The 115,343-nt window shown below is 30.5% G+C and carries 103 protein-coding genes, 1 tRNA gene and 1 pseudogene (2 of these 105 only partly in view); 64 read left to right on the forward strand and 41 right to left on the reverse strand.

What is annotated here, in order from left to right:
• On the reverse strand, positions 1-701 hold the 5' portion of the coding sequence (locus tag OD91_RS06370; protein ID WP_144895554.1) for a M23 family metallopeptidase. 265 nt of this gene lie to the left of the window's left edge; only the first 701 of its 966 coding nucleotides appear in the window; it begins with the start codon at positions 699-701; the stop codon falls past the left edge of the window.
• A gap of 152 nt (positions 702-853) precedes the next feature.
• Here OD91_RS06370 and alaS point away from each other — a divergent pair, with 152 nt between their 5' ends.
• The 13 genes from alaS to OD91_RS06435 all read left to right on the forward strand — a co-directional run bounded on the left by alaS (position 854) and on the right by OD91_RS06435 (position 16,469).
• Positions 854-3,466: an alanine--tRNA ligase gene (gene alaS, locus OD91_RS06375; RefSeq protein ID WP_144895555.1), complete on the forward strand. Its 2,613-nt coding sequence runs from the start codon at positions 854-856 to the stop codon at positions 3,464-3,466.
• 74 nt (positions 3,467-3,540) lie between these two features.
• The gene (locus OD91_RS06380) at positions 3,541-5,163 is read left to right on the forward strand and encodes a DUF1800 family protein (protein WP_144895556.1); all 1,623 of its coding nucleotides are present in this window, start codon (positions 3,541-3,543) and stop codon (positions 5,161-5,163) included.
• A gap of 1 nt (position 5,164) precedes the next feature.
• Positions 5,165-6,742, forward strand: coding sequence for a DUF1501 domain-containing protein (locus OD91_RS06385; RefSeq protein WP_144895557.1), 1,578 nt, complete (start codon positions 5,165-5,167; stop codon positions 6,740-6,742).
• Positions 6,743-7,702: a GSCFA domain-containing protein gene (locus OD91_RS06390; protein WP_144895558.1), complete on the forward strand. Its 960-nt coding sequence runs from the start codon at positions 6,743-6,745 to the stop codon at positions 7,700-7,702.
• 81 nt (positions 7,703-7,783) lie between these two features.
• The gene (locus OD91_RS06395; protein ID WP_144895559.1) at positions 7,784-9,583 is read left to right on the forward strand and encodes a PQQ-binding-like beta-propeller repeat protein; all 1,800 of its coding nucleotides are present in this window, start codon (positions 7,784-7,786) and stop codon (positions 9,581-9,583) included.
• Between the two features lie 4 nt (positions 9,584-9,587).
• Positions 9,588-10,082 carry a hypothetical protein gene (locus tag OD91_RS06400; RefSeq protein ID WP_144895560.1) on the forward strand — a complete coding sequence of 165 codons (495 nt, stop codon included), beginning with the start codon at positions 9,588-9,590 and terminating at the stop codon, positions 10,080-10,082.
• A 115-nt stretch (positions 10,083-10,197) separates the two neighbouring features.
• Positions 10,198-10,692, forward strand: coding sequence for a DUF6252 family protein (locus OD91_RS06405; protein ID WP_144895561.1), 495 nt, complete (start codon positions 10,198-10,200; stop codon positions 10,690-10,692).
• A 22-nt stretch (positions 10,693-10,714) separates the two neighbouring features.
• Positions 10,715-11,164: a hypothetical protein gene (locus OD91_RS06410; protein WP_144895562.1), complete on the forward strand. Its 450-nt coding sequence runs from the start codon at positions 10,715-10,717 to the stop codon at positions 11,162-11,164.
• Positions 11,165-11,242: 78 nt separating this feature from the next.
• Positions 11,243-11,524 carry a hypothetical protein gene (locus OD91_RS06415; protein ID WP_144895563.1) on the forward strand — a complete coding sequence of 94 codons (282 nt, stop codon included), beginning with the start codon at positions 11,243-11,245 and terminating at the stop codon, positions 11,522-11,524.
• Positions 11,525-11,557: 33 nt separating this feature from the next.
• Positions 11,558-13,507, forward strand: coding sequence for a sensor histidine kinase (locus OD91_RS06420; RefSeq protein ID WP_144895564.1), 1,950 nt, complete (start codon positions 11,558-11,560; stop codon positions 13,505-13,507).
• On the forward strand, positions 13,507-15,336 hold the full coding sequence (locus OD91_RS06425; RefSeq protein ID WP_144895565.1) for a sensor histidine kinase: 1,830 nt from the start codon (positions 13,507-13,509) through the stop codon (positions 15,334-15,336). The genes OD91_RS06420 and OD91_RS06425 overlap by 1 nt, the downstream gene beginning before the upstream one ends.
• A gap of 47 nt (positions 15,337-15,383) precedes the next feature.
• Positions 15,384-16,037: a response regulator transcription factor gene (locus OD91_RS06430; protein WP_144895566.1), complete on the forward strand. Its 654-nt coding sequence runs from the start codon at positions 15,384-15,386 to the stop codon at positions 16,035-16,037.
• 39 nt (positions 16,038-16,076) lie between these two features.
• Positions 16,077-16,469, forward strand: coding sequence for a hypothetical protein (locus OD91_RS06435; protein ID WP_144895567.1), 393 nt, complete (start codon positions 16,077-16,079; stop codon positions 16,467-16,469).
• On the opposite strand, the gene OD91_RS06440 is transcribed toward OD91_RS06435, so the two are convergent.
• Positions 16,466-16,777 carry a rhodanese-like domain-containing protein gene (locus OD91_RS06440; protein WP_144895568.1) on the reverse strand — a complete coding sequence of 104 codons (312 nt, stop codon included), beginning with the start codon at positions 16,775-16,777 and terminating at the stop codon, positions 16,466-16,468. The genes OD91_RS06435 and OD91_RS06440 overlap by 4 nt on opposite strands.
• Before the next feature lie 12 nt (positions 16,778-16,789).
• A complete protein-coding gene (locus OD91_RS06445) occupies positions 16,790-18,547 on the reverse strand; it encodes an aromatic amino acid hydroxylase (protein WP_144895569.1) in 1,758 nt (585 codons plus the stop codon).
• 157 nt (positions 18,548-18,704) lie between these two features.
• On the opposite strand from OD91_RS06445, the gene OD91_RS06450 reads away from it, so the two are divergent.
• From OD91_RS06450 to OD91_RS06480, 7 genes are all read left to right on the forward strand, one after another.
• The gene (locus OD91_RS06450; RefSeq protein WP_144895570.1) at positions 18,705-19,472 is read left to right on the forward strand and encodes a M48 family metalloprotease; all 768 of its coding nucleotides are present in this window, start codon (positions 18,705-18,707) and stop codon (positions 19,470-19,472) included.
• Positions 19,473-19,559: 87 nt separating this feature from the next.
• Positions 19,560-19,817 (forward strand): hypothetical protein, encoded by a 258-nt coding sequence (locus tag OD91_RS06455; protein ID WP_144895571.1) that lies wholly within the window; start codon positions 19,560-19,562, stop codon positions 19,815-19,817.
• A 47-nt stretch (positions 19,818-19,864) separates the two neighbouring features.
• A complete protein-coding gene (gpmI, locus tag OD91_RS06460; RefSeq protein WP_144895572.1) occupies positions 19,865-21,382 on the forward strand; it encodes a 2,3-bisphosphoglycerate-independent phosphoglycerate mutase in 1,518 nt (505 codons plus the stop codon).
• A 2-nt stretch (positions 21,383-21,384) separates the two neighbouring features.
• Entirely contained in the window at positions 21,385-21,990 is a 606-nt protein-coding gene (locus OD91_RS06465) for a thioredoxin family protein (RefSeq protein WP_255513192.1), read from the forward strand.
• A gap of 3 nt (positions 21,991-21,993) precedes the next feature.
• Entirely contained in the window at positions 21,994-22,395 is a 402-nt protein-coding gene (locus OD91_RS06470) for a BT0820 family HAD-type phosphatase (protein ID WP_144895573.1), read from the forward strand.
• A 57-nt stretch (positions 22,396-22,452) separates the two neighbouring features.
• Positions 22,453-23,256 (forward strand): type I methionyl aminopeptidase, encoded by an 804-nt coding sequence (map, locus tag OD91_RS06475; RefSeq protein WP_144895574.1) that lies wholly within the window; start codon positions 22,453-22,455, stop codon positions 23,254-23,256.
• Positions 23,257-23,262: 6 nt separating this feature from the next.
• A complete protein-coding gene (locus OD91_RS06480; RefSeq protein ID WP_144895575.1) occupies positions 23,263-24,033 on the forward strand; it encodes a class I SAM-dependent methyltransferase in 771 nt (256 codons plus the stop codon).
• A gap of 3 nt (positions 24,034-24,036) precedes the next feature.
• On the opposite strand, the gene OD91_RS06485 is transcribed toward OD91_RS06480, so the two are convergent.
• Both OD91_RS06485 and OD91_RS06490 read right to left on the reverse strand, forming a co-directional pair.
• Positions 24,037-25,314 (reverse strand): hypothetical protein, encoded by a 1,278-nt coding sequence (locus OD91_RS06485; protein WP_144895576.1) that lies wholly within the window; start codon positions 25,312-25,314, stop codon positions 24,037-24,039.
• A gap of 90 nt (positions 25,315-25,404) precedes the next feature.
• Positions 25,405-26,394, reverse strand: a complete 990-nt coding sequence (locus OD91_RS06490) for an FAD:protein FMN transferase (protein WP_144895577.1) — start codon at positions 26,392-26,394, stop codon at positions 25,405-25,407.
• A gap of 114 nt (positions 26,395-26,508) precedes the next feature.
• On the opposite strand from OD91_RS06490, the gene OD91_RS06495 reads away from it, so the two are divergent.
• A complete protein-coding gene (locus OD91_RS06495; RefSeq protein WP_144895578.1) occupies positions 26,509-27,354 on the forward strand; it encodes a flagellar motor protein MotB in 846 nt (281 codons plus the stop codon).
• A 59-nt stretch (positions 27,355-27,413) separates the two neighbouring features.
• On the opposite strand, the gene aat is transcribed toward OD91_RS06495, so the two are convergent.
• Entirely contained in the window at positions 27,414-28,058 is a 645-nt protein-coding gene (gene aat, locus OD91_RS06500; protein ID WP_144895579.1) for a leucyl/phenylalanyl-tRNA--protein transferase, read from the reverse strand.
• Positions 28,059-28,213: 155 nt separating this feature from the next.
• Between aat and OD91_RS06505 the strand changes: the two genes are divergently transcribed.
• Entirely contained in the window at positions 28,214-28,837 is a 624-nt protein-coding gene (locus OD91_RS06505) for a YqaA family protein (RefSeq protein WP_144895580.1), read from the forward strand.
• A gap of 17 nt (positions 28,838-28,854) precedes the next feature.
• Positions 28,855-29,094 carry a DUF1456 family protein gene (locus tag OD91_RS06510; RefSeq protein WP_144895581.1) on the forward strand — a complete coding sequence of 80 codons (240 nt, stop codon included), beginning with the start codon at positions 28,855-28,857 and terminating at the stop codon, positions 29,092-29,094.
• A gap of 112 nt (positions 29,095-29,206) precedes the next feature.
• Here OD91_RS06510 and OD91_RS06515 read toward each other — a convergent pair whose 3' ends face one another.
• The gene (locus OD91_RS06515) at positions 29,207-29,575 is read right to left on the reverse strand and encodes a DUF3127 domain-containing protein (protein WP_144895582.1); all 369 of its coding nucleotides are present in this window, start codon (positions 29,573-29,575) and stop codon (positions 29,207-29,209) included.
• A gap of 8 nt (positions 29,576-29,583) precedes the next feature.
• On the reverse strand, positions 29,584-30,444 hold the full coding sequence (locus tag OD91_RS06520; protein WP_144895583.1) for a flavin reductase family protein: 861 nt from the start codon (positions 30,442-30,444) through the stop codon (positions 29,584-29,586).
• Between the two features lie 73 nt (positions 30,445-30,517).
• On the opposite strand from OD91_RS06520, the gene OD91_RS06525 reads away from it, so the two are divergent.
• Entirely contained in the window at positions 30,518-31,693 is a 1,176-nt protein-coding gene (locus tag OD91_RS06525) for a PAS domain-containing sensor histidine kinase (RefSeq protein WP_144895584.1), read from the forward strand.
• Here the strand turns inward: OD91_RS06525 and OD91_RS06530 are convergent.
• The 3 genes from OD91_RS06530 to greA form a co-directional block, all read right to left on the reverse strand.
• Positions 31,690-32,160, reverse strand: a complete 471-nt coding sequence (locus OD91_RS06530) for a DinB family protein (RefSeq protein ID WP_144895585.1) — start codon at positions 32,158-32,160, stop codon at positions 31,690-31,692. The two genes, OD91_RS06525 and OD91_RS06530, sit on opposite strands and share 4 nt — an antisense overlap.
• Before the next feature lie 5 nt (positions 32,161-32,165).
• Complete coding sequence (locus tag OD91_RS06535) at positions 32,166-32,555, reverse strand: HIT family protein (RefSeq protein WP_144895586.1); 390 nt, start codon at positions 32,553-32,555, stop codon at positions 32,166-32,168.
• A 72-nt stretch (positions 32,556-32,627) separates the two neighbouring features.
• Positions 32,628-33,101 (reverse strand): transcription elongation factor GreA, encoded by a 474-nt coding sequence (gene greA, locus OD91_RS06540; RefSeq protein WP_144895587.1) that lies wholly within the window; start codon positions 33,099-33,101, stop codon positions 32,628-32,630.
• A 163-nt stretch (positions 33,102-33,264) separates the two neighbouring features.
• Here greA and OD91_RS06545 point away from each other — a divergent pair, with 163 nt between their 5' ends.
• The 3 genes from OD91_RS06545 (at position 33,265) to purE (ending at position 35,481) form a co-directional block, all read left to right on the forward strand.
• Positions 33,265-33,690 (forward strand): hypothetical protein, encoded by a 426-nt coding sequence (locus OD91_RS06545; protein ID WP_144895588.1) that lies wholly within the window; start codon positions 33,265-33,267, stop codon positions 33,688-33,690.
• Positions 33,691-33,744: 54 nt separating this feature from the next.
• Positions 33,745-34,902, forward strand: a complete 1,158-nt coding sequence (locus OD91_RS06550) for a 5-(carboxyamino)imidazole ribonucleotide synthase (RefSeq protein ID WP_144895589.1) — start codon at positions 33,745-33,747, stop codon at positions 34,900-34,902.
• Positions 34,903-35,001: 99 nt separating this feature from the next.
• On the forward strand, positions 35,002-35,481 hold the full coding sequence (gene purE, locus OD91_RS06555; RefSeq protein ID WP_144895590.1) for a 5-(carboxyamino)imidazole ribonucleotide mutase: 480 nt from the start codon (positions 35,002-35,004) through the stop codon (positions 35,479-35,481).
• 10 nt (positions 35,482-35,491) lie between these two features.
• Here the strand turns inward: purE and OD91_RS06560 are convergent, their stop codons facing one another.
• Positions 35,492-37,924: a LamG-like jellyroll fold domain-containing protein gene (locus OD91_RS06560; protein WP_186434413.1), complete on the reverse strand. Its 2,433-nt coding sequence runs from the start codon at positions 37,922-37,924 to the stop codon at positions 35,492-35,494.
• 207 nt (positions 37,925-38,131) lie between these two features.
• Here OD91_RS06560 and OD91_RS06565 point away from each other — a divergent pair, with 207 nt between their 5' ends.
• Positions 38,132-40,150 (forward strand): M3 family metallopeptidase, encoded by a 2,019-nt coding sequence (locus tag OD91_RS06565; protein ID WP_144895592.1) that lies wholly within the window; start codon positions 38,132-38,134, stop codon positions 40,148-40,150.
• A gap of 64 nt (positions 40,151-40,214) precedes the next feature.
• Positions 40,215-41,441 (forward strand): carboxypeptidase-like regulatory domain-containing protein, encoded by a 1,227-nt coding sequence (locus OD91_RS06570; RefSeq protein WP_144895593.1) that lies wholly within the window; start codon positions 40,215-40,217, stop codon positions 41,439-41,441.
• Here OD91_RS06570 and OD91_RS06575 read toward each other — a convergent pair.
• Both OD91_RS06575 and OD91_RS06580 read right to left on the reverse strand, forming a co-directional pair.
• Positions 41,431-42,675: a glycosyltransferase family 4 protein gene (locus OD91_RS06575; protein ID WP_255513193.1), complete on the reverse strand. Its 1,245-nt coding sequence runs from the start codon at positions 42,673-42,675 to the stop codon at positions 41,431-41,433. The genes OD91_RS06570 and OD91_RS06575 overlap by 11 nt on opposite strands.
• The gene (locus tag OD91_RS06580) at positions 42,676-43,149 is read right to left on the reverse strand and encodes a heme-binding domain-containing protein (protein WP_144895594.1); all 474 of its coding nucleotides are present in this window, start codon (positions 43,147-43,149) and stop codon (positions 42,676-42,678) included.
• Between the two features lie 106 nt (positions 43,150-43,255).
• Here OD91_RS06580 and lpdA point away from each other — a divergent pair, with 106 nt between their 5' ends.
• From lpdA to OD91_RS06615, 7 genes are all read left to right on the forward strand, one after another.
• Positions 43,256-44,656, forward strand: a complete 1,401-nt coding sequence (lpdA, locus tag OD91_RS06585) for a dihydrolipoyl dehydrogenase (protein ID WP_144895595.1) — start codon at positions 43,256-43,258, stop codon at positions 44,654-44,656.
• 111 nt (positions 44,657-44,767) lie between these two features.
• Positions 44,768-45,952: a site-specific integrase gene (locus OD91_RS06590; protein WP_144895596.1), complete on the forward strand. Its 1,185-nt coding sequence runs from the start codon at positions 44,768-44,770 to the stop codon at positions 45,950-45,952.
• A 162-nt stretch (positions 45,953-46,114) separates the two neighbouring features.
• The gene (locus tag OD91_RS06595; RefSeq protein WP_144895597.1) at positions 46,115-46,678 is read left to right on the forward strand and encodes a TetR/AcrR family transcriptional regulator; all 564 of its coding nucleotides are present in this window, start codon (positions 46,115-46,117) and stop codon (positions 46,676-46,678) included.
• Positions 46,679-46,730: 52 nt separating this feature from the next.
• Entirely contained in the window at positions 46,731-47,414 is a 684-nt protein-coding gene (locus OD91_RS06600) for a hypothetical protein (protein ID WP_144895598.1), read from the forward strand.
• Between the two features lie 13 nt (positions 47,415-47,427).
• Positions 47,428-48,234 carry an SDR family oxidoreductase gene (locus tag OD91_RS06605; protein WP_144895599.1) on the forward strand — a complete coding sequence of 269 codons (807 nt, stop codon included), beginning with the start codon at positions 47,428-47,430 and terminating at the stop codon, positions 48,232-48,234.
• A 146-nt stretch (positions 48,235-48,380) separates the two neighbouring features.
• On the forward strand, positions 48,381-49,112 hold the full coding sequence (locus OD91_RS06610; protein WP_144895600.1) for a hypothetical protein: 732 nt from the start codon (positions 48,381-48,383) through the stop codon (positions 49,110-49,112).
• A 160-nt stretch (positions 49,113-49,272) separates the two neighbouring features.
• Positions 49,273-50,568: an amidohydrolase family protein gene (locus OD91_RS06615; RefSeq protein ID WP_144895601.1), complete on the forward strand. Its 1,296-nt coding sequence runs from the start codon at positions 49,273-49,275 to the stop codon at positions 50,566-50,568.
• A gap of 44 nt (positions 50,569-50,612) precedes the next feature.
• Here the strand turns inward: OD91_RS06615 and OD91_RS06620 are convergent, their stop codons facing one another.
• On the reverse strand, positions 50,613-51,584 hold the full coding sequence (locus OD91_RS06620; RefSeq protein ID WP_144894406.1) for an IS110 family transposase: 972 nt from the start codon (positions 51,582-51,584) through the stop codon (positions 50,613-50,615).
• 366 nt (positions 51,585-51,950) lie between these two features.
• Here OD91_RS06620 and OD91_RS06625 point away from each other — a divergent pair, with 366 nt between their 5' ends.
• A complete protein-coding gene (locus tag OD91_RS06625; RefSeq protein ID WP_144895602.1) occupies positions 51,951-52,823 on the forward strand; it encodes an alpha/beta fold hydrolase in 873 nt (290 codons plus the stop codon).
• 50 nt (positions 52,824-52,873) lie between these two features.
• Here OD91_RS06625 and OD91_RS06630 read toward each other — a convergent pair whose 3' ends face one another.
• Entirely contained in the window at positions 52,874-53,845 is a 972-nt protein-coding gene (locus OD91_RS06630) for an IS110 family transposase (protein WP_144894406.1), read from the reverse strand.
• A 371-nt stretch (positions 53,846-54,216) separates the two neighbouring features.
• On the opposite strand from OD91_RS06630, the gene OD91_RS06635 reads away from it, so the two are divergent.
• Positions 54,217-54,942 (forward strand): DUF6090 family protein, encoded by a 726-nt coding sequence (locus tag OD91_RS06635; protein WP_144895603.1) that lies wholly within the window; start codon positions 54,217-54,219, stop codon positions 54,940-54,942.
• 161 nt (positions 54,943-55,103) lie between these two features.
• Complete coding sequence (locus OD91_RS06640) at positions 55,104-55,616, forward strand: hypothetical protein (protein ID WP_144895604.1); 513 nt, start codon at positions 55,104-55,106, stop codon at positions 55,614-55,616.
• 49 nt (positions 55,617-55,665) lie between these two features.
• Here OD91_RS06640 and OD91_RS06645 read toward each other — a convergent pair.
• Positions 55,666-56,229: pseudogene (locus OD91_RS06645) on the reverse strand (IS110 family transposase); the annotation flags it as partial.
• Between the two features lie 130 nt (positions 56,230-56,359).
• Between OD91_RS06645 and OD91_RS06650 the strand changes: the two are divergent.
• From OD91_RS06650 to OD91_RS06700, 11 genes are all read left to right on the forward strand, one after another.
• Positions 56,360-57,313 carry a Fic family protein gene (locus OD91_RS06650; RefSeq protein WP_144895605.1) on the forward strand — a complete coding sequence of 318 codons (954 nt, stop codon included), beginning with the start codon at positions 56,360-56,362 and terminating at the stop codon, positions 57,311-57,313.
• 320 nt (positions 57,314-57,633) lie between these two features.
• The gene (locus tag OD91_RS06655) at positions 57,634-58,749 is read left to right on the forward strand and encodes a hypothetical protein (RefSeq protein ID WP_144895606.1); all 1,116 of its coding nucleotides are present in this window, start codon (positions 57,634-57,636) and stop codon (positions 58,747-58,749) included.
• Between the two features lie 23 nt (positions 58,750-58,772).
• Positions 58,773-60,074: an anthranilate synthase component I family protein gene (locus OD91_RS06660; protein ID WP_144895607.1), complete on the forward strand. Its 1,302-nt coding sequence runs from the start codon at positions 58,773-58,775 to the stop codon at positions 60,072-60,074.
• Positions 60,075-60,094: 20 nt separating this feature from the next.
• Entirely contained in the window at positions 60,095-60,334 is a 240-nt protein-coding gene (locus OD91_RS06665) for a hypothetical protein (RefSeq protein WP_144895608.1), read from the forward strand.
• Positions 60,331-61,155: an alpha/beta hydrolase gene (locus OD91_RS06670; protein ID WP_144895609.1), complete on the forward strand. Its 825-nt coding sequence runs from the start codon at positions 60,331-60,333 to the stop codon at positions 61,153-61,155. The genes OD91_RS06665 and OD91_RS06670 overlap by 4 nt, the downstream gene beginning before the upstream one ends.
• 91 nt (positions 61,156-61,246) lie before the next feature.
• Positions 61,247-62,587, forward strand: a complete 1,341-nt coding sequence (tilS, locus tag OD91_RS06675) for a tRNA lysidine(34) synthetase TilS (RefSeq protein WP_370511742.1) — start codon at positions 61,247-61,249, stop codon at positions 62,585-62,587.
• Entirely contained in the window at positions 62,584-64,596 is a 2,013-nt protein-coding gene (locus OD91_RS06680) for a protein-disulfide reductase DsbD (RefSeq protein WP_144895610.1), read from the forward strand. Before tilS ends, OD91_RS06680 begins: the two co-directional genes overlap by 4 nt.
• 2 nt (positions 64,597-64,598) lie before the next feature.
• Entirely contained in the window at positions 64,599-64,967 is a 369-nt protein-coding gene (locus OD91_RS06685; protein WP_144895611.1) for a hypothetical protein, read from the forward strand.
• A gap of 165 nt (positions 64,968-65,132) precedes the next feature.
• A complete protein-coding gene (locus OD91_RS06690; RefSeq protein ID WP_144895612.1) occupies positions 65,133-67,712 on the forward strand; it encodes a phosphoenolpyruvate carboxylase in 2,580 nt (859 codons plus the stop codon).
• A 109-nt stretch (positions 67,713-67,821) separates the two neighbouring features.
• The gene (locus tag OD91_RS06695) at positions 67,822-69,360 is read left to right on the forward strand and encodes a YifB family Mg chelatase-like AAA ATPase (protein ID WP_144895613.1); all 1,539 of its coding nucleotides are present in this window, start codon (positions 67,822-67,824) and stop codon (positions 69,358-69,360) included.
• A gap of 80 nt (positions 69,361-69,440) precedes the next feature.
• Entirely contained in the window at positions 69,441-70,025 is a 585-nt protein-coding gene (locus OD91_RS06700; RefSeq protein WP_144895614.1) for a DUF4202 domain-containing protein, read from the forward strand.
• Here OD91_RS06700 and OD91_RS06705 read toward each other — a convergent pair whose 3' ends face one another.
• Positions 70,026-71,456, reverse strand: coding sequence for a DASS family sodium-coupled anion symporter (locus OD91_RS06705; protein WP_144895615.1), 1,431 nt, complete (start codon positions 71,454-71,456; stop codon positions 70,026-70,028). It lies immediately after the preceding gene.
• Positions 71,457-71,562: 106 nt separating this feature from the next.
• Here OD91_RS06705 and OD91_RS13485 point away from each other — a divergent pair, with 106 nt between their 5' ends.
• Positions 71,563-71,730 (forward strand): hypothetical protein, encoded by a 168-nt coding sequence (locus tag OD91_RS13485; RefSeq protein WP_186434415.1) that lies wholly within the window; start codon positions 71,563-71,565, stop codon positions 71,728-71,730.
• Positions 71,731-71,861: 131 nt separating this feature from the next.
• On the opposite strand, the gene ahcY is transcribed toward OD91_RS13485, so the two are convergent.
• Positions 71,862-73,178 (reverse strand): adenosylhomocysteinase, encoded by a 1,317-nt coding sequence (ahcY, locus tag OD91_RS06710; RefSeq protein WP_144895616.1) that lies wholly within the window; start codon positions 73,176-73,178, stop codon positions 71,862-71,864.
• Between the two features lie 62 nt (positions 73,179-73,240).
• On the opposite strand from ahcY, the gene OD91_RS06715 reads away from it, so the two are divergent.
• The 7 genes from OD91_RS06715 to arfB all read left to right on the forward strand — a co-directional run bounded on the left by OD91_RS06715 (position 73,241) and on the right by arfB (position 77,575).
• A complete protein-coding gene (locus OD91_RS06715; protein WP_144895617.1) occupies positions 73,241-73,867 on the forward strand; it encodes a 4'-phosphopantetheinyl transferase superfamily protein in 627 nt (208 codons plus the stop codon).
• Between the two features lie 106 nt (positions 73,868-73,973).
• The gene (locus tag OD91_RS06720; RefSeq protein WP_144895618.1) at positions 73,974-74,696 is read left to right on the forward strand and encodes a geranylgeranylglyceryl/heptaprenylglyceryl phosphate synthase; all 723 of its coding nucleotides are present in this window, start codon (positions 73,974-73,976) and stop codon (positions 74,694-74,696) included.
• 66 nt (positions 74,697-74,762) lie between these two features.
• On the forward strand, positions 74,763-75,023 hold the full coding sequence (locus OD91_RS06725) for a hypothetical protein (protein WP_144895619.1): 261 nt from the start codon (positions 74,763-74,765) through the stop codon (positions 75,021-75,023).
• Positions 75,007-75,636, forward strand: coding sequence for a nicotinamide riboside transporter PnuC (gene pnuC, locus OD91_RS06730; RefSeq protein ID WP_144895620.1), 630 nt, complete (start codon positions 75,007-75,009; stop codon positions 75,634-75,636). The genes OD91_RS06725 and pnuC overlap by 17 nt, the downstream gene beginning before the upstream one ends.
• Positions 75,600-76,235, forward strand: coding sequence for an AAA family ATPase (locus tag OD91_RS06735; protein ID WP_144895621.1), 636 nt, complete (start codon positions 75,600-75,602; stop codon positions 76,233-76,235). Before pnuC ends, OD91_RS06735 begins: the two co-directional genes overlap by 37 nt.
• 9 nt (positions 76,236-76,244) lie before the next feature.
• Positions 76,245-77,171, forward strand: a complete 927-nt coding sequence (locus OD91_RS06740; protein WP_144895622.1) for a phosphatase PAP2 family protein — start codon at positions 76,245-76,247, stop codon at positions 77,169-77,171.
• Positions 77,171-77,575 carry an alternative ribosome rescue aminoacyl-tRNA hydrolase ArfB gene (gene arfB / locus OD91_RS06745; protein WP_144895623.1) on the forward strand — a complete coding sequence of 135 codons (405 nt, stop codon included), beginning with the start codon at positions 77,171-77,173 and terminating at the stop codon, positions 77,573-77,575. Before OD91_RS06740 ends, arfB begins: the two co-directional genes overlap by 1 nt.
• Here arfB and OD91_RS06750 read toward each other — a convergent pair.
• Positions 77,572-77,967, reverse strand: a complete 396-nt coding sequence (locus OD91_RS06750; RefSeq protein ID WP_144895624.1) for a nuclear transport factor 2 family protein — start codon at positions 77,965-77,967, stop codon at positions 77,572-77,574. The genes arfB and OD91_RS06750 overlap by 4 nt on opposite strands.
• Positions 77,968-78,330: 363 nt before the next feature.
• Here OD91_RS06750 and OD91_RS06755 point away from each other — a divergent pair, with 363 nt between their 5' ends.
• Together OD91_RS06755 and OD91_RS06760 are read left to right on the forward strand one after the other, a co-directional pair.
• Complete coding sequence (locus OD91_RS06755) at positions 78,331-80,676, forward strand: TonB-dependent receptor (protein ID WP_144895625.1); 2,346 nt, start codon at positions 78,331-78,333, stop codon at positions 80,674-80,676.
• Between the two features lie 138 nt (positions 80,677-80,814).
• Positions 80,815-82,275: a T9SS type A sorting domain-containing protein gene (locus OD91_RS06760; RefSeq protein WP_144895626.1), complete on the forward strand. Its 1,461-nt coding sequence runs from the start codon at positions 80,815-80,817 to the stop codon at positions 82,273-82,275.
• Here OD91_RS06760 and OD91_RS06765 read toward each other — a convergent pair.
• The 14 genes from OD91_RS06765 to OD91_RS06830 form a co-directional block, all read right to left on the reverse strand.
• Positions 82,272-82,637 carry a rhodanese-like domain-containing protein gene (locus OD91_RS06765; RefSeq protein WP_144895627.1) on the reverse strand — a complete coding sequence of 122 codons (366 nt, stop codon included), beginning with the start codon at positions 82,635-82,637 and terminating at the stop codon, positions 82,272-82,274. The two genes, OD91_RS06760 and OD91_RS06765, sit on opposite strands and share 4 nt — an antisense overlap.
• A 4-nt stretch (positions 82,638-82,641) precedes the next feature.
• Entirely contained in the window at positions 82,642-84,048 is a 1,407-nt protein-coding gene (locus OD91_RS06770; protein WP_144895628.1) for a rhodanese-like domain-containing protein, read from the reverse strand.
• 16 nt (positions 84,049-84,064) lie between these two features.
• Positions 84,065-85,795, reverse strand: coding sequence for a SulP family inorganic anion transporter (locus OD91_RS06775; RefSeq protein ID WP_144895629.1), 1,731 nt, complete (start codon positions 85,793-85,795; stop codon positions 84,065-84,067).
• Positions 85,796-86,818 carry a Holliday junction branch migration DNA helicase RuvB gene (ruvB, locus tag OD91_RS06780; protein ID WP_144895630.1) on the reverse strand — a complete coding sequence of 341 codons (1,023 nt, stop codon included), beginning with the start codon at positions 86,816-86,818 and terminating at the stop codon, positions 85,796-85,798.
• A gap of 33 nt (positions 86,819-86,851) precedes the next feature.
• Positions 86,852-87,718, reverse strand: a complete 867-nt coding sequence (locus tag OD91_RS06785) for a mechanosensitive ion channel family protein (protein ID WP_144895631.1) — start codon at positions 87,716-87,718, stop codon at positions 86,852-86,854.
• Between the two features lies 1 nt (position 87,719).
• A complete protein-coding gene (locus OD91_RS06790) occupies positions 87,720-88,904 on the reverse strand; it encodes a hypothetical protein (protein ID WP_144895632.1) in 1,185 nt (394 codons plus the stop codon).
• Between the two features lie 105 nt (positions 88,905-89,009).
• Positions 89,010-90,779, reverse strand: coding sequence for a cbb3-type cytochrome c oxidase subunit I (locus OD91_RS06795; protein WP_144895633.1), 1,770 nt, complete (start codon positions 90,777-90,779; stop codon positions 89,010-89,012).
• Between the two features lie 33 nt (positions 90,780-90,812).
• Positions 90,813-91,817: a cytochrome c oxidase subunit II gene (locus tag OD91_RS06800; RefSeq protein WP_144895634.1), complete on the reverse strand. Its 1,005-nt coding sequence runs from the start codon at positions 91,815-91,817 to the stop codon at positions 90,813-90,815.
• 35 nt (positions 91,818-91,852) lie between these two features.
• Positions 91,853-93,310: a quinol:cytochrome C oxidoreductase gene (locus tag OD91_RS06805; protein WP_144895635.1), complete on the reverse strand. Its 1,458-nt coding sequence runs from the start codon at positions 93,308-93,310 to the stop codon at positions 91,853-91,855.
• A gap of 26 nt (positions 93,311-93,336) precedes the next feature.
• On the reverse strand, positions 93,337-93,885 hold the full coding sequence (locus OD91_RS06810) for a cytochrome c (RefSeq protein ID WP_186434416.1): 549 nt from the start codon (positions 93,883-93,885) through the stop codon (positions 93,337-93,339).
• 11 nt (positions 93,886-93,896) lie between these two features.
• A complete protein-coding gene (locus OD91_RS06815) occupies positions 93,897-94,424 on the reverse strand; it encodes a DUF3341 domain-containing protein (protein ID WP_144895636.1) in 528 nt (175 codons plus the stop codon).
• Between the two features lie 2 nt (positions 94,425-94,426).
• Positions 94,427-96,175, reverse strand: a complete 1,749-nt coding sequence (gene nrfD / locus OD91_RS06820; protein ID WP_144895637.1) for an NrfD/PsrC family molybdoenzyme membrane anchor subunit — start codon at positions 96,173-96,175, stop codon at positions 94,427-94,429.
• A gap of 22 nt (positions 96,176-96,197) precedes the next feature.
• A complete protein-coding gene (locus OD91_RS06825) occupies positions 96,198-99,248 on the reverse strand; it encodes a TAT-variant-translocated molybdopterin oxidoreductase (RefSeq protein ID WP_144895638.1) in 3,051 nt (1,016 codons plus the stop codon).
• Positions 99,249-99,323: 75 nt separating this feature from the next.
• Positions 99,324-100,604: a c-type cytochrome gene (locus OD91_RS06830; RefSeq protein ID WP_144895639.1), complete on the reverse strand. Its 1,281-nt coding sequence runs from the start codon at positions 100,602-100,604 to the stop codon at positions 99,324-99,326.
• Between the two features lie 202 nt (positions 100,605-100,806).
• On the opposite strand from OD91_RS06830, the gene OD91_RS06835 reads away from it, so the two are divergent.
• Entirely contained in the window at positions 100,807-101,178 is a 372-nt protein-coding gene (locus OD91_RS06835) for an SPOR domain-containing protein (protein ID WP_144895640.1), read from the forward strand.
• A gap of 85 nt (positions 101,179-101,263) precedes the next feature.
• Here OD91_RS06835 and infB read toward each other — a convergent pair whose 3' ends face one another.
• The 4 genes from infB to OD91_RS06855 all read right to left on the reverse strand — a co-directional run bounded on the left by infB (position 101,264) and on the right by OD91_RS06855 (position 106,086).
• Positions 101,264-104,014, reverse strand: a complete 2,751-nt coding sequence (gene infB, locus OD91_RS06840) for a translation initiation factor IF-2 (RefSeq protein ID WP_144895641.1) — start codon at positions 104,012-104,014, stop codon at positions 101,264-101,266.
• 79 nt (positions 104,015-104,093) lie between these two features.
• Complete coding sequence (gene nusA / locus OD91_RS06845) at positions 104,094-105,350, reverse strand: transcription termination factor NusA (RefSeq protein ID WP_144895642.1); 1,257 nt, start codon at positions 105,348-105,350, stop codon at positions 104,094-104,096.
• A gap of 12 nt (positions 105,351-105,362) precedes the next feature.
• Positions 105,363-105,824, reverse strand: coding sequence for a ribosome assembly cofactor RimP (gene rimP, locus OD91_RS06850; protein WP_144895643.1), 462 nt, complete (start codon positions 105,822-105,824; stop codon positions 105,363-105,365).
• A gap of 190 nt (positions 105,825-106,014) precedes the next feature.
• Positions 106,015-106,086: transfer RNA gene (locus OD91_RS06855), tRNA-Gln, on the reverse strand.
• 173 nt (positions 106,087-106,259) lie between these two features.
• Here OD91_RS06855 and OD91_RS06860 point away from each other — a divergent pair.
• Together OD91_RS06860 and OD91_RS06865 are read left to right on the forward strand one after the other, a co-directional pair.
• The gene (locus tag OD91_RS06860) at positions 106,260-109,376 is read left to right on the forward strand and encodes a DUF2723 domain-containing protein (protein WP_144895644.1); all 3,117 of its coding nucleotides are present in this window, start codon (positions 106,260-106,262) and stop codon (positions 109,374-109,376) included.
• 7 nt (positions 109,377-109,383) lie between these two features.
• Complete coding sequence (locus OD91_RS06865; protein ID WP_144895645.1) at positions 109,384-110,019, forward strand: polysaccharide deacetylase family protein; 636 nt, start codon at positions 109,384-109,386, stop codon at positions 110,017-110,019.
• Between the two features lie 51 nt (positions 110,020-110,070).
• On the opposite strand, the gene OD91_RS06870 is transcribed toward OD91_RS06865, so the two are convergent.
• The 3 genes from OD91_RS06870 to OD91_RS06880 all read right to left on the reverse strand — a co-directional run bounded on the left by OD91_RS06870 (position 110,071) and on the right by OD91_RS06880 (position 112,880).
• The gene (locus OD91_RS06870) at positions 110,071-110,364 is read right to left on the reverse strand and encodes a co-chaperone YbbN (RefSeq protein ID WP_144895646.1); all 294 of its coding nucleotides are present in this window, start codon (positions 110,362-110,364) and stop codon (positions 110,071-110,073) included.
• An 86-nt stretch (positions 110,365-110,450) separates the two neighbouring features.
• Positions 110,451-111,677, reverse strand: a complete 1,227-nt coding sequence (locus tag OD91_RS06875; protein WP_144895647.1) for a metallophosphoesterase — start codon at positions 111,675-111,677, stop codon at positions 110,451-110,453.
• 69 nt (positions 111,678-111,746) lie between these two features.
• Positions 111,747-112,880: a serine hydrolase gene (locus OD91_RS06880; protein WP_144895648.1), complete on the reverse strand. Its 1,134-nt coding sequence runs from the start codon at positions 112,878-112,880 to the stop codon at positions 111,747-111,749.
• Between the two features lie 119 nt (positions 112,881-112,999).
• Between OD91_RS06880 and polA the strand changes: the two genes are divergently transcribed.
• Positions 113,000-115,343, forward strand: the 5' portion of a protein-coding gene (gene polA / locus OD91_RS06885) for a DNA polymerase I (protein ID WP_144895649.1). It continues 527 nt past the right edge of the window; 2,344 of the gene's 2,871 nt are visible here — the first part of the coding sequence; the start codon lies at positions 113,000-113,002; its stop codon lies beyond the right edge, outside the window.

A 115,343-nucleotide genomic window follows, 5' to 3' on the forward strand; every position in this document is an offset into this window, starting at 1 on the left:
ACATTACCGTAAGTTGCACTTCGTTCTGATCTGATCACTATTCCGTTTCCAGACGCATGAATAGGCGTTCCTAAAGGCGCAGTAAAATCCATCCCTTTATGAAACTTATTAATTTTTAAGATAGGATGCATTCTCCATTTATACCCAGAAGCAACAGAGGTTAAATCTTCTTTCTTTACAGGAAGAATTGCTGGAATTGATGCCAACATATTTTCCTTTTCTTTGGCTAATGCAACTATTTCATCTAATGATTTTGATTGTACAACTAATTGTTTAGACAAAATATCCAACTCTTTTGTTGCGTTTTTAATCATTTTAGAATTATCAAATCCATCTAAATATTTATATCTATTCACACCTCCAAAACCTGCTTTTCGTTGTTCTTCAGGAATCGGATTAGCTTCAAAATAAGATCTATAGATATTATTATCTCTTTCTTGTAATTGACCCAGTATTTCTGAGTTCTCTTGCATACGTATATTCAACAAATCGTAATGCAGTTTTAAATTCTCTAGTTCTCGTTGTTGCGCTCTTTCATTTGGCGACATCAAAAACTGACTAAAACCAACAAAACCGAAGAAAGCTATTAGTAAAACAGCAATTGCACTAAAAAGCAATTTCCTATAAAAATAGCTTTTCTTTACCGTAATTTTTCTATACGATAACGTTTCTGGGTCATAATAATATTTTACTTTCGCCATAGGAGTAAATGTACTATTTTTGTGTATTCTAATACTATTTTTTTCAGAGGGTAATCTGTATTAGAACTCACGAATTTACAAAATGTTTTAGAACTACTTTTTTAAATTAGTTTTTTAATGATAAATTAACATTGTTTCAAACGAAAAAACGGATGAAATCTCAAGATATAAGAGCTGAATTTTTAAACTTTTACAAATCTAAAAAACATAGCATTGTGCCTTCTGCACCAATGGTTTTAAAAGATGACCCAACCTTAATGTTTACCAATTCTGGGATGGCTCCTTTTAAAGAATTTTTCTTAGGAAATGCTACTCCAAAAAACACAAGAATTACCGATTCGCAAAAATGTTTACGTGTTTCTGGTAAACATAACGATTTGGAAGAAGTTGGTTATGACACCTATCATCATACCATGTTTGAAATGCTAGGAAACTGGAGTTTTGGCGATTATTTTAAAAAAGAAGCAATTGATTGGGCTTGGGAATTGTTAACAGAAGTTTTTAAAATACCTAAAGACATCTTATACGTTACTGTTTTTGAAGGTGATAAAAAAGACGGCACAAAATTAGACAAAGAAGCATATGATTACTGGAAAAAAATTATTCCAGAAGATAGAATTTTAACAGGTAATAAAAAAGATAATTTCTGGGAAATGGGTGAGCAAGGACCTTGTGGCCCCTGTTCTGAAATCCATGTAGATATTCGTTCGAAAGAAGAAAAAGCTAAAATTGATGGTAAAACATTAATAAATGAAGACCACCCACAAGTTGTAGAAATCTGGAACTTGGTTTTTATGCAGTATAATAGAAAAGCAAACGGTTCTCTAGAAGATTTACCAAATAAGCATATTGATACAGGTATGGGGTTTGAACGTTTATGTATGGTTTTACAAAACGTACAATCTAATTACGATACTGATGTTTTTACACCTTTAATTAGAGAAATTGAAACTATTACAGGTGTTGATTATAATAAAAATAATGAAAATGATATTGCTATTAGAGTAATTGCAGATCATGTGAGAGCAGTTGCTTTTGCTATTGCAGATGGACAATTACCAAGTAATACTGGAGCGGGATATGTCATCAGAAGAATTTTAAGAAGAGCTATTCGTTACGGGTTTACTTTTTTAAATCAAAAAGAACCTTTTATTTATAAACTTACAGAAACATTAAGTCATCAAATGGGTGACGCATTTCCTGAAATCAAAAAACAAAACTCACTGATTCATAATGTAATTAGAGAAGAAGAAGCTTCTTTTTTAAGAACCTTAGATCAAGGTTTGTTATTATTAGATAAAGTTATTGAAGACACGAAAGAAAAAACGATTTCTGGTGTAAAAGCTTTTGAATTATATGATACGTATGGTTTTCCTTTAGACTTAACGCAACTGATTGCAAGAGAAAAAGGATATTCAATAAATGAAGAAGAATTTAATGAAAGTATGAAAGCTCAAAAAGAGCGATCTAGAGCTGCATCTGCAAGTGAAACTGGAGATTGGGTTACTTTAATTGAAGATGAAACAGAAGAATTTGTTGGTTATGATACTTTATCTGTTGATGTAAAATTAACACGTTATAGAAAAGTTACCACTAAGAAAGTTGGTGAGTTATATCAACTCGTTTTTAACATGACTCCTTTTTATCCAGAAGGTGGTGGACAAGTTGGTGATAAAGGATATTTAGAAGATGCACACGGTGATGTTGTCTATATTTTAGACACTAAAAAAGAAAATAATGTCATTATTCATTTTGCTAAAAACTTACCAAAGCATCTCAACGAAATGTTTAAAGCTGTTGTAAATGATGAGTTTAGAAATTTATCAGCAAGTAACCATACTGCAACTCATTTATTACATCAAGCATTGCGAACTATTTTAGGTACGCATGTAGAGCAAAAAGGCTCGTTGGTAAATCCAAAGTATTTACGTTTCGATTTTTCTCATTTTTCTAAAGTTGATGCAGATCAACTACAAGAAATAGAAGAATTTGTAAATGCAAGAATTAGAGAAAATCTAGCATTAGTCGAGAAAAGAAACATCCCAATGCAACAAGCAATTGACGATGGAGCCATGGCCTTATTTGGAGAAAAATATGGAGACAGTGTTAGAGCTATTCGTTTTGGACAATCTATAGAATTATGTGGAGGAACGCATGTACAACAAACTGGAGATATTTGGTATTTTAAAATAAAATCAGAAGGAGCTGTTGCAGCAGGAATTAGAAGAATTGAAGCTATCACCAATGTTGCTGTTGGCGATTATTTTGAAAGCATAGAAAAGGATTTTGTACAAGTAAAACAATTACTTAAAAACCCAAAAGATATTGCTAAATCTGTTACAAGTTTACAAGAAGAAAACACTGCTTTAAAAAAGCAAATTGAACAGCTTTTAAAAGATAAAGCAAAAAACTTATCAGGAGAAATAAAAAGTCAGCTACAAGAAATAAATGGAGTTCAGTTTTTAGCTGCTAAAGTAGATTTAGATCCTAACGGGATTAAAAATTTAGCGTTTGAAATTGGTAAAGAACATAAAAACCTATTCTTACTATTTGGTGCAGAAAATAATGGTAAAGCAATTTTAACCTGTTATGTTTCTAAAGAAATAGTGGAATCTAAAAATCTGAACGCAGGTACAATTGTTAGAGAATTAGGAAAACATATTCAAGGTGGCGGTGGCGGACAAGCATTTTTTGCAACTGCGGGAGGTAAAAATCCAGCTGGGATTTCAAAAGCATTAGAGAGTGCAAAAGATTATTTAGATTAAACTTTTTATAATATTCTTGGTCTAAAGTCTAAAATTACTCGAAATTGTTTCGTTTTATTTTATATATTTAAACCATGCCCCATTTAGACACTTTTTCTGGAAATTGGACTACCACAGAAGCGAGACACTTATTAAGACGCACTTCGTTTGGAATTACTGAAACACTTGTAAACACTTCGGTTTCATTAGGTTTAAATGAAACAATTAATACGCTATTTAAAGAAAACCCTCTTCCAGACCCACCAGTAAAATATAAACTAGACGGGACGGGTGACGATCAAATAAATGATCCTGGAGCTAAATTTGGAGAAACTTGGGTAAATTCTCCTGCGTATCCAGTTGCGACAGATAGTGCAGAAAGAACACGAATTTATCGTTCTAGAAATAGATCTTTATACGCATGGTCCTTTTTACAAATGCAAAATTCAGGTATTTCTATTCGAGAAAAACTTACGTTGTTTTGGCATAATCATTTTGTGTCTGAAAATTCAAATCCGCATAGAGAATATTACTACATGAATGTGTTAAGAACTAACGCTTTAAAAAATTTTAAAGAGTTAACTAAACAAGTTACTGTAGACACTAATATGTTACTTTATTTAAGCGGATCACAAAATACAGACGCGGCTCCTAACGAGAATTATTCTAGAGAACTGTTAGAACTTTTTACGATTGGAAAAGGCGATGCCGTTGGTAATGGAGATTATACAAATTATACAGAAGATGATGTTGTTCAAATTGCAAAAGCATTAACTGGCGGGAGAATAAAAGGATTAAATAATGTAGATGCGTTAACTTCCTTTTTCTCCAACAATAAACACACAAAAGGAGACAAAACTTTATCACATCGATTTAACAATGCTGTGATTTCTGAAAATGGCGAAAATGAATATAAAGATGTAATTGATAAAATTTTTGAGCAAGATGAATGTTCAAGATTTATTACTAGAAAATTATATATCTGGTTTATTAATGATAATATAACAGCAGAAACAGAAACAAATATTATTGAGCCTTTGGCAAAAATTATTAGAGATAATAATTATGATATTGCACCAGCCTTAAAAAAACTTTTAGCATCAGATCATTTCTTTGAAAATATTTTTTGCATGATGAAAAACCCTATCGATTTAATCTTTTCTTCAACTCAATCTTTAGGATATTCTGCTCCAACAATTTCAGTAAATTTAGAATATGAATATGCGCTGATATTATATTCGGCATGTACAGATTTAAATCAATCCATCTTTCATCATCCAGATGTTTCAGGATGGAAAGCGTATTATCAAGCACCCTTGTTTTACAAAAGTTGGGTAAACAACTATTTACTTCCAAAAAGACTAGAATATTGTAAAATAATAGTTACTGGCGGTAAAGTTAAAATAAACGGTAAAAACTATACATTACCACCTTTAACACCAGTTTTACAAGTAGCTGCTAATATTACAAATTCTCAAGATCCAGATATTTTAATCAATAGTTTAGCAACTCAACTATTTAATTATCCCATCAATGAAAGTCAACTTACAGCTTTAAAAGGTGTTTTAATTCCTGGATTACCGAATTTTGAATGGACTGTTGAATACAATAACTTTTTAGCAAATCCTTCAGACGAAGGGTTGAAAACTTCAATTGAAAATAAACTTAGAAATTTAATTTCTACGATGGTACAAATGTCTGAATTTCAAATAATGTAAGATGAAGAAGACAAAAAAACTAAATCGTAGAGAGTTTATAAAATTAAGCACAGCAGCTTCTGGCTCTATTCCTTTCGTTTTAAGTGGGTTTCCTTTATTTGCAAATGAAAAACCAGATGGGTATGTATTTGAAGAAGAAAATGATAATATATTAGTCTTAATACAATTACAGGGAGGAAATGACGGTTTAAATACCGTTTTCGATTTAAATCAGTATACTAATTTACAAAGTGTTCGTTCCAATATTATTATTCCGAAAAACGATTTATTGACTATAAATGATACTACTCGTTTTCATCCTTCCTTAACTGGAATGAAAGAAATTTGGGATCAAGAAAAACTATCTATAATTCAGAATGTTGGGTACCCAGATCAAAATAGATCACATTTTAGATCTACTGATATTTGGAATTCTGCTTCTAGTGCAACAGCTTATGTTTCTTCTGGTTGGATTGGACGTTTATTAGACGGTAAACATTCTAAATTTCCAGAAAACTATCCGAATGAAGAAAATCCAGATCCATTTGCTATAACTATTGGTACTGTAATTTCTGAAACTTGTCAAGGAACAAACGCTAACTTTTCTATGGCATTAGCAGACCCAGACAATCCTGGAACGGCATTAGTTTCTAATACAGGAGAAATACCAAGTAATTGTTATGGGAATGCTTTAAAGTTTGTAAACGACACTATAAGTCAGACAAATGCCTATGCAGCAGTTATTAAAAAAGCATCTGCAGCTGGAAATAATTTATCTACTAAATACACAGATTCTAATTTATCAAAAAAACTAAAAGATGTTGCAAAATTAATTTCTGGCGGATTAAAGTCTAAAGTATATATAGTTCAAATTGGTGGTTTTGATAACCATCATAATCAAATAGAAGAAGGTGAACCAACAACTGGAAAACATGCAGAATTATTACAAGAGTTATCAGATGCCATTGCTGCTTTTCAAAACGATATAGAATTATTAGATATTGATAAAAAAGTGGTTGGAATGACCTATTCTGAATTTGGTAGAAGAATAAGATCTAACGCTGCTTTTGGAACAGATCATGGTACAGCAGCACCATTATTTATGTTTGGATCTTGTGTGAAAAATCAAATATTAGGAGATGCTCCAGAAATTGACACACAGGTAGATGAAAAAGAAGGTGTACAAATGCAACACGATTTTAGAAATATTTACAGTACTGTTTTAACAGATTGGTTGGGTGCAACAAAAGCAGAATCAACGGCTGTTTTATTTAGTGAGTTTGATAGCTTACCTATTTTTAAATCTGGTTGCTCTGCTTCATTATCAAATGAAAATTTTTTATTAGACAATGTAAACATAAATGTATATCCAAATCCGACTATAGATTTTGTGAATATTCAATTTTTAGGAACAAATAATAAGGTAACCTTGGTATTATATAATAGTATTGGCGCTGTTGTAAAACAAATAACAAATACAACATACAATGCAGCTCAACATACTATAAAAGTTGACACAAGTAGATTACCAAAGGGTAATTACTTTATATATTATCATTCTAATGGCGTTTCGAAAACTAAAAAACTACTAAAATTTTAAATGAACTTACAAACTAAAGTTTCGTTAAAAAAAGGAACCAGAAACTTAATTAATTATCAATCAAAAGTTTTATTAATTGGTTCTTGTTTTTCAGAAAATATTGATAATAAATTAGGGTTTTATAAATTTAGAACTCTTCAAAATCCGTTTGGAATATTATTCCATCCAAATGCTATAGAAAATTTAATTACCAATGTAATTAATGAAAAAAACTATACCGAAAAAGACATCATTTTTAATAACGAACGCTGGCATAGTTTAGAAGCGCATTCTGAGTTGAGTTCTTCTGATAAAAATGAATTATTAACTAATTTAAATACGAAGATCATTGCTACAAATAGATATCTAAAAGAAGCTTCTCATCTAATTATTACTTTAGGAACTTCTTGGGTTTACAGACATATTGAGACGGATACTATTGTTGCGAATTGCCATAAAATTCCACAAAAAAAATTCTTAAAAGAATTATTATCTGTTGATGAAATTACTGAAAGTTTAGATGCAATTACTACACTAATTAAATCAGTAAATTCTGAAGCTAAGGTTATTTTTACAGTTTCTCCTGTGCGTCATTTAAAAGATGGATTTATAGAAAACACACAAAGTAAAGCGCATTTAATTACTGCAATTCAATGGCTGCTATCATCTCAAGCGCAGTCGAGAGATCATAGTTACTTTCCTTCTTATGAAATAATGATGGATGAATTACGTGATTACCGTTTTTATGCTGAAGACATGCTTCATCCAAACAAAACCGCTATTAATTACATCTGGCAAAAATTTTCAGATGTTTGGATTTCTGATGAAGCTCAACAAACAATGCAAGAAGTTGAGACTATTCAAAGAGGATTATCACACAAACCTTTTAATGAAAACTCTGAACAACATCAACAATTTTTACAGTCTTTAGAAGCTAAAATTTCTTCTTTACAAGAAAAACATTCATTTATCACTTTTTAAAAATACGGCAAATGCCGTATTGTATAAATCTTATATTATGTAGAATTTTGGTGCAGTTAAAACTCTAAAATCTATATAATTATGAAAACTAAAATTCTAATAGGGATGCTTTTCTTTTTAGGCATTTCTATTTCACATGCTCAAAAAGCGGAAACCCCAGACAATAAATATGAACTTGGAAGTATTAAATGGATGAAAATGTCTGATCCTGGCACTTTGATTGTTTCAACAGCTAAAGGCGTATATGGGATACAACCTAATAAATCTCAACCTGCTTTTTTATTCGATAAACGTAAAAACATTAAAGAAGAAAATTTTCATTTACAACCCGGAACACCTTATGCAATGTTTATTGCAAACGGAATGAATGGAGTAACTTTTGTACTTGATATAGTAACAGGAAAAACATTATTTGATTCTAAAGCAGAAGGTTTTTCTTTTATGAATAGTAGAGATATTATTTTACCTGAAAACAAATTGGTGGTTAGTGGACTTAGAAAATCAAAAGGAAAAATTGGCGCTGGTTATTCTATTGCTGTTTTTGATTTAACTACAGGAAAAGAACAATATACAATTCCACAAAAAGGAAGTAATAATGTAACAGGAGTTTCTGATATTATTGATGGAAAACTAGCTATACCAAGAAAAAAGGGATTAGAATATATAGATTTAGCTTCTGGGAATGTATTATGGACAGCTGATGTTAGAAATGTTGGTTCTGTTTCTGCAACAGACAATGCTATTTATGCATATCAAACAAATAATAATGGCAAAAACACTACTATTTATAAGGTAAACATGAATGGTAAACTAATATGGAAAGATGGAAATAAACTAAAAGGAAAAGTTAGACAAAGTGAATATTTACAGGAAGGAATTGCAATTCTTACAGATACTCAAGGTAAAAATCCACAATCAAAAATTTACTTTCTAGACACAAATTCTGGTGAAGACTTATGGGATAAAGCCCCTAAAACAAAAGGACTCGTGAGTCATTTTTATACTGAGAAAGATGGCATCATTTTCGGAGTTGCTTCTGGAGGAATAAATAAAATTAAATATGATGGAACTCCACTTTGGAGAAAACCTTTAAAAACTGGACCAACTATAAGCACGCTTACAAAAACTGAAAAAGGCATTTTATACATTACAGCAAAAGACGCTGATATTGTTGATGAAAATACTGGTGAATCTATATTTGGTAAAAAATTAAAGTATAAACAATCTAAAGCAGTTGCTTCCACTTATGACGCAAAAAACAAACGTTATTTATTAAGTTGTAGTGACGGATTATATAGTATTGATGCTAATTCTGGCACTAATGAAATAATTGCAAAACCTAAATTTGGAGGAAAAGAATCTCCTAATTCTATAGAAATGAGAGATGGGAATATTCTATTATCATCTAGCCAAAACATGATGCTATTAGATGGTAATGGTAAAGAAATTTATCATCAATTTTTTAAATCTCCTTCCAATAGTATGTTTGGCAAAATTATGGCAGGCGCACTAGCAGTAACCTCTATGGCAATGGCAGCAGGTTCTGCTGTTAGAGCTGGAGCAAACAGAAGTTCTATGGGTAGATATAATTCTTACGGCTCTCAAATGAATAATAATGCAAAAGGTTTTTCTAAAATTGCTGGCGCTTCTTTTGGGGCAATGTCTAAACGTTTTAAAGCATCTGCACAAACAAAAAACGATAAATTCATTTTAACAAAATTAAAGTCGGGTGTTGGGTTAGTAAAACTTGATAAAGGATCAGGAAAAAAAGTAAAAGAAATTTTATTAAAAGATAAAAAACCAACATATAAAGTTGATGATGTTGAACGTATTTTATACTACAAAGCGAATAAAAACACTATTTACGCTTATAAAATATAAGTAAATGAAACCATCAAACCTTAAAGCTCATTGGATTTATTCTACCCAAGAATGGAATGAATTTGTTGAGGTGGCTAAAGCCAAAAAAAAAGAAGATAACTTTTACTTTGGATTAGGAATTGTTACTCTGGGTACCATAGGTTTGATGATTTTAAGAGATACAGGTTTTTTAATTGCTGTAGCTTTTGCTATTCCTTTATCAATTTTAATTCCTTGGTTGAGAATGAAATTTAGCTATAAACATTTAGTGAAAGGAGTGAAAAACCCTGAAGTGAAAATTTTTGACGATCATTTAAAAATCAACAATCATGTTATTGAATTAAAAGGAAGTCAAAAAAAAATAAAAAGTATCAAAATTATTGAAGCTAAAAACGGATTTCAACTTTTAGAGTTTGATGTGCAATGGTTAACTAGAAAAGGACCAACTAACGATGAATATCGGGTATTGATTCCTTTTGATAAAATTAAAGAAGCAGAAAATATTGTTAAGGGCAAATAAGTTTTAATCCGTCTTTAACGTTGGAGAAAAAGAGGGAAAATACGGCAAATGCCGTATTTTTTTATGCTTTTATATTACTCAAATTTGTAAACATATAATCGAAAAATAAAATATTATGAAATCTTTAAAAAAACTAACACTTTTATTATTTGTAACATGTTTAATAAGTAGTTGTTCTAAAAATGACGACGACAGTAATTCTAATAATTCTGGCGATGATTTTTTCACCGCTAAAGTAGATGGAACATCTTGGGAAGCTTTTACAGGCCCGCCAGACACTGTTGCTTGGAATGAAGCTCATGCTGGACTAGTTGTTTTACAAGGAAGTAATTCTAACGGACATGCAATTACCATGAATATTATGAATTATAACGGTGTTGGCACCTACAACTTTGCTAGCGCTGGCTTTGCGCAATTTGTAATTGCTCCTACACAATCTAATAGTGGAATCTGGATTAGCAACGCTGGATCGGGAACATCGGGATCTGTAGAAATTACTGCTGTAAATGGAGATGTAATAGAAGGTACTGTTTCATTTGTTGGAGTTAACCCACAAGATAAATCTAGAAAAGCTATTACAGAAGGAAAGTTTAGAGCTACAAAACAATAATCAACATAATAAATTTAAAAGTATGAAAACTTTAAAAAAAATAATGAATGCAGTATTTATTTTATCAATTATAATAAGCTGTTCAAAAAATGATGAAAATACTGGTGGAGGAAATTGCTCCGAAGAATGTGTATATACAATTACTGCAAATGAAACGGCTGGAACTGCTGCAAGTAGTTTAGATGGTGTGCATAACTTAACAATGCATCATGCAGATGCTGCTAGCCCTTATCCAGATGGAACAAAAGCTAAATTTACAATTGCTAACAATGTATTAACAGTGGAAATAGATGGAAAATGTATCACAATTAAAAACCCAATTTTAACTGTGGCAGGCTCAACCGAAGTTAAGTTTAAAGACAGTTGTAGAGACAAAATTTCTTACGATGTATCTGAAAATAAGGGAAGTTTAAATGAAGTAAATATTAGTGATTTAAACGGTAAATGGTTAGGTCAATTTAATGATCGATAAAAAATCTTGTTTTTAAGGTTTTGGTGATTGATGAAGCTCTCACAATCTCAATCACCAACCTTTTTTAAATTATAGTCTATGACTTTTTCAACAACTTATGTCGCTCTTTTTTTAATGGTAATTATTCTTTTGATTGCATATTTTAGATTCACTTTTTTTAAATTAAAAGATCAATTGAATGAAAAAAATCAAGTATTAGTTTTAACTATTAAGAAAGAAAAAACTATTGAAAAAGAAATCAAGAATTACCCTAATCTTATTGAAGAAATTCAACAAAGAACACAACGTAAATTAGCAAAAATAAATATAGATTTAATTACTACTGATTTTACTTTAAAAGAAATTTGTAAATTTATCTAGTTTATTTTTTTTGCTAACTTAAAAAACACCTCAATGAAAGCTAATAAATTTTTATTAGTAAGTTATATATTTATATTTCTTTTTAATTTATCATCATATTCTCAAAACAAAATAATTGATAGTTTAAAATTAGTTATTAAAACTCAATCAAAAGAAGAGAAATTTAAAAACTTATTAAAAATCTCAACCATTTATTCAAGAATCAATTTAGATAGCTCTAAATTTTATACTAATAAAGCTTTTCAACTTTCTGATAAAATAAATAATGACTCACTAAAAGCTAAGGCTTTATTAGCTTTAGGATTCAGAAATTTCGAATCCAGTAACTATTCCGAAGCAATTAAAAACTTTGAAAATGCTTTATCAATAAATGTTCACTTAAAAGATTCTACAGCTATTGCAAATGTATATAATGGTTTTGCAATTACTTATTCTAAAAAAGGTGATTTAAATAAATCTATTGAATATAATTTTAAAACACTTTCTATTTACGAAAAAATTAAAGACAGTTTAGGTATTGGAAATTCATACTTAAATATTGGATGGGATTATAGAAAATTAAAAGAATTTGAAAAATCTTTAAAGTATAATTTTAAATCATTAAAGGTTTATCAAAAATTAAAAGATTCTCTTCGAATTGCAATGATTAATAATAATATTGCAGGCACAAAAAATGAGTTAGGCCAATATAAAAGTGCAATTTTATACGCAAATAAATCTAAATCCTATTTTCTAAAATTAAATTTTAAACGCTATACTGCATATCCAATAAGTGTTATAGCTGTAGCATATGATAGCTTACAAAATAATATTCTTGCAGAAAAAAATTATCTAGAATCAATTAAATTACATACTGAAAGTAGAGAACCTTTTGAACTTTCGTTTTTAAATTATTCGCTTTCAAATTTATATTTTAAACAAAAAAAAAATAAAAAAGCACTAATAAAAGCCAAAGCTGCATTTTCTTTTGCAAAAGAAATTAATGCAAAAGAATATATTAAAGATATTTCTGCATTGTTATCTAATATCTATGAAAAACAAAATAGGACTAAACTATCTAACAAGTATCTTAAAATATACTTAAAGTATAATGATAGTATTTTAAATGAATCAAAATTAAAATCAATTGCAGAAATAGAAGCTAAATATGAAACTACAAAAAAGGAAAAAGAAATTGCTCAACAAAAAGAACTATTATTAGCAAAAGAGTTAGAAATAAAAAATAGAAATCTATATGCCGTTTTATTAGCCTCTGCATTACTAATTTTAGGGATAATATCATTTGGTTTCTATAAAAAAAATCAACTCAAAAGAAAACAATTGCAGAAAGAAATTGATTTAAAAGATGCGTTAGCTACTATAAAAAATCAAAACAGTTTACAAGAACAACGTCTTAGAATTTCAAGAGATCTACACGATAATATTGGATCCCAACTTACCTTTATTATTTCTTCAATAGATAATCTTAAATTTATAAGTAAAGATGTAAGTGATAAATTAAAAGAAAAACTTTCCAACATCAGTTCTTTTACAGGAGATACCATTCATCAGCTTAGAGATACTATTTGGGCTATGAATAAAAACGAAGTTAGTATTGAAGACTTGCATACTAGAATCTTATCATATGTAGAAAAAGCAAAAACAGCTAAACCAAGTATTAACTTTAAAGTAAATTATACTATTGATAAAAACCTTAATCTTACATCTTTTGCTGGAATGAATATTTTTAGAGTACTACAAGAAGCAATTAATAATGCTATAAAATATGCCAACGCAACAAGCATAGATATTAATTTGTCTAAAAAAGACAATCAATTTATTGCTTCTGTAATTGATAACGGAATTGGTTTTAACATTACAGAAGTTGAATTAGGTAATGGCTTAAGCAATATGGAAAAGAGAATGAGTGAAGTTGGAGGAAAAGTAATTATTGATTCTAAAATTTATAAAGGAACTAATATTAAAATTACAACTTCTTGTTAATGAAAAATGTTTTTTTTCTTTCTTGTTTTTTATTTATTGCACATAGTTTTGCTCAAAAAACTAATAATAATTCATTATTTAAAGATTATTTAGAAAAAGGCTTTAAATACCATGATAACAGAAAATTAGATAGTTCACGTTATTTTTTAAATAAAATTGACAGTTTAATAAAACTTCATCCTAAAGATTCATCAAGTTTTTATCAAAAAGAGTTATTAGAGGCATCACTCTTTGTTAGAGAAAACAAAATGGATGATGCTATTAAAAAACTTCTCAGAGCAAATCATTTTTTTAAAGAAAAAAAAGACAGTGCTAATATTGGCTTAAGCTTATATAAATTAGGTGTCGCAAATTATTATGTAAATAGACGTTTAAAAGCTGGTGAGTATTTTGATGAAGTGATACCATATAAGAAATTTGTTAGTAAACGATTACTTACTCGTATTCATCAAAACTATGGAACAATAAATTTAGAAGTCGGATTATTAAGTAAACCTAAAAACAGAACCTTAATATTTAAAGCTATAAAAAGTTATGAAGAGGCAATAAAAATCTATAAAGAAGAAAATTGGTTAATGGAACACGCATTAGCTACTAGTTTACTTGCAGAGTGCTACAACCAACTTGAGGACTTTGATACAGCATTACATTTAATAAATAAGGCAATTCTCATTGCAAGAAAAGCTAAAAATAAAAGTCAAGAAGGCTTTGCTTTAATAAAAAAAACAACAATTCTTGGGCAGAAAAAAAAATATAAAGAAGCACTAAAAACAATACAGATAGCCAAGCCTATTTTTATAAAACTAAAAGACAAACCAACATATTTGTATTCTCTTAATGAAGAAAAAAAAATATTATTTGGATTAGGAAAATTTAAAGATGCATCTATTTTAAGTGATACAATTTATAAAGTTGCTATTAAAAATTATGACACTCGTTTTGTTGATAAAGTTTCGGAAATGGAGGTTAAATATAAAACCACCGAAAAAGAAAAAGAAATTGCCCAACAAAAAGAACAATTATTAACGAAAGAATTAGAAATAAAAAACAGAAATTTATATGCTATTTTATTAGTTGCTGCCCTTCTTATTTTAGGAATTATCTCTTTCTCTTTTTATAAAAGAAACCAACTAAAAAGGAAACAATTACAGAAAGAAATTGACTTAAAAGATGCTTTATCGACAATAAAAACACAAAATAGATTACAAGAACAACGTCTTAGAATCTCTAGAGATTTACATGACAATATTGGCTCACAGCTTACCTTTATTATTTCATCTATAGACAATCTTAAATACATCAGTAAAGATGCAAGTGACAAACTAAAAGAAAAACTTTCTAACATCAGTTCTTTTACTGGAGATACCATTCATCAACTTAGAGACACTATTTGGGCAATGAATAAAAATGAAGTCAGTGTTGAAGATTTACATGCTCGAGTTTTATCTTATGTAGAAAAAGCAAAAACAGTCAGACCAGACATTAACTTTAAAGTAAATTATTCTATTGATAAAAACCTTAGTCTTACTTCTTTTGCTGGAATGAATATTTTTAGAGTATTGCAAGAAGCAATCAATAACGCTATAAAATATGCCAATGCAACAAGCATAGATATTAATTTAAATAAAAAAGACAATCATTTTATTGCGGCAGTAATCGATAACGGAATTGGTTTTAACATAACAAAAGTTGAATTAGGCAACGGCTTAAGCAATATGGAAAAAAGAATGAGTAAAATTGGCGGAAAAGTAGTAATTAATTCTAATGAAGAAATTGGAACAGACATCACATTAAAATTAAATATAGAAAATACGGCATATGACGTATAGCGCATACATTTTTTATTTTATAAATTTACTGAGCTAACCCTATTTATATGAATCTTAAAATTGCAATTGCCGAAGACAACTATTTTTTAACAAAAGCCATTAAAGAAAAACTATCTTTTTTTGATGATCTTAAAGTAAAATTTACAGCTAATAATGGAGCTGAACTCATAGGGAAATTAGAAGAAAACCATCAAGTAGATGTTATTTTAATGGATATTCAAATGCCAGAAATGGATGGTATTAAGGCAACCCAAATTATAAAAAATAAATTTCCACAGATAAAAATTATTATGCTAACTGTAGTAGATGATGACCAATATGTTTTTGATGCTATAAAAGCAGGAGCTAATGGCTATTTATTAAAAGAGATTGATGCAGAAAAATTACACAAAAGTATTTTAGAAGTGATGGAAGGTGGCGCACCTATGACACCAAGTATTGCTTTAAAAACATTGAATTTACTACGAAATCCAAATGTTTCTAATCAGAAAAAAGATATTGAAGATCAAATAAAACTATCTAAAAGAGAAACAGAAATATTAGTACAATTAAGTAAAGGTTTAAACTATAATGAAATTGCTGAGAACCTTATTATTTCGCCATCTACTGTTAGAAAACACATAGAAAATATTTATAAAAAACTACAAGTCCATAATAAAATGGAAGCTGTATTAAAAGCTCAAAAGCAAAAGTTAATTTAGTATTAAGTTTTTTTGTACTTTTATCCAATAGATAAAAAAATGTTACAGAAAATTGGTCTTGGTATTTTAGCTGGTTTAGTTATTGGTTTTTTTATGACATCCTTTTTTATGCCATCTGGCACACCAATACAAGAATTATTTTTAAGAAAAATTACAGCTACTAGTATGATTACTGGAATGTTTTGTGGTATTTATGCTTTTCTATCTAAGTCTAAATTACAAGTATTTTTAATTTCGATTCTTATTGGTATTGTGGTTTTTTATAGCAAGTACTTAATTACTGGTCATCATTTCGACCCTATTACGATGGGTGCATTTACAGGCTCATTAATTGGCGGCGTCTTTGCTATCCACAGAAAAATTACAGGTTCTTATAAATTATATAAGAGATTAAGTAAACTAAGAAGAAAAGGATTTAGCAATTACAGTTAAGAAATAAACTGATCTACATTTTGCCAAGGACCTCCATTAACAACATCAATATCATTTTGCTCTAAAAATCGTGTTGCTTGCCCACTTCTAGCACCACTTCTACAAACAGCAATCACTTTTTTATTCCAAGATTTTATTTCTTCAACTTGATGAGGAATTAAATTTAGTATAATATGCTGTGCACCTTCTACATGACCTTCATTCCACTCTTCCTGAGTTCTTACATCTAACACAACTGCATCGTTAGCTAAATACTCTTTAATTTTTTCTATAGTTTCTTTTTCACTAAAGACTCCAAATTGTCCCATTTTTATTTTTATTTATTTTGAATTAGAAGTTTTTAATAACTCTAATCCGTTCTGAATTAATTCTTTTAATGATTCCTTTTTTTGCAGTCGTAATAAATGATTTAAAATTTCTGCATGACACTTAAAATCGTTTTGCAAAGTTAATTCATACAATTCTAATACCAATAGCCAATCTAAAGGAAAATTATTTTTCAATTCATTAAAAATAAGTGTAATACTTTTTTCTGATGTTTGATTGTCTTCTCGCATTTTTCTAACAACATCATACAAATCATACAATCTTTTTTCATCATCAGAATAGGATATTTTATGTGTTTTAGTTTCAGAAACTTTTCCTAGATCACCAAAAGAGTTCATATCTGCAGGCCCAGAAAAAGCGGAAATCACATCTTTTCCTATAGCCATATCATAAATTCCCCAATCAGGATGAAACAATACAGTATCTTTATAAGTAACGTTACAGTTTTTAAAGGACACTATTTGAATACTACCACGTAAATCTCTTGTACCGGTAATCACTTCTCCATCAACCTTAACACCACCTTCAAATTCCAATACAATTTTCTTCCCTTCGTAAATTCCGTAAGCTTCTAAATCTCTCGGACTCATGTCTTCAATCGGAATATTGATTCCTTTTAGTTTTCCAATCGGACTACCAAAACCTTCCGAATGATATTCAATTCCATGCCCAATTAATTCTTTATCTCTATTTGCAAGCGCAGTATTTCCTGTAGTTTTTATATAGATAGGTTTATTATTTTCATCAGAAATAACATCTGTAAAAATTCCAGAAACCTGGATTCCTGTACTTAATTCTATCGTCCCTAAATTCTTTGACTTAATTAACTTTTTTATTCCTTTTAAACCACCCGTTCTTATTGCCATTTTATTAGCAAACTGTTCTAAAACTAAACTTAAATGTGCAAAATTTGGCGTAACAAATAACTGTGGTTGTGGCTTCGTAATATCAAAGCTTTGATTTGCTGCTTCAATAGTATAAGACTTCTTTTTTACTTGATCTTGCATACACCAAGCACTTTCTCCTATTGATGACAACAGTCCTGCTCCATAAATTTTTGGATTCTCTAAACTACCAATCAAACCATATTCTACCGTCCACCAATGCAAATTTCTAATTCGAGCCATTTCAGATAATTCGCCCATATTATTTTGCAACCATTCTACTTTTTCTTGCGCCTCATTAATTTCTTTTTCTGTAGAATTAGGGTTTTCCTTTAAAATTGAAAGTAATCGAATCGCTTCATACATTTCATAATCTTTGGCAGAAGAAATAGCTTTATTTCCAATCTCGCCAAAACGTCTTAAATATTCAGCATATTCTGGATTTGCAATAATTGGTGCATGACCCGCAGCTTCATGAATAATATCTGGCGCTGGAGTATATTTTATATGATTTAGTGTTCTAATATCTGAAGCAATAACCAATACATTATAGGCTTGAAACTCCATAAAAGCATTGGGAGGAATAAAACCATCTACAGAAACCGCAGCCCAACCAATATCCTTTAAAATTCTATTCATACCTTCCATTTTAGGAATACTATCAATAGAAATACCCGTAATATCTAATCCTTTTATATATGATTTATGAGCAACTTTACTTAAATAATCAACATTCATTCGCATCACATATCTCCACACAGCTTGATTTTGACCTGTATATTCATTATAAGGTTGCTTTACAATAAACTTATGTAGATGTTTTGGTAATTTTTTAGTGACTTCGTTAAACTCAAAATGAACGTCCATATAAAAATATCAATATTTTTTAGTGATGTAAATTTACGAATAATATAAATATCAATCTATTTTACATTAAAATATTACAATATTCGTAATTATTTGAATTTATTAAACATTAAAACATATAATTAGTATCTTGTAATCCTACAAAAAATCAAAAATAATGAGAAGACGCGGCGGTTTTAAAATCAGGCTGTTTATTGGTATTGCAATTGTATGTTTTGCATATCTTAGAAAATGCAGTCAGAAAGAAGTAAATCCTTATACAGGAAAATCACAAGCAATTAGTTTAACAACAGACCAAGAAATTGCTATTGGCTTACAACAAGCACCATCTATGGCGCAGCAACATGGAGGTTTATATCAGAATCAACAATATCAAGACTTAGTAGATAAAATTGGAAAGCGCTTGGTTGATAATTCTATCGCAAGACAATCTAACTACAAATACGAATTTCACTTACTTCGTGATGAAAGAGCTATTAACGCATTTGCTTTACCTGGCGGACAAATATTTATAACTTATGCTTTATTTTCTAAACTGAAAAATGAAGATCAATTAGCAGGTGTTTTAGGACATGAAATTGGACATGTTTTAGGAAAACATTCTAACGAAAGAATTACAGATGCTAATTTCTGGAAATTACTTACCATGGGCGCTTCTGTTGGAGCAGACTTAGGTCAATTAGCAAATGGAATTGGACAGCAAACTTTATTAAAAAACGGACGTGGAGACGAATTGGAAAGTGACGAATTAGGCGTTAAATTAATGATTGATGCTGGCTATAAGCCTGAAAGTTTAATTGGTGTGATGCAAATATTAAAAGCTGCAGCTGGACCGAATAGAGTTCCGGAATTTCAAAGTTCTCATCCAGATCCTGAAAATAGAATTGAAAAAATTAAAGAAGCAATTAGAAAGTATAGTAAATAGTTGTTGGTTTCTAGTTAAAATAACTCGAAAAACATGTAACATTTATTGATTTTGAGCTACTTATAAGTAGTATCTAATTCAATTGTTATGAGTTTTATCGCAGACATGGCGGCTAGTTTAAGAAACAACAAAAGAAATCGTGTTTCAAATTTCGAAAGATTAAAAAACTATAAAAAAGCTAATTATAAAACTTTACATTTCGATAATAAAGCAACGCCACATCAACTTAAAAAAATAAGAGAAAAAATTAAAGAACAAAACCGAATTTCATTTAGAAATAAAGCTATTGTATTATCTATAATTTTCTTAATCCTTATTTACGTAATCGGTTTCGTTAAATTCTAAAATCAAGCCAAAAATCTTTCTTATTTTTACTGCTCAATTTTAAGAGAATGAACAAGAAAGTTATTTTAATGATTTTGGATGGTTGGGGAATTACTCAAGACCCAAAAGTATCTGCAATTTACAACGCAAAAACACCGTATATTAATTCTTTATATGATGTATATCCACACGCTACTTTACGAACTGACGGAGAACATGTTGGTTTACCAGAAGGACAAATGGGTAATTCAGAAGTAGGTCATATTAATTTAGGGGCTGGAAGAATTGTGTATCAAAATTTAGCAAGAATTAATAAAGCGGTTAAAGAAAAAACTTTAGGTCAAGAAAAAGTGTTGCTAGACGCTTTATCTTATGCTAAAGAAAATAATAAAGATATTCACCTTTTAGGATTGGTTTCTAATGGTGGAATTCACTCTCACATAAATCATATTAAAGGCTTATTAGATGTGGCTGCAGAAAATAATGCAGAGAATGTTTACTTACACGCTTTTACTGATGGACGTGATACAGATCCAAAATCTGGCGCATATTTTATCAATGAAATACAAGAACATATGGCTGAATCGGTAGGAGAACTAGCTTCTGTTACCGGACGTTATTATGCGATGGATAGAGATAATCGTTGGGAACGTATAAAATTAGCGTATGATGCTGTTGTAAATGCAACAGGAGAAAAATCTACCGATGCAGTCGCTTCACTTAAAGAAAAATACCAAGAAAAAATTACTGACGAGTTTATCAAGCCAATTATCATGGTAGATTCTGATGGAAATCCGAAAACTCAAATTAAAGAAGACGATGTTGTTATTTTCTTTAATTATAGAACCGATAGAGGGCGTGAATTAACTGCTGCTTTATCACAAAAAGATTTCCCAGAAGAAGGAATGAAAAAATTAAAATTGCATTATAATACAATGACTATGTATGATGAGTCATTTAACAATGTAAATGCAATTTACACCAACGATAATATTAAAAATACCATTGGAGAAGTTTTATCTAAAGCGGGTAAAAAACAAATTAGGATTGCCGAAACAGAAAAATATCCACATGTTACTTTTTTCTTTTCTGGCGGACAAGAAGAGCCTTTTAAAGGTGAATCTAGAATACTAAGAAATTCTCCAAAAGTTGCAACTTATGATTTAAAACCAGAAATGTCTGCGTACGAATTAAAAGATGCGCTGTGTGAAGATTTAAATAAAGGCGAAACAGATTTTGTATGCCTAAATTTTGCTAACGGAGATATGGTTGGCCATACAGGAGATATGGATGCAGCTATAAAAGCGTGTGAAGCGGTTGATATTTGTGCAAAAGAAGTAATAGAAACAGGTTTAGCAAACGGGTATTCAACTTTGCTAATTGCTGACCATGGAAATTGCGAAACTATGATGAATCCAGATGGCTCACCTCATACTGCACATACTACCAACCCAGTTCCAATCATTTTAATTGACAAAGAATTAAAATCAATAAAAAATGGTATCTTGGGCGATATTGCTCCTACAATTTTAAATATGATGGGAGTTAATAAACCTAAAGAAATGACTCAAAAATCGTTAGTTTAATTTTGAAGAAAATTGTTTTTATATTTTGTTGCTTTATCGCATTTTCATGTAGCTCAAAAAAAGGTGTTGTCGAAGCAAAAAAAGAAACTGTAGCTAAAGAAAAAGTGGTAGTTGCAAAAGTAAAAGAAGAAGTTCAAAAGAAAGTAACTGCAATGAAAGATGCTTCTGGAAACTTAGTTGGATATGCTGATAAAGAATCTTTCAATCAAATTCCTTATAGTGCATGGTTTAAGAGTAATCATAAAGCTTACAATACAGATTCAGAAACTATTGCAAAAATAAAAGAACCTATAAAAGCATTAAAAGTTAGAGCTTTTATGGGAACATGGTGTGGAGATAGTAAAAGAGAAACGCCTCGTTTTTATAAAGTTCTGGAAGAAGCAGATTTTAATTTTGATAATTTAGAATTAATCACACTTAACAGAAGTAAAAGAACACCAGACAACTTACAGCAAGGACACAATGTTATTAGAGTTCCTACTTTTATTTTTTATAAAGATGGAAAAGAAATTGGTAGGTATGTAGAATATCCTAGAGAGACTTTAGAAAAAGATATTTTAAAAATTGTTACTCAACAACCATACAAACATTCGTACGATAGATCTTAATACATGAATCTTAACAAGAATTTAATTGTTGCCATAGATTTTGACGGTACCGTTGTAGAAGATGCGTATCCAGGAATTGGCAAACCTATGATTTTTGCTTTTGATACCATGAAAAAACTACAATCTGAAGGACATAGATTAATTCTTTGGACCTATAGAAGTGGTAGAAAATTAGACGAAGCTGTTGCTTATTGCCAAGAAAACGGGATCGAGTTTTATGCTGTTAATAAAAATTATCCAGAAGAAATTTTTGATGGAAAAATAAGTCGGAAAATTCATGCAGATATTTTTGTAGATGATAGAAATATTGGTGGATTTTTAGGCTGGACAGAAGTTTACAAACACATTTTTAATCACGAGCCAGAAGTAAAAAAGAAAAAAGGTTTCTTCTCTTTTTTCAAATAATATAGATTGCTTTAAATTCCTATAAAATATAGTAACTTTGCACTTTAATTTACAGAAATGATTAAAGTAAAAACCAGAGAAGAAATAGAAATTATGCGTGAAAGCGCATTAGTAGTTTCTAAAACTTTAGGCATGCTTGCTAAAGAAGTAAAACCTGGTGTAACCACATTATATTTAGATAAATTAGCAGAAGATTTTATTAGGTCTGAAGGCGCTATTCCAGGTTTTTTAGGATTGTATGATTTCCCAAATACACTTTGTATGAGTCCAAACTCACAAGTTGTACACGGAATTCCGAATGATAAACCTTTACTAGAAGGCGATATTATTTCTATAGATTGCGGAGCATTAAAAAATGATTTTTACGGAGACCATGCGTATACATTTGCAGTTGGAGAAATTGATGAAGCAACCAAAAAATTACTAGACGTTACTAAAGAAAGTTTATACGTTGGTATACGAGAACTTAAAATAGGAAACAGAGTTGGCGATGTTGGTTTTGCAATTCAGAATTTCACAGAAAAACATGGTTATGGTGTTGTAAGAGAATTGGTAGGACACGGATTAGGAAAAGTTATGCACGAAGATCCAGAAATGCCAAATTATGGAAGACGTGGTAGAGGAAAGAAATTTGTAGAGGGAATGGTTGTTGCTATAGAACCAATGACCAACATGGGAACACATAAAATAAGACAACATAATGATGGTTGGACGATAACAACTTTTGACGGAAAACCATCTGCACATTTTGAACATGATGTTGCTATTGTAAACGGAAAACCAGAATTACTTTCAACCTTTAAATATGTAAATGAAGCTTTAGGGATTGAAACTAATGAAGAAGACGAATTTAGAAATTAACTTTCTGTGTCTATTTTTAAATCCATACTAAACACAATTCCAAGACCTTGGTTAATTAAGGTCAGCTATCTTGTTAGACCTTTAATAGCATTCTTTTTAAAAGGAAACACATTTACAGATCCAATAGATGGAAAAAGTTTTCGTAAATTTTTACCGTATGGATACAGAAAACAAAGAGAAAATGCATTATCCCCAAGCACACTTTCATTAGAACGACACAGATTACTTTGGCTTTTTTTACAAAATGAGACAGAATTTTTCACATCAATAAAAAAGCAAAAAGTATTACATATTGCTCCTGAACAATGTTTTTTAAATCTATTTAGAAAACAAAAAAACTTAGACTATATCACTTCAGATTTAGAATCACCAATTGCAGATGTAAAAGCAGATATTTGCAATTTACCTTTTGATGACAACGCTTTCGATGTTATTTTTTGCAATCATGTTTTAGAGCATATTCCAGACGATACAAAAGCGATGCAAGAACTATTTAGGGTGATGAAAAAAGGTGGTTTTGGTATTTTTCAAATTCCTCAAGACTTAAAAAGAGAAAAAACGTTTGAAGACAATACCATTACAGATAAAAAAGAGAGAACAAAAATATTTGGTCAATACGATCATGTAAGAATTTACGGACGTGATTATTTTGATACGTTACGTACTGTAGGTTTTAAAGTTGATGAAATAGATTATACAAAAAAAATCGCTCCAGAAAAACTAGAGCGATTTGCATTAATGAAAGGAGAAATCCTTCCTATATGTTATAAAGAATAAAATTTATTTTTTATTATTTCTTAAGAAATCAGCTAATTTCTCTAATTTTTTATCTCCTAAAATAATAATTCCTTTTTGTAAGAATTGGTAATTTCCATTCTCAAGTCTTTTTACTATAGAACTACCTTTATACTCTCCTGCTTCGTTTTCAGGCGCTTTTACCTTTTCACCATTTTTATCTACCCAGTAAACTTTATTTCTTCTTTTAGATTGTATTTTACTATTGTATAAAGTTCCTAAATGACCAACATCTGATGCTGAAATTTCCTTACCTGTAGCAGAATTCAAATAACCGTACAAAGTATTATCTTCATTAAATAAGGGATGGATTCCACCTCCTAAATGACCTCCAAAAAAGTACCATTTATCAGAATTTAAACGAACACTTTGATCTTTATATTTATCAATAATATCTGCCTTTCTTAATTTCTTTAAAAAACTTTTAATATCACTAATTTTCACAAATTTACGCTCCTCAATATCATATACTAAAGCTTCTTTAGTTTCATTAGGATACGCTACAATTCTACCATTACCTCTAGCATAAGTTACTTTACCGTAATTTGTAGATAACGGATTAAACTCTGCAACATCTGGCAAAACAAACTCAGATTTAGTTTCAGAATTATACGTGTAAATTTTAGTTGGATTTTCTTTCTTATTTAATAATACAAAGTAGCCATCAAAGTTGAAACCATGTTTGTAGCTATTTGCTTCTTTAAACACCTCTCCATTATCTTTAATAATACCAAACGAACCTTCATTTTTATAAAGTGCTAGTTTATTTTTATTAAAAGCATAAATACTATCTAATTTTAGTGACAATGCATCAGATTTAGTAGTCCAAGCTGTTTTTAACGAATCTATCCTTTTTAACTCTCTTTCTTTACGTAGACGTTCTTCTTCTAATCTTTTTTCTTCAGCTTCTTTTTCTTCAAGAGCTTCTTGTATCATCACAAAGAACTCCATATACCCAACGTACTCTTCTGTACTTTTATTTTTATTTAAAATAAAGTATTGAGAAATATATTCATTAGATTTTTTTATTTGTCCTAACTCAAAATAAATTTTCGCCCCCAATCCTGCAACGCTACGATCTGTAATTGAATCGGTTTTTTCCATTGCTTTTTCAAAACTTACAAGTGCCCCTTTATAATCTACAGCAGTTTCTATAGCTGTATTGGCTCTTTTAATATAAATTTTCGCAATGTCCTTGTTTGATTGAGAAAACGCGAGTAATGTGCTAAAAACGCACAAAAGTAAAATTACTATTTTCTTCATAGTAGTATCTAAAAATTTTAGTTTTTATTATTCTAGGGAATAGTACCCGCAATATAGCAAAAATACACATAAAAAAAAGTATTTTTATACCTAGTTCTGGGTATAATTTGAAAATTCTGAAAGATCTCCAGCCGAAGTTGTAAAAATTAAAATCGCTTTAATTTCTTTATGCTCTTCTAAAAATTGTTTTGTTTTTTCTACCCCCATAGCCATAAAAGCAGTAGCATAGGCATCTACATCTGCACAATCTTTTGCTGCAATAACAGTTGCACTTAACAAGTTGCTTTCTTGTGCGTATCCAGTTTTTGGATTTATAGTATGCACAAATTTATCACCGTTTTCAGCTATCCTAAATTTCCTGTAATTTCCAGAACTTGCCATCGATTTATTAGATAAATTGATAATTTTCCTAAGAGTTCTTGTTCCGTCAGTATTTGGATTATCTAAACCTACTGACCATGATTTTTTATTCTGATTTCGTCCTTTTGCTCTAACCTCTCCTCCAATTTCTACAATGTAATTTTCTATTTTTTTTCCTTCTAAAAAACGTCCAACAATATCAATTCCATACCCTTTAGCAATAGAATTAAAATCGAAATATATTTCTTTAGCTTCTTTTTTCACTTTACCATTCACCAATGATACTTTATTAAAACCTACAAATTGTAACAGATCTTTCACTTTGGTACTGTCTAAATTTTTAAGCTGTTTTTCCGGACCAAAACCCCAAGCATTCACCAAATCCCCAACTGTTGGATCAAAATAACCATTGGTTTCTTTAAATATTTTTTCAGATTTATTAAAAACTTCCGTAAAATAGCTATCAATAACAATTGTTGTATCTCCTTTATTAATTCTTGATATATCTGAAGTTGGCATATAAGTAGACAACGATTTATTCACTAAATAAAATAAGCTATCTAAAGAGTTGCTGTAATTATTTTTATCGTTTAAGTAGATAATCGCATAAGTTGTTCCGAATACACTTCCTTTTAATTGAATTTTATGAGGTAGCTCTTTTTTACAAGAGAAAAAGGAGAAAAAAAACACCAAAAGTAAAACTTGAGTGAGTTGCTTCATTATATTGTGAATTTATTAACAAAAATAGTTTATAAAATTCTCATAAAGTATTGTTAATCGAGTTTTTTATTCATCGTTTTTGTTAAATTTGTTATTGAATTATAATTTTTAAAAATGAAAAAAACAGCTTTATTATTATCGCTTACGTTAGCTTTAAGTTCTTGTGTTACTAAAAAAGAATTTGCAAGCTTACAAGCTGAGCATAGTTCTACAAAACAACAATTAGTAGACACTAAAGCATCACTACAAAAGTGTTTAGTAGAAAAAGAAAAAGAAGGAGCAACAGCTTTTGCTTTAGGCGAACAAGTTAAATCTTTAAAAGACGACAAAAAAACAGCTTTAAAACAAGTTGAAAACCTAACTGTTTTAACACAATCTTCTTCCGATAATATCAAAAATGTAATTTCTCAACTTAGCGAGAAAGACAAATATATTAATGGCGTAAGAAAAGCAATGACTCAAAAAGACTCATTGAATTTAGCAATCAAATATCACTTAACTAAGAATTTATCTGAAGGAATTCAGGATAAAGATATAGAAGTAAACGTAGAAAAAACAGTTGTTTTTATATCAATTTCTGATAAGTTATTATTTAAAAGCGGAAGCTATAATGTAACCGACAAAGCCTATACAGTTTTAGAAAAAGTTGCTAAAGTAATTAACGATCAACCTCAAATGGATGTAATGATTGAAGGCCATACAGATTCTAAACCTATTAAGACAGAATTCTTACAAGATAACTGGGATTTATCTGCAAAACGTGCAACATCAATTACACGAATTTTACAATATAAATACGGTGTAAAACCAGATAGATTAATTGCTGCCGGTAGAAGCTCTTACTCTCCTTTAGTAGCAAATGATAACGCTACTAATATGGCGAAAAATCGTAGAACAAAAATTATTATTATGCCACGTTTAAATCAATTCTTTGATTTGTTAGAGCAAAAAGCTGATTAATACTTTTTGAAATGTATTATTAAGAACCATCTCGAAAGAGATGGTTTTTTGTTTTAAAATTACAACCATTCCAAAAACTCATCTCTACTAATCTCTCTTGCCCCCAAACTAGCTAAATGATCAGTATACATTTGGCAATCTATTAATTTATAATCATAGTTTTTTGCTAGATGAATAAACGCCAACTTAGAAGCATTAGACATTTTTGTAAACATACTTTCTCCACAAAAAACTCCGTTTCCTAAATCGACACCATATAAACCTCCAACCAATTCTTTGTCATTTCGAGTGGAGTCGAGAAATCTCCACACTTCGATAGATTTTGCAAGACCTCTTTTATGTAAATTTATATAGGCTTGCTCCATATCATCAGTAATCCAAGTACCTAAATCATCTTTTCTTTCGATGCTTTTACAATTAAAAATCACCTCTTCAAAAGCTTCATTCTCTGTAATAACATATTCATTCTTCTTAGAAATTTGTCGCATGGATTTGGAAACTTTCAACTCTTCTGGAAACAAGACCATTCTTTTTGGCGGACAATACCAAACTATGGGTTCACCTTCTGAAAACCAAGGAAAAATCCCTTTACTGTATGCTAATGTTAATCGTTCAATAGATAAATCGCCACCTAAAGCGATAATTCCGTCTTTTGTAGTAGTTGTATATGCAGGAAATTCTAATCTATTGGATAGCCAAATCATAGTACAAAAATAACTTTTCTTTGATATTATTTTAAATAAAAACAGATTCAATAAATACTTTAATCATAAAATATCGTTAATAATAAAATAGCTGTCATTTATAAGAATTTTGTTCCTATTTTTGTAGGCTGATTAAACGCTGAAGGATTTATTAAATGGCGAGAAAGAAAAGAGAAAAAACAAGTAAGGAAAAATTTAAGTTGTTGCATAATTATTATTCAAGAACTGGATTTTACATGTTTATTTGGGAAAGTTTAAAAAAAGCTTTTTTACCCATTGTACTTGTTATTGTTGGATTATTTCTATTCAACAAATATGTATATAACATTAATGAAGGATTAGAAACCATAACAGAAACCTTTTCTAGAATTGGCGTTTTAACAACCTTCTTTATTTCTGAAACATTGTTAGGGTTAATTCCTCCAGAGATCTTTATTGCCTGGGCAGGAAAAACGTCTCAACAAGTACTTAACTTAACTTTTTTAGCAACCTTATCTTACCTTGGCGGTTTAATCTCTTATTTTTTAGGAAAAACTGCACTAAGAATTAAATCTCTTAAAGAGTACTTAGAGGTCAAAATGGCTAAGAATTTAAAGAATACTCGTAAATGGGGTGGGATTTTAATTTTAGTTGGTGCATTATTGCCTTTACCTTTTTCTATTGCATGTGTTGCTGCTGGAATGATAAAATATCCTTTTAAAAGAGTGGCTCTTTTCGGATTATTTCGATTTTTGAGATTTGCACTTTATGCTTCAGTAATTTTTAAAGCCGTAAACTAAAATAGTACATTTGCATTATGGGATTAACAAATAATGATATTTTTAAAAAATTACGCGTAGCACACAAATTACGAGATACCGATATTATTGATATTTGTGCTTTGGTTGATTTAAAAGTATCTAAAGCTGAATTAGGAGCTATTTTTAGAAAAGAAGATCATCCTAAATATGTTGAGTGCGGCGATCAATTTTTACGTAATTTTTTAAACGGACTGATAATCCATCTTCGTGGCCCGATGCCTAAAAAAGATAAATAGAATTTTAGAGCCCTTCGCTCCTTGAGCGATAGAAACAAAAAAATACAATATAAAAAAGAGCGCAAATTGCGCTCTTTTTTATTTATATCTAGTAATCTAAAATTCTAAGTCTCTAGAATGGTAAATCATCTGGTTCATTTGTATTTAAATCTGGAGCTGGTGCAAATTGCTCAGCTGGCGGTACATTTTGCGTAGAAGCTGCTTGAGATAAATTTTCTATTCTCCAACCTTGAACAGAGTTAAAGTATTTTGCAACACCTTCTGGATTAATCCATTCCCTACCACGTAAATTAATAGACACTTTCACATCTTGTCCAACACCATAACTATTTAGTAAATCGCACTTATCTTGTACAAATTCAATCATAATCATTTGTGGATATTGCTCATCAGTAGTAACTACTAATTCTCTTTTTCTAAAACCGTTGCTTCCAAACGTTTGTGTTTCTCCTATTAATTTAATTTTTCCAATTACTTCCATATTCTTAACTATTTAAGTAAAAGCACTTTCCAAGCACTTTCTGTATCATTATTATTTAAAAACTCTTGCGCAAATGTATGTTTTTTTTCAATGTTTGCCTTTACAATATGCGGATGTTCTTTTCCAAAGTTATCAACAGTTTCTTTTGACGGTAATTGCTCTACGTTACCTAGCATTCCTAGATTATTCCCTGTTAAAATTGTACTATTTCTAATTTCAAACGGAATTGCATCTACTCCAATTCCTAACCTAGAAATAGGTTTTGGAATTTCGAAAAAACCATCTCTAGCACGAGAATAATAACTTCCTCCTGCTCTTGCAACTAAATCTATTTTATGCTGATCTATCGTTCCGTTTTCATCCAAAATGGCTTCAGAAATATGAATTTTTACAACTTCACACACAATTAAATTTCCTGCACCTCCTTCATCACCTGTAAAAATAACATCATTTACTTTGCATTCAAATTGCACAGGAGATTCTGCTACTCTAAACGGTTTTATTTTATCTGATTTTAGCATGGTAAGACCCGCTTTTTCAAATTCGTTAACGTCTGCCGGATATTCAGTACTGCTTAAAGACATTTGTTGAACAATATCATAATTCACCACATTAATCACAACTTCTTTAGTAGCCAACGCATTCTCTAATGTATGTTTAGTAGTGTTATTTTTCACTCTTCTTGCAGGAGAAAAAATCATAATGGGTGGATTTGCTCCAAAAACATTAAAAAAACTAAAAGGTGATAAATTTGGATTCCCATTCGCATCAATTGTACTTGCAAAAGCAATAGGTCTAGGAGCAACAGCGCCCAACAAATATCCGTGCAATTTAGAAGTAGCAATTTCTTTTGGATCTATACTTAACATCAAAATAATTTTACTGTAAATATACTATCAAATTCACAAATCAGTTATATAGTAGATTGGTTATATTTGACAAATGAGTTTTTTTAAAAATACTTTGTGGTTAAAACGAATTTCTATTCTGACTTCGTTTTTAATTGTTTCCCTTATTCTTTGGAATACCTATGTTTTCTTTCAGAAGTTTAAAAAAGCTGAAAGAGCAAAAATGGAACTTCATGGTGATGCCATAAAAGAATTTAATACGACTACGATTGCAGAGTTAGATGAAAACATGTCTCCACTACCTTCTAAGATTATTGAAAAGAACAAAGATGTTCCAATGATATTAGTAGATTTTGATGGTAAAATTAAAAACTGGAATAATTTAGATATCAAAAGAGAATTGGATATTAAAATAGAAAAAGATTCAATATACCTTGAGAAGCAATTGGCTATCATGAAAAGCCAAAACGAACCAATTAAGGTAGAATATTTAGGAAAAGCCGATTATATCTATTATAAAGATTCTGATTTATTAGACAAACTCACCTACTATCCACTTGCCTTATTATTAATTCTAGTATTATTTTTAGCTGTTATTTACTTGTTTTTTAACTCCAATAAAGTTGCAGAACAAAATAAATTATGGACAGGAATGGCAAAAGAAACGGCGCATCAAATCGGTACACCTTTGTCTTCTTTATTAGGATGGATTGCTATTTTAAAAACTGAAAATGTAAATGATAAATATGTTGATGAAATAGAAAAAGATGTCCATCGATTAAATACCATTGCCAATCGTTTTTCTAAAATTGGTTCTTTACCAGAATTGAAGAAAACTGAAATTGTTAAAGAAACAAAAGCGGCTTTCGATTATTTACAATCTAGAAGTTCTAAACAAATTTCTTTTTCGTTTTCAAGTTCAAATAACGAATTGTTTGCCAACTTAAACACTGAGTTATATAGTTGGGTGATAGAAAATTTAATAAAAAATGCTATTGATGCTATGTTAGGAAAAGGAACTTTAGAGGTAGCCATTTCTGACACCAATAAAAAAATAAAAATCACGGTTTCTGATACTGGAAAAGGAATGTCGAAATCTATGTACAAGAAGATTTTTAAACCTGGATTTACAACAAAAAAACGTGGTTGGGGATTAGGCTTGTCTTTATCAAAAAGAATTATTGAAGATTACCATAACGGTAAAATTTTTGTTAAAAAATCTGAGCTAGGAAAAGGGACTACGTTTGAAGTCCAATTACTAAAAAATTAATTTTCTGTTTTATCAATCATTTTTTTAATCAAAGATATTTGACCTAAATGATAATAACTGTGTTCTATAATTCCTTCAATATTTCTATAATGACTTCCATATTTTTCATCTACAAAAATACTTTCTAGTTCTTTTTTAGATAATTGCTCTATACAATTTGCAAGTTTTTTTGAATTCTCAAAAAGGGTATTTCTTAATATTTCCCAATCTTTTTCAGAAGTAATTTCAGGAGCATCAAAACTAAATTTATCTTTTATATCCAATGTACCTCCTTCAAAAACTTGCAAAACACCAGCAACATAATAATTAACATGAAAAGTTAAAAGAGCAATAGTATTTGCAGAAAATTCTTTTTGTTTGGCTTCTTGCCAAGTAATATTAGTAAGTACTTTTTTATAATTTGTGTTAGCAACCCAAGTTCCGTCAAGAAAAACTTCTCTAAACCTACTTGCGATTTCTTTTACCATTATAATTAATTAAAATTAGCTGAAATCTTTTCTGCCAAAGCAACAAACTCATCATTTGTTAATTTCACTTTATTAATAAATTGCATATCAGCCATAGTATTTATCGGAATTAAATGCACATGTACATGAGGTACTTCTAATCCAATTACACTTAAACCAACACGTTTACAATCCACCGTTTTTTCTATCGCTTTCGCAACTCTATAAGAGAAATCCATTAGTTTATTATATTCATCCTTAGACAAATCAAACAACTTATTTTCCTCTTTTTTAGGAATCACTAAGGTATGCCCTTTAGCATTAGGATTGATATCTAAAAAAGCTAAAAAATCATCGTTTTCTGCAACTTTATACGAAGGAATTTCGCCTGTAACGATTTTTGTAAATATGCTCATATAATAGTTGTTAGTGGTTCGATTTTAGTTGTTTGTAAAAATAGTTGCTTTGCTACTTTATGACTTCGAAACTTATCTAGAAATCTCTACAATTTCAAATTTCATAATTCCACTTGGAACTTTTATTTCAGCAATATCACCTACTTCTTTTCCAAGTAAACCTTTGCCTATTGGAGAGTTTACAGACAATTTACCATTTCTAACATCAGTTTCAGAATCAGCTACTAAGGTGTAAGAAAATTCCATTCCGTTTGCAGCATTCTTGATTTTAACTACAGAATGAATCAATATTTTAGACATATCTAATTGAGATTCGTCTAAAATACGTGCATTAGAAATTACATTTTTTAGTTTTGCAATCTTAAACTCTAAATGCGATTGTTCTTCTTTTGCTGCATGATATTCTGCATTCTCACTTAAATCTCCTTTATCTCTTGCGTCTGCAATTTCTTGCGTAACTCTTGGACGTTCTACTTGTTCTAATTGAAGTAATTCGTCTTTTAATTTCTTTAATCCTTCCGCTGAATAATATGATATCTCACTCATTTTTCTCAATTTTTAAAATTCAACAATAAACCATAACATGTTTTTAATAAACATTCATTATAGCTTAAATTTAAAAATCCCAGACCATTAGGTATGAGATTAGATTACAAATGTACAAAATAATTGTAAATTGCACTCGTTTTATAGTAAACTACCCTTAAAAATGATTAAAAAAGTCTTTATTTTATTCACGTTCCTTATTTGTTTAAGTTGCACAGATACAACCGAAAACAATGATGTTTTACCATTTGTTCAAGTGAATGTAACAGTAGATTTAAACTTGCCACAATTTCTTGATCTTCGAGTTCCTGGAGGCTGGGCATATTCATCTGGTGGTATAAGTGGGATTATTATTTACAACCTAAACGGAAATCAATTTAAAGCATTTGAAAGAAGTTGTCCACACATTCCTGTTTCTAATTGTACTAGAATGCAAGTAGAAAATAACATCAAAATGAAATGTCTTTGTGACGATTCTGAGTTTAATATTTTAAATGGTTCCCCAATAACGAGTGGTATTGATAAATTTGCTAGAGAATATTTAGTCACTAATTTAAATGGAACAATTCTTAGAATAACTAACTTTTAATAGCCGGTTATTAAATAGATTCTTATTTTTGCTGTGAATTTTAACACAATTCTTGTGAAAAATTACTTTTCTTCAGATTTTAAATTAGGCGTTTTAGGTGGTGGTCAGCTAGGAAGAATGCTACTTCCTGAAACTCAAAAATTTGATATTTATACCGTTATTTTAGATGCAAATGCAGCTGCTCCATGCGCACAAATTTGTAACGAATTCCATCAAGGAAACTTATTAGATTTTGATACTGTTTACAATTTTGGAAAGCAAGTAGATTTGCTTACTATAGAAATTGAAAATGTAAATATTGATGCACTCGATAAACTAGAAAAAGAAGGATTAACTATTTACCCAAAACCTTCTAATCTTAGAATCATACAAAATAAAGCCACTCAAAAAAGTTTTTATACCGATAATAATATTCCGACAGCTACCTTTTCTCACTATGCATATTTAGAAGAATTAACTCATGCTGTAGAAAATAGTATTATTGAATTTCCTTTTGTTTGGAAAGCTGCACGATTTGGATATGATGGAACAGGCGTAAAAGTTGTAAGAAATTATACCGATCTAAATACGTTACCAAATGTTGAATGTATTGCCGAAAAGTTAATTCCGTTTAAAAATGAATTGGCTGTAATTGTAGCAAGAAATAGTGATGGAGAAACAAAAACATATCCTGTAGTTGAAATGGAATTTCATCCAGAAGCAAATCAGGTTGAATATGTTTTATGTCCTGCAAGGATTGATAAAAGTGTTGCAGACAAAGCACAAGAAATTGCTTTAAATGTTGCTAATACATTTGACTTTGTTGGATTATTAGCTGTTGAAATGTTTCAAACAACAACTGATGAAATTTTGGTAAACGAAGTTGCGCCAAGAACACATAATTCTGGGCATTATTCTATTGAGGCAAGTTATACGAATCAGTTTGAACAACATTTAAGAAGTATATTAAACCTTCCTCTTGGAAATACGGAAAGTAAAGTTGCCGGAATTATGGTAAATTTGGTAGGCGCAGAAGGTTTTATAGGTGATGTTATTTATGAAAATATTGAAGAAATCATAAAAATTGACGGTGTTACACCTCATATTTATGGAAAGAAACAAACCAAACCTTTTCGTAAAATGGGTCATGTAACTATTGTACATAAAGACATTAATACAGCAAGAGAAATTGCACAGAAGGTTAAAGAAACTGTTAAAGTAATAAGTAAATAATACGTCATTACGAGTAAAACGAAGTAATCTCTTGATTATAAAAGGCAGATTGCTTCGTCGAATTATTCCTCGCAATGACAAGAACTAAAAACTAGAACTATGGTAGGAATCATAATGGGAAGCGATTCAGATCTTCCAATCATGCAAGAAGCAATCGATATTTTAGAAAGTTTTGATATTCAAATTGAAGTTGATATTGTTTCTGCACACAGAACTCCAGAAAAATTAGTTGACTATTCTAAAAATGCGCATACTCGCGGTATAAAAGTGATTATAGCTGGCGCTGGTGGCGCTGCACATTTACCTGGAATGGTGGCAAGTATGAGTCCGTTACCTATTATTGGAGTACCAGTAAAAAGTAGAAATTCTATAGATGGTTGGGATTCTGTTTTATCTATTCTTCAAATGCCTGGTGGAGTTCCAGTAGCAACTGTAGCATTAGATGGCGCAAAAAATGCTGGAATTCTTGCTGCACAAATTATTGGTGCATCAGATAAATGTGTATTAGATAAAATTATTGCTTATAAAGAAGGCTTAAAACTAAAAGTTGAAAAAGCTTCTGAAAGAGTTAGAAAATAAGTTCTTAAACCTAATTCGTAATCAGTATCTTTTTAGTAATTCTTTCGTTATCATTTGTAATAACATCGAGAATATATAAACCCGTTTTTAAGTGTGAAACATCTTTAAGAGCACTTCCTCTAAAAGTTGAAACTGCTCTTCCTTGAATATCAAAAAGGATAACGCTATTTACATTGTCTTCATCCAAATCATATTCCACCATTAATTTTTTATTAGGTGTTACAAATGCTAAAAACTCTTTTGCTTCATCAATAGAAGGAACTACTCTATTCTGGACTGATTGATTTGAAGCTTTTCTTCTTTTCTTCGTATAAATCAATTTGAATCTGGTATTATTTTCACCGATAGAATCCACATTAAAAGTATAAGAATTCAATCTTAAATCGGTAGTAATTTCTTGTTCTTTATCTCTTAAATAAATATAATACTTGCTTTTTATATGCTCTTCGTCAACCTTAATAGTATACTCACCAACTTTATCAACTACAAAACCTAGCTTAACCACTTTTTTCTTTTTCTTTAGTTTTGGCAATCCTTGAATGGTTGCTTTTTTAGCTCCTTCAACAAGAGAATATAAACCTAAGACAGTATTATTTACATCAAACGGACTATCATATAATCTATCATAATTTCGAGTTGCTCCATCAACAAAACCAACTAAAGTTGAGCTAAATTTATTATTTCCCCGTAACGAAAACCAAGAACGTCCATCTTTCTTTGGATCTAATTTAGCAGCTTTTCTAAAAAACTGAGTATTCTCTCCTGCTACTTGATGTGTTTTTTTAAGATTTACAGTTCCATTTACTGTAGTTCTTACAAAGAAACCTTGTCCTAATCCAATTTTTCCAGTTGCAGTATTTGTACCTCCACCAGTTAAATTATATTGTTTATAATCTGAAACATGATTGTCCCCTACTTCTACTGTTTGTTGATCCCAAAAATATACAGTTCCATCTAACATATCATTATCAGTATCTTGTATAATAAGATCCCAATCTAATGCTGATGTATATGGATTTCCTAGTAGATTATCTCCTTCTTCCGACCATACATTATCTGGATCTGTATCAAAATCTGCATTCGTTGTGAAATATACAGGAATATCAATTCCTGTTTCATTGATTTTTCCATCCATTATTGGTGTAAAACTTCCAGCACTTTCAACTCTAATTGCATACCCAACTCCTGGAATTAAATCTGCACCTGCATTATCTGCCCAATCTGAACTTGCAACGCTTGAATTAAATTTGTAAACAACAGGCTGACTTGGAAATAACACCGATGGATCTGAATCCGTTTCTACTAAAGGAGAACCCCAGTATGAATAAAAATAAGGGGCTGAATAAGCAGGTGAATTTTGATTGACAGTAAACGTTCCACTTCCTGTTACAGCATTTACACATGAATGAAAAATTAATGAGCCTCCGTCTTCAACAACAATAGTTCCGTTATTTACCAAATTATAATATACGTTCAATGTTCCACCACTTTTTATTGTCACTGTTGCACTTGCATCCACAGTTAAACTACCAATGAGTGTATTTGCAATTATGTCTGGATTATTAGAACCATTATTAACAACAATAGTTTGCGCATTATCTGCATCTGGATTTGATCCACCAGACCAATTAGCTGTTGCAGACCAAACGTTAGAAGATCCTCCTGTCCAAGTATAAGAAACATCACTATCATCAGCAATTATTTCAGAATCAATTCCTGAATCTGAAGAAGCTCTATAATGTATTTTTTCTCCATTTTGATAGGCAACTAAATCTGTTCCAGAAGTTAGGTAGGTACTTTTATTTGTGTCGATTTCTGAATCGGTTCTCGCAACATTCCAAATTCTAAAAAGAGAAATATTACCTGTAAAATAATATTTAGTATTATCATTTCCAGTAAAGGTATTATTATACGTTTCTGTAGTAGAACTGCCAATTGAGCTTGCATTCCAATTACTTACTAAACTTGAAGGGTATTTAAGATTTCCGCCCGATCTTCCAAAATTTATATCTCCAGTGTGTTTTTTTACTGTAAAACCTGTTTGAGAATCTTTTTCTACTCCGTTTAAATACCATTTTAAAGTACTTCCACTATCTAAAGTCATTGCTACATGATACCAGGTATCAGTCTCTATATCTCCACTACCTGTCCTAAAAAGCCTTCTTTTTGTAGATGCATTAGCATTATCACTGTATTGACCTAAGTAAAGTCTATCACTTTCAAGGAAAAAATAAATTGCATTTACTCCACCCCCTTCTTCGAACAATACTTGTTTAGTTGTAATATCTGAAGCTTTAAACCAAAACTCTATTGTTCGGTTAGCTACCGCTGTATTATTTGCATTAATATAAGTCGTATTGGGTATTTCTATAAATTCATCTACTCCATTACCTATATACCCAGAAGAACATGGTTGCTGAGCAAAAAATACTTGGGGAAACACAGTTACAATAACCAGCAAAAAATATTTTATCGCTTTCATAAATCTTAATCTTTTTCTATTCATTTGACACAAAGATAATTAAAATACAATTATCACTAAAAAACATTATTTAATTTTAGTTTTTTGATATAAAAAATTAATCAAATTTTATACCAAAAGTTTGTACATTGATTTTTAAATTTACAAAAAAATATATAATTCATATACATGAATCCACTTTTACAAGATTTTAACACGGCACCGTTTTCTAAAATTGAAGAAAAACACTACAAACCTGCAATTAATAAAGCAATAGAAATTGCCAAAGAAGAAATTAATGTAATTATCACGAATTCTGAAGTCCCAACTTTTAACAACACTACTGTGGCGTTAGATTTAACAGGTGAAAAATTGAATAGAATTACTACTATTTTCTTCAATTTAAATTCAGCAGAAACTACAGATGGGATTCAAAAAATTGCAAAAGATATTTCGCCATGGCTAAGTGAATTTAAAAATGATATGATTTTAAACACAAAGTTGTTTAAAAAAGTGAAAGTAGTCTATGACAAAAAAGAAACGTTAGATTTAAATCCAGAGCAAGAAATGCTATTAGAAAAACAATACAAAGGTTTTTCTAGAAATGGCGCTAATTTAAACGATACTCATAAAGCAGAACTTAGAAAAATTGATACTGAATTATCTAAATTATCATTACAATTTGGAGAAAATGTGTTAGCAGATGGCAATGCTTTTGAAATGCATTTAACAGACTCAACTGATTTAGTTGGTTTACCAGAAAGTGTAAAAGAAGCTGCCAAAGAAGTTGCTCTTTCTAAAGATAAAAAAGGATGGGTTTTTACCTTAGACTATCCAAGTTATATTCCTTTTGTTATGTATTCTTGTAAAAGAGAATTAAGAAAAAAATTGGCTGTTGCCATGGGTAAAAAAGGATTACAAGATAATGAAAACAACAATGAAAAAGTTGTGTTAAATATTGTGAACCTTCGTCATAAAAGAGCGAATCTATTAGGATACAAAACACATGCACATTTTGTTTTAGAAGAACGAATGGCAGAAAGTCCAGAAAAAGTTTTAGCGTTTTCAAACGAGTTATTAGCAAAAGCTAAACCTGCAGCAAAACGTGAATTTGCTTCCTTAGAAAACTATGCAAAAAAATTAGACGGAATAGATCAATTACAGAAGTGGGATTCTGCGTATTACTCAGAAAAATTAAAGAAAGAATTATTTAATTTAGATCAAGAATTACTTAAACCTTATTTTAAATTAGAGAATGTTATAGAAGGTGTATTTCTAATCGCTGAAAAATTATTCGATTTAAAATTTGAAGAAATTAAGACCATCGACACCTATCATGAAGATGTAAAAACCTATAACGTTACTGATACTACTGGTAATTTTATTTCGGTATTTTATGCTGATTTCCATCCAAGAAAAGGAAAACGAAATGGCGCGTGGATGACGTCTTATAAATCACAACAAATTAAAGGTAATACTAATGAAAGACCTCATGTTTCAATCGTTTGTAATTTCACAAAACCAACCGCTACAAAACCATCGTTATTAACTTTTAATGAAGTTACAACCTTGTTTCATGAATTTGGTCATGCCTTACATGGCATGTTAGCAAACACAATGTATAAAAGCTTATCTGGAACTTCTGTTTCTTGGGATTTTGTTGAATTACCAAGTCAAGTTTTAGAAAATTGGTGTTACGAAAAAGAAGCCTTAGAATTATTTGCCAAACATTACGAAACAAATGAAGTAATTCCGATGGAGTATGTTGAAAAAATTAAAGAATCAGCTAGTTTCCATGAAGGCATGCAAACCTTAAGACAGTTAAGTTTTGGATTATTAGATATGCGATGGCATGCTGGCGAGTCTCCAGAGACAATTACCTCTGTAAAAGATTTTGAAAATGAAGCTTTTGCAGATACAAAATTATATCCTGATGTTACAGAAAACTGTATGAGTACCGCATTTTCTCATATTTTTCAAGGCGGCTATTCCGCTGGATATTATTCCTATAAATGGGCAGAAGTTTTAGATGCAGATGCGTTCGAATATTTCTTAGAAGAAGGAATTTTTAATAAAGAAGTTGCTACAAAATTTAAAGAGCATGTTTTATCAAAAGGTGGAACAGAAAAACCTATGAAGCTTTATAAACGCTTTAGAGGTAAAGCACCAAAACCAGACGCACTTTTAAAACGCGCAGGGCTAATTTAAATAGTTTAACTAGCAAGAAGTAACTGACTTGATAAATTTTTATATTTTTACCAAAATTCATTAAATGAGCAGCAGACGCGCTATCCCTTTATTTCTGTTATGTTTTCTTTTTGCTAATCTATTAAGTGCAAAAGAAATTATTAAAGGTTTTGTGGTCAATCAAAATAGAAGTGCTGCAGAAAATGTTACGGTTTACTTAAACTATACATCAGTTCACACTACTACCAATGCCAATGGATATTTTGAATTGGCTGCTGATGAAGGGAATTACGATTTAATTATATCTTCTGTTGGTTACACCACAATTAAACACAAATTAAAAATCACCAAATATAATTCGGCATTAACTTTTATTCTTGTTCAGAAAGGTTTAGCAAGTAAAAACACCAATTATAATAAAGTTTGGGAACATCATTTTGAAGAATTTAAACATGTTTTTTTGGGTACAAGTGAAGTTTCTAAAGGCTGTACCATTAAAAATCCTAAATCATTATATTTTACTTTTGATGTAAATACTGGAACTTTAATTGCAAAGTCTACCGAACCTATTTTAATCGAAAATAAAAGTCTTGGATATTTAGTTTCTTACGATTTACAGCACTTTTTATACTCACCTTCTAGAGTTTCCTATGATGGATATCTTCATTTTTTAGAGATGAATACTTTAGAATCTAACACAAAAAAATGGATTGATAATCGATTGAAAGCTTACAATGGTTCTAGAATGCATTTTGTGAGGGCATTATTAAAACAAGAATTAGAAGAAGAAGGTTTTTTTATCTACCAATTTAGAAAAATACCAAATAAAGATCGACCGACAGAAGAGTCCATAAAAAAAGCTAGAAATATAGTTACAGATAATTATAATTCACCAAATTTAAACCCCAAAGTAAAAAGACCAAGAACGGCATTAGATTCTGCTGTAGTTACTTTACGTAAAATTTCTCTACCTAAATATAAAGAAGTTTTGTACAAAAAATTTGTACCCTACGGGAGTATGACCAAAGAATACAATAACGAAACCTTCATCAATTTTAAAGATTATTTAAAAGTAATTTACACCAAAGAAGGTGAAGAAAAGGCGTATTTGCAAGCTAGCCAATTAAAAAAAACTCGTGAAGCTGGATATCAAATTACTAATTTAGATTTACTGTCTAAAGCCACTGTTTTAGATAAATCTGGAATGTTATTAGACCCGTTAGATTTGTTGGTAGAAGGATATTGGGCATTTAAAAGAATTGCTGATATGCTACCGATAGATTATCAACCACCCGTAAAAACTATGAATTAGTTTTATTCTTTTCTTCAATCCATTTACTCATATATTTTGTTGCCTGTAACGTTTGATGTTGGAGTAAATTCCCTAAGAAATTTTGATTTCTATGTTCTTCTAATTTTTCTTGAAGTTGGTTTATTGTATTGATAAAAGGAGTTTCTAACTGTTCTTTATCATATATTTTATTAATGATTTCAATTCCGTTTTTTTGAGCATTCCTCCAAATATTATTGTTGATATATAATTCAACTGCTTTTTTCGCAAACTCTTCAAAATCATCTTCAATAAAACCATTCCAAGGTAAATTATTATGCATTCCTTCTGAACCAATTGATGTAGTTACACTTGGTGTTCCACAAATCATAGCTTCTGTTAATTTTCCTTTAATTCCTGCTCCAAAACGTAGCGGAACTAAAACTACTTTTGCATTTGCAACAACATCTAGTGCATTCTCTGCAAAACCTTTAATGATAAAACCATCTTTTTGATTATGTAAATCTTGGATTTGTTGATTTACATAGGCTCCATAAATATGAACCTCTGCATTTGGTAATTGTTTTTTAATTGAATTCCAAACATGATTTTTTAACGTAATTACTGCATCAATATTAGGTTTGTGATAAAAATTACCAATAAAAACAAAGTGATTTCTTTCTTCAAAAGATTTCCATTGGTTAATTTGATGTTCGTTAATTTCACCTAATAAAAAAGGTAAATAATAGAGTAATCTTTCATCAATCTTAAAAACAGATTTAAGTAAATCCATTTCAAAAGTTGAGATGATTAAACTTAGATCGCAACGCAAAATTGACGCTATTTCGCGTTTTGCTTCATCAGATTTTAATAAAACTTCATTAGTAAAAACTTCTCCTTTTTTTAACTGTTGATGTCTTACTTTTCTTAAAAAATGTAAATCCTCAGTATCTAAAACCCGTAATACTTTCGGACAGTTTTCTGCAACTCGCCAACCAAATTGTTCTTCAATCATAAAACGATCAAATAACACAATGGTTGGATTTAACTCTTTTACAAATTCATCAAAAGAAGCATTATTCAATTGAATAATGACTTCTTCTACTCCAATCGAGTTTAAATCAAAAGCATTGTCGTTTTTTTGTGAAGTAGACGCAAAAGTTACCGTGTAATTTTGTTTTAAAAACAGTTCAATTAATTGCATCATTCTAGAACCTGCAGCAGAAGAATTAGGTTCTACCCATACAGTTCCAATAATTAAAATGGCCTTTTTCAATTATTTTGCGTTTAGTTGATCTTTATAATTTGCCTGAACTTTTTTACCCCAATCCACAATTTCAGCAATTTGTTCTTGCGTTAAATTAGCTTCACCATGCGTCCAAGTATACGAATCTAAAGGCATGTTTTTCTTTTCTACTTCTTCATGTACTTCATCCATTTTATGCTCTTTTCTTTTCAATGAATATTCAGCCCATTTAGAAAAATTGAGTTTCTTTTTCCCAACTTTAACATGATCTGCTAACCAATAATTTATTGGTGTAACACTATTATACCAAGGATATTTTGTCACATTACTATGACAATCGAAACAACTTTCTTTTAAAACTTTTTTTACATTTTCTGGCGGATTTGTTTCCGCAATAAATGCATCTAAAGAAGCATAACTTCCTTCATTTTTATCAGGTCTAAAAAATTGAGCAATGATAAAAACAATCAATAATAACCAACCAATTTTCTTCAGAATTTTCATAAAGATTTATTTTTAAAAGTTTAAAGATAGTAATTCTACCTAAATTTAATTTTATCAACATTTATATGTAATTTTGCTGTAATATTTTGAATAAAAAATACAACTCATGAAGTACGATTTAATCGTTATTGGTTCTGGTCCTGGAGGATATATTGCTGCAGTTAGAGCGGCACAATTAGGTTCTAATGTAGCAATTATAGAAAAATATTCAACTTTAGGCGGCACATGTTTAAATGTTGGATGTATTCCTTCGAAAGCATTATTAGATTCTTCTCATCATTATTATGATGCTGTAAATCATTTTGAAGAACATGGAATTTCTGTAGAAAAGCCTTCTTTTGATTTTGGGAAAATGGTTGATAGAAAAGCAAAAGTTGTTGAAACTACAACTGGCGGAATCAAATATTTAATGGACAAAAACAAGATTACTGTTTATGAAGGTTTAGGTTCTTTTGAAGATGCTACGCATGTTAAGATTGCCAAGAATGATGGTTCATCAGAAATAATTGAAGGAACAAATATTATTATTGCAACGGGTTCTAAACCATCGTCATTACCATTTATTACTATTGATAAAGAGCGAGTAATAACTTCTACAGAGGCATTAAAGCTAAAAGAAGTTCCAAAACATTTATTAGTTATTGGTGGTGGTGTTATTGGACTTGAATTAGGTTCTGTTTATAAGCGTTTAGGTGCTTATGTTACAGTAATTGAGTACGCTCCAAAAATTACTCCAACAATGGATGCTGATGTTTCTAAAGAACTAAACAAAGTTTTGAAGAAACAAGGAATGAAAATTAATGCAAGTCATGGTGTAACTGCTGTTGAAAGAAAAGGTGATGAAGTAGTTGTAACCGCTACCAATAAAAAAGGTGAAGAAGTTACTTTTACAGGAGATTACTGTTTAGTTTCTGTTGGTAGAAAAGCATATACTGCTGGTTTAGGATTAGAAAAAGCAGGAGTAAAAGTTACCGAAAGAGGACAGATTGATGTAAACGATCATTTACAAACCAATGTTTCAAATATTTATGCGATTGGTGATGTTGTTCGTGGAGCCATGTTAGCGCATAAAGCTGAAGAAGAAGGTGTTGTTGTTGCTGAATTTTTAGCAGGACAAAAACCTCATATTGATTATAATTTAATACCAGGTATTGTGTATACATGGCCAGAAGTTGCTGCAGTTGGAAAAACTGAGCAAGAGTTAAAAGATGCTGGCGTAGATTACAAGTCTGGTAAATTTTCTATGCGTGCTTTAGGACGCTCTAGAGCTAGTGGAGATATTGACGGATTTGTAAAAGTTTTAGCTGATAAAAATACTGATGAAGTTTTAGGAGTTCATATTGTTGGCGCACGTGCTGCCGATTTAATTATGGAAGCAGCTGTTGCCATGGAATATAGAGCTTCTGCCGAAGATTTAGCAAGAATATGTCATGGACATCCAACATATTCAGAAGCTATAAAAGAAGCTGCTAAAGCTGCTTGGGATGGAATGCCATTAAATGCCTAAAAGCATTCTTTAATAAAAACAAAAAAGCAACCAATTTGGTTGCTTATTTTTGTTTTAAAAACAGGCACCTATTAAAAAATATTTCTTAAATTTGAGGTAATTGCACTGAAAATGAAAAAATTACCTACGCTTTTTATATCCAAAGGATATCATAAAAAAGAACATCTTATCATTATTAAATTTGATTATAATGAAAAGTTAATTGCTCTTATAAAATCTATTAAAGGGATCCGATGGAGTCAGACTTTAAAAGCTTGGCATCTAAAAAACAATCCAGAAAACCTTCAAACTCTACACACTTTATTTAAAGATATCACTATCATTGATAGTAGTCAGTTTTTTAAAAAACAAATCAACATTATTAAAAAGAATGAACCTATTAAGAGAAATTTAGATGCTACTCAAAAAGAGTTTTTAAATGATTTTTATAAGTATTTAAGAGGTAAACGATATAGTAAAAGCACCATGGATTCCTATACTTTTTATGTAGCCGATTTTATTTCTTTTTATCATAAGAAACCACTTTCTGAAATTAATAATAGGGATGTTGAAATCTATATAGAAACTATTTTTATTAAACGGAATTATGCTGTTAGTACCCAAAGACAATTTATAAGTGCTTTAAAAGTATTTATTGTCTTTTGTTCTACTACACAAATAAATAGTTTAGAACTGGTTAGACCAAAAAAGCATAGAAGACTTCCTAACGTTATATCACAAGAAGAAGTTTTAGATATTATACGTTTTACAAAAAACTTAAAACATAGAGCTGCTATCACTTTATTATATTCCTGTGGATTACGGATTAGTGAGTTGATAAATTTAAAATTAAAAAATATTGATGTTGACAGAAAACAGTTACGAATAGAAAATAGTAAGGGAAGAAAAGATAGATATGTTAGTTTAGCTGATAGTTTTCTACCTTTATTCTCCAATTATTTTTATACGTTTTCTCCAATAAACTATTTTATTGAAGGAAAAGAAGGTGAAAAATATAGTGCAGAAAGTGTTCGACAATTTTTAAAACGAAGTTGTAAACTCGCAAAAATTAGCAAAGTAGTTACACCTCATACTTTACGACATAGTTATGCTACCCATTTATTAGAAAATGGAGTTGATATACGCTATATACAATCTTTATTAGGGCATGCAAGACCAGAAACAACTATGATCTACACGCATGTAAAACGAAAGGACTTATTAGAAATTTCTAACCCTTTAGACATGGCGATTAAAAAAATAAAACAAACGGATAATAACAAAGCGAATGTTCTTTTATCCCGTAAATTAACATAATAAATCCATATATTTGATTGGATATAACTAGTTGTACCCAATTAACCCAAGCAACAACTTCCCTACTCAAATTCGACTAAATGCATTGAAATTCTGAAATAAAAGCAAGAATGTTTTTTTATTTCTAACCGATTGTTTAGTTTTGTTATGTAAATAGAAGCAATGGCTCGAAAAAAAGAATATATTGAAGAAGAAGTTGTCGAAAAGGCAATGGATTTATTCTGGAAAAAAGGTTATGAAACAACTTCTATGCAAATGCTTGAGGAAGAAATGGGTATTAACAAGTTTTCTATTTACTCAAGTTTTGGCAATAAAAATGGGCTCTTTGTAGCTGCAATGAAACTTTATAGAAGAAAATTAGGAGAGATAACCAATAAATTAAAATTTTCAGACAATGGTGTTACTGGAATAAAAGAATATTTCTATGATTTTATTCCTTTTTCACATGACAAAGGACATTGTAAAGGGTGTTTAATAACTAACACTGCTAACGAAGTCAATAAAGATGCAAACCAATTGATTTTGACGGAAATCGAAAAATTTAGTATTGAAATTAGACAGTTATTTTTAAGTAACCTTAAACAACATCAAAATAAAGATGAAAAAACTATTGAAAATCAAGCTGATTATTTATTAATATCTATGATTGGATTGGCTACTGCATCAAGAATATGTAGTGAGACTCAACTTCATAATTATATAGAAAACACATTTAATAGACTATAAAAAAAATTTAATCAATAACTAAACAATCGTTTAGTTTTAAACAACAAATGAAATGAAAAAATCAAACAAAAAAATTGGAGCAATTGCATTAATCTTAGGAGCGTTTTTAAATATGATAAGAATGATACCAATATACTTAGAGGTTGGTATTACGGGTTATCCACCTAAAGACTTGTCTGAAACTATTCTAATAGCACAAACTAACGGATACTATATATCTCATACAATGGTATATTTTGCCACCCCATTATTTTTGCTTGGTTTTTACACTTTATATCAAGAACTTAAAAAGCGTACATCAAATAAGTTGCTTACTTTATCTCTTATAGTTTTTTTCATAGGGCAATTATTTTATACGATAGGTGTAGTCTTACACGGCTTGGTATTACCAGAAATGGCTCACGAATATATTGTCGCTTCAGTTTCATATCAAAATACTATGACGCCACTCTTTGAAGTCATACACCATATGGCAACAAGTTATGGTGGACTTGGGTTTGCGTTTTGTTTATTAAGTACTGGAATTTTAGGGTTTTATCTACGACCAAAATTTAAAATATTGGGTATCACTGCAATCGCTTTAGGGTTTTTAGCACTACTTGGATATAGTACAGGCACTTTAGCTATCTTATTATTCAAGAACTTTGAACTTACAGCAGGATTTATAACAGTCCTTTTCGTGTTCTATTTTGCAACAGGAATCACAATGTACAAATCATCAGTATTTAACGATTAAAGAACTAAATAACATGAATAACTTAAAAAACAAATACGGAACCAAAGCTTTAGTGACTGGAGGTTCTTCTGGAATGGGAAAAGCTTTTGCTAATGAGCTTGCTAAACAAGGAATAGAGCCTATATTAATAGCAAGAAGTATAGATAAACTAAAAGAAACGGCAAAAGCTATTTTTGAAGAACACAATGTTAAACCTCAAATATTCTCAGTTGATTTATCAGATGAAAATGCAATAAATAAATTTTTATCTGAAATTGAAAATCAGTCAATCGGATTACTAATTCATTGCGCTGGAATGGAAAATAATGGGAGTTTTCTCAAAATCAATGAAGGCAAGGAATTGCAAATGATAAAACTTAATGTTACATCTACTTATCTGTTAACAAATCACTTTGCGAGAAAAATGGCTAAAATTAAGAAAGGTGGTATTCTATTAGTATCAAGTATGGCTGGACTAATGGCAACACCGTATTTCAGTAATTATGCAGCAACAAAATCCTATGTTCATAATTTAGGACTTTCTTTATATCCTGAACTTAAAATGCATAATGTAGACATAAGTGTTCTTGCACCTGGATTAACAGAAACTAATATGGTTGCTGATAATGGAATTGATTGGTCAAAACTGCCTATGAAAAGTATGAAACCATCAGAAGTTGCTTTAATAGCATTAAATAACCTTGGAAAAAAAGGAACAATAATCCCCGGATTTATGAACAAAATGATGGTCTTTATGGCTAAAAGAGTTTTTTCTATTAAAGGATTTAGTAAAATGAATGGCTGGATGATAAGAAAAGCAATTTCAAACAACAAAATCTGAAAAATAACTGGGTACAACAATGTATAAAAGCAATAGCGGTTTGGGTGTATGCTCGAGCCGCTCTTACATTTAATTAATTATCTTGCTGCTCGAATGGTAAGTGTGTTAAATCCGCTACTTCTCTTATACTAAACGTTGGGCGCAATATGAAAATGACTGATAAAACGAGTAACTTCTTATTTTATAGTGGACTAATTCTACTTGCAGTCGGAGCTTTTGGACTGACTTTCGCTTCGTTCTTTGCAATAATCGGATTACCAATTTTTGTAGTTGGAATTATTTTGATTTTAGTTTCTAAAAAGACTTGGAAACAAAGATTAATACCAATCGGACTTTTCATTATCGGAATAATTGCTTTTTGGCCAATTTGGAGAAGTATTAATACTGTCGGACCAGAAACCTTCTTAATACCAAATGACTATAGAGGAAGAGTTAATATAATTCACAAAAAAGATTGCGGAATCTTACTCGATAGAACGGAAAATGGACTGATTTATGAAATCCCAAATGACGGAATTTTACTGTTGACTAATGACCTAAAATATGGCTTAATCGACCATAATTATTACTTAATTGACAAAAACGGAAAGAAAACTGAATTACCGAAAATGGATGTCAGAGATTTTAATGAAGAATGGACAACCGAAAAAAATCCTAATGAACCACCAAGAGACAAACTCGGAGTTTTTCATTGGGGACGAACAGGAAGTACAGGAATTATAAGAGACGAAAATGGAATTGCGACAAACGAAGATGAACAATACTCATTTTTAGAATTTTACGTTTCTACTTATAGTGACTTGACTGAAAAGTTTAATTTTAAATATGAACGGAAATTTGACACGATAAGAGATATTAAAGTAAAAAAATGCGAATAAATACTGTGCCCAACACCTTACAAAATTAATTGCTTTGTTTCTAGCCTACTTACGAAAGTCCTCGAGGACTTTCTTGGTTAGTTTTTTATTTAGTAAATTCTTTTCTTAACCACAGCAACTAATCTTGTACAAACACGTTGTACACCATTAACCAAAACCAATGAAATATATTAAATCATTAATTGCAATAACTTTTTTTATAACCTCAATCTGTAGTGCACAATTTAGTTTTGACAATTATGCTCTGCATAATTTAAATGTCATTGATGTCAATTCAAAAAAGATTCTTAAAGATTATTCAATTGTAATCCACAATGGTTTAATTATAGATATTTTACCAACAAAGAATTTTATTGAGAACGATAGCACACATTCAATTAATCTAAAGAATAAGTTTGTTTTACCTGGTTTAATAGATGCTCACGTACATTTTGCGACAGACCCAACTGAAGAAAGAAGAGATAATGCTGAAAAAGTTCTGAAAGAAATGCTTTTAACAGGAGTTACTTCAGTTAGAGACATGGCTGGTGATACAAGAGCTCTTTCTAACCTTTCAAGAAACACTTTAGTTGGAGATATTGATGGTCCAAACATTTATTATTCTGCTTTAATGGCTGGTCCAGATTTTTTTGCTGACCCAAGAACTATAGCAACAGCACAAGGAGGTATAAGTGGGAAAATGCCTTACATGAAAGCTATTGATAGTACCTCAAATTTAACTTTGGAAATTGCACAAGCAAGAGGTACTGGTGCAGCTGGAATAAAATTATATGCAAATTTGTCAAGTCGAGAAATTAATAATATTGTAAAAGAGGCTAAAAATCAAGGTATCAATGTCTGGGCTCATACTGCTTTAATGCCAACAAAACCATCTGATATAATAACTTCTGGAGTAATTTCCGTGTCTCATGTAGATATGTTGCTTTATGAATACTTTAAATCGAGAAAAGAACTAGTCGACAAATGGACAATTTCTGAAAATAACACAAAAAGCAGTAACTATTGGGATGATGAATTTAAGAAACTTGACTTTTCAGAATTGTACCAATTAATGATTGATAACAAAGTGGTTCTTGATGCTACAATGACGGTCTATGAAAAATATAAAGATAGACCTAAATATACTTGGCGATTTGAAATTGGAAAGCGAATTACAAACCAAGCCTATAAAAAAGGAGTTTTAGTAGCAGCTGGAAGTGATTCTGACCAAAAAACGTTTGTTCAACATGAGATGAAATTATTAGTTAATGAATGTGGTTTTAGTCCTTTTGAAGGAATTGTTGCAGCAACCAAAAATTCTGCAATGGCTACTGGAATTTTAGAAACAGAAGGCACAATTGAAAATGGAAAAAAAGCTAATTTACTTTTATTGAATTCAGACCCAACAAGCGATATAGAAAACATAGATAATGTTTTTATGGTAATCAAAAACGGTAAACTTTATAATCCAAAATAACGGTGTACAACAAAGTACTGTGGTAAAAAACAAGTAAAAACTCATTAAATATTCACTAAAGTACTTCTATAAGTATCATCATATATTAATCCTGATTTAGCAATGGCAAATGCTTGTTTTAATAGTTTATTACACACCGCTATTAATGCTAATTTTTTACTCTTTCCTTTGGCAACTATTCGTTCATAAATTTCTCTACAAGCCTTGTTGTATTTACAAGCATTAAAACTGCACATAAATAATAAATTTCGAAGCTTCTGGTTGCCTATTTTACTTATTCTGGCTCGTCCATTTATACTACTTCCACTTTGTCTAATTACAGGAGTTAATCCAGCATAACTACACAATTCACTTCCGCTTTTAAAACGATCAAATCCATCTGTTAAAACAACTAGCATTAGCGCTGTTTTATTTCCAATTCCAGGTATTGTTTTTAAGCGTGTTAAAACATCTTGATGTAGCTTTCTTACTAAAATTAATAATGCTGCTTCTACCTTTTCTATTTGTTTTGTTACCTGTCTCAAACTACTTTTTAATGAGCTCGTAACTACTTTACTTGGATTGCCCAAAACTTCTTCTCCATGTATTTTGTTTTTTAACATAGTACTCTGTTTTGTATACACAGAAAGAAGTCTTGTCATTTGTAAGCATTCTAACTGATGTTTTGAATTACCTTGCCATAACTTTAATTCAACTTGTTTTGCATACTCACAAATCAATCTTGAATCGCTTTTATCTGTCTTTATTTTTGATAACTTCATCTGGATAAAGCGTTTCACCGACAGAGGGTTTTCTACTGAAACTTTTATACTGTTTTCCTGTAAAAAATAAGCCAACCTGTAATGGTAATAACCTGTAGCTTCCATTACACAATGACTATTGTAATCTAGATGTTTTACAAATTTTTTAAATCCAGTTACATTGTTTTTAAACTGATAGTAATTACCAGAAGAATCTGTAACATCAAATACTAAATGACTAATGTCTATTCCAAAATATTTAATATCTTTATTCATAAGAAAATGTTTTAACGAAAGGACAACCTACGCAAGTTTCAACGACTTAAAATCGAGGTCTGAAGCCTCATAAAACTGTACGAAATCTGTGTAGAAAAGAGAGGGGATTTTCAATGTTGACGAGATCAATAGTCTCTCCGTATATAATAACCTTAATCCTCTCTTCTGTGCTTTCTAATTTATATTGCTTAATTTAACCTTTTTATTAAAATGCTAACTTAAGACGTATAAAATTAATTGCTTGTTTCGAGCCTACTTACGAAAATCCTCGCGGATTTTCTATTAGGTTTGTACTTGCAAAGTTAGTTACTAAACCACGCAACTAATCTTATACAAGACCGTTAGCTACAATTAAAAACAAACATTATGAAAAATTCAATTAAACTTTTAGGACTACTTATTTTCTCTTTGATTTGGAATATTACCAATGCTCAAGTCAAAATGAACATTGAATTTGACACACCTTATGGAGAAAATGAAACAGTTGGGAATTATATCACAATAGATGGAGCAAAAATTTATTATGAGGAATATGGAAAAGGCGAACCATTATTACTTATTCACGGAAATAGTGGTAGTATTAAATCAATGGGTAATCAAATAGATTATTTCAAATCAAAATATAGAGTAATCATAGCTGACAATAGAGGACAAGGAAAATCTGAATTAAAAACAGATTCTTTGACATATGTTCAAATTACAAAAGATTGGGAAGGAATAGTTAATCACTTAAAATTAGATTCTATTAATATTATTGGATGGAGTGATGGTGGAATTATTGGATTGAAGATGGGAATTTCAGGTAAATCAAAAATTAAAAAAATTGTAGCGATGGGAGCTAATTTGAGACCTGATTCAACAGCTGTTAACTCTTGGGCAGTTAATTACGTTTTGAAATCCAAAAAGATGGTTGAGTTAAAAATTCAGGAGCACGATACTACTCGAAATTGGAACTCACAAAAACAACGTCTCGGACTATTGGGGGACCAGCCAAATATCCCAATTAAAGACTTGTCAAAAATTAAAGCAAAAGTATTAATAATGTCTGGAGATGAAGATATAATTAAAAGTAAACATAGTTTAGAAATATATGAAAATATTCCCAAAGCTCAATTATGCATAATGCCGGGCGAAACACATTATACACCTGCATCTAATCCAGAATTATTTAATGAAATTGCGAATAGATTTTTATCAAAAACATTTAAAAGACCTGATTCTGATTTTACAAAATGGTAGAAATAACTGTAGCTAACAAAGTACTGTGGTAAAAAACAAGTAAAAACTCATTAAATATTCACTAAAGTACTTCTATAAGTATCATCATATATTAATCCTGATTTAGCAATGGCAAATGCTTGTTTTAATAGTTTATTACACACCGCTATTAATGCTAATTTTTTACTCTTTCCTTTGGCAACTATTCGTTCATAAATTTCTCTACAAGCCTTGTTGTATTTACAAGCATTAAAACTGCACATAAATAATAAATTTCGAAGCTTCTGGTTGCCTATTTTACTTATTCTGGCTCGTCCATTTATACTACTTCCACTTTGTCTAATTACAGGAGTTAATCCAGCATAACTACACAATTCACTTCCGCTTTTAAAACGATCAAATCCATCTGTTAAAACAACTAGCATTAGCGCTGTTTTATTTCCAATTCCAGGTATTGTTTTTAAGCGTGTTAAAACATCTTGATGTAGCTTTCTTACTAAAATTAATAATGCTGCTTCTACCTTTTCTATTTGTTTTGTTACCTGTCTCAAACTACTTTTTAATGAGCTCGTAACTACTTTACTTGGATTGCCCAAAACTTCTTCTCCATGTATTTTGTTTTTTAACATAGTACTCTGTTTTGTATACACAGAAAGAAGTCTTGTCATTTGTAAGCATTCTAACTGATGTTTTGAATTACCTTGCCATAACTTTAATTCAACTTGTTTTGCATACTCACAAATCAATCTTGAATCGCTTTTATCTGTCTTTATTTTTGATAACTTCATCTGGATAAAGCGTTTCACCGACAGAGGGTTTTCTACTGAAACTTTTATACTGTTTTCCTGTAAAAAATAAGCCAACCTGTAATGGTAATAACCTGTAGCTTCCATTACACAATGACTATTGTAATCTAGATGTTTTACAAATTTTTTAAATCCAGTTACATTGTTTTTAAACTGATAGTAATTACCAGAAGAATCTGTAACATCAAATACTAAATGACTAATGTCTATTCCAAAATATTTAATATCTTTATTCATAAGAAAATGTTTTAACGAAAGGACAACCTACGCAAGTTTCAACGACTTAAAATCGAGGTCTGAAGCCTCATAAAACTGTACGAAATCTGTGTAGAAAAGAGAGGGGATTTTCAATGTTGACGAGATCAATAGTCTCTCCGTATATAATAACCTTAATCCTCTCTTCTGTGCTTTCTAATTTATATTGCTTAATTTAACCTTTTTATTAAAATGCTAACTTAAGACGTGTATAATTCATTGCTAGTACTCGCCTACTTACGAAAATCCTCGCAGATTTTCTATTCGGTTTATATTTGCTAATTTAGTTGCTGAAACACGCAACGAAATCATACACAAACACGTTGTGCTTCATTATAACCAACAGCTAACCTATGATAAAATTCTTTAGAAAAATTAGACAAAAACTGCTAACTGAAAATAAGTTTAGCAAATATCTGATTTACGCAATTGGAGAAATCATACTTGTCGTTATTGGAATTTTGATTGCGCTTCAGATTAATAATTGGAATGAACATCGTAAAACAGCTAAAGAACTACAAAGTTACTATCAACAAATACTAATTGAAATCAATCAGGAAAAACAGTATATAGATAGAGAATTATATAGACTTAATAAAAGTATTGCAACTTACGAAGCTTATACAGAATATATTAAAAACTCTGAATTAAAACCTAATGAAATAATTCAGGAACTTGGAAAAATTGAATTAACATTTTCATATTTAACTTTTAGCAATGAAACAATAACTTCGTTAGAGACAACTGGAGAGATAAAGTTAATTCCAGAAAGTATAAGAAATAAACTAATTGAATCTAAAAGACTTAAAGAAGTACTTATTAGTCAACAAGCTGGAAACGACCAATTGTATTTAGAAGGGCAGAAAAAGGCTTTTGAGCTTGGTTTTAATAGACTTTTAAAATATACAGAACCTTATCAAGGGATTAATGTTAATAGAAATACTACGGAAATAATCTTAACTCTTGAATATGCTTTCGGACTTAAAAACTATACTGAAAATGATAAGATTAGAATGCTAAATGGTTTGTTAGAAAATATTATGGAATTAGAAGCAATGATTAGAAAAGAACAAAAATAAATAACGAAAGCACAACAATGTGTATAATTCATTGCTAGTTAAAGCCTACTTACGAAAGTCCTCGCGGACTTTCTATCTGTGATTTATTTGCTAAATTTAGTGCTTAAACACGCAACGAAATCATACACTAGACCGTTAGCAAAAATTTAAAACCAACTGAAATGAACAAAATAATTCTAACATCATTAAGCATAATTTTTGCTTTTAATTCAATTTTCGGGCAGACGAACGAAGATAAATATGCGAAAGATGTGCAATCAATAGATGCAATAATTAATGCATATTATGATGTTGTTTCAGGTTCGAGTAGTGACCCTTGGGAATTCGAAAGAGATAAATTTATTCATTCAGAAAATGCTGTAATCACAAGATTGGACGAAAATGGAAAAGCGGAATCGCATAGTCTTGAAGCGGAATATATACCAATCGGATTATCACCGAAAGAGGATTTTTACGAAAAGGAACTTAAAAGAAAAGTGAGCAAATACGGAAATATTGCACAAGTTTGGAGTGCATTTGAAATACGAACTGACCCAAATACGGAATCTAATATTAGAGGACTGAATAGCGTTCAACTTCATTACGAAAATGGAAGATGGTGGATAGATAGTTGGACTTGCGAAATGGAATCTGAAAAAAGTTCTGTGGTGACTGAATTTATGAAGAATGAATAAAAAAACTTTTGCTAACAAAGTACTGTGGTAAAAAACAAGTAAAAACTCATTAAATATTCACTAAAGTACTTCTATAAGTATCATCATATATTAATCCTGATTTAGCAATGGCAAATGCTTGTTTTAATAGTTTATTACACACCGCTATTAATGCTAATTTTTTACTCTTTCCTTTGGCAACTATTCGTTCATAAATTTCTCTACAAGCCTTGTTGTATTTACAAGCATTAAAACTGCACATAAATAATAAATTTCGAAGCTTCTGGTTGCCTATTTTACTTATTCTGGCTCGTCCATTTATACTACTTCCACTTTGTCTAATTACAGGAGTTAATCCAGCATAACTACACAATTCACTTCCGCTTTTAAAACGATCAAATCCATCTGTTAAAACAACTAGCATTAGCGCTGTTTTATTTCCAATTCCTGGTATTGTTTTTAAGCGTGTTAAAACATCTTGATGTAGCTTTCTTACTAAAATTAATAATGCTGCCTCTACCTTTTCTATTTGTTTTGTTACCTGTCTCAAACTACTTTTTAATGAGCTCGTAACTACTTTACTTGGATTACCCAAAACTTCTTCTCCATGTATTTTGTTTTTTAATAAATTGCTTACTTTTAGCATAACATAAACGCAACAAAGCTTATACCAAACCGTTGTGCCCAATTAAAAAATTCCGTTTCATTAGATAATTCAGAATAAATGATTGTATCTTTGATAGTATCAAATGATATTATCATAAATGAAACCACCCTATAAAATAACATCTTCTATTTTAAAATTAATAACTTCTATTTCAGAAAAAATAGGAGAAGTAAATGCTAATTTATTAAACAGACCTTCACCTAAATTGAGAAAACAGAATAGAATCAAAACTATTCATTCTTCTTTGAAAATAGAAGGAAACACACTATCAGTAGAGCAAATAACAGCACTTCTTGAAAACAAAAGAGTTATTGGTCCTAAAAAAGATATTCTTGAAGTTTTAAATGCAATTAAAATCTATGAAAACTTAGAAGATTATAATCCTTCAAATGAGAAATTCTTTTTAAAAGCACATCAAAACTTAATGGAAGGTTTAATTGAAAATTCTGGAAAATATAGAAATCAAAGTGTCGGAATTGTAAAAGGCTCAAAAGTTGAGCATTTAGCACCACCTTTTGAAAATGTTCCATACTTAATGAAAGACCTTTTTGAATATTTGAAAAAGTCTGATGAAATTGAATTAATTAAAAGTTGTGTTTTCCATTACGAAATGGAATTTATACATCCATTTTTGGATGGAAATGGTAGAATGGGAAGATTATGGCAAACTTTAATTTTAATGGAAAAATATCCAATCTTTGAATTTTTGCCTTTTGAAACTCTAATCTGTAAAGACCAGGAAAAATATTATAAATCTTTAGCTGAGAGTGATAAATCAGGAAAGTCAACTAATTTTATTGAATATATGCTAAACGTTATTGATATTTCAATAAGTGAACTATTAGATTTCAATAATCGAACGTTAAATGAAAAAGATAGATTAGACTATTATGTTTCATTAAATAAAACTGAATTTACAAGAAAAGATTATATGGATATTTTTAAAGATATTTCTTCATCAACAGCAAGTAGAGATTTAAAGAAAGGAGCTGAATTGGATTTATTTGAAAAAATAGGAAAAAAAAATAAGACAATCTATCGTTTAAAATAACTGGGCACAACAACATATATAATATATTGCTGTTTCTAGCCTACTTACGAAAATCCTTGCGGCTTTTATTTGTCAGTAATTATTTACTAAATTAGTTGCTGAAACACGCCACTATCATACACAAAAACGTTAAAGTACATTAAAAATTGTTAGTTTATAAGGGAAATCAAATCAGTTGTGTTTTTCGTTAGAAAACTTTCCACTATTTTTGCCTTGTGAAAAAGTATCCTACAATTATATTTTTATTTTTTTCTATTATCTTTTGTTTTGGACAAAAAAAAGATACCATTTATTTCAAAAACGGGATAGACAAGCCTAGTATGCTAACAACGCATCATTTTGGAATGTTTAGTTCACGTATTAATCATAATTTTAAAGAGATTGCACCAAAAAGAAGCACGCTTAGTTTTAATTATGAAACTGGAAATTCTTTTCATCCATTTGTTGAAGGTTATTATCCAAAAGACCCCAATATTAGAAAACATTTAAGTCAGGTTATTTGGCATGATAGACGTTTTAATTTTATAGATCAGCAAACAACACCGGCTGAATATACCAATATTATAATTGATGCTGTTTTTAAAAGTTTTAGAGTCGACTTTAATACTGCTTTATCTGAAAATCATGAACTCGGCATTTCACTTCGCTCCTATTTAGCTACAAAAGGAAATTACCCATTTACTTTTTTCATGTCTGATGAAAGCATTGAATGGTTTCATAGCAATGTTGCTGGCGGCGAGGATCCTTTTGGAAGAAGATATTATGGCTTAAATCAAGTAAACATAAAATATACCGATAGAAACGGCAACGTATTAGAACTTAATGAAGGAGATTTTTTTGGTCTAGGAATTGAGTTTAATCATTTTTATTATCCAACATTTATTAATAAAAACAAAAAAGATATTCGTGTTAATTTTGGTTCTCACTTAGGAATTAACACCTCAAAATTTAATCCATCAATAGATATTGGAATTTCAGCAAACGGAATTAAAAAATGGACATTAAAAAACAATAATGAATTTAGATTTGCCTTGGGAGGGAGTATTTTAAGAAAAAACCTTATCAATTTTAAAACAGTAATTGATTTAGGAAACAGACCCTACCTTTTTACAATTGAACCTCAAATTGAATATACAAAATACACTCGAAAAAACAATTATCATTCTTTTGGCGTTCATTTCCAGCTACAAACTAGCTACAATAAAGCATCTGAAAGAGACTATTATTTTTTAGTAGGTAAATGGCAGGAAATTCATTCTGGCTGGCAAAACGGTGTAGAAAAATTACATGAAGGACTACAAGTTTGGACATTTTTATACACTTATGGAAGAGAGAATTTCACACTTTCATTATTTCTTAAAGAAGATTTATTTTTAAACAATGCACCAGATGGTCAAACAGGAATCAGTTTAAAAATACCCATTTTTAAAAATTAAGAATTGTATTTTTGCATACGTATATGCAAAGAACAATTCGAACTTTTTCCGTTGAGAATATTGGCAACTTTAAACAAAATCTTTTAGTTTGGTCTCAAAATTTCGACACTGCACTGTTATTAGATTCAAATAAATATCAACAAAAATATTCATCTTTTGATTGTGGGTTGGCTGTTGAAGAATTCACTTCTATAAAAACTGATTATCATAATGCTTTTGAAAAATTAAAAGAATATCAAACCATAACTAATGATTATATCTTTGGTTATATTTCTTATGATGTAAAAAATGATGTAGAAAATCTTTCTTCTACTAATTTTGATGGATTAGACTTTGCTGATTTATACTTTTTTCAACCGAAAAAAATTATTTTTATAAAAGGAAATACTATTGAATTTCATTACTTAAAAATGGTTGATGATGAGATTGAAAATGATTTCAAAAACATTCAAGATTCTAAGCAGCAGAAAATTATAAATTCTTGTAAAGACATCAAAATAAAGTTAAGGATTCATAAAGATAAATATCATCAAAAAGTAAGTAAAGTTTTAGAGCACATTTATAGAGGTGATATTTACGAAGCTAATTTTTGTCAAGAGTTTTATGTTGAAAACTGCACAATAGATCCATATAAAGTTTACGAACATTTGAATCAAATTTCAGAACCACCTTTTGCAACTTTTTTAAAAATTGATGATAATTTTTTACTATCTGCTTCACCAGAACGTTATATAAAAAAAGAAGGGACAAAAATTATATCTCAACCTATAAAAGGAACTGCAAAACGATTTATTAATAAAATTGATGATGATAAAGCTGCTTTTGATTTAGCACGTGATGAAAAAGAAATATCAGAAAATGTAATGATTGTAGATTTAGTAAGAAACGACTTATCTAAAACAGCAAAAAAAGGATCTGTAAATGTGGAAGAACTCTGCAAAGTATATTCTTTTAAACAGGTTCATCAATTAATTTCTACTGTTGTTTCTGAAGTTGAAGAAACCACTCATCCTATAGACATTATTAAAAGTACGTTCCCGATGGGAAGTATGACAGGTGCCCCAAAAGTTTCTGCCATGCAAATTATAGAAAAACTTGAAGAAACTAAAAGAGGATTATATTCTGGTACTGTTGGTTACTTTACTCCTACTGGTGATTTTGACTTCAATGTAGTCATAAGAAGCATACTTTACAATCAAGAGAAAAAATACATTTCCTATTCTGTTGGCGGAGCAATCACAGCAAAATCAACTCCTGAAAAAGAATATGAGGAATGTTTATTAAAAGCCAAAGCAATGAAATATGTTTTGCTAAATTCTGATTAAACTTTTAGTTATATTTACAAATGATTCTTAACAAAGAAGAAAAATTTAAACATGTTTTTGATACTCTAAAAGAAAAACAGACCGAACAAAGCATGTTCAATATGTTTTTAGAAAACTATCCAGAAGATTGGAAACAATTAAAAATTACGTTCTCTAAATTTAATAGAAGTAAACAATTTGGCAAAACAATTCCGTTACCAAAACCCGAACAATCTTTACGAAAAGAAATTAGAGTTTGGCTTAAAAAACAACACTTATGAAACATTCAGAATTTACTTTCAATATTTATAAAACTGATTTTTCAGGTCAAATTTGGGAAGCAAAAAGTACAAAAGCAGTTGTAGTTTTAGTGCACGGAATGGGCGAACATGTTTCAAGGTATACGAGTTCTGTAATTCCAAAACTACTAGAAAATGAATATTCTGTTGTTGGTTTCGATCATTTTGGACATGGAAAAACTTCAGGAAAAAGAGGTCATAATCCAAGTTATGATGCCGTTTTAGAAAGTATTTCTGAAGTAATCGAAAAAGCGAAAAACTCTTTTCCAAACAAACCAGTTTTTTTATATGGACATTCGATGGGAGGAAATACAGTTATTAATTATACACTTAAAAAAGATAATGAAATAACTGGAACAATTGCAACAAGTCCGTTTTTAAAACTTGCCTTTCAACCACCAAGTTGGAAAATTTCTTTAGGAAAAATCATGCAAAAAATTGCTCCTTCTATTACTTTAGGAAATGAATTAGATGCAAATGATATTTCAAGAGATAAAGTTGAAGTTCAGAAATACATTGACGATCCTTTAGTACATGATAAAATAAGTCCGAACTTTTCTCTAACCTTTATAGATACTGGAAAATGGGCAATAGAAAATGCTGCAAATTTAAAAACTCCAATGAAATTATTTCATGGAACAAGCGATAAAATTATCGATTTTAAAGGATCCGAAGATTTTACTAAAAAAAGCAAAAAAGCTTCATTAAAATTATACGAAGACGGATATCACGAATTGCATAACGATCTTTGTAAAGATGAAATGCTTCAAGATGTTGTAGATTGGTTAAATTCTCAACTTTAATTTAAAGTCGTTCTGAACTTGTTTCAGAATCTCACATGAAATTTAGATTCTTGTTTTTCCAGGAATGACAAGCCAACTAAAATCCGTACTTTTGAAACTGAAAATGCTTCAGGAATTTCAAAAACATATAGACACTAATTTCCCTTTTCTAAGGGATAAAAAATTACTCATTGCTATTTCTGGAGGATTAGATTCTGTAGTGTTAACAGAGTTATTACACAAACTAAATTTTGATATTTCACTAGCGCATTGCAATTTTAAACTTAGGGAGAAAGAGAGTGATTTAGATGAAGAATTTGTTATTTCTCTGGGTGAAAAACTAGATTTAAAAACATTCGCAATTCAATTTAACACCGAAGAATATTCCACAAAAAATAAAGTTTCTACACAAATTGCAGCAAGAGAATTACGGTATTCATGGTTTGATGATTTAATTGAAGAACATCATTTTGATTTCCTTCTAACCGCGCATCATGCAAATGATAATTTAGAAACATTTTTAATCAACTTAACTCGCGGAACAGGTTTAGATGGCTTAACAGGTATTCCTGTTATTAATGGAAAAATTGTTCGTCCACTTTTAGTTTTTTCAAGAGAAGAAATCACGCATTATGCTACTGATAATAAAATTGAATGGCGAGAAGATAAAAGCAATGCTTCAACTAAATATATTCGTAATAAAATAAGACATCAAGTTGTCCCTATTCTAAAAGAAATTAATCCGAGTTTATTAGAAACATTTGCAAAAACTTCAGAAAACCTTCAAGAAAGCAATCAAATTATTGAAGACAGCATTGAAAAAATTACTTCTGAAGTTATAGAAAAAGATTTCTCGTCTGAGCTCGAAATGATAAAAGTTGATATCAAAAAAATAAAACAGCTTTCTAACCCAAAAGCCTATTTATATCAACTTTTAAAAAGCTATGAATATACTGAATGGAATGATGTTTATGGTTTATTAGATGGTCAATCTGGAAAACAGGTTTTATCAAAAACACATAGATTGATAAAAGATAGAGAGTTTTTATTATTAACTAAAAAAAAACCTTTCGACTGCGCTCAAGGAGACAAATATTATATTGCAAAAGATGAATTAGAAATTTCTAGTCCAATTCATTTAACTTTTAAAGAATCAAATCAGAATTCATCAGCTGAAAAAAACTGTATTGATGTAGATAAAGATTTGTTAAAATTTCCATTAATTGTAAGAAAATGGCAAAAAGGTGACTATTTTTATCCTGTTGGAATGCAAGGAAAAAAGAAGTTGAGCAAATATTTTAAAGACGAAAAGTTTTCGTTGATTAATAAAGAACAGACTTGGTTACTTTGCAATAATGACAATGATATTATTTGGATTATCAACAAAAGACAAGACCGACGTTTTAGCACAAATAAAACAACTGAGAACAAAATAGAAATTACTTTTAAATGAAACAATTAACCCTCATATTTTTTCTACTCTTTAGTATTGTTTCTTTGGCACAAACAGAAGATAACCCAATACTTTTAACTACATCATTAGAAAAAATATCCGATACAGAATACGATGTTGTTTTTAACGCAAAACTGCTAAAAGACTGGTATTTATATTCACAATACAATCCAGATAATGCTTCTCTACCTATTATAATTAGTATAACAGAAGGAGAAACCGGCTATCAATTAGTTGGGAAAGCTAAAGAAAGTGAAACATTAAAAAAGTATTCTGACACTTGGGAAAAAGAAGAAATTGTTTTTAAAGACAAAGCTACAATTACTCAAAGAATTCAATTAACCAATAAAGAGATTAATCAAGTAAAATTAAACTTTTTTGGCCAAGTTTGTGAAACTGCTTGTATAAATATTGATGAAGATTTTATTGTTTCTTTAACTGGAGGTTCAACAAAACAGGATGTAACTATAGACAAAAGAAGCAAGGAATTATCTAATAAACTAAAACTTGATTTAAAAAATACAGCATTATTAAAAAATGGATCAGACTCTGATTCGGATGAGAAAAGCGGTTTATTTAATATCTTTTTCTTAGGGTTTATCGGTGGATTATTAGCCTTATTAACACCTTGTGTTTTCCCAATGATTCCCTTAACAGTTTCGTTTTTCACCAAACAATCTCAAAATAAAAGCAAAGGTATTCTCAACGCCATTTTATATGGCTTATTTATTGTTTTAATTTACATTTTATTGAGTGTTCCCTTTCATTTTTTAGATAATTTAGATCCTGAAATATTGAATAATATCTCAACAAATATTTGGTTAAACATATTCTTTTTTGCCGTTTTAGTATTTTTTGCAGGCTCATTTTTCGGGTTTTACGAAATTACATTACCAAGTTCTTGGGGAAATAAAATGGATTCAGCTTCCTCAGTTGGTGGAATCATCGGTATCTTTTTCATGGCATTAACCTTAGCTATTGTTTCCTTTTCTTGTACTGGCCCAATTTTGGGATCTTTATTAGCAGGGTCATTAACATCCGATGGCGGCGCATATCAACTAACAGCTGGTATGAGTGGTTTTGGATTAGCGCTTGCGTTACCATTTGCATTGTTTGCATTGTTTCCTAGTTGGTTAAATTCGTTACCAAAATCTGGTGGCTGGCTAAATACAACGAAAGTTATTTTAGGCTTTTTAGAATTAGCTCTAGCTTTTAAATTTTTATCAAACTCTGATTTAGTTGGACATTGGGGAATTTTAAAACGTGAAGTTTTTATCGGAATTTGGATACTCATTTTTATAGGTTTAGCCTTATATTTATTAGGGAAAATAAAATTCCCTCATGATTCTCCAATCAAGAAACTATCTTTTTCAAGAATAAGTTTTGGTGTGTTAGTAATTGCTTTTGTTATTTATTTAATTCCTGGAACACTTAAAAATCCGACTTGGAATTTAAGTTTATTAAGCGGTTTTCCTCCTCCACAATTTTATAGTATTTATGATCAAGAAAATGATTGTCCTTTAGGGCTAGATTGCTATAAAGATTGGGATACTGGTTTAGCTAAAGCTAAAGAAACCAACAAACCAATTTTATTAGATTTTACAGGTTGGGCTTGCGTAAATTGTCGTAAAATGGAAGAAAATGTTTGGAGTGATCCATCAATTTATAAATTATTAAAAGACGATTATATTTTGATTTCTTTATATGTTGATGATAACGAAGAAAAACTTCCAACAAATGAACAATTTGACTTTTTAAGAGCTAACGGAAATATCAAAAAAATAAAAACGAAAGGTAGCAAGTGGGCAACTTTTCAAGCGTTGAACTTTAAAACAGCTTCACAACCTTACTACGTTTTAATGAGTCCAAATTTAGAGATTTTAAATTCACCTCAACAATACACCGATAAAACAACATATTACAATTGGCTGAAAGAAAGTTTAGACTCTTTTAAGAAGGGAAATACTGGCATAAATTTTGATGATAATAAAAATCTAAACATCAACTAATTATGAATAAAACTACACTTCTTTTCTTAGGACTTATTTTTACTTCTTCATCGCTTTTAGCGCAAACAAACAACTCTAAAAAACTACCTATTAGTATCTATACATTTAACAAAATCACAAAAGATAATTACGGATTTGCATCAATTAATAAAAGATTAAACATTAAAGAATATGATTTTGCTTTTGTTGATTTTTTCGACATAGAAAACAACCTTTTTACTTTTGATTATAAAAATTTTGGTAGAGATGCTAATACTTTTAATGAAGATGATTTAAAAAGGTACCAGAATACAAATTTCACTAAAAAATTCTTGTTAAAAAACGACCCAACAAGGTGGAATTTACATAATTGCAACAACAGAACTCAGTAAATTACTGTTTAAAAAAGCACAAAACACAGCTTTAATCATTAAATAATAACATTTTTTAATCAAAAAACGCAATCTACATCGATTTCGTAAATTATTAAAGACTAAATCTAACAACTTCTCTATCTGTGAAGTATTTTTGTAAGACACGATTTTAAAACGAAAATGATGTCTGCACAACCGAAATTAAAAAGGTTTAACGAAAACGTACTATCAAAATATCAAATTTACAATAGTATTTTCATGACCTTACCTTTTGATGCTATTGGAAAAACTGGTGTATTATTACCCCTTTTTCATGCTGTTTGTAAAAAAGGGTTTGCACAAGGTAAAAATCCATCTGAAATAGTAGATACTTTTTTTAAGAAGTATCAAGAAAATCCAACAGAAAAAGAAAAAATAAGTTTACTATTTAAATTTATTCAATATATAGAGCGTCAAGTAGTTTTGTTTGATGCCATTGAAGATGCTGCGTTTCCTATTGTAAATAATATGGATGGAATTGGAACACTTAGAAATTCTAAAGAGATTGCACTTTCTAAAGATAAAAAAGAAGAGTTAAAAGAATACTTAGAAGAATTTAAAGTTCGTGTAGTTTTAACCGCACATCCAACCCAGTTTTATCCAGGAGCAGTTTTAGGAATTATTACAGATCTAGATAAAGCCATCCAAAACGATGATTTATTATTAATAAAAAGTTTATTGGTTCAACTTGGAAAAACACCTTTTTTCAAAAAGAAAAAACCAACACCATATGATGAAGCAGTAAGTTTAATCTGGTATCTAGAGAATGTATTTTATCATTCAGTAAGTGAAATTTACAACTATCTACAACAAAATATTTTTGATGGAGAACCTATGGAAAATGAGATTGTTGATCTTGGTTTTTGGCCAGGAGGTGATAGAGATGGAAATCCTTTTGTAACAACAAAAATTACTATTGATGTTGCAGAACGTTTACGCCAAACAATTCTTAAAAATTACTATAAAGACATAAGAAATTTAAGAAGACGTTTAACGTTTACAGGTGTTGAAGAAATTTTATCTAGATTGGAAAAAAGATTACTAAAACATGTTCGTAAGAGTTATGAAAAAGTGAACTTTTCTCAACACGTATTATTAGAAGAATTACACGCTATAAGAACTATTTTAATTGATGAACATCAATCGCTATTTTTAGACGAATTAGATGATTTCATCAACAAAGTAAATATTTTTGGTTTCCATTTTGCAACCTTAGATATTAGACAAGATAGTAGAGTTCATCACGATGCATTTACACAGATTGTTACAGATTTAATTGCATCTGGAGATGCAACTTTTCCAAAAAATTATTTAGATCTTTCTGCTGATGATCAAATAGCAGTTTTATCTAAAGTGAAAGGAAATATAGACACGTCTATCTTAACTGATGAAATGTCTGTAAAGACCATCGAATCTATTTTTGCTTTAAAGAAAATTCAATCTAGAAACGGAGAACGTGGCGCTAACAGATACATTATTAGTAACAACCAAACCGCATTAAATGTTATGCAAACGTTTGCTATGCTGAATTTATGTGATTTTGGTGACACTCTTCCAGTAGATGTAATTCCACTTTTTGAAACGGTTGAAGATTTAGAAAATGCTGAAGGTGTGATGCGTCAATTATACTCTAATCCAATATATAGAGCACATGTTTCACAAAGAAAAGACAAGCAAACTATTATGCTAGGTTTTTCTGACGGAACAAAAGACGGAGGGTATTTAATGGCAAACTGGGGTATTTTTAAAGCCAAGGAAGCCTTAACAAGAATTTCTAGAGAATTCGGAATTACGGTTATTTTCTTCGACGGTCGTGGTGGACCACCAGCACGTGGAGGTGGAAAAACACATCAATTTTACGCTTCTTTAGGCCCAACGATTGAGGATAAAGAAATTCAGTTAACCATTCAAGGGCAAACGATTAGCTCTAATTTTGGAACCAAAGATTCGTCTCAATTTAATTTAGAACAATTATTAAGTTCTGGGATTAAAAATGAGGTGTTTACCAAAGATCAGATTACTGATAAAAATAGAATTATCATGAATGATTTATCTACTACAAGTTATAAAACCTATGTAGATTTTAAAAATCATCCACAATTTTTACCGTATTTAGAAAAAATGAGTACGTTAAAATATTATGCAAAAACTAATATTGGTAGTAGACCAAGTAAGCGTTCTAATTCTGACACTTTAGATTTTTCTGCGTTGAGAGCAATTCCGTTTGTTGGTAGCTGGAGTCAGTTAAAACAAAACGTACCTGGATTTTATGGTGTAGGAACTGCGCTTAAAAAATATGAAGATGCAGGTGAGTTTGATAAAGTTGTTGAGTTTTACAATACGTCTGATTTCTTTAAAACGTTGTTAGAAAACAGTATGATGAGTTTAACAAAATCGTTCTTTGAGTTAACTGCTTATATGGCGAATGATGAAGAGTTTGGAGACTTCTGGAAACTAATTTTTGAAGAATATAAAACAACAAAACGTTTACTTTTAAAATTAGCAGGTTATACAGAATTAATGGAAAATCATCCTGACGGAAAAGCATCTATTGAAGCTAGAGAGCAGATTGTTTTACCTTTATTAACCATTCAACAATTTGCGTTAAAGAAAATTCAAGAATTACAGAAAGAAAAACCTAATTCTAAAAAAATAGCAACTTTAGAAAAAATGGTGATGCGTTCTTTATTCGGAAATATTAATGCGAGTAGGAATTCAGCTTAAAATAGATTCCTGCCTACTCAGGAATGACAAACAATAAAAATGCCAGCAACTTATTGCTGGCATTTTTTTATTCATCAATATTCTTTATCTTTAGCTAAAAAGAAAAAGAATGCTAGTTAAAGTTTTTGGCTCTGCCGTTTTCGGTATAGAATCTACTACAATTACTGTAGAAGTAAATATTGATAAAGGAATTGGTTATCACTTAGTTGGTTTACCAGATAATGCAGTAAGAGAAAGTTCCTACAGAATTTCTGCCGCACTAAACAATAATAATTTTAAACTTCCTGGAAAGAAAATAATCATTAATATGGCTCCTGCTGATATTAGAAAAGAAGGTGCTTCTTATGATTTAACAATTGCTATAGGAATTCTTGCAGCTTCCAATCAAATAAAATCAGAGAACATACATGAATATATAATTATGGGTGAGCTATCTTTAGATGGAAGTTTACAACCCATAAAAGGTGCATTACCCATAGCTATTAAAGCAAAAGAAGAAGGTTTTAAATATTTAATTGTTCCAAATGATAATGCGAAAGAGGCAGCTATTGTAAATGATGTTCAAGTTTTTGGTGCTTCTTCTATTTTAGAAGTTATCAATCATTTTAATGGTGATAATAAATTGACTCCAACCATTATTGATACAAGAGCTGAATTTTATAAAAACATCGATTTTCCAGAGTTTGATTTTTCTGATGTAAAAGGCCAAGAATCTATAAAACGTTGTATGGAAATAGCAGCAGCTGGTGGTCATAATATTATTTTAATTGGTCCTCCAGGTTCTGGAAAAACAATGTTAGCAAAACGATTACCTTCTATTCTTCCTCCAATGACTTTACATGAAGCATTAGAAACTACAAAAATTCATTCTGTGGTTGGGAAAACAAAAAATAACGGATTGTTATATGAACGTCCTTTTCGCTCACCTCATCATACAATCTCCGACATCGCTCTTATAGGTGGCGGCAATAGTCATCCACAACCTGGAGAAATCTCTTTATCACATAATGGTGTTTTATTTTTAGATGAATTACCCGAATTTAAACGTGGTGTTTTAGAAGTGATGCGTCAACCTTTAGAGGATAGAGAGGTCACCATTTCTAGAGCAAAATTTACGGTTAATTACCCAAGTAGTTTTATGTTGGTCGCAAGTATGAATCCGAGTCCAAGTGGATATTTTAATGATCCTGATTCTCCTCTCACCTCTTCCCCACAAGAAATGCAACGGTATTTAAGTAAAATTTCTGGGCCTTTGTTAGATAGAATTGATATTCATATAGAAGTTACTCCTGTTCCATTTGATAAGTTATCCGATGATAGAAAAGGAGAATCTTCAGTTGCAATTAGAAAACGAGTAACTGAAGCTAGAGAAATTCAATCTGAACGTTTCAAAGATTTTGAAAACGTACATTATAATGCGCAAATGAGTGTGAAACAAATTAGAAAATTCTGTAAACTATCTCCAGAAAGTTTAACCCTTTTAAAGACCGCCATGGAAAAACTAAATCTTTCAGCTAGAGCGTATGATCGAATTTTAAAAGTTTCAAGAACTATTGCAGATTTAGCAAAAAAAAGTGATATTTCTCAAGATCATATTGCAGAGGCAATTCTATATAGAAGTCTAGATCGTGAAGGTTGGTTGGGGTAAACTAATGTTAAAATAAAAACACTTTCAATTATAAACTTTAAAGAGAATATGTATATTGCTTATTAGATTATACAAAAAGAATGAAGCCAACAAAGTTTGAAATTGCCATCGCATTAATTGACAAAAAAAACACTGAAGACACTAATACTTACAAATTTTCAGAAGTAGAATACCCAAAAGAATTATTGTATTCTCATAGAATGACAAGAACATTGCTTCAATTTCATCCTACCGCTTCCGAAGAATTACAAATTGCAGCGAGAGCACAACATATTTGTCGTTGGAAAATTCCTAGAGATGAATATCCAATGGATAGAATTGGCTATTTAAAATGGCGTGAAACGCTTAAAAAAATGCATTCGGATATTACTGGAGATATTTTACAACAAGTTGGATACGATGATGATTTCTCAAAAAATGTTCAAAAAATAATATTAAAGAAATTCATTAAAAAGAATGAAGATTCTCAAACCTTAGAAGACACCATTTGTTTGGTTTTTTTAGAATACTACTTTGAAGAATTTGCTGTAAAACATACTGATGAAAAAGTAATTGATATTCTTAAAAAAACTTGGAAGAAAATGTCCGATAAAGGACATGAAGCAGCATTAAAAATAACTTTTTCAGAAAAAAGCTTAAATTTAGTTAAACAAGCGATTTCTTAATTAAAAAAACAAAGGAATTACAAATTGATAATATAAAATAAGCAACCCAACTGCGATTAAGTTTAAAACAATTCCTGCTCTAACCATTTGATTCACTTTTACATAACCACTTGCAAATACAATAGCGTTTGGTGGTGTTGCCATCGGTAACATAAACGCACAACTAGAAGCCATGGTAACTGGAATTAATAAATTTAAAATAGGAATATCTAATCCTATTGCAATTCCTGCAACTACTGGCGCTAAAACAGCTACTAAAGCAACATTACTCATTAGCTCTGTCATAAATAACATTAAGATTATTAATAAAGAAACTGTAAATAAAATATTAAAGTTTCCTGCAGCAATTGTATCGGTAATTAACGCAACTAATCCACTCGAAGCCATTCCTTTTGCAAGTGCTAAACCTCCACCAAAAAGGATTAAAATTCCCCAAGCTAATTTTTCTGTGTCTTTCCATTCTAATATAAAATTTCCTTTTTTAAAATTCATAGGAACTGCAAATAAGGAAACTGCACCTATTAAACTTATGACAGTATCAGACAATTTTAATCCAGGAAATAATTTATTAATAATAGTTCTTGTAATCCATAAAGAAACGGTGATTGCAAAAATGGTTAACACTCTTTTTTCTTCTGTAGATATTTTACCTAACTTTTTTAATTCATCATCTATAATTGTTGCTGATGAAGTAAACAAAATATCTTTACAAGGAAATAGCCATTTTACCAGCACAAAATAAACGGCGGTTAACATTAAAATCGAAAACGGTAATCCAAAACTCATCCAAGTTAAAAATGATATTTGAATGTTATATTGATTTTCTAACAAACCAATTAAAACCGAATTTGGCGGAGTTCCAATTACGGTTGCAATTCCACCAGCATTTGCAGAAAATGCGATACCTAACATAATTGCTAACGCAAAGTTTTTATCTGCTTTTGTAAATCCGTCTTCGTCTTTTATTAATAATCTAATCACAGAAATAGCAATCGGTAACATTACAACTGTACTTGCTGTATTGCTAATCCACATACTCATAAAAGCAGTGGCAATAATAAAACCTAAAATGACTTTATTGGGTGTTGTTCCTGTTAGTTTTACAATGGTTAATGCTATTCTTTTATGTAAACTGACTTTCTCTAACGCCAACGCCAATACAAAGCCTCCAAAGAATAAAAAAATAATGGGGCTTCCGTAATTAGCACCAACATCAGTAATTGGCATTACTTTTAATAATGGAAAAAGTATTAATGGTAATAAGGCTGTAACGGCAATATTTACAGTTTCTGTTATCCACCAAATAACCATCCAAATTGCAACAGCAATTACTGCGTCTGCTTTTTCTGAAACTATTGTAATCGGTAAAAACTGAATTAGAAAAAATAAAAGTGGCCCTAGTATTAATCCTGTTTTTTTTCTAAACTGCATTATTATACTTTTTAGGTGGTAAATTTAACTTATATTTATAAAATATAATATACCCCTAAATATTATGTTTTTAATTTTATTGTTTTTTCAATGTAAAGCTTGCTGTATGGATCCCGGTGGAGGTAATTCTTGCAGCAACCCTTCTAAACAATGTAAAGGCTGTCCAGATCCTCCAGGTATACCTATAGATGATTGGATTTTTTATCTAATGATTATTGCTTTATTTTATGGAGTATGGATAATAACCAAAAACTATAAGGCATCTAAATTATAAAACAATAAAACCCTCTCAAATTTAATGAAAGGGTTTTCAAATTTTTATTAAGATTTCCTGCCTAAACAGAAATTATAAACAATTAAGATTTTAATCACTAATAACTAGCGACTAAAAACCAATAACTATCTCTAGTATCTATAATGTTCTGGCTTATATGGGCCATCTACAGTTACACCAATATAAGAAGCTTGATCTTCACGTAATTCTGTAAGCTCTACGCCTATTTTTGCCAAGTGTAATTTAGCTACTTTTTCGTCTAAATGTTTTGGTAACATATATACTTCATTTTCGTACGCATCTCTGTTTGTCCAAAGTTCAATTTGAGCTAACGTCTGATTTGTAAATGAGTTAGACATTACAAAACTTGGGTGCCCAGTTGCACAACCTAAGTTTACTAAACGTCCTTCTGCTAAAATGATAATATCTTTTCCTGCAATATTATATTTATCAACTTGAGGTTTGATTGTATCTTTGGTATGACCGTGGTTTTTGTTTAACCAAGCCATATCAATTTCGTTATCAAAATGTCCAATATTACAAACAATTGCTTTGTCTTTTAAAGCTTCAAAATGACGTCCTTGAATAATATCTTTATTTCCAGTTGTAGTGATTACAATATCAGAATTACCTATAACAGTTTCTAATTTCTTTACTTCAAAACCATCCATTGCAGCTTGTAATGCACATATTGGATCGATTTCTGTAACCGTTACAATAGAACCAGCACCCTTAAAAGAAGCGGCTGTTCCTTTACCAACATCACCATAACCACAAACAGTTACACGTTTACCAGCTAACATAATATCAGTTGCTCTTCTAATTGCGTCAACTGCAGATTCTTTACATCCGTATTTGTTATCAAATTTAGATTTTGTAACAGAATCGTTTACATTAATTGCTGGCATTGGTAACGTTCCTGCTTTTACTCTATCATATAATCTATGAACTCCAGTTGTAGTTTCTTCAGATAATCCGTTAATTCCTGCAGCCAATTCTGGATAACGATCTAACACCATATTGGTTAAATCTCCACCATCATCTAAAATTAAGTTTAGTGGTTTTTTGTCTTCCCCAAAAAATAAGGTTTGTTCTATACACCAGTCAAACTCTTCTTCTGTCATATCTTTCCAAGCATATACTGGTGTTCCAGCAGCAGCTATTGCAGCAGCAGCTTGATCTTGTGTAGAAAAGATATTACAAGAACTCCAAGTAACTTCTGCTCCTAAAGCTTGTAATGTTTCAATTAAAACAGCTGTTTGAATTGTCATGTGTAAACATCCTGCAATTCTAGAACCTTTTAACGGTTGACTATCTTTATACTCTTCTCTTAAAGACATTAATCCTGGCATTTCTGCTTCTGCCAATTCAATTTCTTTTCTTCCCCAATCCGCTAAAGAAATATCTTTAACTTTAAAAGGAACATAGGTAGCGGTTTTTGTGCTCATAATATGTATATTTATATCCTAATTTTTTCGACTGCAAAGGTACGATATAGATTTTAAAAAACATGCCGCTTTATAAAACAATTAACGTTAATAAAAGAACTAAAGTTCTGATTTGGAAGATTTCTGAAGATGTAAAAACACTTTCTACTAATATTGATCTAAATGATAAAAACCAAGTAAGATTAGATGGAATGAAATCAGAATTACATCAAAAAGGTTTTTTAAGTGTGCGTCAATTATTAAAAGTTGCTGGTTATGTTGATGCTGATGTTATTTATGATGACTATGGAAAACCTCATTTAAAAGATGGAAATTATATTTCGATAACCCATTCTTTTACATTTTCTGGATTGATAATTTCTGAGGATATACCAGTTGGAATTGACATTGAAAAACAACGTGAGAAAATTTTAAAAATAGCGCATAAGTTCACCCCTTTTGAAGAATACAAAACAATTGCAAATGTTGATGCGTTGATTAGCAAATTGACTATTGTTTGGGGAGGAAAAGAGAGTTTGTATAAAATTTACGGAAAGAAAAAACTACTTTTTAGAGATCATATTTTTGTAGATGACTTTAATTTTATTGATGAAAAAACTACAGGAGAAATAAGATATGATGGAAAAACTTCTAACTATGACATTCACTTTTTAGAATTTGATGGTTTTACTTGTGTTTATGCTTTTTAAATGAATAGCAAAGTTTCAAAGTAAAATAGTGGCAAAGTTTTGTCAGTTCGAGTGAATTTGTGATGAAAGAACAAATTTGTATCGAGAACTTCTTATTTTCGCAACTGTGAATATTTACCAAAACATTTTATCAGCAAAAGAAAAAGACAAAAAATTACTCGCTGTTTTAATTGATCCTGAAAAAATTGATTTAAAAAATATTCCTTCATTTTTTGACAAAGTTCATCAATCTATTGCGACACACATTTTTGTTGGTGGAAGTACTGATGAAAATAATCAAACAGAAGAAGTAGTTATTGCTATAAAAAAAGTAACTCATTTACCTGTTATTTTATTTCCTGGTGACATAAAACAAATCACAAATAAAGCAGACGGAATTCTTTTTTTAAGTTTAATATCTGGTAGAAATCCAGAATATTTAATCGACCAACAAGTTCGCTCTGCTCCTATTTTAAAAAATACTGATTTAGAGATTTTACCAACGGGTTATATTTTAATTGATGGTGGAAAAGAAACTGCAACGCAAAAAGTCAGCAAAACAAAACCACTTACTCAAAATAATATTGATTTAATTTTAAACACTTCTTTGGCAGGAGAATATTCTGGAAAAAAACTTATTTACCTTGAAGCTGGAAGTGGAGCTATAGTACCTGTGGATGCAAGCATTATTAGTCTTGTAAAAAAAGATCTAAATATTCCATTAATAGTTGGTGGCGGAATCAGAAATAAAAAACAACTTGAAAATGCCTTTAACGCTGGTGCTGATTTAGTAGTCATCGGAACAGCTTTTGAAAATGACGAAAATTTCTTTGAAGAATTAAAATCTTAATTCGTCATGCTGAACTTGTTTCAGCATCACATAATTATTTACTTTTACATTTTCACAAAAACAAACATGAAAATATCAATTGAATTAACGTTAACACCTTTGCGAGATAATTTTGAAGAACCTATAATTGAGTTTATTAAAGAATTAAGAGCTTCAAGTTTTACTGTTTTAGAAAATCCTTTGAGTACACAAATCTATGGCGATTATGATACTTTAATGCCATATTTAACAAATGAAATAAAAACAGCCTTCGAAAATATTGACAATGGTTTGTTAACTATGAAAATTGTAAAATCAGATAGAAGCAGCTATGAACCAACTTTTTGATTTTTTTCTAAATGCTTATCAAAACACACCTACTTCTTTCATAATTTTAGAAGCAGTTGCTTTTGTATTTGGTATTGCCAGTGTTTGGTATGCTAAAAAAGAAAATATTTTAGTTTATCCTACAGGCTTAATTGCCACAATTATTACTGTATATTTATTATATAAAGCAGAGTATTTTGGAGACATGATGATGAATTTCTATTACTCAGTTATGAGTATATATGGATGGTGGAATTGGTCTAGGAAAAAAAACAACAAAGTTCTAGTTCCTATTTCTAGAACAACTTCAAAAGAAAAAATCATTGGAATAATTTTAGCTATAATAACTATGATTGTCACCTATGGTGTTTATAGATATTTTGGTAATGAAATTAAAACAGAAAATTATTTAGATATTTTCACTTCTGGTATTTTCTTTACTGCAATGTGGTTCATGGCAAATAAAAAATTAGAAAATTGGACGCTTTGGATTTTTGCTGACTTAATAACAGTTCCTTTGTATGCCTATAGAGGTTTAGGAATGTTATCATTACAATATCTTATATTTACCATTCTTGCAATTCAAGGTTACATCACATGGAAAAAAAGCTTAGTCAAAAACCTATCAACTTAGTAAAAGTTGTTTTATTTGGTCCAGAATCAACAGGAAAAACGACACTTTCTGGTCAACTTGCTCGTCATTACAATACGGTTTGGGCACCAGAATTTGCACGTGAATATTTGCAGAAAAAATGGAATAATGAGCGTAAAACATGTGAACAATCAGATTTAATTCCAATTGCAAGAGGACAAATTAAATTAGAAAACAAATTAGCCTTAAAAGCGGATAAAATATTAATTTGTGATACCGATTTACTCGAAACAAAAGTCTATTCAGAAGAATATTACGGAGGTTTTGTAGACTCAGAACTAGATAATGCTGCAACAGAAAATCAATATGATCTCTACTTTTTAACCTATATAGACACGCCATGGGAAGAAGATGATTTACGTGATAGACCCGAACAACGTTTAGAAATGTTTACCGCTTTTGAAAACGCATTAATAAAAAACAATAGACCTTATATTTTATTAAAAGGCGATAAAGAAACTCGTTTAAAAACTGCAATTAACGCTATTGATAAAATCATAAAAAGAAAAGAGAATTTATATTCGTTTTCAAATACACTAACCGATTTTGACATGCATTTTATGCATCAGAATATCAACTAACTCAAAAAAATGAAAAAATTTAAAAAGATTGCTACAATAACATTATTTATTACAATAAATTGTATTTATTCCCAATCAGATAAAAAAAATACAAAAAATAATATTTTAAAAACTTCAGGCAAAGTCATAAAAAACAGTTTGCTAACAATACCTAGTGATTTTGTATTTATAGGTAAAGAATTATCAAATGATTGGAAAAAAACAGGATATTATTTAGCAGGAATTACTGGTTTAGTATTAACTGATAAAATTACTACTCGTTTATGGCATAAGCATGTAGAACCAACAATAAATTATTCTTTACCCGATATCACAATGATTAACAATACCTCCACACATAAGTGGCTTCTTAATAATAATGCATACATTTCTTATCCAATTATTGCTAATTATTTAGGTGCGTTTTTTTCAAATAAAGAAAGAGGTCAGTATGCTTCTATTAATGCTTTAAAAGCTATTCAATATTCTACAATAATAACTCAATTAGGTTTAAAAACTATTTTTGGAAGACATAGACCTAATAGACCATTAAGTGAACCTGCAAAGCATCCTTGGACAAATGATCATTTAGATTTTTTTAATAAAAGAGAAAAATATCTTTTTTCTAGCCCAGAAGGTTCTGCTTTTCCTTCTTTACATACAACTGCTTATTTCGCTATTGCAAAAGTTTTTCAAATGGAGTATGATAATTATTGGATTCCATATAGTTTTATGTCTTTAATATATCTCGCTGAGATTAAAGAACATAATCATTGGGTAAGCGATTTAGTTGTTGGTGGAATTGTTGGTACTTTAATTGGAAAGTCTATAGTTTTGAGCAGTTGGAAAAAAAGAAATATTAATGGTCAGTTAAAAAAGGAGAAACACATCTCTTTTAATATTGTCCCACAATATTCAAAAGATTTTACAGGAATTCATATCGTAGGTGTTTTTTGATGAATAAAGAAGCCATCATAAAAGAATTAAAATTTAAAGGAATCAGAAGTTCTGGCGCTGGTGGTCAACATGTAAATAAAGTTTCTTCGAAAATAGAATTAACCTTTGATTTAGAAAACTCATTAGCTCTTTCTGTAGAAGAAAAAGAACTTTTAAAAAGTAAACTTTCTTCAAAACTATCCAAAGAAAATAGTTTGATTTTATTCTGTGATGAAAGTAGATCTCAACATAGAAATAAAGAAATTGCAATTAAACGATTTTTAGAAATTATTACTAAAAGTTTAATCAAACCTAAAAAAAGAAAATCGACTAAACCAAGTAGAGCATCCATCAGAAGAAAAGCAGAGAACAAACAAAAGCAAAAGCTAAAAAAAACACTACGAAAAAAACCTAAATTAGATTAGTTATTCATTTTTTGTAAATATTCACCCATTTTTTGATGCACCATATTCACTGCCTTTAAAGGTCTAACCATTACTTTTATTTCTTTTAATTTTCCTTCATCTGTAAATTTTAGCATATCTACTCCTTCAACACTTATTTCGTTAATTTCGGTTGAAAATTCTAGAACTGCGCCAGTTTCATCTGTTAGTTCACGTTCATATTTAAAATTATTATTGGCTATTATTTCTGCCGCTGCCATTAAATACATCGTTACCATAAATTTACCTTCAATCGGTTTAAAAACTACTGGTGAATATAAAACTGCATCATCATCAATAAAACTATCCAATCCATCTGTATTTTTTGTTGTTACAAAATGATGCCAATTCTCTAAACCTATTTTTACGCTCATAATCTATATTTTATGCTATAATCAAAGCTACAAAAAAAATACTTTTGTTGTTTGTCAATTCAAAAATGCTATTTACTTTTGCCGCGTTCTCATAAAGGGGTGCTAATTTAAAGTTATTCGTTTTTAGTTATCAGTTTTTAATCTTATTCAACTTTTAACTTTCTAACTTTTAACTAAAAAAAGGCTGAGATCATACCCATTGAACCTAGAACAGGTAATGCTGTTTAGGAAAGCAAGCGTTAAGAAAAGATCAGGTAGATCTTTTTAGCGAGTGCAAAAAGTAAAGCTATGCTTTACACAAAAATTATTCAATATTAATCACAAGAATAATTACCTCTTTTTATTCGTTTTAAATTTTTTAAAATGAAAAAAAACATCTTTTTTTTATTCTTGTTTACAAGTATACTTGTAAACTCCCAGACATTTACACTCTCAGGAAAAGTTGTAGATGAAAGTAATCAATCTTTACCAGAAGCAACTATTTTGGTAAAAGAGACTAATCAAGGAACTTCTACTGATTTTGATGGAAAATTCCAATTAAAACTTAGTAAAGGAACTTATAAGATTGAAGTATCTCATGTAGGTTTTAAAACTGGTTATTTTACCCAAGAAATTTCTAAAAATGAAGACATTATTATTAAGTTAATTTCAGATTCTACAGTTTTAGACGAAGTTTTAGTTTCCGCAGTTCGAGTAAAAGCAGATGCACCTGTTACACATTCTAATCTTTCAAAAAAAGAGATAGCAAAACGTAATTTAGGACAAGACATTCCTATTTTAATGAATTATTTACCCAATGTAATTTCTTCTTCTGATGCGGGTGCGGGTGTTGGATACACATACATTCGGGTTCGTGGTTCAGACGCTTCTAGAGTAAATGTAACTGTAAACGGAATTCCTTATAACGATGCAGAAAGTCAAGGTACATTTTGGGTAAACATGGGTGATTTTGCTTCTTCTACACAGAATTTACAATTACAGCGTGGTGTTGGAACTTCAACAAATGGTTCGGGAGCTTTTGGAGCGAGTTTAAATATTTTAACAGATGCTGTTTCGGAAGAATCTGGCGGAGAAATTTCGAATTCTTTTGGTTCTTATGGAACAAGAAAACATACTGTAAAATTTACAACTGGAAAAGTAAATAAGCATTTTGAATTTGCAGGTCGTTTATCAAATATTTATTCTGATGGTTATGTAGACAGAGCCTTCACAGATTTAAAATCATACTTTTTACAAGGAAGTTATACGGATGAAAACACGTTAATTAAGGCATTAGTTTTTGGTGGAAAAGAGCATACATATCAAGCTTGGTTCGGATTAACACCAGATGAATTAGCTGCAGACAGAAGACAAAACCCGTATACGTATGATAATGAATCAGACAATTATCAACAAGATCATTATCAAATCCATTGGAATGAAAAATTAAACAACAATTGGTCTACAAACATTGGCTTAAATTATACAAGGGGAAAAGGTTTTTTTGAACAGTTTAAAGATGGTGAAGATGCCATAGATTATAACAATTTAATTGTTGACGGAAGTGATGTAATTGTAGATAGATGGTTAGATAATCATTTTTATGTGGCAAATTTTAATGCAGATTATCAAAATGAGAACTTCAATATTATTTCTGGTTTTTCTTACAGTAATTATAAAAACGATCATTATGGAGAAATAATATGGGGAAGTGATTTAGCTGCAAGCACTAATATTAGAGACCGATATTATGAAAGTAATTCTAAAAAATCTGACTTTAGTGTTTTCTCAAAAGCTACTTTTAATCTAGCAAAAAAAATAAAGGCTTTTGTAGATTTTCAATACAGAACTGTAAACTATACAACTGTAGGGTTAACATCTGACAGAGCCCCAATAAATGTTGATAAAACTTATAACTTTTTCAATCCGAAGTTAGGGTTTACTTATAAAGTAAATGATGAGAACAGTTTATACGCTTCTTATGCACGTGCAAATAGAGAGCCAAATAGAAATGATTTTGAAGGTGGAAATTCTAAACACGAAAGTTTAGATGATTACGAATTTGGTTGGCGTTTAAAAAATGAAACTGTTAAATTAAATACCAATATTTATTATATGGATTACCAGAATCAGTTAATTTTAACGGGTGCAATTGATCCAAATACTGGTGAACCATTAAGAGGTTCTAGTGGTAGCAGTTATAGATTTGGTTTAGAAATTGATGCAAAAATTACATTATCTGAAGAATTTTCTATGATTCCAAACTTAGCTATCAGTAAAAATATCAATAGAGATTATCATGAAAAAATTGACGGAGTTTTACAAAATTTAGGTGATACACCAATTACTTTTTCACCAAACATAGTTTTTGGAAATTCATTTGTTTTTAAACCTATTGATAATTTACAAATCGCATTTTTATCAAAATTTGTAGACAAACAATTTATGAGTAATTTAAATAGTAAGGTATCTAAATTAGATGTTTTAAATGACTTCTTTACAAGCGATTTAAATGTGGTTTACGAAGTTGAAACTTCTAAAATTTTTAAGTCAATTGTATTTACTGCTTTAATTAATAATATTTTCGACAAAGAATATGTTGATAGAGGTTATTATTACACATATGATGACACTTGGTCTAACCCTGGAACAGCAAAAACTATTGATGGTGCTGGATATTATCCTCAAGCAACAAGAAATTTTTTAGTTGGAGTTACTTTAAAATTTTAAAAATAAAAACGAATAACTTAAACCTTCTAGATTCTTCTAGAAGGTTTTTTTGGTTATAAAAACCACCGCTACTTGAACAATCATTCCCATAAACATCTATATTATATTAGTATTTTTGAGTATAGATAATTATTTACCATGAAAAGATTACAATTATTTCTTTACTTCCTAACTGTATCTAGCTTCGTTTTTGCAAATGACACAACGCTAACTCCCTCAACATTTACTACTGCAAATTTAAATGCAATTGCTAATGGAAGTACTATTACATTAAGTGCTGGAAACTATACATTAACAAGTACACTAATTTCAGTTTGGAGTTCTGGTAGTAAAAGCAATGTTAGTTTTATAGGTAATGGTAATGTTATTATGGATGCTACTAACGCCGGAGACATTAAGGATAATAAAATGGATTTTGTTAGTTGGAGTAATCTTACGTTAAAAAATATCAATTTTAGAAATGTACAAATCTTAATAACTAGTTGCTCTAATACAACTTTAGATGGTATAAAAGTTTATGATCAAAAATATAATAGCAATAACTTACCAAGTGTTAATAATAGTTCTAGTCCTAAAAAAGCAGCTGAATGGTCTTTAAGAGTTGTTGATGGAGCCAACAACGTAATTAAAAACTGCACTATTGAATGGCCATCTACTTCAGAACCTGGTAAAGGGCTTAAAGTAAATGATGGCGATAATCATCATTTTTTAAATAATAGTATTACTGGAAACCTGGTAATGGGAATGAATATAATCACTACTAAAAAAGACACAAATTCTATAAACCCTATTACAAATCATGTTGTAAATGGTGGGCAAATTATTCGTACTGTTAGCACTACTTATTCTGGTACAGAATGGGAAGATCATGGTCTTTATCTTCATAATGTAGCTAATATTACCGTTACTGGAGTTACTTTTGATGGTTGGTCTGATAGACCTTCTGGCCATGGAATTAAATTAAAAGGTGTTCAAAACGTTGAAATTAGAAGCTCTACATTTAAAAATATTGGCGGTATTATTATTAGAGAAGCTTCCAATTGGGAAGATGTAAATGATCATATTTGGATTCATAATAATAGTTTCGAAGATTATGGTATTAATGCATTTGGTATTAGTGGTCCCGCTATAAGAGAGTCTATAGTAATTGAAAAAAACAATATTAGAGGAGGAACTATCGAGTTAAAAAATGAAGCTCCGAGTCAAATAAATGATTTTAATACTTTAGCGAATAAAGCGGGTGGAGTATATAACAATTGTACTAGTGCAATGATTGATATTAAAAGCGGAATTAATAATTCTAGTAATGGAATTAATTGTACAATATCATTAAGTGTTAATGATATTCTCTTTAAAAATATTAGAGTATATCCTAATCCTTTAAATAATCAATTAAATATTGATTTAGGAAATAACCACAGAATTAATAAAATTGAATTAGTAAATCTTAATGGGAAATTAATCTTAAATAAATCTATAAAAAGTGATGACAAAAAAATGTCTTTTAATCTAAATAAACATCAACTTTCTTCGGGTGTTTATTTTTTAAATTTATCTACAGGAAAGACAACTAAATCTTTTAAAATAATTAAAAACTAATTATTTTCTTTTTTCCATTGATTATAACCACCTATCACATTAAATGTTACAAAACCATTTTCTTGTAATATTTTAGCAGATTTTTCGCTTCGTTTACCAGATCTACAATACAAATAAACAGGTTTAGATTTATCTAATTGACTTGAAGCATTTTTGTAAAAATCTTTGTCATAAAAATTAGCAAAGCGAGCACCAATTATATATCCTTCATCAATTTCTTTTGGTGTTCGAACATCTAATAATTGAATGTTATTTTTAGATACTATTTTTTTTAATGCTATTGTAGAAATTGATTTATCCTCTTGCGCATTTGTACAACTAAAAAATAAATTAATTATTAAAACTGACAAAAGACTTCTCATAGTTTTATTTTAATGTTGACGGACATACCGAATCTGTTCTTTTAATAGGAGTCTTTTTTATTGCTCCATATCCTCCAGCTACATCAATTACCTTATGAAAACCTCTAGCTTTTAAAATAGAAGCTGCTATTACAGATCTATACCCACCAGCACAATGCACATAAAAATCTTTATCTTTTGGAAATTCTGAGATATGATCATTTAAAAAATCTAAAGGAGTACTTTTTGCACTTTCTATATGTTCATTGTCAAACTCACCAGGTTTTCTAACATCAAAAACTAAGGCTTTTTTATTTATTTTTTCTGCTAAAGTTTCAGCAGAAATAGAAACTAAGGTGTCAATTTCTTTATTTTCTTTTTCCCAAAATTCAAAACTACCTTCGAGATATCCTAAAACATTATCAAATCCTACACGTGACAATCTTGTAATTACTTCTTCTTCTCTTCCAACAGGAGAAACTAATAAAATAGGCTGTTTTATATCTTTAATTAAAGCACCCACCCAAGGAGCAAATCCTCCATCTACACCAATAAAAATTGATTGTGGAATAAATCCTTTTATAAATTCTGATTGATGTCTAACATCTAAAATAACGGCGTTAGTTTCATTAGCAATCAATTCAAAATCCTGAACAGAAAGAGCTTTATTACTCGTTTTTAATACTTCTTCAAAACTCTGATATCCTTCTTTGTTCAATTTAACATTTAAAGGAAAATATGCTGGAGGCGGTAACAAACCATCGGTCACCTCTTTTACAAATTCTTCTTTTGTCATATCCGCTCTTAAAGCATAATTTGTTTTCTTTTGCTCTCCAATGGTACCAACCGTTTCTTTACTTAAATTTTTACCACATGCTGAACCTGCACCATGTGCTGGATATACCAATACATCATCAGACAATGTCATTATTTTAGTTCGTAAACTATCAAATAATAGGGATGCTAAATCTTCTTGGGTTAAATCGCTTTTTTGAGCTAAATCGGGTCTTCCAACATCACCTAAAAAAAGTGTATCACCAGAAAAAATTGCATGATTTTTTCCAGTTTCATCTTTTAATAAATACGTAGTACTTTCTAAGGTATGTCCTGGAGTATGCAACGCTGTTATTGTTATATCTCCTATTTTAAATACCTGATTATCCTCAGCAATTAAAGAATCAAAATCTGTATTAGCTGTTGGTCCATATACAATTTTTGCACCTGTTTTTTCAGCAAGCGTAACATGTCCGCTCACAAAATCTGCATGAAAATGGGTTTCGAAAATATATTTAATTTTTGCATTATTCTTTGACGCTTTACTAAGATACTCTTGTACTTCTCTTAATGGGTCAATTATAGCTACTTCTCCATTACTTTCTATATAATACGCACCTTGCGCTAAACAACCTGTATAAATTTGTTCTACTATCATAAATCTTTTCTAACTATTAATGGTATGCTTGATGTATATATTCTGCATACTTTTTTTGATGATCTCTATCTCCTGTTTTATAAAATTTTACGGCACCATATGCACGCATAAAAAAATGACTTACATCTACAATTTCTAATAATCCTGCTTTAAATAAAGAATCTCTTACAGGCCCTTTTATCCCAGCAAAATAAAAAGTGATACCTTTCTTTTTATAAAACCTCACTCTATCTTTTAACATTTCAACTCCTGTACTATCGACTCTATTTATGCTTTCTCCATCTAAAACAATAAGCTTTAAATTATCCCCTTTTGCTAAAGTCATTTCTTCTAAATTATCTCTAAAATAACTAGCATTTGCATAAAATAATTGTGCGTCAAATCTAAAAATTATAATATCTTTTTCAACTATTACATCTTTAAACCTGTTTTTATTTCGATAAAAATCTGAATCTGGCACTTGTCCTAATTCTGTTACATAAGGTCTCGATGTTCTAAAAATTAATACGATTAACGATAAGCCTACACCAGTAATTATACCAAACTCTATACCTAATAATAACGTAGCTAAAAATGTTGCCATCATTAACCAAAAATCTAAAGTATTCGATTTCCATAAAAATGAAGCTTCTTTAAAATTGATAAGTCCTGCTACAGAAACTATAATAATCGCTGCTAATACTGTTTTTGGTAAATGATAAAATAATGGCGTTAAAAACAATAAGGTTATCAAAACCATGCCAAACGAAATAATGGCAGCCATTCCTGTTTTTCCGCCACTTTCTTCATTAATTGCAGATCGTGAAAAACTTGATGTTGATGGATATGCTTTAAATAATGAACCTACAATATTACTTACACCTAAAGCAATTAATTCTTGATTTGGTCTAATTCTATATTCGTCTTGTTTGGCTTCAAGAGATTTCCCTATCGATATAGTTTCTAGATATCCAACCATTACTAATGTTAAGGCTATTGGTAACAATTCTCTTATTTGTTCAAACTCAAAATTTGGAATATCAAATTTTGGTAATCCAGAAGGAATTTCTTTTACAATAGAAACATCGATAAAGTTTTTACCAAAATAACGCATTACTAAAATGCTAATTATAACAACTATTAATGCATTTGGAATGTTCTTATTAATTTTTCTAAAGATGATAATTATTAAAATTGCTCCGATTCCAATTAATGTTGTATGATTATTAAAACTAAGAATGTTAGACCAAATATCTTCCAATAAGATTTGTATTTGATCACTCTGAATAAAATCTACCCCTAATAAATTTTTAAATTGATTCAAACCAATAATTAAAGCTACTGCAGATGTAAATCCAGTTATTACAGGTTTTGAAAGGAAATTAACTATAAAACCTAATCTAAAAACACCCATAAAGAATTGAATTACTCCTACCATTAAAGCTAATAAAATAGCAATAGAAATATAACTTTCCGACCCAGCTAATGCCAATGTAGAAACTCCTGTAGCAACAATTAACGAATCCATTGCAACTGGACCAACTGCTACTTGACGAGAAGAACCAAAAATTGCATACATCAATTGCGGAACTAAAGCCGCATATAAACCATAAATAGGTGGCAATCCAGCAATTAAAGCATAGGCTATTCCTTGCGGAATTAAAATAATTCCGACAGTAATTCCCGCAATAAAATCTCCTCTAAAATTTGAAGCTTTGTAGTTTGGCAACCACTCTAAAATCGGTATGAGTTGCTTTAATAATTTCATTTAGAACAATTCTCCTTGATTTTTTCCTTTTATCCTACCCAAGTGTTTATAGGCTAAATCTGTAACTTCTCTTCCTCTTGGAGTTCGCATAATAAATCCTTGTTGAATTAAAAAAGGTTCATATACTTCTTCAATAGTTTCAGTATTTTCAGAAACAGCAGTTGCAATGGTACTAATACCTACAGGACCTCCTTTAAATTTATCAATTATGGTCGCTAATATTTTATTATCCATTTCATCTAAACCATGCGCATCAACATTAAGCGCTTTCAATGCATATTTTGCAATCTCAATAGTAATATTTCCATCTCCTTTAATTTGTGCAAAATCACGTACTCTACGTAGTAATGCATTCGCAATTCTAGGTGTCCCTCTACTTCTACCAGCAATTTCAATTGCTGCTTCCATCGAGATTGGTACATTTAAAATATGTGAACTTCTCTGAACAATAGTTGTTAAAAGTTCTGTAGAATAATAATGTAATCTGCTGCTAATACCAAAACGAGCTCTCATTGGAGCAGTTAATAAACCAGAACGTGTAGTTGCTCCGATTAAAGTAAAAGGTTCTAAATTGATTTGAACTGTACGTGCATTTGGTCCAGATTCAATCATAATATCGATTTTATAATCTTCCATTGCAGAATATAAATACTCTTCTACAATTGGACTTAATCGATGGATTTCATCAATAAATAAAACATCACGTTCATCTAAATTAGTAAGTAAACCTGCTAAATCTCCTGGCTTATCTAACACAGGACCCGAAGTTACTTTTATACCGACTTCTAACTCATTTGCTAAAATATGTGCTAAGGTTGTTTTTCCTAATCCTGGAGGCCCATGAAACAACGTATGATCTAATGCTTCATCTCTTTGATTGGCTGCTTCAACAAAAATTTTTAAATTTTCTATTGCTTGATCTTGACCAGAAAAATCTTCGAAACTTAACGGACGTAATTTTTTTTCTACGTCTAATTCTTCATTAGAAAGGTTTGAGTTTTCTGGGTTTAGATTTTCATTCATATCCTTACAAAGATAGTTTAAAATTGAATGGTTTTATTGATAAATTCCAGCCTCGATAAATGCTTTTTTAGCTGCTTCAGTTACATCACCTTCAAACAATTTTTCATATCGAGCATCTAATACATATGCTTTTACTAAAACTTTTGTTGCAGCATGATCATCAAAATGATCAAAAAACAAAATAGTAACAGGTTTATCAATATTTAAATAACGAGAAGTAATGGCTGCTTCTTGAGCAATTTTTCTAACCTTCGTAATATTTACATTTACTGGCAACCATAAATTGATAACTACCATACAATCTAAAGCTCCAGAATTTGCATTTGAAATACTATCAGAAATTATCGCAGAATTGGGGATAGTTACTAAATTATCATCCAACGTATTTACTTGCGTATTCCTTAGACCAATATTTACAACTTCACCGTAATTTCCTTTAATATTTATTCTATCACCAATTTGAAAAGGTCTATCTAAAATGATTAATAATCCACCAAAAACATTTTTTAAGATATCTTGTAAGGCAAAACCTAATGCTAATGCAGATGAACCCATTAATGCATAAATTGCTTCTGCAGATGGATTAAACAGTGTGACAATTAAGGTATAGATTGCAAGTGTCCACACCAAAATATTGATGACGGGTTGAATACGTAAAATTTTTAATCTGTGACGATTAAAGTTTTTAACCATGTTCTTAAAAAACCAGTTAAACAACTTTATTAATCCCCATGTTAAAACAAGTACTACAAAAATGGTAATGACTTTAGTAAACGATACTATCTCTGTGGCATTATTTAATGTATCTCCAACATTTTTATGAACATCTTCAACAGTTTCTTCTTGCGCAAAAATGATTCCGCTTAGCAATAGAAATATATAGGTAAGTCTCTTTTTCATCTTATTTAATATTTCTGTTTAAACGTTCTCTTAGTCTATTTTTTAACTCATCTAAATACATTAAATTAATTCTGTATTCAGTATCTCCTTTTTTATTTTGAGTAGTTCTTATCAAGTTTTTTTCAAGTAATTTTTCAATTGTTAATCTACTTTGTCTGTTAGAGTTTCTTAATACCACATTAAGTTCATTAATGGTTAAAGCTCTATGTTGAAAAATTGCTTCTAGAATGAATAAATCACTTAATTTAAGTTCTTCAATTATTTTAGGTTCATAGGGTTTTATGTACACCGATTTTTCCTTGACATTAAAGGCTGAGTTTCTAGCATATAAAATTGCTTTAGACATATTCCCATTTGCAAATTCAAATAGTTTTTTAAAAAACAACTCTTCTAACTGTTTCTGTCGTTCTTCTTTTGATAATTTTTTTAGTTGATTTTCTAACTTTTTTGTAATAGTGTCAGGCTTTAAAAAGACCATAGAATATCCAGAGTTCCTTGCTAGAATATCTTCTTTTAATTCTTGATTTTCAATTGGATTTAAATTGATTACATATGGAAAATGCGAAGAGAAAAATTTTACTCTATTTAAAAAGTAAAAAGAATATTTGTTTACAGAGATTATCCAGTAAATATGCTTTTTTGTTGCGTGTAAAAACAATAAAAAATCTTCAAGTAAATTAAATCCGTTTATTTTTCTAATGAACAAACGTTCAATATTTTCAAGAATAATTACTGATTCTTCTATATTTTCAACAATATAATCTTTAAGATCTTTTAGTGTTTTAAACTCCTGGTCTATCTGTAAATCTTTTTGTAAGTGATTGATTAACTTTTGATAGGTATCAATAGCTTCGTGACTTTCTAAAATTCTAGCTGAAGGATAAATATAAGTACTTGCATGTAATAAAGACGTTGCTCCCTCTCCAGGATTTGTAACAACTAATAATGGAGCTTTTACAATTTTCCAATTATCATAGGCTCTTTCTAGACTTAATAATCCATTTTCTCTTCCTTTTAAAGCTTCCTTACTTTGTAAAGAATATAGAGTAAATCGTTCTAGATATTCATCTGGTAATTGTCTAATTTCTTCTGCTTCTTCAATTAAAGAAACTTCTTCATCAGTTTCAATATCGAGAACTTTAAAGATTATATTTTTAAATTTTTGCCACTTTTCTGAAGAAAACATCTATTCCAATTTATGAATAGTAAATATAATCAATAGAAATGAAAATTACTAGGCACAAAAAAAGGCTTTCAAAATTGAAAGCCTTTTTATAAAATTTATATTTTTTTAAGAGGGTTCTTCACCGTCTTTTAATGGTGTAGTTTGTAGTACAAAATCTTGTCCGTGAACATATTCTCCATTTTCATCAACCTTACTATAGTCATATGCCCAACGATGAACTTCAGGAATTTTACCTGGCCAGTTTCCATGGATATGTTCTACTGGAGTTGTCCATTCAATTGTATTTGAATTCCAAGGGTTTTGAGATGCTTTATTTCCTCTTTTAATCGAGATAAAGAAGTTTGCTAAGAAAATAATCTGAGCCAATCCTCCAATTAAGGCAAATATGGTAATTACAACATTAATATCTGCTAAATCATCAAACATTGGAAAGTTTGTATTTGTATAATATCTACGTGGTAATCCAGCTAAACCAATAAAGTGCATTGGCCAAAATACTCCGTATGCACAAATAATTGTAATCCAGAAATGCCAATATCCTAAGGTCTTATTCATCATTCTACCATACATTTTTGGAAACCAATGATAAATCCCGGCATACATTCCGAAGATAGCAGAAACCCCCATTACTAAGTGGAAATGTGCTACAACAAAATACGTATCATGAATATTAATATCTAGAGCAGAATCTCCTAAAACTAATCCTGTTAAACCTCCTGTAACGAATGTAGAAACTAATCCGATAGAGAATAACATGGCAGGGTTTAATTGTAGATTTCCTTTCCAGAGTGTGGTAATATAATTAAATGCTTTTACCGCTGATGGGATTGCAATTAATACCGTTGTAAACGTAAACACAGATCCTAAGAAAGGATTCATTCCTGAAATAAACATATGGTGTCCCCAAACAATTGTAGATAAAAATGCAATTGCCATAATAGACATCACCATCGCTCTATATCCGAAAATTGGTTTTCTAGAATGTGTCGATATAATTTCTGATGTTATTCCTAATGCTGGTAATAATACAATATATACTTCTGGATGTCCTAAGAACCAAAATAAGTGTTCAAATAATACCGGCGACCCTCCTTGATAATGTAATACTTCTCCAGAAATAAATATATCTGATAAGTAAAACGATGTTCCAAAACTTCTATCAAAAATTAATAATAATGCTGCAGATAATAAAACTGGGAAAGAAACTACACCAATAATTGCAGTGATAAAGAATGCCCACATTGTAAGAGGCAATCTTGTCATTTTCATTCCTTTTGTTCTTAAATTGAAAATTGTTACGATATAGTTTAACGATCCAATTAATGAGGATGCAATAAATATTGCCATAGAAACTAACCATAACGTCATCCCTGCTCCAGAGCCTGGAATGGCTTGAGGTAATGCACTTAATGGTGGATAAATTGTCCAACCTGCTGATGCTGGTCCAGCTTCAACAAATAAAGAGATAACCATTAAAATACTTGATATAAAGAATAACCAATACGATATCATGTTTAAGAAACCTGATGCCATATCTCTTGCTCCAATTTGTAGTGGTATTAATAAGTTAGAGAATGTACCACTTAATCCAGCTGTTAATACAAAGAATACCATAATGGTACCGTGTATAGTAACTAATGCCAAATACATATCTGGATTCATTACACCATCTGTTTGATGTGGTCCTAAAAATGCTTCAATGATCGAAAATGATTTTTCTGGCCATGCTATTTGTAAACGAAATAACATTGACATAAACACTCCAATAACACCCATAATCATACCTGTGATTAGGAATTGCTTCGAAATCATTTTATGATCTTGACTGAAAATATATTTTGTTACAAATGTTTCTTTATGATGATGATCTGACATAATCTTGTAATTTGTAGTATCTCTTTTAAATTCTTATTTAATAACTTCTGCTAAGGTTGGTTGTTCTGCTAACCAAGCTTTGTATTCTGCTTCTTCTACAACTGTAATTTTCATTTGCATGTTGTAATGTGATGCTCCACAAATTTTATTACAAAGTAATAAGTAATCAAAAACATAAGGGTCTTCCCCTTTAGCTTTTCTAATTTTATTAATTACTTCATTTTTCGCAATTACTTCTTCGTTTAACCTCATTTCCTCAGTTGTAAACTTTGGTGTAAAACCAAACTCTGTAACCATACCAGGAACACAATTCATCTGCGCTCTAAAGTGTGGCATATATGCTGAGTGTAAAACATCTTGCGAACGGAACTTGAAATGTACTTTTTTACCTTTTGGTAAGTATAATTCTGTCGCATAGATATCATCTTGAGAGTTTTTATCAGACATATCAACACCAATTGTATTAATACCTTTAATAAAGTTTACGTTCCCAAGACCTAATGTGTTATCAGCTCCAGCATAACGTGCTTCCCATTGAAATTGTTTTGCATACACTTCTATAACAATAGAATCATCATCAGATAAATCCATCATGTTGTTCCATTGCCATAATCCATATCCAATTAAAACAACAATTACAATTGCAGGGATGGTTGTCCAGATAATTTCTAATTTATGACTATCTGCAAAAAACAATGCTTTGTTTTCTTTCTTTCCTCTATACTTAAAAGTAAAGTAGAATATTAAGAATTGCATGATAAATTGAACTATACCAATTAACCAAAACGTAATGTCAAATAAATTATCATCATGTTCTCCTTCAATAGATGCAGATTCTGGCAACATTAACACGTTCATTGCAATTAAACAATAAACCATCGCAGCATAAAAACCAACAGTAAAAAGAATTGCTAATTTACCTTGTGTGTCATTATCTTTATCGGTAGCAATATCACCTCTTAGGTTCATGATTCTGGTTATCTGCCAAAAACTTACTCCTATTGCAACAGCTATTAAAATATAAAATAGAGCTAGCATATTATTTTGTCTTAATTTATTTTAATTCTTTATTATTAATGATGGTCTTTAGCACTTTCTCCTCTATGCTCAATATTGTAATAGTGGAAATGCTCACTTTCTTTTAAGAACGGATTCCCTTCTGGAACAGCACTTGCTTTTGCAAATGAACTAAATGTAGCATAAATAAATATTCCTAAGAAAAACGCTATAGAACTTAGTTCTGGTATTCCAATAAACCATTGTGCTCCAACTGTAGCAGGCATTATCATAACAAAAACATCAATATAATGTCCTGCTAAGATTACTAAACCTCCAATGACAACAAACCAAGGAATACTTTTAAAATCACTATTGATTAAAAGTAAGATTGGAAATGCAAAGTTCATGGCAACCATTCCTAAAAACGGTAATTTATATTCTGCAAAACGCATTGCAAAATAAGTTGTTTCTTCTGGAATGTCTGCATACCAGATTAACATAAATTGTGCAAACCATAAATAGGTCCAGAATACAGAAAAACCAAACATAAATTTTGCTAAATCATGTATATGACTATCATTTACTCTTGGTAAATATCCTTTAGAACGTAAATAGATCGTTACAAAAGCTATAGTTGTTAATGCGCTTACTAATAAAGTAGCTAAAACATACCAACCAAATAAGGTCGAGAACCAGTGAGGATCTAAGCCCATAATCCAATCCCAAACTGCCATACTTTCTGTAAGCATAAATAAGAATAAGAAAACAACTGATATATTATAGTTTCTTTTATATGTTTTATTACCATCGTTTGCAGTATCTTCTGCAATAGAATTCTTACGGATAAACCATCTATAAGCATTCCAAATTGCTAAATAAATAACACTTCTTATTGCCCAACCTGGTAAATTAATCCACCAAGATTTACCATCTACTATGGCATCATATTTATCATGTCCTGGCGTAAATGTTCCTTCTGCCATCCAAGAAAACAAATGATTATAATGCATTGCTGAAGCAGCAATAACTAATAACATAATAATTGATGTAGGCACTAAGTTAGCCGTAATTGCTTCCATTACTCTAAATAAAACAATAGACCAACCAGATTGTGCAACACGTTGTGCTGCATAAAAAGCTAATACTAATAACGTAACACCTAAAAAGAAAAATAAAGCTACATAAAAAGCAGACCAAGGTCTATTTTGTAATTGATTAAAAACATGTTCTGCATGTGCATCATCATGAGATGTTCCATGAGAATCAACAGCTGCATGGGCGTCTTTTACTTTTTCTACGTGATTAGCGTGAGTTTCTTCTCCATGTGCGTGCGTCTCTTCTTTCTTTTTTTCGTGATGATTTTCAACAGCATGCGAATCTCCATGAGCACCATGAGCTGCTTGGTGTGCTAAAATTTCTTTAGCTTCTTCAACTGTTTTTGGAGCAGTTAAAAAACCGTATCCTATACCTAATGCTCCTAAGATCATTAAGATTATTGAGAACATTTTTAATTTACCTGAGAATTGATACATATCTTTAGTATTCTATCTTTTTGTAATTATTTTGTTAATTCTGTACGTAATTTCTCTACGTATTGCACAACTTCCCAACGTTCATTGGTATTTAATTGTGATGAATGAGAACCCATTAAGTTTTTACCATACATAATAACATGGTAAATACTTCCTGCATTAATATCTCTATCTTTATAATTAGGAATTCCTGCGAATTTCTCTCTCGTTGTTAATGTTCCTTCTCCATCACCTTTTTTACCATGACAAATAGCACAATAGATATCGTAGTTCTTTTTACCATTTGCTAAACTCTCTTCAGTTACTTCTAAAGGATTTGTTAGTTCAGCTTTTGCTTTCTCATAACCTTCGTTAGTATCTGCAATATCATAAGCTGGCTGCCCTCCTCTAGGAATAGTCCCAGCAACTGGTTTTAAGTTAACTGCTTTTCCGTTTAATCCATCAACACCATTTACATCATAAGGTACAGACACATACATATCTGGCATATATTGTACTTGAGGCGTACGTTTATCGTTACAAGAAATGATACTTGAAACTACAACTAAAGCGATAAGTAATTTAAAATGTTTCATTATCTATTGACTTAGTGGGTATCTACTACATTAATTTCTACAGCGCCAGTATCTGCTAATAAAGACTTAATCTCATCTTCATTATTATGAACTGGAATTTCCATTAAAAAATGATCATCTGTTGTTCTTGGGTCTGGATTTTCAGCTTTCTTAAATGGCCATATTCTACTTCGCATATAAAAAGTAATTACCATTAAATGCGCTGCAAAAAATACCGTTAATTCAAACATAATTGGAACAAATGCTGGCATATTTTCTGCCCAAGAAAAACTTGGTTTACCACCAATATCTTGTGGCCAATCATGAATCATTGTATACCAAGTAAGCCAAATAGCAGTACTTAATCCTACAATTCCAAACATAAAAGATGCAATTGCAATTCTTGTTGGCGCTAATCCCATGGCTTTATCTAAACCGTGCACAGGAAAAGGGCAAAATACTTCTTCTATATGATGATGTGCTCCTTTAACTTTCTTAACTGCGTCTAATAAGACTTCGTCATCATTATAAAATGCGTGAATAACTTTTGAAGATCCCATAATTATTCGTTTAATAATTTTTTAGCTTGTTCTGCCCAGTTATCACGTTCTGCTCTTCCAGGAAAAGATTTTGTGATACTGTCTAACAAGTCATATTCTTTTTTAGTCATTTTACTCACTTGTTGAAAAGTGAATAATCCAATTCCATTTAAAACTCCTTCTAATTTTGGTCCAACACCGCTAATCTTTTTTAAATCGTCAGCAGTTTGAGTTTTGGCATCAAAAACACCAATAGTTCCAAATAAACTTTTTAATTTATCAGCAGAATCACTAACAGCATCTGTTATATCTTCTACAATAGAAGTATCATCTTTTTTGGATGCTTCAACATTTCTTGGTTTCGTTTCTATTGGACCAGTTGCATTTTTACCATCTCTTCTTTTCTTATAGAATTCTCCAGAAGATTTCAAGATGGTCTTTACTTCCGCTTGCGCGATAACAGGGAATGTTCTTGCATATAATAAGAATAATACAAAGAAGAATCCTATGGTTCCAATAAAGATACCTACATCAACAAAAGTTGGTTCAAAACGCCACCATGTAGATGGTAAGTGCCCTTTACTTAATACAATAGCAATAATATCAAAACGCTCAAACCACATACCAATATTAATAAATATCGAAATGATGAATGACCATATAAAACTTCTTCTAATTTTCTTAAACCATAATAATTGTGGCGTTAATATATTGAAGAATAATAATGAATAAAATGCCCAAGCATAAGGTCCTGTTGCAGCTCCAACAGATAAGTATGTGTAATTTTCATATGGCGATCCAGTATACCAAGCAATAAAGAATTCAGTTGCATAAGCTACTGCTACAATTCCACCTGTTAAGATGATAACTATATTCATATATTCAACGTGTAAACGTGTAATATAATCTTCCATATTCGTCACCTTTCTCATAATTCCTAATAAGGTTTGTACCATGGCAAATCCTGAAAAAATTGCTCCTGCTACGAAATAAGGTGGGAATATTGTTGAGTGCCATCCTGGATTGATTGACGTAGCAAAGTCCATCGATACAATTGTATGTACAGAAAGTACTAATGGTGTAGCTAAACCTGCAAGCACTAAAGATACTTCTTCAAAACGTTGCCAATCTTTTGCTCTACCAGACCAACCAAAACTTAATAATGCATATATTTTTTTCTGAAAAGGCTTTACAGCTCTATCTCTAATCATTGCAAAATCTGGTAATAAACCTGTCCACCAGAAAACTAATGATACAGATAAATACGTTGAGATTGCAAATACATCCCATAATAATGGTGAGTTAAAGTTAACCCATAATGATCCAAACTGATTTGGAATTGGCAATACCCAATATCCATTCCATGGACGACCCATGTGAATAATTGGAAACAATCCTGCTTGAAAAACCGCAAAAATTGTCATTGCTTCTGCAGAACGGTTTATGGCCATTCTCCATTTTTGACGGAATAATAAAAGTACTGCTGAGATTAATGTACCAGCATGACCGATACCTACCCACCATACAAAGTTGGTAATATCCCAAGCCCAACCAATATTTTTACTTAATCCCCAAACTCCAATACCTGTTCCAACAGTATAAAAGATACATCCAAATCCCCAAAGCATTGCTGCTAAAGAAATATAGAATGCCATATACCAGTTTCTATTTGCTTTTCCTTCAATAGGTCTAGCGATATCCTCGGTAATGTCATGGTAACTTTTATCACCTAATACTAAAGGTTCCCTAATGGGTGCTTCGTAATGAGACATATTCTTATATCTTAATTTTTAATTACGCTTCGTTTGTATTTCTTACTTTCACTTGATACACTACATTCGGTTTCGTTTGTAGATAATCTAATACGTGAAATGCTCTTTTATCTTCTGCTAATGCGGCAACTTCGTCTTTTTCGTTATTAATATCTCCAAAGACCATAGCACCTGTTGTACATGCTGATGAACAAGCTGTTTCAAATTCGTCTGTATTTACAGCACGTCCTTCTTTTTTAGCTTTTAAAATTGTTGCTTGTGTCATTTGAATACACATAGAACATTTTTCCATCACACCACGAGAACGAACTACAACATCAGGATTTAACACCATTTTACCGTATTCGTTATTCATGTTAAAATCGAATTCGTTATTATCTGCGTAATTAAACCAGTTAAAACGACGAACTCTATATGGACAGTTGTTTGCACAATATCTTGTACCCACACATCTGTTATATGCCATTTGATTTTGTCCTTGACGACCATGCGATGTTGCGGCAACTGGACAAACAGTCTCACAAGGAGCATGGTTACAGTGCTGACACATCATTGGTTGGAAAGTAACTTCTGGATTTTCAGCCTCAGTTTCTAACTTTCTATATGTTTCTGCTCTACTTAAACCAAGTTCTTTTGCATCTTCTCTTGTTTCTACTTCAGAAGAATAATATCTATCGATACGCAACCAGTGCATATCTCTACCTACTCTTACTTCGTTTTTTCCAACTACAGGAACATTGTTTTCTGCATGACATGCAACTACACAAGCTCCACAACCTGTACAAGATGTTAAGTCTATTGATAAATTAAAGTGATGTCCAATTTCTCTATTGTGCTCATCCCATAAATCAATAGTTTTTGCTTCTACTTCTTGATGATCATAAGAAACATATGCAGGTTTGTTCCAAGAATGTTTTGGATCTACATCACTATTATATTCTTTTAATGTTGCTACTTTTAAAATATCATGACGTCCAGCAATAGTTTTTTGTACTTGTGTACAAGCAAACTCATGAACTGGGCCAGATGTTTTTTCTATAGTTACATTGTATTGTATAGCATTACCATTTGCATAGAAAGGATACGCATTTATCCCTACTTGCATTTCTGGTTTTAAGTTTTCTTTTCTACCAAATCCAAGTGCTAATCCAACAGAACCTTTTGCTTGTCCTGGCTGAACCATTACTGGAATATTTTTAATAGTTACTCCGTTTACTTTTACAGTTGCGTAGTTTCCATTAATTGCTCCATTATCTTTCACTGGATTAGAGAAGCCTAACGCTTTTGCATCAGACATAGAAACTGTTAAGTAATTATCCCAAGAAGCTCTTGTAATTGGATCTGGAAATTCTTGTAACCAAGGATTGTTTGCTTGCTTACCATCACCTAAACCAACTTTAGTATATAAATTTAATTCAAAAGCTGATGCTTTGGTTGCTTTTGCTAATTCAGCAGCAGCAGCATTTACATCAACATCAATTGCTACATTACTAGCAGTGTTTTCAATTTTTACAATACCATCATGCACAGCTTTGTTCCAAGAAGTTCCTCCTAAAACAGTTCCAGAAAATGCTTTTAAATACTCGTAATACGAAGTACTGTTTCCAGTCCATTTTAATAATGTATCTTGAACTTGACGTGTATTAAATAATGGTTGGATTGTTGGCTGAACTAAACCGTAAGAATTTTCTGATGTTTGAACATCTCCCCAAGATTCTAAAAAATGTGGAGCTGGTAATGCAAATTGAGTAGCATTTGCAGTTGCATTATTTTCAGTTGAAATTGCAACAGATAAAGATGCTTTTTTTAATCCATTAACAAAACCTGAAGAATTTGCTAAAGAATATACAGGATCAACATTATATGTAATAACTCCTCCTATATTTCCTGCATTTAAGTCAGTAATAAATTGTGCAACTTCTGCATCATTTCCTTGACGGACATTCAACGTATTATTTACATCAATTACTTCACTACTTAACGCTTTATTAATTGCTAAAGCTATTAATTGCGCATTCTTATCATTAATTCCGGTAAGAACTACCCCTTTATTTCCTGCTTTTTTAAGTGCTTCAGCTAATTTCTTAATATCTGCATCTACAGGTGTTGCTTTAGAAGCAACTGAATTTCCTGTTACTGCATTATATAAATTTAACAACGCAAATACTTGATCTGATGGTTTTGCAACCACACGCTTATCAGCATTCGCTCCCGTTAAAGACATATTTGCCTCTACCTGAACATGGTAAGACATCTTACCTCCTTCTGGCTTTCTACTAGCAGCATATGATTTATCGAATCCACCGTGAAAATCTCCTAAGAAATCTGCTCCAAAAGAAGCAATCACTTCAGCTTTACTAAAATCGTAATTTGGTAACGCACGTTTACCGTACATTGCCTCAAAAGCATCAGCGGCTCCAGATTCTGAAACTGCATCATATGTAATATGTTTTACATTTGGATAGGCTGCAATAAATTCTGAAGCTATTTTATCGGTAGAAGGACTTGCCATTGTTCCTGTTAAAAAAACAACAGGCTTATTCTCCTCTTTTAATTGATTTAATTGAGCTCCAATTGCTGCATCAGCATCTGCCCAAGTAATATTGTTACCATTATTTTTTGGTTCTTGCAAACGTAAATCACCATCATATAAAGATAAAACAGAAGCTTGCACACGTGCATTTGTTGTTCCGTTTGCCTCTTTATTTGGCATGATTTGAATTGGTCTACCTTCACGAGTTTTTACTAAAACATTAGCAAAATCATATCCATCTGCAATTGTTGTAGCATACCAATCTGCAACTCCAGGAGTTATATCATTTGGTTTTACAACATAAGGAATTGATTTTCTAACCGGCCCTTCACAGGCAGCTAAAGAAGCAGCAGCAGTTGTGAAACCAACATACTTTAAGAAATCTCTACGAGATGTAGATGTGTTCTCTAAGGTTTCTTGATCACCTAAAAAAGCATCTGTAGGTATTTCTTCTACAAACTCTTGTTTACTTAGCGTTTCAACAACAGAACTATCTTTTAGTTCTTCAACACTTTTCCAGTATTTTTTGTTTGAAGCCATTTATCTATTAGTTATTAGTTGTTAGTCTTTAGTTCTTAGTTTTCACTAAAATCAAAACTATCTTTTCTTCTTTTATTAATAATGACACTTACCACATTCTTTTCCACCTAACTGAGCAATTGTAACTTGATCTACACCAAACTTAGCTGCTAAATCTTCATGGATTTTCTTGTAATACTCATTACCTTTTAAATCTACTTTTGTTTCTTTATGACAATCTATACACCAACCCATAGTTAACGGAGAATGTTGATATAATTCTTCCATTTCTTCTACGGGACCATGACATTTCTGACATTTTAATCCTGCAACAGTAACGTGTTGTGAATGATTAAAATATGCAAAATCTGGTAAATTATGAACACGCACCCATTTTACTGGTTTTGTTTCTCCTGTATATTCTAATTTCTCTGCATCCCAACCAGCTGCTGCATATACTTTTGCAATTTCTTTATCTAAATCTTCTTTACCTAAAGTAACATCATCCATTACCACTTTTGTATCTGAAGCTACTTCTGAAATAAACTTATGACAATTCATACAAACATTTACTGTAGGTATACCTGATGTTTTACTATGTTTTGCTGATGAATGACAATACTGACAATCTATTTTATTATCTCCTGCATGTACTTTATGTGAAAATGCAATTGGCTGAATTGGTTGATATCCTTCTTCTACACCAATTTTAAATAGTGTTCCAAATAAGAAATAAGCCGTAACTAACAATCCAAAAATAACAGCCAACACATGTAAAAACGTGTTTTGCTTGATTCCGTCCCAAACTTCATGTAACGTACCTAAGGCTCCTGGAGTTTTTGGCGCTCCTTTTAATTCACTAATCGTTTTTAATAAACTTGCAATGATTAAAAAGGCAACGATGATTGCAGAAGCTAAAATATAGATAAGCCAAGGAACCTTTTCCTCTTTAGGTTCTATTGGGCTCTCACCTCCTGGCGGAAGTGGATCACCAACAGTAGTATAATATAAAATATCATCTATCTGCTTATCACTTAACTGAGGAAAAACAGTCATTTGTGAGCTATCAAACAGTGATGCTTCTGCCGCTAATGGATCTCCAGAAGCTATTAATTCTGCGTTATTTTTAATCCATTTTTTTAACCAGTCATTCTCATATTTCCCTTCTACTCCACCTAGAGGAGGCCCAATTAATTTCTTATCTAACTTATGACAAGACCCACAAAAATTCTTAAATAATTTTCTACCTTCTTTTTGACGAGCTTCATCTACTGCATCTTGCGCAAAAGAAGAAAAACTAATGGCAAAAAACAAAAGAAATGTAAGGCTCTTAAGAAGTACGTTGGTTAGTCTATTGTGCAGTGCTACACTTTTCATATTTACAAACTATATTTTTAGTATCAGTATAAAAATGTAATGAAATTTTTACACCTCAAAACAGTTGCACAAAAGTACTACTTCTTCCTAAATTTTGAAATGGTAAAAGACTGTTAAATTATAATTTATAACAATTCTAAATAAGTTTATTTTTCAATATATTATAAAACAAGTCGTTACTTTTGTAGAAAGTAAAAGTAGTATGAAATTAAATTCAAAATTCGCTCTTTTATTGTTGATCGTTTTTATAGGGTTTTCTACCCAAAAAACGAAAGCACAAAACAATGATAATGAGAAAATTAAGAGTATGATTTCTAAAAAAAGAGCCTTTAACAAACGTTATGGTTTTGGTTTTAGAATTCAGCTATATAATGGTGCAGAACAACGCGCTAAAAGAACCAGAGCGAGATTTAGTGTTGAATTTCCTAATATAAAATCATATTTATCGTATGATACTCCAGAATGGAAAATTCAAGTTGGAAACTATAAAACAAGATTAGATGCCGATAGAGCTTTGGTAGAAATTCAACCAGAATTTTCTGGCGCTATTGTAGTTCCTCTTAAAGTAAAATAATTTTAAAATTATTCATAAAAAAACCGAAGCTTATGCTTCGGTTTTTTGTTTTATATATTTTTGATTTAATAAGAATAGTAAGGGTTTACTTCAACTTTTTCTTAACCGCTACTTCTTGATATGCTTCAATAACATCTCCTTGAACAATATCATTATATCCTTTTATTTGAAGACCACAATCGTATCCTTTTGCAACTTCTTTAACATCATCTTTAAATCGTTTTAGAGAGGTTAATAAACCATCGTGAACAACAATTCCTTCACGTATAATTCTAATTTTAGAATCTCTAAATATCTTACCAGACATTACCATACATCCTGCAATGTTTCCAACTTTAGAAATTTTATACACTTCTCTAATTTCAACATTACCACTAATTTCTTCTTTCATGTCTGGAGACAACATGCCTTCCATCGCATCTTTAAGCTCATTAATTGCGTCATAAATAATAGAATAGAATCTAACATCTACTTCTTCTTTATCTGCAACCGAACGTGCATTTCCTTGCGGACGAACATTAAATCCAATAACAATTGCATCGGATGCTGATGCTAATAATACATCACTTTCTGTAATGGCTCCAACACCTTTATGAATAATATTTACTTGTATTTCTTCTGTAGATAATTTCTGGAACGAATCTGTTAAGGCTTCAACTGAACCATCAACATCACCTTTTAAGATAATGTTTAATTCTTTAAAGTCTCCTAACGCAATTCTACGTCCGATTTCATCTAATGTTAATGTTTTCTGAGTTCTAACCGACTGCTCACGTTGTAATTGAGAACGTTTAGATGCAATTTGTTTTGCTTCACGCTCGTCATCAAATACATTAAATTTATCTCCTGCCTGTGGCGCGCCGTCTAATCCTAAAATAGAAACTGGCGTTGATGGCCCTGCTTCTTTTAGGTTATTTCCTTTATCATCAAACATAGCTCTTACTTTACCACTATGTTTTCCTGCTAAAATATAATCTCCAATTTTTAAAGTACCTGCTTGAACTAAGATTGTAGAAACATATCCTCTACCTTTATCTAACAATGCTTCAACTACAGCACCAACTGCATTTTTATTTGGGTTTGCTTTTAATTCTAAAACCTCTGCTTCTAATAATACTTTTTCTAATAATTCCGGAATTCCTTCTCCAGTTTTAGCAGAAATATCTTGAGATTGAATGCTTCCACCCCAATCTTCAATTAATAAGTTCATCGCAGATAATTGTGTTTTCACATTATCAGGATTCGCATTAGGTTTATCAATTTTATTGATTGCAAAAATAATTGGCACTCCAGCAGCTTGCGCATGTGAAATTGCTTCTTTTGTTTGCGGCATTACATCATCATCAGCTGCAGCAACAATAATTACTAAATCTGTTACTTGAGCTCCACGTGCACGCATCGCTGTAAAGGCTTCGTGACCTGGTGTATCTAAAAATGCAATTTTCTGATCTCCTACGTTTACTGAATACGCACCAATATGCTGAGTAATCCCTCCACTTTCTCCATCAATAACATTTGCTTTTCTAATATAATCTAACAAAGATGTTTTACCATGATCTACGTGACCCATTACTGTAATAATTGGCGCACGTGTTACAAGATCTTCTTCCTTATCTACAACTTCAACAATAGACTCTTCTACTTCTGCACCAATAAATTCTACTTTATAATTGAACTCTTCCGCAACAATTACCAAGGTTTCCGCATCTAAACGCTGATTCATGGTTACCATCATTCCTAACATCATACATGAAGAAATAATATTTGTTACTGGTACATCCATCATGGTAGCAACTTCACTTACTGTAACAAATTCTGTTACTTTAAGTATTTTGTTATCTAATGATTGAGCTTCTTGTTCTGCTTCTGTTTGCTCTCTGTGAGCATCTCTTTTATTTCTACGATACTTAGCTCCTTTTCCTCTGCTAGATTTTCCTTGAAGTTTTTCTAAAGTTTCTCTAACTTGTTTCTGAATTTGAGCTTCTGTAAGTTCTTCTTTTGGAACAACTTGTTGTCTTCCTCTTCCTCTATTATTTTGTCCACCTCTATTACCACCAGCTCTATTTCCACCAGTATTCCCTCTATTTTGACCTCCTCTATTTCCTACTGGTTTACTAATTCTTTTTCGCTTCTTTTTAGCGTCATCATTAGTTTTAGCGGCAGCTTTAGGATCTGGTTTTTTCTTCTTAGGCTTTTCAAACTGTTTTAAGTCGATTTTTTTTCCAGTAATTTTTGGTCCATCTAACTTCTTATATTGAGTTTTAATAGCCTCTGCATTTTCTGCTGTTATTTCAACAGGTTTTTCTACTACAACTTTCTTTTCTTCTTTCTTCTCTTCTTTTGCAGCAACTTCTGACTTAACTTCTTTCGCAGTTTCTTTTACTGGAACTTCTTTCTCTGAAGCTTCTTTTTCTGGTACTGCTACTTTCTTAACTTCTTCTTTTTTAGCTTCTTTAACAACTGGCTTTTTGTCGATATCAATTTTACCAACCGTTTTTATCTCAACTTTGGCTGCTTTGGCTTTAAGAACTTTCTCTTTCTCTCTCTTTTCCTCTTCTCTCTTCTCTTCTTCTAACCTCTTTTGCTCTAATTTAGCTTCAAGCGCCAAACGCATCGCTTCTTTTTCTTTGCGTTTTTCTTCTCCTACTTCTTTAGAAGCTGCTTTTTTACTAGCATCAGTTTCAAAACCGTCAAGCAAGACTTGATATACTTCAGTAGAAATTTTAGCGGTAGGTCTTGCTTCGATCTCATGACCGTTCTTTGCAAGAAACTCCACAGCTCTATCTAATGAGATATTAAGTTCTCTTAATACTTTGTTTAGCCTTAATGTAGCCATAAATTGTTTTTACTTTTGTTATAAAAACACACTTTATACGTAGTATAGTTATGCTCTCTTTTTATTACTTTTAGTTTAGTTAATCTTCGAACTCTTCTTTTAAGATTCTTTGTACGTCTAAAATAGTTTCCTCTTCTAAATCCGTTCTTTTCACTAATTCTTCTACTGTAGTGTCTAATACACTTCTTGCAGTATCTAAACCAATTTTCTTAAATTCGGTAATTACCCAATCTTCAATTTCATCTATAAATTCTGTCAATTCAACATCTTCTTCTTCTAACCCTTCTCTCTGAACATCAATCTCATATCCAGTTAACTCACTTGCTAAACGAATGTTTACACCACCTTTACCAATAGCTTTAGAAACTTCTTCTGGTTTTAATAAAACGCTTACTCGTCCTTTTTTACCATTTCTCTCTTCTTCGTATTCCTTTATTTCCATTGACGTTACTTTTGCAGGGCTTAATGCTCTTGCAATAAATAACTGTTCATTTTTGGTGTAATTGATAACATCAATATTTTCGTTTCCTAATTCACGAACAATTCCATGAATTCTAGATCCTTTCATACCAACACAAGCTCCAACAGGATCAATTCTATCATCATAAGAATCAACAGCTACTTTTGCTTTTTCTCCAGGAATTCTTGCAACTCCTTCAACTGTAATTAATCCGTCAAAAACTTCAGGAATTTCTTGTTCGAATAATTTATTTAAGAACAATGATGATGTTCTTGATAAAATAATTGCTGGCTTATTACCTCTTAATTCTACCGATTTTATAACTCCACGAACTGAATCTCCTTTTCTAAAGAAATCTGAACGAATTTGTTCGCTCTTTGGCATCACCAATTCATTACCATCATCATCTAACAAAATAATTGCATTATGACGAATATGATGAACTTCTGCACTATAAATCTCTCCTTCTAATTCTTTAAATTGCTTAAACACATTTGTACTATCGTGCTCATGAATTTTAGAGATTAAATTCTGACGCAATGCTAAAATAGCTCTTCTACCTAAATCTATCAGCTTAACCTCTTCAGATACATCTTCACCAATCTCAAAATCTGGTTCTATTTTTTGTGCTGCAGTTAATTCTATTTCTTCATTATCTTCTTCTACTTCACCATCGGCAACAACGATTCTATTTCTCCAAATCTCTAAATCTCCTTTATCTGGATTTATAATAATATCAAAATTATCATCCGATCCAAATTTACGTTTTAATGCAGCTCTAAAAACCTCTTCTAAAATAGACATTAATGTTACTCTGTCTATACTTTTATTGTCTTTAAATTCTGAAAACGAATCAATTAGCGCTATATTTTCCATTGCATAATTTCCTTAAAATATAATCTTAACTTTAGCTTCTTTAATATGTGTGTACTCTAAACTTATTTTCTTTGCTACGGTAACCTTTCCTTTACCTATAGGCTTGGGCTCTCTTGCTTTCCATTCTAAGACAATTTCTTTATCTGTTACATTGGTTAGCGTCCCTTCGTACTTTTCTTCTTCTGTTTTTACTTTTAATATCCTACCTATATTCTTTTGATATTGTCTTAACAATAATAAAGGGTGTGAAATATCTGGTGATGTAACCTCTAAAGCAAAATCTTCTTCTTCTCTGTCTAAGTTATTCTCTATATACCTATTTATTCTAATACACTCTTTAATAGGTATCCCTTCATCTCCATCAACAATAACTCTTATTTTGTTATTTGCTAAAAAAAGCACATCGATTAAAAACAAAGAATCATTCTCTAATACCGCTTCTTCAACTAAGTCTCTAACTTTCTGTTCTTTCATTTTAGGTATAAAAAGAGGGGACTTTTCGTCCCCTCCATCTTTATTTTTGTAAAAACTTCGGTGCAAATATAATAACTAATCTAAGAATATACAAATAGCTTACTCTCTATTGTAAGGACTTAAATAAAATACTACCAAAACAAAAAGTTTCTAAACTATAAAAGCGCTCACAATTTGTGAGCGCTTTCTGTTGGCCTACAAGGACTCGAACCTTGAATGTCGGTACCAAAAACCGGTGTGTTACCAATTACACCATAGGCCAATAATTTATTGAGGATGCAAATTTAAAGTAAACTTTTAATTGTGCAAACAAATTCGTCTAATTTTTGAGTTTAACAAACATTTATGATGATAAACATCTCGAAATGAAAATCTGAAACGTTTTTTATAGGATTAATTACTAAATTCGCCTCAGATTAGATTATTTACCAACTTATGACCACATCAAACTATAATAAATGGAACATTATCCTTGGATGGATTGTTTTTGCTATTGCTTTAATTACATACACACTAACGTTAGAACCCACGGTAAGCGCTTGGGATTGTGGAGAATACATCTCTACAGCAGTTAAATTAGAAGTTGGTCATCCACCTGGAGCACCTTTGTTTCAAATGCTCGGTGCATTTTTTGCAATGTTTACAAATGATGTAACTCAGATTGCTAAAATGGTGAATTTCATGTCTGGTTTAGCCAGTGCATTTACCATTTTATTTATGTTTTGGACGATTACCAATTTGGCTAAAAAATTAGCAATAAAATCTGGTGAACTTACCGAAAGTAAATACATTGCAATTTTAGGGAGTGCAGTAGTTGGTTCTTTAGCCTATACTTTTTCAGACAGTTTCTGGTTTAGTGCAGTAGAAGGAGAAGTATATGCAATGTCCTCTTTTTTAATGGCTTTATTGTTTTGGCTAGGGTTAAAATGGGAAAGTGAAATAAACACTTATAGAGGTAATAAATGGTTAGTATTAATAAGTTTTGTAGTTGGTTTATCCTTTGGTGTCCATATCTTATCACTATTAGTAATACCTGCAATTGTATTATTATACTTCTTTAAAACCTATAAAAATATCAATATTAAAACTACTGCAATTGCAACAGTAATTTCTGTATTGGTTTTAGCTTTTGTTTTTAAATTTTTATTTCCGTTTACTCTAAAATTCTTCAGTGCATCAGAATTATTTTTCATCAATTCTGTTGGATTACCATTTAATTCAGGAAGTATCATTGCCGGAATAATTTTAATAGGGTTGTTTTACTTCGGATTAAACTATACTCGTAAGCATGAGAAAATAATGACAAACACATTAATATTATCTGTGTTATTTATTATGATTGGTTTTTCTTCGTGGTTAATGTTGCCAATTAGAGCAAATGCAAATACTACTATTAATGAAAACGACCCATCCTCTGCAAGAGAGTTGTTGGCGTATTATAATAGAGAACAATATGGCGATGCCAACGTTTTTTATGATACTTATTATTCTAATAGATATTCTCAAGAGCAAGATGCATTAAATCCAACTAGAGATGATAAGCCAAAATACGAAAAGAAAAATGGCAAATATGTTATTGTAAATAAGTACAAAGACGCACTTCCAAATTGGTCTGGTAAGCATAAAGGTTTTATACCTAGAATGGTAAATCCTGCATCCGAAAAAATGTATAAAGCTATTGCAGGAATACCCGAAAATAGTAGAAGACGACCCACTTTTGTTGAGAACATCAAATTTATGATGAGCTATCAATTTGGATATATGTATGGGCGTTATTTTATGTGGAATTTTGTTGGACGACAGAATGATGTCCAAGGGAACTTAGATATGTTTAATGGGAATTGGCTAAGCGGAATTAACCCTATAGATGAAGCTAGATTAGGCTCTCAAAGAAGTTTACCAACCGATGTAAAAGAAAATAAAGGAAGAAATAAATATTACTTTTTACCTTTTATTTTAGGAATTATTGGCCTCTTATATCAGTTAAAATGGGATAAAAAGAATTTTTACACATTGTTAATCTTTTTCTTATTTACTGGAGCTGCGATAATTTTCTATACAAATCCTAAACCTTTTGAACCCAGAGAACGTGATTACGCCGTAGTAGGATCCTTCTATATTTTTGCCGTTTGGATTGGTTTTGGAGTTTTAGCACTGTATGAAAAACTGAAACAGTTTGCTGATAAAAAAACAATAGCAATTGCTGTTTCTGCTGTTTCACTTATAGCTGTACCAACATTAATGGCTTCACAGAATTGGGATGACCATGATAGATCTAATCGATATACAGCTCATTTAAATGCACAAGCATATTTAGAAAGTTGCGATCCAAATGCGATTATGTTTACCATAGGTGATAACGATACGTTTCCACTTTGGTATATGCAAGAAGTAGAAGGCTTTAGAACCGATATAAAATTAGTGAACACAAGTCTATTCCAAACGGATTGGTACATAGACCAAATGAAGAAAAAAACATACAAAGCAGATCCAATTCCTTCAAAATTGAAACACGATCAATACAAATATGGAACTTTAGATGCTGCATATTATTTTGATGAATTAGCCGCTATACCAAAAGATTCTGTTTTAGACTTAAACATTTTTATGCGTTGGTTAAGTAGCACTAATGAGCGAACTTTCTATGATTTAGAAGATGATGGTTTACCAGAAAAAATTCTTCCTACAAAAAACATTAGAATTCCTGTTAATAAAGAAAATGCGTTGAAATACGGAATTGTTGCTCCAAAGGATGCAGACAAAATAGTTGATTATATTGACATAACTATTGATAGAGCAATTCAAAAGAACGCTATATTGATGTTAGATATTTTAAATAATTTTGACTGGAAACGCCCTATTTATTTTACTGGCGGATCTAATGCTGATAATGAATATATTTGGCTAAAAGACTATTTACAACTTGATGGTTTAGCGTATAAATTTGTTCCTATAAAAACCTCTATTAAAGATAAATCTATGTTTGATATGGGTAGAATAGACCCAGAAAAAATGTATACTAATGTTAAGAAATGGAACTGGAGAAATATTAATGATGGTAAGATTTATTTGGACGAGCAAACAAAACGAAATTCTATTTCTTTCCGTAATAATTTAATGCGCTTGTCCGAAGCTTTTGCTGCAGAAGGTGACACCATTAAAGCTATAGAAGTTTTAGATTTATCATTAGAAAAATTTCCGATAGAGAAATTTGATCATTATAGTCTAGCTTTAGGATATCCAGAAATTTATTACAAATTAGGAGAAACTGAAAAAGCTAGAAAAACTGCCGAAATATTAATTGGTCTTTTTAAAGAAAAACTACATTGGTATAGTACTTTTTCTACCGAAGACACCAATATAATTTTCGACGAAATTGATACTAACTTATACATGTATAGAAATATTTTAGGTCAGATTGAAAAAGCAGATTCTGACAAAGAATATTTAGAAAAATTACAAGACGGATTTATTGAAAGTGTAAAACTTTTTAGTCATTTAATGCCCGATGAAGATGAAACTAAACAAGCTCTAGACAGTATTAATCCGTAACCAATACATGTCTTATTTTATAAAAACGCCAGATATAGTGCAGAGACTTTTCTCTAAATATATCTGGCGTTTTTCTTCTAACAAAAAAGAACTCTACCTCACTTTTGATGATGGACCAACTCCAGAAATTACAACTTTTGTTTTGGAGGAATTAAAAAAGTACAATGCAAAAGCTACTTTTTTTTGTATTGGAAAAAACATTAAAAATCATCCTACTATTTTTAAGCAATTATTAGATGAAGGACATTCAGTCGGAAATCACACTCAAAACCACCTAAACGGCTGGAAAAGTAGCAATGCTACTTATGTAGAAAATGTTTTGTTGTGTAAAAAAGAAATTCAACAATTCAACAATTCAATAAATAAACAATTGTTTCGTCCTCCTTATGGAAAAATAAAACCGAGTCAATCTAAAAAACTAAGAAAACTTGGTTACAAAATTATTATGTGGGATGTTCTCAGTGCAGATTTTGACACTAAAATCTCAAAAGAGAAATGTTTAGATAATGTTTTAAAAAATACACAAAACGGAAGTATTATTATTTTTCATGACAGTAAAAAAGCATCAGAAAAGCTACAATTTGTATTACCAAAAGTATTAAACGAGTTTTCTAAAAAAGGCTATGTTTTTAAAAGAATTTGATTTTTCTAAATACAGTCAGGACCTCTCGACTGCGCTCGAGGTGACAAAAATTTAAACGTATTCTTGAACCAAATCAATTAGTGTATCGGCATCTTGTTCTCCTGTTTGACGCCATTTCATCTCACCATTTTTATAAATCATAAACGTAGGATTTCCTTTTACACGAAGTGCGTCGGCAAGTATTTCATTCTTTTTAATATCTATTTTAATCACCTTTGCTTTATCTCCTAAAGCGGCAGCAACATCTCTTAGTGTATCTATAGTTGTATTAGCATCATTCCAATCGAAATAGAAATCTATTAAGACTGGTTTTTCTACACTAATTAACTCTCCAAATTTTGTCATAATAAATAAGTTTATTAGGGGAAAACGTACAAATTATTTTATAGTTAAAGTACAAATATAACATTTCTAATTAAAACGACTGATTATCAAGCCTTTTTCAACTCAATTACGGTTACTTCTGGCCAGATTCCAACACGCCCTGGAAATGCGTGAAAACCAAATCCACGATTTACATTTATGTACCTTCCAAATTCTTCATACAAACCTGCCCATTGTTTATAGACATATTTTGATGGGCTCCATTTTATGAAACCTGGAATTTCGATTCCGAATTGTAATCCGTGTGTATGACCGCTTAAGGTTAAGTGATAATTAAAATCGTCTTCTTTTACTTTATATTCCCAATGACTTGGGTCGTGCGTCATTAAAATTTTAAAATCGTCTTTTTTGATATTTGCTGAAGCCTTTTTTAAATCACCTGATTGATTAAATCCTTTTCCCCAGTTTTCTACACCTAAAAGTGCAATTCTTTGTCCGTCTTTTTCGATGTATCTGTGTTCATCTAGCAATAATTCGAAACCTATTCTTGGGTGAATATCTTTTACTGCTTTAAAATTGGCTATTTTTTCTTCTGGCGTTTTCCATTTCATATAATCTCCATAATCATGATTTCCTAAAACTGAGTATTTTCCGTAAGGTGCTTCTAATTGAGAAAAGGTTTCTATCCAATTATCCATTTCGGTAGCTTCATTATTTACAATATCTCCTGTAAAAAGCATTAAATCAGATTTTTGCTGATTGATTAAATCAACGCCATATTGAATTTTTTCTTTATTGGTAAAACTTCCTGAATGTATATCTGAAATTTGCGTGATCGTAAAACCATCAAAAGCATCAGGTAAATCCTTAAAAGTTAATTGATATTTTAAAACCTTGTAATTGTGTTTTCCTTTAATGATTCCGTATAAAAACCCTGCAAACGGAATTGCAGCTAATCCCAATGCTATTTGAGAAATAAATTTTCTTCTACCCGCCAATGATTTTGTTTCATTTGAAGAGGCAACCGAAATTAATTTCTGAATCCAACGAACCACATCTTCTCCAAACAACGTCACTAAAATAAATATCTTAGGAACCAAAACCGTTAATAACATTCCTAATCCCCATTGAAATCCTTTAGTTTGACCTACTGTTCTTGGCGTAGTAAATACCACATAAAAAAAGTTAGCATAAATAATTAGTGATATTACTAAAACACTCCAACGTAAAACTCTGTATTTAGAAACTGTTTTTAAAGCCTGAAATGTGTAAAATTCTAAGATTACAATTAAAAAAGTAATAATGATTAAGGTGATAATCACTCTTGTTGGCATAGGTAGGTTTTTAAAATGTTAACAAAGATACAAACATAAATAGGCAATAAATCGATTCTAAAGTTAAGGTTACTTTAAAACTTTTACTAGTTGATTTGCAATATTATCTTTGTTTACATTAGACGAATTATCTAAAACAACCATACAGTTTTTTAACTGTTCATTTCTCACAATTAACGTTCTTGCTCCTAACCAAGAACCATTATGCCATACAGCTTTATTTTTAGTAATTACCCAACCAAAACCATAATCGCTTTCTTTACCATTATTTAAGACAGGCATTTTATAAGCTTCTTTCATGGTTTCTTCTGAAAGCAAGTCATTTTTATACCAAAACTGATTCCAAATTACAAAATCATCAATGCTAGAAAATATTCCACCATCTCCAGCAATCCCATCTAAAATTCCAGGTTTTAAATCAAATGTTTCTCCCATAACATTATCAAAAGACTTTGTTTTATTTTCGAATGTTGAACCTTTAGAAACTAAGTTCCAAACTCTAGTATTTTTCATATTTAGTTTATCAAATAACTCAACTTGCATAAAATCTTCAAATGATTTTTCAGAAATACGCTCAATAATCGCCGCTAATAAAACATAGCCTGTATTATTATATTGATACACTTCATTGGGTTTATTTTTTAACGGTTTTCCTTCTTTTGCTAATAATGTTACCATTTTAGAAATAGTTAATACTTCACCAATCTCTTTCTTATACTTTTTAGGAAAGTCCATATAAATATCTGGAACGCCAGAAGTGTGGTTTAATAAATTTCTAATCGTAACTGAACTATATGTTAATGATGGTAGGTATTTTATAATTGCATCATCAAAATTTAGTTTTCCTTGCTCTTTCAATAACATAATTCCAGTAGCAGTAAACTGTTTTGAAACCGATGCTAATCTAAAAGAGGAATTATTTGTTAGCTTTTCAGATTTTGTAAAATCTGTAAAACCATAGGTTTTTTTCAATAAAATAGTATCGTTTTTAATGAGTAAAACTGCACCATTAAATTTATTGTCTTTCTGAAGTTTTTGCAACCATTCATCTGCTTTTTCAACTTTAACAATAGTAGTCTCTTCTTGGCTTATAACTAAATCATCAATTTTTAGTTCATAATTAATAAACCAGTAGGAAAAACCAGCAATTGCTAAGATTACAAAAACCACTACTCCGATTACAATTTTCCACGCTAAACTCATCTCTTAAAATTTTATAACACTATCTGACGCCTAAAATATGATTTTGTTTCAATTTCATTGAAAATTTTTTATCACACAAGTAATATTTCGTAGTTTTACTAACCTTATTTTATTCAAAAATGGCAGACCAAAAACGATTATTTCTACTTGATGCATTCGCATTAATTTTTAGAGGATATTACGCATTTATAAAAAACCCAAGAATCAATTCTAAAGGCATGGATGTTTCCGCCATTTTAGGATTTACAAATTCTTTGTTAGACGTTATAAAACGTGAAAGACCCGATCATTTAGCGGTTTGTTTTGATCGTGGTGGATCTGTGGCAAGAAAAGAGGCTTTTCCAGAATATAAAGCCAACCGACAAGAAACGCCTGAAGCTATAAAAATTGCCGTTCCGTATATAGAACAAATTTTAAAAGCCATGAATATTCCTGCCGTTGTAAAAGAGGGTTTTGAGGCTGATGATATTATTGGTACGCTTGCCAAAAAAGCTGAAAAAGAAGGCTATAAAACTTTTATGGTAACACCAGATAAAGATTTTGCTCAATTAGTTTCTGAAAATATTTTTATGTACCGTCCACGTTTTGGTGGTGGTTATGAAACTTGGGGAATTCCTGAAGTACAAGAAAAATTTGGCGTAGAAAGACCAGAACAAGTCATCGATTTTTTAGGAATGATGGGAGATTCTGTAGATAATATTCCTGGTTTACCAGGTGTTGGTGAAAAAACGGCTAAAAAGTTTTTAGCGGCTTATGGTTCTATGGAAAATTTATTAGCAAATACTGCTGATTTAAAAGGAAAAATGAAGGAAAAAGTTGAAGCAAATGGCGAACTTGGAATTCTTTCAAAAGAACTAGCAACCATTATGCTAGATGTTCCTGTTGATTTTAATCAGGAAGATTTTGAAATGTGTCAACCTAATATTGAAGCTACTAAAGAAATTTTTACGGAATTAGAATTTAGAAGATTAACCGATAATTTCTTAAAAACATTTGGAGCTTCAGAAAACGCTTCGGCTTCAACCAGCGTCCAAAAAGAGAATATCACTTCGAGTTCAGTTGAGAATTCTAGCAAAAAAACAGCAACTCCTTCAGGAGCAAATGCAACTGGTCAGTTTGATTTATTCGCTGCGCCTGGAACTGGAAATATTACTGAAACTGAAATTGCATCAGGATATAAAACCATTAAAAATACCAATCATTTTTATCAGCATATAAATACTTCTCTTTCTAGAAAATTATTACTCAATAAATTGATGCAACAAAAATCGGTTTGTTTTGATACAGAAACCACGGGTTTAAAAGCCTTGGAAGTCGAGTTAATCGGAATTGCGTTTTCTTACGAAACTGGAAAAGGGTATTATGTTTCTTTTCCTGAAAATCAAGAAGAGACAAAAACTATTTTAGAAGAGTTTCGCCCGTTTTTTGAAGCTGCAGAAATTGAAAAAATTGGACACAATATAAAATATGACATCAAGGTTTTATCAAACTATAATATGCCTGTAAAAGGCAGGTTATTTGATACCATGATAGCGCATTATCTTATCAATCCAGACATGCGTCACGGAATGGATGTTTTGGCTGAGACCTATTTAAATTATCAACCCGTTTCTATCACAGAATTGATTGGTAAAAAAGGCAAGAATCAACTTTCTATGCGAGTTGTTCCTGTTGAAGATCAAACAGAATATGCAGTTGAAGATGCCGATATCACATTGCAATTAAAAGAACATTTTACCAAAGAATTAGAAAGCGGAAATGTCACTAAATTATTTAACGATATTGAAACTCCATTGGTTTCAGTTTTAACTGCCATGGAAATTGAAGGAATTAATCTAAACACCGAATTTTTAAACAAACTTTCTGTTGATTTAAAAGATGATATTAATCGTTTAGAAAAAAACATTTACGAACAAGCTGGCGAAGAATTTAATATCGCTTCTCCTAAACAATTAGGAATTGTTTTGTTTGAAAACATGAAATTGGTTGACAAACCTAAAAAGACAAAAACTGGTCAATATAAAACAGGAGAAGATATTTTATCTTTCTTAGCAAAAGATCATCAAATTATTAGAGATATTCAAGAATATCGTCAGTATAAAAAATTACAAAGTACCTATGTAGATGCGCTGCCAAACGAATTAAATCCGAAGACGAAAAGAGTGCACACAGCCTATGCACAAGCTGTTGCTGCAACAGGTCGATTGAGTTCTAATAATCCGAATTTACAGAACATACCGATTAGAACTAAACGTGGACAAGAAGTGCGAAAAGCATTTATTCCTAGAGATGAAAATCATGTGTTGGTTGCGGCGGATTATAGTCAAATAGAATTACGAATTATCGCAGCGTTAAGCGAGGAAGAAACGATGATTAATGCTTTTAAAAATGGTGAAGATATTCATGCTTCTACTGCTGCTAAAGTATTTAATGTTTCTTTAGATGAAGTGACTCGCGAACAGC

This window comes from Lutibacter sp. Hel_I_33_5, assembly GCF_007827455.1.
Classification (GTDB): Bacteria; Bacteroidota; Bacteroidia; order Flavobacteriales; family Flavobacteriaceae; genus Polaribacter.

Bases quoted from the DNA above. Each gene is read 5' to 3' on its own strand.
- OD91_RS06635 (WP_144895603.1), top strand. From the start codon at position 54,217: ATGATAAAATTCTTTAGAAAAATTAGACAAAAACTGCTAACTGAAAAT.
- OD91_RS06515 (WP_144895582.1), bottom strand. From the start codon at position 29,575: ATGGAAGTAATTGGAAAAATTAAATTAATAGGAGAAACACAAACGTTT.
- OD91_RS06680 (WP_144895610.1), top strand. From the start codon at position 62,584: ATGAAACAATTAACCCTCATATTTTTTCTACTCTTTAGTATTGTTTCT.
- OD91_RS06425 (WP_144895565.1), top strand. From the start codon at position 13,507: ATGAAAAATGTTTTTTTTCTTTCTTGTTTTTTATTTATTGCACATAGT.
- OD91_RS06520 (WP_144895583.1), bottom strand. From the start codon at position 30,444: ATGTTAAGTATAGATCCAAAAGAAATTGCTACTTCTAAATTGCACGGA.
- OD91_RS06525 (WP_144895584.1), top strand. From the start codon at position 30,518: ATGAGTTTTTTTAAAAATACTTTGTGGTTAAAACGAATTTCTATTCTG.
- OD91_RS06455 (WP_144895571.1), top strand. From the start codon at position 19,560: ATGAGTTTTATCGCAGACATGGCGGCTAGTTTAAGAAACAACAAAAGA.
- OD91_RS06630 (WP_144894406.1), bottom strand. From the start codon at position 53,845: ATGAATAAAGATATTAAATATTTTGGAATAGACATTAGTCATTTAGTA.
- OD91_RS06685 (WP_144895611.1), top strand. From the start codon at position 64,599: ATGAATAAAACTACACTTCTTTTCTTAGGACTTATTTTTACTTCTTCA.
- OD91_RS06830 (WP_144895639.1), bottom strand. From the start codon at position 100,604: ATGAAAAGTGTAGCACTGCACAATAGACTAACCAACGTACTTCTTAAG.
- aat (WP_144895579.1), bottom strand. From the start codon at position 28,058: ATGATTTGGCTATCCAATAGATTAGAATTTCCTGCATATACAACTACT.
- OD91_RS06715 (WP_144895617.1), top strand. From the start codon at position 73,241: ATGCCGCTTTATAAAACAATTAACGTTAATAAAAGAACTAAAGTTCTG.
- OD91_RS06420 (WP_144895564.1), top strand. From the start codon at position 11,558: ATGAAAGCTAATAAATTTTTATTAGTAAGTTATATATTTATATTTCTT.
- OD91_RS06545 (WP_144895588.1), top strand. From the start codon at position 33,265: ATGATTAAAAAAGTCTTTATTTTATTCACGTTCCTTATTTGTTTAAGT.
- OD91_RS06390 (WP_144895558.1), top strand. From the start codon at position 6,743: ATGAACTTACAAACTAAAGTTTCGTTAAAAAAAGGAACCAGAAACTTA.
- nrfD (WP_144895637.1), bottom strand. From the start codon at position 96,175: ATGTCTCATTACGAAGCACCCATTAGGGAACCTTTAGTATTAGGTGAT.
- OD91_RS06650 (WP_144895605.1), top strand. From the start codon at position 56,360: ATGAAACCACCCTATAAAATAACATCTTCTATTTTAAAATTAATAACT.
- purE (WP_144895590.1), top strand. From the start codon at position 35,002: ATGGTAGGAATCATAATGGGAAGCGATTCAGATCTTCCAATCATGCAA.
- ruvB (WP_144895630.1), bottom strand. From the start codon at position 86,818: ATGAATGAAAATCTAAACCCAGAAAACTCAAACCTTTCTAATGAAGAA.
- OD91_RS06410 (WP_144895562.1), top strand. From the start codon at position 10,715: ATGAAAACTTTAAAAAAAATAATGAATGCAGTATTTATTTTATCAATT.
- OD91_RS06660 (WP_144895607.1), top strand. From the start codon at position 58,773: ATGCAAAGAACAATTCGAACTTTTTCCGTTGAGAATATTGGCAACTTT.
- OD91_RS06810 (WP_186434416.1), bottom strand. From the start codon at position 93,885: ATGAAACATTTTAAATTACTTATCGCTTTAGTTGTAGTTTCAAGTATC.
- OD91_RS06510 (WP_144895581.1), top strand. From the start codon at position 28,855: ATGGGATTAACAAATAATGATATTTTTAAAAAATTACGCGTAGCACAC.
- OD91_RS06415 (WP_144895563.1), top strand. From the start codon at position 11,243: ATGACTTTTTCAACAACTTATGTCGCTCTTTTTTTAATGGTAATTATT.
- greA (WP_144895587.1), bottom strand. From the start codon at position 33,101: ATGAGTGAGATATCATATTATTCAGCGGAAGGATTAAAGAAATTAAAA.
- OD91_RS06690 (WP_144895612.1), top strand. From the start codon at position 65,133: ATGTCTGCACAACCGAAATTAAAAAGGTTTAACGAAAACGTACTATCA.
- OD91_RS06705 (WP_144895615.1), bottom strand. From the start codon at position 71,456: ATGCAGTTTAGAAAAAAAACAGGATTAATACTAGGGCCACTTTTATTT.
- OD91_RS06495 (WP_144895578.1), top strand. From the start codon at position 26,509: ATGAAAAAAACAGCTTTATTATTATCGCTTACGTTAGCTTTAAGTTCT.
- pnuC (WP_144895620.1), top strand. From the start codon at position 75,007: ATGAACCAACTTTTTGATTTTTTTCTAAATGCTTATCAAAACACACCT.
- OD91_RS06670 (WP_144895609.1), top strand. From the start codon at position 60,331: ATGAAACATTCAGAATTTACTTTCAATATTTATAAAACTGATTTTTCA.
- OD91_RS06750 (WP_144895624.1), bottom strand. From the start codon at position 77,967: ATGAGCGTAAAAATAGGTTTAGAGAATTGGCATCATTTTGTAACAACA.
- OD91_RS06570 (WP_144895593.1), top strand. From the start codon at position 40,215: ATGAGCAGCAGACGCGCTATCCCTTTATTTCTGTTATGTTTTCTTTTT.
- OD91_RS06400 (WP_144895560.1), top strand. From the start codon at position 9,588: ATGAAACCATCAAACCTTAAAGCTCATTGGATTTATTCTACCCAAGAA.
- OD91_RS06775 (WP_144895629.1), bottom strand. From the start codon at position 85,795: ATGAAATTATTAAAGCAACTCATACCGATTTTAGAGTGGTTGCCAAAC.
- OD91_RS06605 (WP_144895599.1), top strand. From the start codon at position 47,428: ATGAATAACTTAAAAAACAAATACGGAACCAAAGCTTTAGTGACTGGA.
- OD91_RS06395 (WP_144895559.1), top strand. From the start codon at position 7,784: ATGAAAACTAAAATTCTAATAGGGATGCTTTTCTTTTTAGGCATTTCT.
- OD91_RS06440 (WP_144895568.1), bottom strand. From the start codon at position 16,777: ATGGGACAATTTGGAGTCTTTAGTGAAAAAGAAACTATAGAAAAAATT.
- OD91_RS06610 (WP_144895600.1), top strand. From the start codon at position 48,381: ATGAAAATGACTGATAAAACGAGTAACTTCTTATTTTATAGTGGACTA.
- OD91_RS06590 (WP_144895596.1), top strand. From the start codon at position 44,768: ATGAAAAAATTACCTACGCTTTTTATATCCAAAGGATATCATAAAAAA.
- OD91_RS06405 (WP_144895561.1), top strand. From the start codon at position 10,198: ATGAAATCTTTAAAAAAACTAACACTTTTATTATTTGTAACATGTTTA.
- OD91_RS06450 (WP_144895570.1), top strand. From the start codon at position 18,705: ATGAGAAGACGCGGCGGTTTTAAAATCAGGCTGTTTATTGGTATTGCA.
- OD91_RS06580 (WP_144895594.1), bottom strand. From the start codon at position 43,149: ATGAAAATTCTGAAGAAAATTGGTTGGTTATTATTGATTGTTTTTATC.
- OD91_RS06595 (WP_144895597.1), top strand. From the start codon at position 46,115: ATGGCTCGAAAAAAAGAATATATTGAAGAAGAAGTTGTCGAAAAGGCA.
- OD91_RS06815 (WP_144895636.1), bottom strand. From the start codon at position 94,424: ATGGGATCTTCAAAAGTTATTCACGCATTTTATAATGATGACGAAGTC.
- OD91_RS06725 (WP_144895619.1), top strand. From the start codon at position 74,763: ATGAAAATATCAATTGAATTAACGTTAACACCTTTGCGAGATAATTTT.
- OD91_RS06435 (WP_144895567.1), top strand. From the start codon at position 16,077: ATGTTACAGAAAATTGGTCTTGGTATTTTAGCTGGTTTAGTTATTGGT.
- OD91_RS06490 (WP_144895577.1), bottom strand. From the start codon at position 26,394: ATGAAGCAACTCACTCAAGTTTTACTTTTGGTGTTTTTTTTCTCCTTT.
- OD91_RS06620 (WP_144894406.1), bottom strand. From the start codon at position 51,584: ATGAATAAAGATATTAAATATTTTGGAATAGACATTAGTCATTTAGTA.
- OD91_RS06880 (WP_144895648.1), bottom strand. From the start codon at position 112,880: ATGAGTTTAGCGTGGAAAATTGTAATCGGAGTAGTGGTTTTTGTAATC.
- OD91_RS06770 (WP_144895628.1), bottom strand. From the start codon at position 84,048: ATGATAGTAGAACAAATTTATACAGGTTGTTTAGCGCAAGGTGCGTAT.
- rimP (WP_144895643.1), bottom strand. From the start codon at position 105,824: ATGAAAGAACAGAAAGTTAGAGACTTAGTTGAAGAAGCGGTATTAGAG.
- OD91_RS06785 (WP_144895631.1), bottom strand. From the start codon at position 87,718: ATGAAAAAGAGACTTACCTATATATTTCTATTGCTAAGCGGAATCATT.
- OD91_RS06735 (WP_144895621.1), top strand. From the start codon at position 75,600: ATGGAAAAAAAGCTTAGTCAAAAACCTATCAACTTAGTAAAAGTTGTT.
- OD91_RS06695 (WP_144895613.1), top strand. From the start codon at position 67,822: ATGCTAGTTAAAGTTTTTGGCTCTGCCGTTTTCGGTATAGAATCTACT.
- OD91_RS06860 (WP_144895644.1), top strand. From the start codon at position 106,260: ATGACCACATCAAACTATAATAAATGGAACATTATCCTTGGATGGATT.
- OD91_RS06875 (WP_144895647.1), bottom strand. From the start codon at position 111,677: ATGCCAACAAGAGTGATTATCACCTTAATCATTATTACTTTTTTAATT.
- OD91_RS06380 (WP_144895556.1), top strand. From the start codon at position 3,541: ATGCCCCATTTAGACACTTTTTCTGGAAATTGGACTACCACAGAAGCG.
- OD91_RS06385 (WP_144895557.1), top strand. From the start codon at position 5,165: ATGAAGAAGACAAAAAAACTAAATCGTAGAGAGTTTATAAAATTAAGC.
- infB (WP_144895641.1), bottom strand. From the start codon at position 104,014: ATGGCTACATTAAGGCTAAACAAAGTATTAAGAGAACTTAATATCTCA.
- OD91_RS06825 (WP_144895638.1), bottom strand. From the start codon at position 99,248: ATGGCTTCAAACAAAAAATACTGGAAAAGTGTTGAAGAACTAAAAGAT.
- OD91_RS06835 (WP_144895640.1), top strand. From the start codon at position 100,807: ATGAAATTAAATTCAAAATTCGCTCTTTTATTGTTGATCGTTTTTATA.
- OD91_RS06485 (WP_144895576.1), bottom strand. From the start codon at position 25,314: ATGAAGAAAATAGTAATTTTACTTTTGTGCGTTTTTAGCACATTACTC.
- nusA (WP_144895642.1), bottom strand. From the start codon at position 105,350: ATGGAAAATATAGCGCTAATTGATTCGTTTTCAGAATTTAAAGACAAT.
- OD91_RS06740 (WP_144895622.1), top strand. From the start codon at position 76,245: ATGAAAAAATTTAAAAAGATTGCTACAATAACATTATTTATTACAATA.
- OD91_RS06615 (WP_144895601.1), top strand. From the start codon at position 49,273: ATGAAATATATTAAATCATTAATTGCAATAACTTTTTTTATAACCTCA.
- OD91_RS06870 (WP_144895646.1), bottom strand. From the start codon at position 110,364: ATGACAAAATTTGGAGAGTTAATTAGTGTAGAAAAACCAGTCTTAATA.
- OD91_RS06600 (WP_144895598.1), top strand. From the start codon at position 46,731: ATGAAAAAATCAAACAAAAAAATTGGAGCAATTGCATTAATCTTAGGA.
- OD91_RS06535 (WP_144895586.1), bottom strand. From the start codon at position 32,555: ATGAGCATATTTACAAAAATCGTTACAGGCGAAATTCCTTCGTATAAA.
- OD91_RS06790 (WP_144895632.1), bottom strand. From the start codon at position 88,904: ATGTTTTCTTCAGAAAAGTGGCAAAAATTTAAAAATATAATCTTTAAA.
- arfB (WP_144895623.1), top strand. From the start codon at position 77,171: ATGAATAAAGAAGCCATCATAAAAGAATTAAAATTTAAAGGAATCAGA.
- OD91_RS06655 (WP_144895606.1), top strand. From the start codon at position 57,634: ATGCTAACAACGCATCATTTTGGAATGTTTAGTTCACGTATTAATCAT.
- OD91_RS06530 (WP_144895585.1), bottom strand. From the start codon at position 32,160: ATGGTAAAAGAAATCGCAAGTAGGTTTAGAGAAGTTTTTCTTGACGGA.
- OD91_RS06505 (WP_144895580.1), top strand. From the start codon at position 28,214: ATGGCGAGAAAGAAAAGAGAAAAAACAAGTAAGGAAAAATTTAAGTTG.
- lpdA (WP_144895595.1), top strand. From the start codon at position 43,256: ATGAAGTACGATTTAATCGTTATTGGTTCTGGTCCTGGAGGATATATT.
- OD91_RS06445 (WP_144895569.1), bottom strand. From the start codon at position 18,547: ATGGACGTTCATTTTGAGTTTAACGAAGTCACTAAAAAATTACCAAAA.
- OD91_RS06625 (WP_144895602.1), top strand. From the start codon at position 51,951: ATGAAAAATTCAATTAAACTTTTAGGACTACTTATTTTCTCTTTGATT.
- OD91_RS06765 (WP_144895627.1), bottom strand. From the start codon at position 82,637: ATGAGAAGTCTTTTGTCAGTTTTAATAATTAATTTATTTTTTAGTTGT.
- OD91_RS06795 (WP_144895633.1), bottom strand. From the start codon at position 90,779: ATGTCAGATCATCATCATAAAGAAACATTTGTAACAAAATATATTTTC.
- map (WP_144895574.1), top strand. From the start codon at position 22,453: ATGATTAAAGTAAAAACCAGAGAAGAAATAGAAATTATGCGTGAAAGC.
- OD91_RS06800 (WP_144895634.1), bottom strand. From the start codon at position 91,817: ATGCTAGCTCTATTTTATATTTTAATAGCTGTTGCAATAGGAGTAAGT.
- OD91_RS06755 (WP_144895625.1), top strand. From the start codon at position 78,331: ATGAAAAAAAACATCTTTTTTTTATTCTTGTTTACAAGTATACTTGTA.
- OD91_RS13485 (WP_186434415.1), top strand. From the start codon at position 71,563: ATGGATCCCGGTGGAGGTAATTCTTGCAGCAACCCTTCTAAACAATGT.
- OD91_RS06700 (WP_144895614.1), top strand. From the start codon at position 69,441: ATGAAGCCAACAAAGTTTGAAATTGCCATCGCATTAATTGACAAAAAA.
- OD91_RS06470 (WP_144895573.1), top strand. From the start codon at position 21,994: ATGAATCTTAACAAGAATTTAATTGTTGCCATAGATTTTGACGGTACC.
- OD91_RS06805 (WP_144895635.1), bottom strand. From the start codon at position 93,310: ATGTATCAATTCTCAGGTAAATTAAAAATGTTCTCAATAATCTTAATG.
- ahcY (WP_144895616.1), bottom strand. From the start codon at position 73,178: ATGAGCACAAAAACCGCTACCTATGTTCCTTTTAAAGTTAAAGATATT.
- OD91_RS06760 (WP_144895626.1), top strand. From the start codon at position 80,815: ATGAAAAGATTACAATTATTTCTTTACTTCCTAACTGTATCTAGCTTC.
- gpmI (WP_144895572.1), top strand. From the start codon at position 19,865: ATGAACAAGAAAGTTATTTTAATGATTTTGGATGGTTGGGGAATTACT.
- OD91_RS06865 (WP_144895645.1), top strand. From the start codon at position 109,384: ATGTCTTATTTTATAAAAACGCCAGATATAGTGCAGAGACTTTTCTCT.
- OD91_RS06430 (WP_144895566.1), top strand. From the start codon at position 15,384: ATGAATCTTAAAATTGCAATTGCCGAAGACAACTATTTTTTAACAAAA.
- alaS (WP_144895555.1), top strand. From the start codon at position 854: ATGAAATCTCAAGATATAAGAGCTGAATTTTTAAACTTTTACAAATCT.
- OD91_RS06640 (WP_144895604.1), top strand. From the start codon at position 55,104: ATGAACAAAATAATTCTAACATCATTAAGCATAATTTTTGCTTTTAAT.
- OD91_RS06665 (WP_144895608.1), top strand. From the start codon at position 60,095: ATGATTCTTAACAAAGAAGAAAAATTTAAACATGTTTTTGATACTCTA.
- OD91_RS06565 (WP_144895592.1), top strand. From the start codon at position 38,132: ATGAATCCACTTTTACAAGATTTTAACACGGCACCGTTTTCTAAAATT.